Source organism: Micromonospora sp. ANENR4, assembly GCF_015354395.1.
GTDB lineage: Bacteria > Actinomycetota > Actinomycetes > Mycobacteriales > Micromonosporaceae > Micromonospora > Micromonospora aurantiaca.
This window is the reverse complement of sequence record NZ_JADKYQ010000006.1, coordinates 169,587-284,478: the sequence shown is the minus strand read 5'-3', so window position 1 is coordinate 284,478 and position 114,892 is coordinate 169,587. Positions and strand designations below refer to the sequence as shown.

At 72.5% G+C, this 114,892-nt stretch carries 100 protein-coding genes, 1 tRNA gene and 1 pseudogene (2 of these 102 only partly in view); 35 read left to right on the top strand and 67 right to left on the bottom strand.

All coding sequences use genetic code 11. The annotated features are described in order from the left end of the window. Window positions 1-1,707: the 3' portion of a penicillin-binding transpeptidase domain-containing protein gene (locus IRY44_RS12990; protein ID WP_194800640.1), read on the top strand. 261 nt of this gene lie to the left of the window's left edge; the window shows 1,707 of its 1,968 coding nt (coding positions 262-1,968); its start codon lies off the left edge, out of view; its stop codon occupies window positions 1,705-1,707. A 73-nt stretch (window positions 1,708-1,780) separates the two neighbouring features. Here the strand turns inward: IRY44_RS12990 and IRY44_RS31265 are convergent, their stop codons facing one another. The 4 genes and pseudogenes from IRY44_RS31265 to IRY44_RS12975 form a co-directional block, all read right to left on the bottom strand. After that, complete coding sequence (locus IRY44_RS31265; protein ID WP_370584924.1) at window positions 1,781-1,912, bottom strand: hypothetical protein; 132 nt, start codon at window positions 1,910-1,912, stop codon at window positions 1,781-1,783. Between the two features lie 10 nt (window positions 1,913-1,922). Continuing rightward, a pseudogene (locus IRY44_RS12985) lies at window positions 1,923-2,950 on the bottom strand (arginase family protein); the annotation flags it as partial. A 58-nt stretch (window positions 2,951-3,008) separates the two neighbouring features. Further along, on the bottom strand, window positions 3,009-3,926 hold the full coding sequence (locus tag IRY44_RS12980) for a tetratricopeptide repeat protein (protein WP_194800638.1): 918 nt from the start codon (window positions 3,924-3,926) through the stop codon (window positions 3,009-3,011). A 201-nt stretch (window positions 3,927-4,127) separates the two neighbouring features. Continuing rightward, entirely contained in the window at window positions 4,128-5,816 is a 1,689-nt protein-coding gene (locus IRY44_RS12975) for a methylmalonyl-CoA mutase (RefSeq protein WP_194800637.1), read from the bottom strand. A 317-nt stretch (window positions 5,817-6,133) separates the two neighbouring features. On the opposite strand from IRY44_RS12975, the gene IRY44_RS12970 reads away from it, so the two are divergent. Beyond that, the gene (locus tag IRY44_RS12970) at window positions 6,134-6,514 is read left to right on the top strand and encodes a hypothetical protein (protein WP_194800636.1); all 381 of its coding nucleotides are present in this window, start codon (window positions 6,134-6,136) and stop codon (window positions 6,512-6,514) included. Window positions 6,515-6,517: 3 nt separating this feature from the next. On the opposite strand, the gene IRY44_RS12965 is transcribed toward IRY44_RS12970, so the two are convergent. Next, window positions 6,518-8,161: a PucR family transcriptional regulator ligand-binding domain-containing protein gene (locus IRY44_RS12965; protein ID WP_194800635.1), complete on the bottom strand. Its 1,644-nt coding sequence runs from the start codon at window positions 8,159-8,161 to the stop codon at window positions 6,518-6,520. 108 nt (window positions 8,162-8,269) lie between these two features. On the opposite strand from IRY44_RS12965, the gene IRY44_RS12960 reads away from it, so the two are divergent. The 5 genes from IRY44_RS12960 (at window position 8,270) to IRY44_RS12940 (ending at window position 14,693) form a co-directional block, all read left to right on the top strand. Further along, the gene (locus IRY44_RS12960; protein ID WP_370584923.1) at window positions 8,270-9,802 is read left to right on the top strand and encodes a CoA-acylating methylmalonate-semialdehyde dehydrogenase; all 1,533 of its coding nucleotides are present in this window, start codon (window positions 8,270-8,272) and stop codon (window positions 9,800-9,802) included. A gap of 20 nt (window positions 9,803-9,822) precedes the next feature. Next, on the top strand, window positions 9,823-11,151 hold the full coding sequence (locus IRY44_RS12955; RefSeq protein WP_194800634.1) for an aspartate aminotransferase family protein: 1,329 nt from the start codon (window positions 9,823-9,825) through the stop codon (window positions 11,149-11,151). Window positions 11,152-11,267: 116 nt separating this feature from the next. Further along, on the top strand, window positions 11,268-12,398 hold the full coding sequence (locus IRY44_RS12950) for a thiamine pyrophosphate-dependent dehydrogenase E1 component subunit alpha (RefSeq protein ID WP_194800633.1): 1,131 nt from the start codon (window positions 11,268-11,270) through the stop codon (window positions 12,396-12,398). 28 nt (window positions 12,399-12,426) lie between these two features. Further along, on the top strand, window positions 12,427-13,395 hold the full coding sequence (locus tag IRY44_RS12945; protein ID WP_228531967.1) for an alpha-ketoacid dehydrogenase subunit beta: 969 nt from the start codon (window positions 12,427-12,429) through the stop codon (window positions 13,393-13,395). A gap of 14 nt (window positions 13,396-13,409) precedes the next feature. Next, window positions 13,410-14,693: a dihydrolipoamide acetyltransferase family protein gene (locus IRY44_RS12940; RefSeq protein WP_194800632.1), complete on the top strand. Its 1,284-nt coding sequence runs from the start codon at window positions 13,410-13,412 to the stop codon at window positions 14,691-14,693. A 73-nt stretch (window positions 14,694-14,766) separates the two neighbouring features. On the opposite strand, the gene IRY44_RS12935 is transcribed toward IRY44_RS12940, so the two are convergent. The 9 genes from IRY44_RS12935 to IRY44_RS12895 are packed head-to-tail and all read right to left on the bottom strand — an operon-like array spanning window position 14,767 to window position 25,710. Beyond that, complete coding sequence (locus IRY44_RS12935) at window positions 14,767-17,067, bottom strand: arylsulfatase (RefSeq protein WP_194800631.1); 2,301 nt, start codon at window positions 17,065-17,067, stop codon at window positions 14,767-14,769. An 8-nt stretch (window positions 17,068-17,075) separates the two neighbouring features. Beyond that, on the bottom strand, window positions 17,076-17,831 hold the full coding sequence (locus IRY44_RS12930; RefSeq protein ID WP_194800630.1) for an SDR family NAD(P)-dependent oxidoreductase: 756 nt from the start codon (window positions 17,829-17,831) through the stop codon (window positions 17,076-17,078). Beyond that, window positions 17,828-18,652 (bottom strand): ATP-binding cassette domain-containing protein, encoded by an 825-nt coding sequence (locus tag IRY44_RS12925; protein WP_194800629.1) that lies wholly within the window; start codon window positions 18,650-18,652, stop codon window positions 17,828-17,830. The genes IRY44_RS12930 and IRY44_RS12925 overlap by 4 nt, the downstream gene beginning before the upstream one ends. Beyond that, window positions 18,649-19,635 (bottom strand): ABC transporter ATP-binding protein, encoded by a 987-nt coding sequence (locus IRY44_RS12920; protein WP_252450490.1) that lies wholly within the window; start codon window positions 19,633-19,635, stop codon window positions 18,649-18,651. The genes IRY44_RS12925 and IRY44_RS12920 overlap by 4 nt, the downstream gene beginning before the upstream one ends. A gap of 5 nt (window positions 19,636-19,640) precedes the next feature. Continuing rightward, complete coding sequence (locus tag IRY44_RS12915; protein ID WP_013288207.1) at window positions 19,641-20,525, bottom strand: ABC transporter permease; 885 nt, start codon at window positions 20,523-20,525, stop codon at window positions 19,641-19,643. Beyond that, the gene (locus IRY44_RS12910; RefSeq protein ID WP_194800627.1) at window positions 20,522-21,466 is read right to left on the bottom strand and encodes an ABC transporter permease; all 945 of its coding nucleotides are present in this window, start codon (window positions 21,464-21,466) and stop codon (window positions 20,522-20,524) included. The genes IRY44_RS12915 and IRY44_RS12910 overlap by 4 nt, the downstream gene beginning before the upstream one ends. 22 nt (window positions 21,467-21,488) lie before the next feature. Next, the gene (locus tag IRY44_RS12905; RefSeq protein ID WP_194800626.1) at window positions 21,489-22,931 is read right to left on the bottom strand and encodes an aldehyde dehydrogenase family protein; all 1,443 of its coding nucleotides are present in this window, start codon (window positions 22,929-22,931) and stop codon (window positions 21,489-21,491) included. Further along, window positions 22,928-24,172, bottom strand: a complete 1,245-nt coding sequence (locus tag IRY44_RS12900; RefSeq protein ID WP_194800625.1) for a M20 family metallopeptidase — start codon at window positions 24,170-24,172, stop codon at window positions 22,928-22,930. The genes IRY44_RS12905 and IRY44_RS12900 overlap by 4 nt, the downstream gene beginning before the upstream one ends. A gap of 11 nt (window positions 24,173-24,183) precedes the next feature. Further along, window positions 24,184-25,710 (bottom strand): PLP-dependent aminotransferase family protein, encoded by a 1,527-nt coding sequence (locus IRY44_RS12895; RefSeq protein WP_194800624.1) that lies wholly within the window; start codon window positions 25,708-25,710, stop codon window positions 24,184-24,186. A 185-nt stretch (window positions 25,711-25,895) separates the two neighbouring features. Between IRY44_RS12895 and IRY44_RS12890 the strand changes: the two genes are divergently transcribed. The 3 genes from IRY44_RS12890 (at window position 25,896) to IRY44_RS12880 (ending at window position 29,593) form a co-directional block, all read left to right on the top strand. After that, entirely contained in the window at window positions 25,896-26,984 is a 1,089-nt protein-coding gene (locus IRY44_RS12890; RefSeq protein ID WP_194800623.1) for a 3-isopropylmalate dehydrogenase, read from the top strand. 7 nt (window positions 26,985-26,991) lie between these two features. After that, entirely contained in the window at window positions 26,992-27,951 is a 960-nt protein-coding gene (locus tag IRY44_RS12885; protein ID WP_194800622.1) for a formylglycine-generating enzyme family protein, read from the top strand. Window positions 27,952-28,075: 124 nt separating this feature from the next. Further along, window positions 28,076-29,593, top strand: a complete 1,518-nt coding sequence (locus tag IRY44_RS12880; RefSeq protein WP_194800621.1) for an ABC transporter substrate-binding protein — start codon at window positions 28,076-28,078, stop codon at window positions 29,591-29,593. A gap of 686 nt (window positions 29,594-30,279) precedes the next feature. Here IRY44_RS12880 and IRY44_RS12875 read toward each other — a convergent pair. From IRY44_RS12875 to IRY44_RS12860, 4 genes are all read right to left on the bottom strand, one after another. Continuing rightward, window positions 30,280-31,752, bottom strand: a complete 1,473-nt coding sequence (locus IRY44_RS12875) for a P1 family peptidase (RefSeq protein WP_194800620.1) — start codon at window positions 31,750-31,752, stop codon at window positions 30,280-30,282. 191 nt (window positions 31,753-31,943) lie between these two features. Beyond that, window positions 31,944-32,660, bottom strand: a complete 717-nt coding sequence (locus tag IRY44_RS12870; RefSeq protein WP_269697550.1) for a FadR/GntR family transcriptional regulator — start codon at window positions 32,658-32,660, stop codon at window positions 31,944-31,946. 152 nt (window positions 32,661-32,812) lie between these two features. Further along, complete coding sequence (locus IRY44_RS12865) at window positions 32,813-33,070, bottom strand: hypothetical protein (RefSeq protein WP_194800618.1); 258 nt, start codon at window positions 33,068-33,070, stop codon at window positions 32,813-32,815. Beyond that, complete coding sequence (locus IRY44_RS12860) at window positions 33,067-33,393, bottom strand: DivIVA domain-containing protein (protein ID WP_194800730.1); 327 nt, start codon at window positions 33,391-33,393, stop codon at window positions 33,067-33,069. The genes IRY44_RS12865 and IRY44_RS12860 overlap by 4 nt, the downstream gene beginning before the upstream one ends. Before the next feature lie 263 nt (window positions 33,394-33,656). Between IRY44_RS12860 and IRY44_RS12855 the strand changes: the two genes are divergently transcribed. Continuing rightward, window positions 33,657-34,073 carry a winged helix-turn-helix domain-containing protein gene (locus tag IRY44_RS12855; protein ID WP_030503874.1) on the top strand — a complete coding sequence of 139 codons (417 nt, stop codon included), beginning with the start codon at window positions 33,657-33,659 and terminating at the stop codon, window positions 34,071-34,073. Between the two features lie 15 nt (window positions 34,074-34,088). Here the strand turns inward: IRY44_RS12855 and IRY44_RS12850 are convergent, their stop codons facing one another. From IRY44_RS12850 to IRY44_RS12840, 3 genes are all read right to left on the bottom strand, one after another. Beyond that, window positions 34,089-34,493 carry an Asp23/Gls24 family envelope stress response protein gene (locus IRY44_RS12850; RefSeq protein ID WP_194800617.1) on the bottom strand — a complete coding sequence of 135 codons (405 nt, stop codon included), beginning with the start codon at window positions 34,491-34,493 and terminating at the stop codon, window positions 34,089-34,091. 188 nt (window positions 34,494-34,681) lie between these two features. Continuing rightward, entirely contained in the window at window positions 34,682-35,683 is a 1,002-nt protein-coding gene (meaB, locus tag IRY44_RS12845) for a methylmalonyl Co-A mutase-associated GTPase MeaB (protein ID WP_194800616.1), read from the bottom strand. Window positions 35,684-35,695: 12 nt separating this feature from the next. Continuing rightward, a complete protein-coding gene (locus IRY44_RS12840) occupies window positions 35,696-36,889 on the bottom strand; it encodes an acetyl-CoA C-acetyltransferase (protein ID WP_194800615.1) in 1,194 nt (397 codons plus the stop codon). Between the two features lie 62 nt (window positions 36,890-36,951). Between IRY44_RS12840 and mce the strand changes: the two genes are divergently transcribed. The 5 genes from mce to IRY44_RS12815 all read left to right on the top strand — a co-directional run bounded on the left by mce (window position 36,952) and on the right by IRY44_RS12815 (window position 44,416). Beyond that, complete coding sequence (gene mce, locus IRY44_RS12835; RefSeq protein ID WP_194800614.1) at window positions 36,952-37,416, top strand: methylmalonyl-CoA epimerase; 465 nt, start codon at window positions 36,952-36,954, stop codon at window positions 37,414-37,416. A 281-nt stretch (window positions 37,417-37,697) separates the two neighbouring features. Further along, on the top strand, window positions 37,698-39,053 hold the full coding sequence (ccrA, locus tag IRY44_RS12830; RefSeq protein ID WP_194800729.1) for a crotonyl-CoA carboxylase/reductase: 1,356 nt from the start codon (window positions 37,698-37,700) through the stop codon (window positions 39,051-39,053). A gap of 263 nt (window positions 39,054-39,316) precedes the next feature. Next, the gene (locus IRY44_RS12825) at window positions 39,317-40,567 is read left to right on the top strand and encodes a DivIVA domain-containing protein (RefSeq protein WP_194800613.1); all 1,251 of its coding nucleotides are present in this window, start codon (window positions 39,317-39,319) and stop codon (window positions 40,565-40,567) included. Between the two features lie 172 nt (window positions 40,568-40,739). Continuing rightward, window positions 40,740-42,836, top strand: coding sequence for a hypothetical protein (locus IRY44_RS12820; RefSeq protein ID WP_194800612.1), 2,097 nt, complete (start codon window positions 40,740-40,742; stop codon window positions 42,834-42,836). A gap of 362 nt (window positions 42,837-43,198) precedes the next feature. Continuing rightward, window positions 43,199-44,416 (top strand): AI-2E family transporter, encoded by a 1,218-nt coding sequence (locus tag IRY44_RS12815; protein WP_194800611.1) that lies wholly within the window; start codon window positions 43,199-43,201, stop codon window positions 44,414-44,416. 4 nt (window positions 44,417-44,420) lie between these two features. On the opposite strand, the gene IRY44_RS12810 is transcribed toward IRY44_RS12815, so the two are convergent. The 7 genes from IRY44_RS12810 to IRY44_RS12780 all read right to left on the bottom strand — a co-directional run bounded on the left by IRY44_RS12810 (window position 44,421) and on the right by IRY44_RS12780 (window position 50,968). After that, a complete protein-coding gene (locus IRY44_RS12810; RefSeq protein WP_194800610.1) occupies window positions 44,421-45,230 on the bottom strand; it encodes an alpha/beta hydrolase in 810 nt (269 codons plus the stop codon). A 67-nt stretch (window positions 45,231-45,297) separates the two neighbouring features. Continuing rightward, complete coding sequence (locus IRY44_RS12805; RefSeq protein WP_269697554.1) at window positions 45,298-45,630, bottom strand: hypothetical protein; 333 nt, start codon at window positions 45,628-45,630, stop codon at window positions 45,298-45,300. 100 nt (window positions 45,631-45,730) lie between these two features. Further along, the gene (locus tag IRY44_RS12800; RefSeq protein ID WP_194800609.1) at window positions 45,731-46,810 is read right to left on the bottom strand and encodes a hypothetical protein; all 1,080 of its coding nucleotides are present in this window, start codon (window positions 46,808-46,810) and stop codon (window positions 45,731-45,733) included. After that, a complete protein-coding gene (locus IRY44_RS12795; RefSeq protein ID WP_194800608.1) occupies window positions 46,807-47,301 on the bottom strand; it encodes a SigE family RNA polymerase sigma factor in 495 nt (164 codons plus the stop codon). The genes IRY44_RS12800 and IRY44_RS12795 overlap by 4 nt, the downstream gene beginning before the upstream one ends. A gap of 41 nt (window positions 47,302-47,342) precedes the next feature. Beyond that, window positions 47,343-49,133 carry a 3-hydroxyacyl-CoA dehydrogenase family protein gene (locus IRY44_RS12790; protein WP_194800607.1) on the bottom strand — a complete coding sequence of 597 codons (1,791 nt, stop codon included), beginning with the start codon at window positions 49,131-49,133 and terminating at the stop codon, window positions 47,343-47,345. 123 nt (window positions 49,134-49,256) lie between these two features. Next, complete coding sequence (locus IRY44_RS12785; RefSeq protein ID WP_194800606.1) at window positions 49,257-50,321, bottom strand: alpha/beta fold hydrolase; 1,065 nt, start codon at window positions 50,319-50,321, stop codon at window positions 49,257-49,259. Between the two features lie 200 nt (window positions 50,322-50,521). Beyond that, entirely contained in the window at window positions 50,522-50,968 is a 447-nt protein-coding gene (locus IRY44_RS12780) for an FHA domain-containing protein (RefSeq protein ID WP_194800605.1), read from the bottom strand. Between the two features lie 215 nt (window positions 50,969-51,183). Here IRY44_RS12780 and IRY44_RS12775 point away from each other — a divergent pair, with 215 nt between their 5' ends. After that, complete coding sequence (locus IRY44_RS12775) at window positions 51,184-52,686, top strand: aldehyde dehydrogenase family protein (protein WP_194800604.1); 1,503 nt, start codon at window positions 51,184-51,186, stop codon at window positions 52,684-52,686. 9 nt (window positions 52,687-52,695) lie between these two features. Here IRY44_RS12775 and nucS read toward each other — a convergent pair whose 3' ends face one another. Further along, window positions 52,696-53,355 carry an endonuclease NucS gene (nucS, locus tag IRY44_RS12770; RefSeq protein WP_030503891.1) on the bottom strand — a complete coding sequence of 220 codons (660 nt, stop codon included), beginning with the start codon at window positions 53,353-53,355 and terminating at the stop codon, window positions 52,696-52,698. A gap of 71 nt (window positions 53,356-53,426) precedes the next feature. Here nucS and IRY44_RS12765 point away from each other — a divergent pair, with 71 nt between their 5' ends. Together IRY44_RS12765 and IRY44_RS12760 are read left to right on the top strand one after the other, a co-directional pair. Further along, window positions 53,427-54,044, top strand: a complete 618-nt coding sequence (locus IRY44_RS12765; protein WP_013288236.1) for a DUF4126 domain-containing protein — start codon at window positions 53,427-53,429, stop codon at window positions 54,042-54,044. 59 nt (window positions 54,045-54,103) lie between these two features. Beyond that, window positions 54,104-54,400 carry a DUF1540 domain-containing protein gene (locus IRY44_RS12760; RefSeq protein ID WP_013288237.1) on the top strand — a complete coding sequence of 99 codons (297 nt, stop codon included), beginning with the start codon at window positions 54,104-54,106 and terminating at the stop codon, window positions 54,398-54,400. 17 nt (window positions 54,401-54,417) lie between these two features. On the opposite strand, the gene IRY44_RS12755 is transcribed toward IRY44_RS12760, so the two are convergent. The 4 genes from IRY44_RS12755 to IRY44_RS12740 all read right to left on the bottom strand — a co-directional run bounded on the left by IRY44_RS12755 (window position 54,418) and on the right by IRY44_RS12740 (window position 59,873). Further along, window positions 54,418-56,421 carry a protein meaA gene (locus tag IRY44_RS12755; RefSeq protein WP_194800603.1) on the bottom strand — a complete coding sequence of 668 codons (2,004 nt, stop codon included), beginning with the start codon at window positions 56,419-56,421 and terminating at the stop codon, window positions 54,418-54,420. Window positions 56,422-56,521: 100 nt separating this feature from the next. Next, window positions 56,522-58,675, bottom strand: coding sequence for an ABC transporter permease (locus IRY44_RS12750; RefSeq protein ID WP_194800602.1), 2,154 nt, complete (start codon window positions 58,673-58,675; stop codon window positions 56,522-56,524). Next, the gene (locus tag IRY44_RS12745; protein WP_194800601.1) at window positions 58,672-59,352 is read right to left on the bottom strand and encodes an ABC transporter ATP-binding protein; all 681 of its coding nucleotides are present in this window, start codon (window positions 59,350-59,352) and stop codon (window positions 58,672-58,674) included. Before IRY44_RS12745 ends, IRY44_RS12750 begins: the two co-directional genes overlap by 4 nt. Beyond that, entirely contained in the window at window positions 59,349-59,873 is a 525-nt protein-coding gene (locus IRY44_RS12740; protein ID WP_091422661.1) for a PadR family transcriptional regulator, read from the bottom strand. Before IRY44_RS12740 ends, IRY44_RS12745 begins: the two co-directional genes overlap by 4 nt. Before the next feature lie 86 nt (window positions 59,874-59,959). On the opposite strand from IRY44_RS12740, the gene IRY44_RS12735 reads away from it, so the two are divergent. Together IRY44_RS12735 and IRY44_RS12730 are read left to right on the top strand one after the other, a co-directional pair. Beyond that, window positions 59,960-60,808, top strand: coding sequence for an ABC transporter ATP-binding protein (locus tag IRY44_RS12735; protein ID WP_194800600.1), 849 nt, complete (start codon window positions 59,960-59,962; stop codon window positions 60,806-60,808). Further along, window positions 60,805-61,650 (top strand): ABC transporter permease, encoded by an 846-nt coding sequence (locus IRY44_RS12730; protein ID WP_043328679.1) that lies wholly within the window; start codon window positions 60,805-60,807, stop codon window positions 61,648-61,650. Before IRY44_RS12735 ends, IRY44_RS12730 begins: the two co-directional genes overlap by 4 nt. A gap of 6 nt (window positions 61,651-61,656) precedes the next feature. Here the strand turns inward: IRY44_RS12730 and IRY44_RS31170 are convergent, their stop codons facing one another. Then, on the bottom strand, window positions 61,657-62,610 hold the full coding sequence (locus IRY44_RS31170; protein WP_121685141.1) for a helix-turn-helix domain-containing protein: 954 nt from the start codon (window positions 62,608-62,610) through the stop codon (window positions 61,657-61,659). A 58-nt stretch (window positions 62,611-62,668) separates the two neighbouring features. On the opposite strand from IRY44_RS31170, the gene IRY44_RS12720 reads away from it, so the two are divergent. Together IRY44_RS12720 and IRY44_RS12715 are read left to right on the top strand one after the other, a co-directional pair. Continuing rightward, complete coding sequence (locus tag IRY44_RS12720) at window positions 62,669-63,880, top strand: MFS transporter (protein ID WP_194800599.1); 1,212 nt, start codon at window positions 62,669-62,671, stop codon at window positions 63,878-63,880. Window positions 63,881-63,927: 47 nt separating this feature from the next. Further along, complete coding sequence (locus IRY44_RS12715) at window positions 63,928-64,737, top strand: alpha/beta hydrolase family protein (RefSeq protein ID WP_194800598.1); 810 nt, start codon at window positions 63,928-63,930, stop codon at window positions 64,735-64,737. Window positions 64,738-64,780: 43 nt separating this feature from the next. On the opposite strand, the gene IRY44_RS12710 is transcribed toward IRY44_RS12715, so the two are convergent. Together IRY44_RS12710 and murA are read right to left on the bottom strand one after the other, a co-directional pair. After that, window positions 64,781-65,629, bottom strand: a complete 849-nt coding sequence (locus IRY44_RS12710; protein WP_194800597.1) for a 3-hydroxyacyl-CoA dehydrogenase family protein — start codon at window positions 65,627-65,629, stop codon at window positions 64,781-64,783. Window positions 65,630-65,698: 69 nt separating this feature from the next. Further along, window positions 65,699-67,120: a UDP-N-acetylglucosamine 1-carboxyvinyltransferase gene (murA, locus tag IRY44_RS12705; RefSeq protein ID WP_194800596.1), complete on the bottom strand. Its 1,422-nt coding sequence runs from the start codon at window positions 67,118-67,120 to the stop codon at window positions 65,699-65,701. Here murA and IRY44_RS12700 point away from each other — a divergent pair. Next, window positions 67,119-67,691: a cob(I)yrinic acid a,c-diamide adenosyltransferase gene (locus tag IRY44_RS12700; protein ID WP_013475364.1), complete on the top strand. Its 573-nt coding sequence runs from the start codon at window positions 67,119-67,121 to the stop codon at window positions 67,689-67,691. The two genes, murA and IRY44_RS12700, sit on opposite strands and share 2 nt — an antisense overlap. Further along, window positions 67,667-68,083, top strand: a complete 417-nt coding sequence (locus IRY44_RS12695) for a VOC family protein (protein ID WP_194800595.1) — start codon at window positions 67,667-67,669, stop codon at window positions 68,081-68,083. Before IRY44_RS12700 ends, IRY44_RS12695 begins: the two co-directional genes overlap by 25 nt. 56 nt (window positions 68,084-68,139) lie before the next feature. Here the strand turns inward: IRY44_RS12695 and IRY44_RS12690 are convergent, their stop codons facing one another. From IRY44_RS12690 to glyA, 14 genes are all read right to left on the bottom strand, one after another. After that, the gene (locus IRY44_RS12690) at window positions 68,140-68,715 is read right to left on the bottom strand and encodes a hypothetical protein (protein ID WP_194800594.1); all 576 of its coding nucleotides are present in this window, start codon (window positions 68,713-68,715) and stop codon (window positions 68,140-68,142) included. A gap of 1,076 nt (window positions 68,716-69,791) precedes the next feature. Further along, entirely contained in the window at window positions 69,792-70,247 is a 456-nt protein-coding gene (locus IRY44_RS12685; RefSeq protein ID WP_120573385.1) for a DUF2550 domain-containing protein, read from the bottom strand. Window positions 70,248-70,259: 12 nt separating this feature from the next. Continuing rightward, window positions 70,260-70,538, bottom strand: a complete 279-nt coding sequence (locus IRY44_RS12680) for a F0F1 ATP synthase subunit epsilon (protein ID WP_047893558.1) — start codon at window positions 70,536-70,538, stop codon at window positions 70,260-70,262. A 109-nt stretch (window positions 70,539-70,647) separates the two neighbouring features. Further along, on the bottom strand, window positions 70,648-71,793 hold the full coding sequence (locus tag IRY44_RS12675) for an LCP family protein (RefSeq protein WP_194800593.1): 1,146 nt from the start codon (window positions 71,791-71,793) through the stop codon (window positions 70,648-70,650). Between the two features lie 217 nt (window positions 71,794-72,010). Then, window positions 72,011-73,456 (bottom strand): F0F1 ATP synthase subunit beta, encoded by a 1,446-nt coding sequence (gene atpD / locus IRY44_RS12670; protein ID WP_194800592.1) that lies wholly within the window; start codon window positions 73,454-73,456, stop codon window positions 72,011-72,013. After that, complete coding sequence (locus IRY44_RS12665; RefSeq protein ID WP_194800591.1) at window positions 73,456-74,385, bottom strand: F0F1 ATP synthase subunit gamma; 930 nt, start codon at window positions 74,383-74,385, stop codon at window positions 73,456-73,458. The genes atpD and IRY44_RS12665 overlap by 1 nt, the downstream gene beginning before the upstream one ends. A gap of 4 nt (window positions 74,386-74,389) precedes the next feature. Then, window positions 74,390-76,042 carry a F0F1 ATP synthase subunit alpha gene (gene atpA, locus IRY44_RS12660; protein ID WP_194800590.1) on the bottom strand — a complete coding sequence of 551 codons (1,653 nt, stop codon included), beginning with the start codon at window positions 76,040-76,042 and terminating at the stop codon, window positions 74,390-74,392. An 85-nt stretch (window positions 76,043-76,127) separates the two neighbouring features. Continuing rightward, window positions 76,128-76,949 (bottom strand): F0F1 ATP synthase subunit delta, encoded by an 822-nt coding sequence (locus IRY44_RS12655; protein ID WP_194800589.1) that lies wholly within the window; start codon window positions 76,947-76,949, stop codon window positions 76,128-76,130. Further along, window positions 76,949-77,488, bottom strand: a complete 540-nt coding sequence (locus tag IRY44_RS12650) for a F0F1 ATP synthase subunit B (RefSeq protein WP_194800588.1) — start codon at window positions 77,486-77,488, stop codon at window positions 76,949-76,951. The genes IRY44_RS12655 and IRY44_RS12650 overlap by 1 nt, the downstream gene beginning before the upstream one ends. A 29-nt stretch (window positions 77,489-77,517) precedes the next feature. Next, window positions 77,518-77,745: an ATP synthase F0 subunit C gene (locus tag IRY44_RS12645; RefSeq protein ID WP_091422600.1), complete on the bottom strand. Its 228-nt coding sequence runs from the start codon at window positions 77,743-77,745 to the stop codon at window positions 77,518-77,520. Window positions 77,746-77,815: 70 nt separating this feature from the next. Beyond that, complete coding sequence (atpB, locus tag IRY44_RS12640) at window positions 77,816-78,613, bottom strand: F0F1 ATP synthase subunit A (protein WP_194800587.1); 798 nt, start codon at window positions 78,611-78,613, stop codon at window positions 77,816-77,818. Window positions 78,614-78,624: 11 nt separating this feature from the next. Beyond that, window positions 78,625-78,861, bottom strand: a complete 237-nt coding sequence (locus IRY44_RS12635; protein WP_194800586.1) for an AtpZ/AtpI family protein — start codon at window positions 78,859-78,861, stop codon at window positions 78,625-78,627. A gap of 174 nt (window positions 78,862-79,035) precedes the next feature. Further along, window positions 79,036-79,467 carry a hypothetical protein gene (locus IRY44_RS12630; RefSeq protein ID WP_194800585.1) on the bottom strand — a complete coding sequence of 144 codons (432 nt, stop codon included), beginning with the start codon at window positions 79,465-79,467 and terminating at the stop codon, window positions 79,036-79,038. Further along, window positions 79,460-80,749, bottom strand: coding sequence for a serine hydroxymethyltransferase (gene glyA / locus IRY44_RS12625; protein ID WP_194800584.1), 1,290 nt, complete (start codon window positions 80,747-80,749; stop codon window positions 79,460-79,462). The genes IRY44_RS12630 and glyA overlap by 8 nt, the downstream gene beginning before the upstream one ends. Window positions 80,750-80,784: 35 nt before the next feature. Between glyA and IRY44_RS12620 the strand changes: the two genes are divergently transcribed. Then, window positions 80,785-82,251: an SDR family oxidoreductase gene (locus tag IRY44_RS12620; RefSeq protein ID WP_194800583.1), complete on the top strand. Its 1,467-nt coding sequence runs from the start codon at window positions 80,785-80,787 to the stop codon at window positions 82,249-82,251. On the opposite strand, the gene IRY44_RS12615 is transcribed toward IRY44_RS12620, so the two are convergent. Further along, complete coding sequence (locus IRY44_RS12615; protein WP_194800582.1) at window positions 82,248-83,030, bottom strand: SDR family NAD(P)-dependent oxidoreductase; 783 nt, start codon at window positions 83,028-83,030, stop codon at window positions 82,248-82,250. The genes IRY44_RS12620 and IRY44_RS12615 overlap by 4 nt on opposite strands. A gap of 120 nt (window positions 83,031-83,150) precedes the next feature. Between IRY44_RS12615 and IRY44_RS12610 the strand changes: the two genes are divergently transcribed. Then, complete coding sequence (locus IRY44_RS12610) at window positions 83,151-83,777, top strand: TetR/AcrR family transcriptional regulator (protein ID WP_194800581.1); 627 nt, start codon at window positions 83,151-83,153, stop codon at window positions 83,775-83,777. Between the two features lie 3 nt (window positions 83,778-83,780). On the opposite strand, the gene IRY44_RS12605 is transcribed toward IRY44_RS12610, so the two are convergent. From IRY44_RS12605 to prmC, 4 genes are all read right to left on the bottom strand, one after another. Then, window positions 83,781-85,889, bottom strand: a complete 2,109-nt coding sequence (locus tag IRY44_RS12605) for a transglycosylase domain-containing protein (protein WP_194800580.1) — start codon at window positions 85,887-85,889, stop codon at window positions 83,781-83,783. Between the two features lie 116 nt (window positions 85,890-86,005). Further along, window positions 86,006-86,617: a phosphotyrosine protein phosphatase gene (locus tag IRY44_RS12600; protein WP_194800579.1), complete on the bottom strand. Its 612-nt coding sequence runs from the start codon at window positions 86,615-86,617 to the stop codon at window positions 86,006-86,008. After that, window positions 86,618-87,262: an L-threonylcarbamoyladenylate synthase gene (locus tag IRY44_RS12595; RefSeq protein WP_194800578.1), complete on the bottom strand. Its 645-nt coding sequence runs from the start codon at window positions 87,260-87,262 to the stop codon at window positions 86,618-86,620. Further along, window positions 87,262-88,209 carry a peptide chain release factor N(5)-glutamine methyltransferase gene (gene prmC, locus IRY44_RS12590; RefSeq protein ID WP_194800577.1) on the bottom strand — a complete coding sequence of 316 codons (948 nt, stop codon included), beginning with the start codon at window positions 88,207-88,209 and terminating at the stop codon, window positions 87,262-87,264. Before prmC ends, IRY44_RS12595 begins: the two co-directional genes overlap by 1 nt. 73 nt (window positions 88,210-88,282) lie before the next feature. On the opposite strand from prmC, the gene IRY44_RS12585 reads away from it, so the two are divergent. Next, a complete protein-coding gene (locus IRY44_RS12585; RefSeq protein WP_194800576.1) occupies window positions 88,283-89,836 on the top strand; it encodes a diguanylate cyclase in 1,554 nt (517 codons plus the stop codon). Between the two features lie 68 nt (window positions 89,837-89,904). Here the strand turns inward: IRY44_RS12585 and prfA are convergent, their stop codons facing one another. The 12 genes from prfA to argS form a co-directional block, all read right to left on the bottom strand. Continuing rightward, window positions 89,905-90,993: a peptide chain release factor 1 gene (gene prfA, locus IRY44_RS12580; RefSeq protein ID WP_194800575.1), complete on the bottom strand. Its 1,089-nt coding sequence runs from the start codon at window positions 90,991-90,993 to the stop codon at window positions 89,905-89,907. A gap of 88 nt (window positions 90,994-91,081) precedes the next feature. Further along, window positions 91,082-91,306 carry a 50S ribosomal protein L31 gene (gene rpmE / locus IRY44_RS12575; protein ID WP_013288272.1) on the bottom strand — a complete coding sequence of 75 codons (225 nt, stop codon included), beginning with the start codon at window positions 91,304-91,306 and terminating at the stop codon, window positions 91,082-91,084. Between the two features lie 313 nt (window positions 91,307-91,619). Beyond that, complete coding sequence (locus tag IRY44_RS12570) at window positions 91,620-95,048, bottom strand: phosphodiester glycosidase family protein (protein WP_194800574.1); 3,429 nt, start codon at window positions 95,046-95,048, stop codon at window positions 91,620-91,622. A gap of 141 nt (window positions 95,049-95,189) precedes the next feature. Further along, entirely contained in the window at window positions 95,190-97,286 is a 2,097-nt protein-coding gene (gene rho, locus IRY44_RS12565) for a transcription termination factor Rho (RefSeq protein WP_194800573.1), read from the bottom strand. Between the two features lie 336 nt (window positions 97,287-97,622). Beyond that, a complete protein-coding gene (gene thrB, locus IRY44_RS12560) occupies window positions 97,623-98,525 on the bottom strand; it encodes a homoserine kinase (RefSeq protein ID WP_194800572.1) in 903 nt (300 codons plus the stop codon). Between the two features lie 64 nt (window positions 98,526-98,589). Next, entirely contained in the window at window positions 98,590-99,834 is a 1,245-nt protein-coding gene (locus IRY44_RS12555) for an MFS transporter (protein ID WP_194800571.1), read from the bottom strand. A gap of 9 nt (window positions 99,835-99,843) precedes the next feature. Continuing rightward, on the bottom strand, window positions 99,844-100,665 hold the full coding sequence (locus IRY44_RS12550; protein ID WP_194800570.1) for a polysaccharide deacetylase family protein: 822 nt from the start codon (window positions 100,663-100,665) through the stop codon (window positions 99,844-99,846). Between the two features lie 116 nt (window positions 100,666-100,781). Further along, complete coding sequence (locus IRY44_RS12545; protein ID WP_194800569.1) at window positions 100,782-104,027, bottom strand: efflux RND transporter permease subunit; 3,246 nt, start codon at window positions 104,025-104,027, stop codon at window positions 100,782-100,784. Window positions 104,028-104,336: 309 nt separating this feature from the next. Further along, window positions 104,337-105,386: a threonine synthase gene (gene thrC, locus IRY44_RS12540; RefSeq protein WP_135241817.1), complete on the bottom strand. Its 1,050-nt coding sequence runs from the start codon at window positions 105,384-105,386 to the stop codon at window positions 104,337-104,339. Between the two features lie 112 nt (window positions 105,387-105,498). Beyond that, window positions 105,499-106,803 carry a homoserine dehydrogenase gene (locus IRY44_RS12535; RefSeq protein WP_194800568.1) on the bottom strand — a complete coding sequence of 435 codons (1,305 nt, stop codon included), beginning with the start codon at window positions 106,801-106,803 and terminating at the stop codon, window positions 105,499-105,501. Then, window positions 106,800-108,185, bottom strand: a complete 1,386-nt coding sequence (lysA, locus tag IRY44_RS12530; protein ID WP_194800567.1) for a diaminopimelate decarboxylase — start codon at window positions 108,183-108,185, stop codon at window positions 106,800-106,802. The genes IRY44_RS12535 and lysA overlap by 4 nt, the downstream gene beginning before the upstream one ends. Window positions 108,186-108,189: 4 nt before the next feature. After that, on the bottom strand, window positions 108,190-109,857 hold the full coding sequence (gene argS / locus IRY44_RS12525) for an arginine--tRNA ligase (protein WP_194800566.1): 1,668 nt from the start codon (window positions 109,855-109,857) through the stop codon (window positions 108,190-108,192). Window positions 109,858-109,955: 98 nt separating this feature from the next. On the opposite strand from argS, the gene IRY44_RS12520 reads away from it, so the two are divergent. From IRY44_RS12520 to IRY44_RS12490, 7 genes are all read left to right on the top strand, one after another. Continuing rightward, window positions 109,956-110,792 carry a DUF3105 domain-containing protein gene (locus tag IRY44_RS12520; protein WP_194800565.1) on the top strand — a complete coding sequence of 279 codons (837 nt, stop codon included), beginning with the start codon at window positions 109,956-109,958 and terminating at the stop codon, window positions 110,790-110,792. 10 nt (window positions 110,793-110,802) lie between these two features. Continuing rightward, window positions 110,803-111,477, top strand: a complete 675-nt coding sequence (locus IRY44_RS12515; protein ID WP_194800564.1) for a DUF305 domain-containing protein — start codon at window positions 110,803-110,805, stop codon at window positions 111,475-111,477. A 594-nt stretch (window positions 111,478-112,071) separates the two neighbouring features. Beyond that, a complete protein-coding gene (locus IRY44_RS12510) occupies window positions 112,072-112,767 on the top strand; it encodes a winged helix-turn-helix domain-containing protein (protein WP_194800563.1) in 696 nt (231 codons plus the stop codon). A 76-nt stretch (window positions 112,768-112,843) separates the two neighbouring features. Then, window positions 112,844-112,915: transfer RNA gene (locus IRY44_RS12505), tRNA-Arg, on the top strand. A 146-nt stretch (window positions 112,916-113,061) separates the two neighbouring features. Further along, the gene (locus IRY44_RS12500) at window positions 113,062-113,457 is read left to right on the top strand and encodes a GntR family transcriptional regulator (RefSeq protein WP_194800727.1); all 396 of its coding nucleotides are present in this window, start codon (window positions 113,062-113,064) and stop codon (window positions 113,455-113,457) included. Further along, a complete protein-coding gene (locus IRY44_RS12495; RefSeq protein WP_194800562.1) occupies window positions 113,454-114,353 on the top strand; it encodes an ABC transporter ATP-binding protein in 900 nt (299 codons plus the stop codon). Before IRY44_RS12500 ends, IRY44_RS12495 begins: the two co-directional genes overlap by 4 nt. Beyond that, window positions 114,350-114,892 carry the 5' portion of an ABC transporter permease subunit gene (locus IRY44_RS12490; protein WP_194800561.1) on the top strand. The gene runs 429 nt beyond the window's last position, so only the first 543 of its 972 coding nucleotides appear in the window; it begins with the start codon at window positions 114,350-114,352; its stop codon lies off the right edge, out of view. Before IRY44_RS12495 ends, IRY44_RS12490 begins: the two co-directional genes overlap by 4 nt.

Sequence of the window (114,892 nt, the reverse complement as noted above, 5' to 3'; positions counted from 1 at the left end):
AACCCGCCGGAGCTGGCGCGCACCGGCGAGATCACCACCAAGGGCGACGTCGCCACCGCCCGGGTCAAGGTGAGCTGGGCGCTGCCCGGCGGCGGCACCTGGGCCTACGAGAATCCGGTACGCCTCAAGCGCGGCGGCGACGACCAGTGGCAGGTGATCTGGGAGCCGTCGGTGGTGCACGAGAAGCTGGAGAGCGGCGACCGGATCGCGCTGCGGCGGGAGCCGGCGCAGCGCGCCGGTGTGCTGGACGCGGCCGGTCAGCCGATCGTCGCACCGCGCCCGGTGGTCCGGGTGCAGCTCGTCCCCGGCGAGGTCACCGACGTGCCCGGCACGGTCAAGAAGCTGGACGCCGCGTTCAAGGCGATCCGGCCCGCGCTCACCCCGCCGGTCGACCTGGGCGACCTGCCCAAGCGGCTCAAGGAGGCGAAGGCGGACGGGCTCGTCGAGGTGGTGACGCTGCGCGACGAGGCGTACCGGCAGATCAAGCCGCGCATCTACGACCTGCCCGGCACCCGGTTCGTCTCGGAGCAGCTCATGCTGGCGCCGACCCGCGAGTTCGCCCGGGCGCTGCTCGGCTCGGTCGACCAGGCCACCGCCGATGACCTCCAGGCCCACCCGGAGCGGTACGCGCGCGGCGACCTGGTCGGCCACGGCGGCCTTCAGGGCCGGTACGACGAGCGGCTGCGCGGCGTCCCCGGCGTCACCGTGATCACCGAGCGGACCACCCCGGACGGCAAGGTCGAGCCGACCGGCACGGAGCTGTACCGCGCCGACCCGAAGCCCGGTCAGCCGGTGAAGACGACGATCGACGCGGCCACCCAGAACGCCGCCGACGCCGCGTTGCGCGGGCAGACTCGCCGGTCCGCCCTGGTCGCCGTGCGGATCAGCGACGGCGCGGTGCTGGCCGCCGCGAACGGCCCGGGTGCGGCGGGCGAGAACCTCGCCTTCACCGCCCAGGTTCCGCCCGGCTCGACGTTCAAGATGGTCAGCGCGCTCGGCCTGCTCGACCGCGGTGCGGTGACCCCACAGACGACTGTGAACTGCCCGAAGACGGCGACCGTCGAGGGCCGGGTCTTCAAGAACTCGGACAACTTCGAGCTGGGCGCGGTGCCGTTCGCCACCGACTTCGCCGAGTCCTGCAACACCGCGTTCGTGGCGCTGGCGCCGAAGCTCGGCCCGGACGGGCTCGCGCAGGCGGGCCGGTCGCTCGGCCTGGAGGCCGCGTGGGATCTGGGCACCGACGCGTTCACCGGCAAGATCTCCGCCAACGGCCCGGCCACCGAGCAGGCCGCCGCCGCGATCGGTCAGGGCACCACGCTGGTGAGCCCGCTGGCGATGGCCAGCGCCACGGCGGCGGTGGCCCGGGGCAAGTTCGAGCAGCCCAAGCTGCTGCTCGACCCGGCGCCGGCCAAGCCCGCGCCGGCCGGCGGGGCGCTCAAGCCGGAGTCGGTGGCGGCGCTGAAGTCGATGATGCGCGGGGTGGTCACAGCGGGCAGCGGCAGCGCGCTCGCGGACGTGCCGGGCGAGCCGGTGCACGGCAAGACCGGCACCGCGGAGTACGACAACAACCCGGCGCACACGCACGCCTGGTTCGTCGGCTGGCAGGGCGACGTGGCCTTCGCCGTCTTCGTCGAGCAGGGCGGGGCGGGCTCGAAGGTCGCCGCGCCGATCGCCGAGAAGTTCCTGCGCGGCCTCGCCGCGAGCTGAGCGGGTCCCGCGCCGCCCGGCCGTGAGCTGAGCCCGGTCCTGCGCGGCGGGGCGGCGCGCTGAGGCGTACCGGTCAGGCGATGTCGATGCCGGAGCGGGCCGGGTCCGGCTCGTCTCCGGCGGAGGCGCGGCGCAGCAGACCGGGCCCGAGCGGGTCGTCACCGAGGTCGTCGTCGGCGGTCGGGTCGGGGCCGATCGGCTCCACCGCGACCGCCGGCGCCGGTACGGCCGCCGGGGCGGGCAGCGGCTCGGGCTTCGACCGGCTGTCGGCGGCGCGGGGCTGCGGTGCGACAGGTCCGGCCGGCAGCAGCCGGGGCGGCACGGCACCCGGCGCGACGACCGGGGCGAGCCCGGCCACCACCGTGTTCACGATCTCGGCGGCGTACGCCCCGTCCGGGTCGTAGTCGGGGTCGAAGACGGTCAGCTCGACGCCGAGGCAGTGCGGGGTGTCGACCAGCCCGGCGAGCAGGATCTCCAGCTCGGCGAAGGCGATGCCGCCCGGGTCGGGTGCGTCCACTGCGGGCATCACCGCCGGGTCGAGCACGTCCACGTCGATGTGCACCCAGTAGCCGGCGCAGTCGACGAGCTGCTCGTGCGCCCACTGGGCGGTCCGGGCGGCGCCCTCGGCGCGCAGCGCCGGCACCGGCCGGGTGGTGATGCCGGCGGCCTGGAGGTCGAGCCGGTACTCGTCCTGTGCCCGGATGCCGAGTACCACCACGTCGATGTCCCGGAAGTACGGCCGGCGGCCCTCGATCGCGGCCAGGTCGGGCTGCCCCCGGCCGGTGACCAGGGCGAGATCCTCCCCGGCGGCGGCGCCGACGTACGAGGCGTTGCCGGGGTGCCGGAAGTCGGAGTGGCCGTCGACGAAGACCAGCCCGATCCGCCCGCCGACCGCCTCGCCGAGACGGTGCATGGCCAGCGCCGAGCCGAGCAGCACCGAGCAGTCACCGCCGAGCACCAGCGGGAACTCGCCCCGGTCGATGATCGCGCCGATCCGGTCGGCGAGCGCCACCGAGTACGCGGAGATCTCCGGCGCGTGGCAGACGCCGTCACCGGGTCGCCAGTCGCCCGGGTCGTACCGGGGCGGGGTGAGGCAGCCGGCGTCGCGGGCCCGCAGCCGCGCGAGCAGGCCGTGGTCGCGCAGCGCACCCGGCGCCTTGCCGCACCCGGGGACGGAGCTCGCGGTGGGCGGGCGCAGTCCGAGGTTCGTCGGCGCGTCGAGGACGGCGATCCGGCGCATCATGGGCTCCCGTCCTCGGCGGTCGGGCGGGCCGGCGGTGCGCCGGCCCGCGCGGGTTGACTCAGAACAGCGCGCTGGCCAGGGCGCGTCGGGCGGAGGCCACGGCGGGGTCGTCCGGGCCGGCGATGGTGAACAGGCCGAGCAGGTGCTGGCGTACCCGGTCCCGGTCGTCCCCGGCGGTGCGCCTGACCAGGCCGACCAGCCGCTTGTACGCCTCGTCGGCGAGGCCGCTGAGCACCTCGATGTCGGCGGCCAGCAACTGGGCGTCCACGTCGTCGGGGGCGGCCGCAGCGGCGTCCAGCGCGCCCTGCGGGTCGGCGCCGGCCACCCGGCGGGCCAGCCCGACCTGCGCCAGGCCCGCCTCCGCCGCCGCGTCCGCCGGCGACTCGGCCAGGATCTTCCGGTACGCCGCCTCGGCCGCGTCGAGGTCACCGCTCATCAGCGCGTCGTCGGCGGCGTCGAGGCGCGGGTCCTCCGGTTCGGCGACTGTGACGCCACCGGCCTTGAGTACGGCCTGGAGCCACTGTCGCAACTGCGACTCCGGCACCGGGCCGGGGAAGGCGTCGATCGGGCGGCCACCGACGATGGCGTACGTGGTGGGCAGCGTCTGGAGCTGGAACATCTGCGCGAGCCGCGGCTGCTGCTGCACGTCGACCCGGGCCAGCAGCCACGCTCCGCCGCCCTCGGCGGCCAGCTTCTCCAGCACCGGGGCGAACTGGTCGCTCTCCGGGTAGCCGGCGGCACCGAAGAAGACCACCACCGGTGTGGTGAGCGAGCGTTCGAGCACCTCGGACTGGATGTTCGCCTCGGTCACGTCGATCACGGCGGCGGAGCCTGCGGGGCTGCCCGGCAGCCCGGTCGGCCCAGCGCCCTGGGACGGTGTGGCGGAGGAGGTGTCGGCCGGTGCGGGGGTGCGCAGCGCGCTGAGGTCGACCGCGCCGCGGGTGAAGATCGACGAGGTGATCCGTGGGTCGCTCATGGTTGTCTAGTCTCGCACGTACCCCGGGGATCTCCGACCACCCGCAACGCCCACGTCGCCACTCTCACCCCTGCTCAACCCCCGCGCCGCCCCCTCACCCCCACCTCCCCGCGATCTTGCACTTTCCGCCCCGGCAAATGCGACGAACTGCCACACGCGGAGGGCTCGAACTGCAAGATCGCGGGGGCGGGGGTGGGTGGGTCAGAAGCGGGCGGGTTCGCGGTAGACGCCCCACTCGGCGCGGAGTGCGTCGCAGATCTCGCCGAGGGTGGCCTCCGCGCGGACCGCGTCGAGCATGGCGGGGATCATGTTCTCGCCGGTCCGCGCCACCTCGACCATCCGCGCCACGGCGGCGGTGACGGCGGCGTCGTCGCGGGCCGACTTGCGCTCGGTGAGCACCCGGCGCTGCTCCAGCTCCACCTCGTGCGAGATGCGCAGGATCTCCAGGTCCTTGGCGACGGTGCCGGTGTGGCAGTTGACGCCGACGATCTTCTTGTCGCCCTTCTCCAGCGCCTGCTGGTAGACGAACGCCGACTCGGCGATGTGCCCGGTGAACCAGCCGTCCTCGATGCCGCGCAGGATGCCCGAGGTCATCGGGCCGATGGTGTGCGGGCCCTCGCCGCCGAGCTGCTTGATCCGGGCGAAGATCTCCTCCGCCTCGGCCTCGATCCGGTCGGTGAGCGCCTCGACGTACCAGGAACCGCCGAGCGGGTCGGCCACGTTCGTCACCCCGGTCTCCTCCATCAGCACCTGCTGGGTACGCAGGGCGATCTCGGCCGACTCGTCGGTGGGCAGGGCGAGCGTCTCGTCGAGCGCGTTCGTGTGCAGCGAGTTGGTGCCGCCGAGCACCGCGGCCAGGGCCTCCACGGCGGTACGGACCACGTTGTTCACCGGCTGCTGCGCGGTCAGCGACACCCCGGCGGTCTGCGTGTGGAACCGCAGCCACTGCGCCTTCTCGCTGGTGGCGCCGTACACGTCACGCAGCCAGCGGGCCCAGATCCGGCGGGCGGCGCGGAACTTGGCGATCTCCTCGAAGAAGTCCACATGGGAGTCGAAGAAGAAGCTCAGGCCGGGGGCGAACGTGTTCACGTCCAGCCCGCGCGACAGGCCCAGCTCGACGTACCCGAACCCGTCGGCCAGCGTGTACGCCAGCTCCTGCGCGGCGGTCGAGCCGGCCTCGCGGATGTGGTAGCCGGAGACGGACAGCGGCTTGTAGCGGGGGATCTCCCGGGCGCAGTACTCCATCAGGTCGCCGATGAGGCGCAGGTGCGGCTCGGGGTCGAACAGCCACTCCTTCTGCGCGATGTACTCCTTGAAGATGTCCGTCTGGAGCGTCCCGTCCAGCGTGGACAGGTCGGCGCCCTGCCGCTCGGCGGCGACCAGGTACATGCAGAAGACCGGCACGGCCGGGCCGGAGATGGTCATCGAGGTGGTCACGCCGGCCAGGTCGATGCCGTCGAACAGCACCTCCATGTCGGCGGCCGAGTCCACAGCGACGCCACAGTGGCCGACCTCGCCGAGGGACTGCGGGTCGTCCGAGTCGCGGCCCATCAGCGTCGGCATGTCGAAGGCGACGGAGAGACCGCCGCCGCCGGCACCGAGGATCATCTTGTAGCGCTCGTTGGTCTGCCGGGCGTTGCCGAAGCCGGCGAACTGCCTGATGGTCCAGGTCCGCCCGCGGTAGCCGGTCGGGTACAGACCCCTGGTGTACGGGAACTCGCCCGGCCAGCCGATCCGCTCGAACCCGGGGTACGGGGTGTCCTCCGGCGGGCCGTACACCGGTTCGACCGGCATTCCGGACAGCGTGGTGAAGTCCGCGTCGCGCTTGCGGGCGGCGTCGTAGCGGGCCTGCCAGCGGGCCCGACCGGCGGCGATCTCGTCAGCGTCCATGCGCGGAGCTCCTTCTCAAGTCGTCGTCCCGAGTCCGAGTGTAGAGCGAGATCCTGAACGATCCTTAAGGGCTCGCGTACCGGCCGGTAACCCCGCCACGGCCCCGCCGGGACGACCCATCACCGTCGATCCGCAGGTCAGGGCACTGTCTCACGTGGCGGACGACTGCCCGGCGCAGCCTCCCGGGGACCGGGTTCCCGTGCCAGACTCCGGCCGTGGGCAATCGAATCGCGACCCGGCTGATTACCTAGGCGGCGTACGCCTCCGCGTGCGTCGCCGGCCAAGCGATCCTGTCGGCTCGTCCTAGTGAGGCCCCCGTGAGCGTGTCCGCATCCACCCCCGCAACCGTCGACAATCCCCGGCCCGCCCCCGGCCGCCCGTACGACGAGCCCGCCGCCGAGCACGGCACGCCGAGCACGATGGTGATCCACCTCGGCGTCGGCCACTCCACCACCGGCCTGCTCAAGGTGCTGTCCGTGCTGCACTCCCGCCGGGTCGCCGTCTCACACGTCCAGTACGTGCAGTGCCCCGACCGGTCCGCGGTGATGATCGTGGAGTGCTCCCCCGCCACGGCGCCGATGGAGACGGTCCGCAAGAGCGTCGCGAACGCCGTACCTGTGGTCAGCGTCAGCGTGCACAGCGCGCCGGCCCGCGACGGCGTCCGGCGCCTGCGGTCGGGCCGCGGCACCCACAGATGACCGTCAGCCGGTGGGCTCCGGGCCACCGGCGCGCATGACGTCCCGGGCGGTGAGCGCCACGTGCAGCGACAGGCGCCGTTCGCTCGAGTCCAGGTCGACGCCGAGCACCCGCTCGATCAGCTCCAGCCGCTGGTAGAGCGCCGACCGCGACAGCGACATCGCGTCCGCCGCGCGCCGCTTGTTGCGCCCCTCCACCAGGTACGCCTCCAGCAGCGCGACGTGGTTCGTGCCGTGGCGCTGGTCGTACGAGAGCAGCGGGCCCAGCTCGCGCTCCACGAACGTCTGCAGGCGCACGTCGTCGCGCAGCAGGTACAGCAGGCCCCGGAGGCGGACGTCGTGCAGCCGGTAGAACGGGCGCGGTTCGGCGGTGTGCACTGTCGCGTCGGCCACCTGCGCCGCCTCGGCGAGTGAGCGCCGGGCCAGGTCGAGCGTCCGGACCACCGACCCGGCGGCGACCACCACGTCCGAGCCGGCCCGGTGGCCCGCCCGGGTGAGCGCGGCGGACAGGCCGCCCAGCGCCGCCTCGTCGGAGCCGGTCTCGTCGAGCGCGACGAGGAGGGTGACTCCGGTGCCGCCGGCCGCCTCGTCCACGTCGCCGGCGAGCGCGGCGAGCCCGCACTCGCGTACCGCCGTCTCCACCGCGTCGAGCAGTTCCCGCCGGCGCGCGTTCGCCTCGCCGCCGGTGCCCGGGGCCGGCCGGCGCCGCCGGACCACGACGCCGAACAGCCGGCGCTGGTCCAGGACGACACCGAGCCCGCGCGCCCGCAGCGCCACGTCCCGGGTTGGCGCGGAGTGGGTGACGATGCTCAGCAGCAGGCTGCTGCGCGCCTGCCGCTCGACCGACGACGAGTCCCGGGCGACGAGCTGGTTCAGCGCGATGGTGGACGCGGCGCGTTCCAGCAGCACCCGGGTCCGGGGCGGTGGCTCCTGGTCGCAGAGCAGCACGAGCCGCCCCCACCGGTTGCCGCGCGCCTCGACGCTCGTCACCAGCCAACCCGAGCGCGGCTCGTAGCCGGTGCCGGACGGCACCTCGACCGCACGCGAGCGGGTCTCCCAGCGGTCGAGCAGTTCCTCGGCGGTGAGCGGGCCGGTCTCGTACGCCAGCACCTGGTGGGCGAGGTTCTCCAGCACCGCGGGCCGCCGGGACAGGCGGGTGACCTCGCGGAGCACCTGGCGGGGCTCGGCGCCCTCCACCGACAGCTCGGTGAAGATGCGGTGGATCTCGTCCTTCGCGAGCAGATCCGCCGTCTGTTCCTCGACGATCACCGAGTGGACGACCTCGGTCACGGCCACGAACCGCATCTCGCGCCGCAGGGCGATCAGGGGCAGGTTCCGGCTGCGGGCGTGCTCGACCAGCCCGGCCGGCAGCGTGCCGCCGAACCGGCGGCCCAGCTCGACCACCACGCCCGCCACGCCGACGGCCGCGAGGCCGTCGATCCACCGGCGCAGCCCGTCGTCGTCGGGGGGCAGGCCGATGCCCGTGGTCAGGACCAGCTCGCCACCGCGGAGCAGGTCGGCGATCTCGGGGATCTCGGCGACGTGCACCCAGCGCACCGGCGCGTCCAGCCGGTCCCGGCCCGCCAGGACGCGCGGCCCGGCCTGCTGCAGAGCCGGCAGTTCCAGCACGTCACGGACGGTCATCGGCATCGGAGCGCCTCCCCCCTTCCCTCCGGCGCACAGTATGTGCGCTTCCCGCGGACGGGAACGACACAGTGCCCATTGCCCGGACCTGGGGAAGCGCAGATGATCCCGGGCATGACCCAGACAGCACCCGGCACCGCGCCCGCTCCCGTCCCGCTGGAGCGGGTGACCCACTGGATCGACGGCAAGCCGTTCGCCGGAGTCACCGAGCGTACGGCCCCAGTCTACGATCCGGCGCTGGGCGCGGTCCGGACCGAGGTGCCGCTGGCCTCGGTCGACGAGGTGGACCAGGCCGTCGCGTCCGCCGCCGCCGCATTCGCCTCCTGGCGGACCTCGTCGCTGACCAAGCGCACCCAGGTGCTGTTCGCGTTCCGGGAACTGGTCAACCAGCACAAGCAGGAGCTGGCCGAGCTGATCACGGCCGAGCACGGCAAGGTCGTCTCGGACGCCCTCGGCGAGGTCACCCGCGGCCTGGAGGTCGTCGAGTTCGCCTGCGGCATCCCGCACCTGCTCAAGGGCGGCTACTCCGAGGGCGTGTCCACGAACGTGGACGTCTACTCGATCCGGCAGCCGGTCGGCGTCTGCGCCGTCATCTCCCCCTTCAACTTCCCGGTGATGGTCCCGATGTGGTTCGTGCCCATCGCCATCGCGGCCGGCAACACCGTCGTGCTCAAGCCCAGCGAGAAGGACCCGTCCGCGTCGCTGCTCGTGGCCCGGCTCTGGGAGCAGGCAGGGCTGCCCGCCGGCGTGTTCAACGTCGTGCACGGCGACAAGGTCGCGGTGGACCGGCTGCTGGAGCACCCCGAGGTCAAGGCGGTGTCGTTCGTCGGCTCCACGCCGATCGCCCGGTACGTGTACGAGACCGGCACCCGCAACGGCAAGCGCGTCCAGGCCCTCGGCGGCGCCAAGAACCACATGGTGGTGCTGCCGGACGCCGACCTCGACCTGGCCGCCGACGCGGCGGTCAACGCCGGCTTCGGTTCGGCCGGCGAGCGGTGCATGGCGATCTCCGCCCTGGTGGTCGTCGAGCCCGTCGCCGACGACCTGGTGGCCCGGATCCGGGAGCGGATCGCCACGCTGAAGGTCGGTGACGGGCGGCGCTCCTGCGACATGGGTCCGCTGGTCACCAAGGAGCACCGCGACCGCGTCGCGTCGTACCTCGACGCCGGTGCCGAGGCCGGTGCCGAGCTGGTGGTGGACGGCCGCGAGGTGCAGGTCGACGGCGACGAGTCCGGGTTCTGGCTCGGGCCGAGCCTGCTGGACCGGGTGTCGCCGGAGATGAGCGTCTACACCGACGAGATCTTCGGGCCGGTGCTGTCGGTGGTGCGCGTCGGCAGCTACGACGAGGCGCTCGCGCTGGTGAACGCCAACCGGTACGGCAACGGCACGGCGATCTTCACGAACGACGGCGGCGCGGCCCGCCGCTTCCAGAACGAGGTCGAGGTCGGCATGGTCGGCGTCAACGTGCCGATCCCGGTGCCGATGGCCTACTACTCCTTCGGCGGCTGGAAGGACAGCCTCTTCGGCGACTCGCACGCCCACGGCGCCGAGGGCGTGCACTTCTTCACCCGCGGCAAGGTCGTCACGTCCCGGTGGCTCGACCCCAGCCACGGCGGCATCAACCTCGGCTTCCCCGAGAACGTCTGAGCAGCGGAGAGAGAACGCCGATGAGCAGCAGCGCACGCACCTACGAGCTCGACCGCGCGCACGTCTTCCACTCCTGGTCCGCCCAGTCGCTGCTCGACCCGATGGTGGTCGAGCGCGCCGAGGGGTCGTACTTCTGGGACGGCGACGGGAACCGCTACCTGGACTTCTCGTCGCAGCTCGTCAACACCAACATCGGCCACCAGCACCCGGTGGTGGTCGCGGCGATCCAGGAGCAGGCGGCCCGTCTGTGCACGATCGCGCCCTCGTACGCCAACGACGTTCGCGGCGAGGCGGCCCGGCTGATCACCGAACTGACCCCGGCGGGGCTCGACAAGGTGTTCTTCACCAACGGCGGCGCGGACGCGATCGAGCACGCCGTCCGGATGGCCCGGCTGCACACCGGCCGGCCGAAGGTGCTGTCGCAGTACCGCAGCTACCACGGCGGCACCCAGACGGCGGTGAACCTCACCGGCGATCCGCGCCGCTGGCCCAGCGACAACGGCACCGCCGGGGTGGTGCACTTCTTCGGCCCGTTCCTGTACCGGTCGGAGTTCGGCGCCACGACCGAGGAGGAGGAGTGCGCGCTCGCGCTGCGCCACCTCGAACGCGTCGTGGAGATGGAGGGCCCGTCCACCATCGCCGCGATCGTGCTGGAGACGGTGCCGGGCACCGCCGGCATCATGCCGCCGCCGCCGGGCTTCCTCGCGGGCGTACGGGAGCTGTGCGACAGGCACGGCATCCTCTACATCGCCGACGAGGTGATGGCGGGCTTCGGGCGTACCGGCGCCTGGTTCGCGCTGGACCACTACGGCGTGACGCCCGACCTGATCACCTTCGCCAAGGGCGTGAACTCCGGTTACGTCCCGCTCGGCGGTGTGGTGATCGCCGACCACGTGGCCGACACGTTCGCCACCCGCGCCTACCCCGGCGGCCTGACCTACTCCGGTCACCCGCTGGCCACCGCCGCCGCCGTCGCGACCATCAACGTGATGCGCGACGAGCGGATCGTCGAGAACGCCGCCACGATCGGCGCCGACGTGCTGGGCCCGGGGCTGCGCGAACTGGCCGACCGGCACCCGAGCGTCGGTGACGTCCGCGGGCTCGGCGTGTTCTGGGCGCTGGAACTGGTACGCGACCGCGAGACGAAGGAGCCGCTGGCGCCGTACGGGGCGTCGTCGCCGGAGATGAACGAGGTGCTGGCCGCGTGCAAGCGGGGCGGCCTCGTCGCGTTCGCGAACTTCAACCGGATCCACGTGGTGCCGCCGTGCACCGTGTCGGAGACGGAGGCCAAGGCGGGCCTGGCGATCCTCGACGAGGCGCTGACACTCGCCGACCGCCACACGGTCTGAGGCACTGCCCACCACCGCCCGCCGGGTCCACCCCGGCGGGCGGTCCCGTATCCGAGATCCGCGAGACGGCCGGCGACCCCGGTGACGCGGAGACCGACGCACCCAGAAGGTGACGAATGACTACCGTAGATCTCGCCGACCCACCGGTAACCAACCCCTTCGCCGGCACCACCGGCCTTCCGCGTACGTCCGAGGGCTGGACCCAGCTCGTCACCTCGGACGGGCGCCTGCACCCCGAGGTCGACGCCGACCGTGACGCCCTCGGCCGCCTCACCCGCGACCTGTACCGGGGGATGCGGCTCGCCCGCCGCCTCGACGACGAGGCGTTCGCGTTGCAGCGACAGGGCGAGCTGGGCCTGTGGCTGCAGTGCCGCGGCCAGGAGGCCGCCCAGGTCGGTTCGGTCGCGGCGGTACGCGCCGACGACTACGTCTTCCCGAGCTACCGGGAGCACGCCGCGGCCCTGTGGCGCGGCATCGGCCCGGCCGACCTGCTGCGCCAGTGGCGCGGCGTCGCGCACAGCGGCTGGGATCCGGAGCCGTACTCGTTCCACATCTACACGCTGGTCCTGGCCGCCCAGCTGCTGCACGCCACCGGCTACGCCCTCGGGGTGCAGCGCGACGGCAGCGACACGGTCGTCGTGACGTACTTCGGTGACGGCGCCGCCAGCGAGGGCGACGCGAGCGAGGCGATGAACATCGCCGCCGTCAACGCCGCCCCGATGGTGTTCTTCTGCCAGAACAACCAGTGGGCCATCTCCACCCCGACGGCGTCGCAGACGCGTACCCCGATCCACCGGCGCGGCGCCGGGTTCGGCCTGCGCAGCGAGTGGGTCGACGGCAACGACGTGCTGGCGGTGTACGCGGTGACGTCGGCGGTGACCGCGCACGCCCGGTCCGGCGCCGGCCCCGCGATCGTCGAGGCCACCACGTACCGGATGGGCGGGCACAGCACGTCGGACGACCCGACCCGGTACCGCACCGACGACGAGCTGGCGGCCTGGCGGGCGCGGGATCCGCTGGCCCGGGTGGAGGCGCTGATGCGTGCCGAGGGCTGGAGCGACGAGGCGTTCCTCGGCGAGATCCAGGCCGAGGCGGACGAACTCGCCGACCGGACCCGCCGGGAGTGTCTGGCCCTGACGGCGCCGGACCTCGCGGACGCCTTCGCCACGGTGCTGGCCGACGTGCCCCAGCTCCTGCGGGAGGAGCGCGAGGCGTTCGTCGCCTACCGCGCCTCCTTCCTCGACTGACGCCCGCCTGCGATCGGAGAACTCGTTCATGCTCACCCTCTGTCAGGCACTGAACTCCGGCCTGCGCCGCGCAATGGAGGACGACGACAAGGTCCTCCTGATGGGCGAGGACGTCGGCCGGCTCGGCGGCGTGTTCCGGGTCACCGACGGTCTCCAGAAGGACTTCGGTGAGGCCCGGGTGGTGGACACCACCCTCGCCGAATCCGGGATCGTCGGCACCGCCATCGGGCTGGCGCTGCGCGGGTACCGCCCGGTCTGCGAGATCCAGTTCGACGGCTTCGTCTACCCCGCGTTCAACCAGATCGTCTCCCAGCTCGCCAAGATGCGGGCCCGCACCGGCGGCCGTACCGCCCTGCCGGTGGTGATCCGGATCCCGGTGGGTGGCGGAATCGGTGCGGTGGAGCACCACAGCGAGTCGAACGAGGCGTACTTCGCGCACACCGCCGGGCTGCGGGTCGTCTACTGCGCCAGCCCGGACGACGCGCACTGGATGATCCGCCAGGCCGTCGCCGGTGACGACCCGGTCATCTTCTACGAGCCGAAGCGCCGCTACTGGGTCAAGGGCGAGGTGACCCCCGCCGGGCCGCCGCTGCCGCTGGACCGCGCCCGGACCGTGCGGCCGGGCACCGACGTGACGCTGCTGACTTACGGCGGCACCGTCGCCACCTGCGTCGCCGCCGCGGAGGCCGCGGCGCAGGAGGGCCGCGACATCGAGGTGATCGACCTGCGGTCCATCTCCCCGCTGGACGTGGCGACCATCGAGGAGTCGGTGCGCCGCACCGGCCGGGCGGTGGTGGTCCACGAGGCCCCCACGTTCGCCGGGTTCGGTGCCGAGGTCGTCGCGCAGGTGACGAGCCGGTGCTTCTACTCGCTGGAGGCGCCGGTCGAGCGGGTCGGCGGCTTCAACCTGCCGTACCCACCGGCCAAGGTCGAGGAGGAGTACCTGCCCGACCTGGACCGGATCCTCGACGCCGTCGACCGCGTCCTGGCCGCGTGAAGGGAGAGGTACCCGTGACCGTTCAGCAGTTCCGTCTGCCCGATGTCGGCGAGGGCCTCACCGAGGCCGAGATCGTCACCTGGCGGGTCGCCCCCGGCGATCCGGTCGGCCTCAACGACGTCATCGTGGACATCGAGACCGCCAAGGCCGTGGTCGAGCTGCCCAGCCCGTACGCCGGTGTGGTGGACCGCCTGCTGGCCGAGGAGGGGCAGACAGTCGAGGTCGGCGCGCCGATCATCGCGATCCGGGTGCCGGGTGACGGCCCGGCGGCGCCGTCCGCCGACGAACCGCCGACCGGCGACGAACCGGCCGCCGAGGAACCGGCGGCGGAACGCACCGCGGTGCTCGTCGGCTACGGGGTGTCGGCCCAGGCGCGGACCCGCCGGCCGCGTCGCGGGCCGTCCGTCCGCCCGGCCGAGCCGACCCGCCCGGCGCACACGTCCCGGCCGCCGGTGCTCACCAAGCCGCCGCTGCGCAAGCTCGCCAAGGACCTCGGCGTGGCGCTGGCCGACGTGCGCGGCACCGGCCCCGGCGGCCGGATCACCCGCCAGGACCTGCTCGACCACACCACCGGCCCGGCACCCGTGGCCGACCAGCGGCGGGACGTGCGCCTGCCCGTGCGCGGGGTCCGCAAGGCGACCGCCGCCGCGATGGTCGCCAGCGCGTTCACCGCGCCGCACGTCACCGAGTTCCTCACCGTCGACATGACCGGCACCGTCGAGTTCGTGGACCGGCTGAAGCAGGACCCGGCGTTCCAGGGCGTGAAGGTCAGCCCGCTGCTCGTGGCGTCGCTCGCGGTGCTGGACGCCGTCCGCCGGTACCCGGACGTCAACGCCCGGTGGGACGAGGAGAACCAGGAGATCGTCCGGTTCGCCGACGTCAACCTGGGCGTCGCCGCCGCGACGCCGCGCGGCCTGCTCGTACCGAACGTAAAGGCCGCGCACAACCTGGGGGTACGGGATCTCGCGGCCGCCCTGAACGAGCTGGCGGCCACCGCGCGGGAGGGCCGCACCCGTCCCGCCGACCTGGCCGGCGGAACCATCACCATCACCAACATCGGTGTGTTCGGGGTGGACGCCGGCACCCCCATCCTCAACCCCGGTGAGGCGGCGATCCTCTGCCTCGGCGCGCTGCGCCGCATGCCGTGGGTCGTCGACGAGCAGGTCGTTCCCCGGTGGACGGTGCAGTTGTCGCTGTCGTTCGACCACCGGCTGGTGGACGGGGAACTGGGCAGCCGGGTGCTCGCCCACGTCGGCCGGTTCCTGGAAGACCCGCTGTGGGGCCTGGCCCTGCGCTGAGCCCCCGGTGGACGGACGGCGCGTGGCGGACAAGGAGGTCCGTCCACGCGCCGTCGCCGTACGCGGGCGCGCGTCAGTCCACCACTTCGAACCCCACGCCGACGGACGGACGCGGCGCGACACCGCCCGCCGGTGCGATGGGCTCACCCACCTCCTCGGACGCGGCGAGGCGGAACCGCACGTACTCCAGCTCGCCGGAGAACTCGTGCCGGGCCGGGTAGCTCGGCGACACCGGCGAGTGGATGCTGCGCCCGACGTCCATGCCGGCGAAGCCGTGGAAGAACGGCAGCAACTGCGGGAACAGCGCCTCGCCCGCCGCCTCGCCGTCCACGTAGAGGCGGCCGGTGCCCTGGCAGTCGGCCGTCTTCGTCAGCTCGAAGGTCAGCTCCACCGGACCCAGCGGCAACTCGCCCTCGGACCGCAGCACGTAACGGGTGCCGAGGTGGTTGTACTCGTACACCAGGTGGTTGTCCTTGATGTGCAGCACGTACCCGCCGCTGACGTTGCCGAGCACCACGATCACGCCGCCCTGGGCGGCGTCGGTGCGATGCACCCGCGCCGTGATGACGTGCGAGCGGTTCATCGTCGGCGGCACCGCCGCGCCGGAGATCGTCGGTACGCCGGCGAGGTAGGTGAAGTCCAGCCGGTCCCGCACCGAGCCGGGGCGCGGCACCCGGGCCCGGATCGCGAATCCCCTGTCGTCGAGCGGCAGCACGTCGTAGCGGGCCGCCTCGATCCAGAACTCCTCGATGAGGCGCCGCAGCACCTCCGGATGCTCGGCGGCCAGGTCGCGGCTCTCGGTCGGGTCCTCGTCGATCCGGTACAGCTCCCAGCGGTCCTCGTCCCAGGAGGTGCCCCGCTCGTGGAACGCGACAGCCTTCCAGCCCTGGTGGTAGATGCCGCGGTGGCCGAACATCTCGAAGTACTGGCGGTCGCGCGACGGCGGCGCCGCCGGGTCGCGCAGCCCGTCGCGGAAGCTGCGGCCGTGCAGCGGCATCTGCGGGATGCCCCGGCGCACGGCGGGCGGCCGCACCCCGACGAGGTCCAGCACCGTCGCGGTGACGTCGATGCTGTGCTGGAACTGCGTCCGCACCTCCCCGCCGGGTACGTCACCGGCCGGCCAGCTCAGCACGAACGGCACTCGGACTCCGCCCTCGTGGGTGTGCTGCTTGTAGCGGCGGAACGGGGTGTTGCTGACCTGCGCCCAGCCCAGCGGATAGTTGCTCTGCGCCCGCGGGCCGCCGATCTCGTCGATCCGGTCCAGGCTGTCCTGGAGGTTCTCCGGCACCCAGTTCTGGAAGGCCGTCGGGTTGAGCGTGCCGAGCGGCGTGCCCTCGGGGCTCGCGCCGTTGTCCGACATGACCACGAAGATCGTGTCGTCCAACCGGCCGATCCGTTCCAGGAAGTCGACCAGGTGCCCGAGCTGGGCGTCGGTGTGGTCGACCATCGCCGCGTACGCCTCCTGCATGCGGGCGAACAGGCGCCGCTGCTCCGGCGGCACGTCGTCCCACGGCACGACGCCGGGGTTGTGCGGTGGCAGCGGCGCTTCCGGCGGGATGATGCCGAGCCCGATCTGCCGCCGGTGCCGGTCCGCGCGGACGACGTCCCAGCCGGCGTCGTAGCGGCCCCGGTACTTCGCCAGGTACTCCGGCGGGGCCTGGTGCGGGGCGTGCGCCGCGGCGTACGCCAGGTAGAGGAAGAACGGCTTCTCCGGGGTGAACGAGGTCTGGTCCCGGACGAACCCGATGGCCCGGTCGGTCAGGTCCTCGGTGAGGTGGTAGCCCTCCTCCGGCGTGGCCGGCGGGTCCACCTGGTGGTTGTCGTACACCAGCTCCGGATAGAAGTTGTCGGTCTCGGCCTCCAGGAAGCCGTAGTACCGCTCGAAGCCGCGTCCCAGCGGCCACTGGTCGTACGGGCCGGACGGCGTGGTCTGCTCCAGCGGCGCGACGTGCCACTTGCCGACCGCCATCGTGTTGAACCCGGCGTCGGCGAGCATCTCCGCGACTGTGGCCGCGGCGTGGGTGATCCGCCCCCGCCCGCTCGGGAAGCCGCTGTCGAAGTTGGACAGCATGCGCATGCCGACGCTGTGGTGGTTGCGCCCGGTGAGCACGCTGGCCCGGGTCGGCGAGCACAGCGGCGAGGTGTGGAAGTTGGTGTACCGCAGCCCGGAGGCGGCCAGGCGGTCGATCGTCGGGGTGTCGATCTCGGCGCCGAAGCAGCCGAAGTCGGCGAACCCGACGTCGTCCAGCAGCACGTACACCACGTTCGGCGTACCCGCGGCGGCCGACGGCGGCGCGCTCCAGTGCTCCGTCGACTCGCCGTAGGTGCGTCCGATGGTCCCCTCGTACGGAGGGTCCGCCAGAGGTCCGGTCACGGTACGCCTCAGCCGGCCGTCGTGCCGCCGTCGAGGACGAGCGTGTGGCCCGTGATCATGCGCGCCTCGTCGCTGGCGAGGAACACCACCGCGTCGGCGGAGTCGCGCGGCGTCGCCATGCGGCCCAGCGGGATCGACGCCCGGAAGTTCTCCCGCGCGCTGTCCGGCACGTCACCCATGCCGCCCAGGAACGCCGACAGCATCGGCGTCTCGGTCGCCGCCGGGGCGATCGCGTTGACCCGGACGCCGTGCGGCGCCAGCTCCAGCGCCAGCGCCTTCATCAGGCCGATGACGCCGTGCTTGGCGGCGGTGTACGGCGCGTACCGGGGACGGGCTATGACGGCCTGCAGCGACGCGGTGAACACGATCGTGCCGCCACCGGCCTCGATCAGCGCGGGCGCGGCGGCCTGCGCGGTCCAGAACGCACCCTTGAGGTTCACGTCGACCACGCGGTCCAGCGTCGCCTCGTCCACCTCGTCGAGCGGGCCGGTGAACGGCGTACCGGCGTTCGCGTGCATGAGGTCGAGCCGGCCGAACCGCTCGACGGCGGTCTCGACGGCGGCGCGGCAGTCGGCGGCCCGGGTGACGTCGCAGGCCACGCCGACCACGGCGGACCCGAAGCCGGCGGCGGCCTCGGCGGCGCGGTCGCCGTCGAGGTCGGCGATGACGACGCGCGCGCCCTCCTCGACGAGCCGGCCGACGGTGGCCAGTCCGATGCCGCTGGCGCCTCCGGTGACGACGGCGACGCGGTCAACCAACCTCATGTGCTGCTCCTGTTGAATCGGTCCAGGAGGTCGCCGCTCAGGGTGGGCACCGCGGACAGCAGCCTCTGGGTGTAGGGGTGCCGGGGGTCGGAGTAGATCGATTCGGTGTCACCCGTCTCGACGATCCGGCCCTGGTTCATCACCGCGATCCGGTCGCAGAGGTACCGGACGACGGACAGGTCGTGGGAGACCAGGATCAGGGTCAGCTTGAACTGCTCGGCCAGGTCGGTGAGCAGGTTGAGGATCTGCGCGCGGACCGAGACGTCGAGCGCGCTGACCGGCTCGTCGCCGACGATGACCTTCGGCCCGGCCGCGAGGGCACGGGCGATGGCGATGCGCTGCCGCTGGCCGCCGGAGAACTGGTGCGGGTAGCGGGTCACCGCCTCCTCGGGCAGACCCACCGAGTGCATCAGCTCGGCGACGCGGGCCCGGTGGTCGCCGGGCAGGCGCAGCGCGCGCATCGGCTCCGCGATGATGTCCGCGACGCGCATGCGCGGGTTCAGCGACGACATCGGGTCCTGCAGCACCATCTGCACGTCGCGGCGCAGGAACCCGAGCCGCCGCTCCGGTACGCCGCTGATCCGCTGCCCGTTGTAGTACGCGGTGCCGGAGGTCGGCTGGTCGAGTGCCATGAGGATGCGCGACAGCGTGGACTTGCCGGAGCCGCTCTCCCCCACGATGCCGAACGCCTCGCCCTCGTGGACCTGCACGCTCACGCCGTCGAGCGCGCGGATCGGCCGGCCCGGCGTACGCAGCGACCGCCGCGGGGCGCGGTACTCGCGCACCACGTCGACGGCTTCCAGCAACGGGGTGGTGGTCATGCGCTGGCCTTCCCGCTTCCTAGGGGCTGGTCGCTCTCGATCGGGTGGTGGCAGGCCGCCCGCTGGGTGCTGCCGGGCGGCGCCGTCAGCAGCGGCACCGTGCCGCAGACGTCGTCGGCGCGCGGGCAGCGGTTGCGGTAGACGCAGCCGGTGGGGAACGAACCGAGCGACGGGACGCGGCCCGGGATCGTCGACAGCCGGCCGCTTCCGTCGGTGCTCTCCAGCACCGTGGACGCCCGCAGGCCCGCCGTGTACGGGTGCCGGGGCGAGTCGAACACCGTCGCCACGTCGCCGTGCTCGACGATCGAGCCGCCGTACATGACGAGCAGTTCCTCGCAGATGCTGGCGACGACCGGCAGGTCGTGCGTGATGAGCAGCAGCGACGCACCCTCCTCGCGCACCAGCGTGTCCATCAGCCGCAGCATCTCCGCCTGCACCGTGACGTCCAGCGCGGTGGTGGGCTCGTCCGCGACCAGCACGGCCGGGTCGCACGCCAGCGCGATGGCGAGCACGACGCGCTGGCGCTGGCCACCGGAGAGCTGGTGCGGGTACTTGCGCGCGGTCCGGTCGGGCTCGGGGAGCTGGACCCGTTCGAGCAGTTCGACGGCCCGGGCCGAGGCCGCGGCGCGGCTCATCCCCTTGTGCAGCCGCAGCGACTCGGCGACCTGGTTGCCGACCCGCATCAGCGGGTTCAGCGCCGTCATCGGCTCCTGGAACACCATGGCGATGTCGTTGCCGCGGACCGCGCACATCTCCTTGTCGGAGAGGTCGAGCAGGTTCCGGCCGTTCAGCAGCACCCGGCCGGACGCGGTCACGCCGTGGGGCAGCAGGCCCATCAGCGCGAGCGCGGTCAGGGACTTGCCGCAGCCGGACTCGCCGATGAGCCCCATCCGGCGGCCCCGCCCGATCTCGAACGAGACGCCCTTGACGGCCTGGATGTCGTGGACCTTGACGACGAGGTCCTCCACCACGAGCCCGCTCACGCCGCTCACCGTCCTCTCAGCCGCGGGTCGAGGGCGTCGCGTAGCCCGTCGCCCATGAGGTTGAAACCGAGCACCGACAGGGCGATGGCCAGACCGGGCCAGACGGCGAGCATCGGCTGCACGACGAAGTAGTTCTGGGCCTCCTGGAGCATCCGGCCCCAGGTGGGGGTCGGTGGCGGGGTGCCGTACCCGAGGTACGACAGCGCCGCCTCGGCGAGCACCGCGTGCGCGAACGACACCGACGCCTGCACGATGAGCAGTGCCGCGATGTTCGGCAGCACGTACCGGACCATGAGCACCACGCCCCGGCGGCCGTAGCTGCGCGCGGCCAGCACGAAGTCGCTCTGCAGCACCTGCATCGCGCCGGCCCGGGTGAGGCGGCCGAACACCGGCACGTTGGCGACGCCGATGGCGATCATGCCGGTGAGGGTGGAGGCGCCGAAGCCGGCGGCCAGGATGATCGCCAGCAGGATGGCCGGGAAGGCGAACACGATGTCCAGCGCCCGCATCACCGGCTCGCTGAGCCAGCGGTGCCCGGTGGCGGCGAGCAGACCCAGGGGTACGCCGACGGCGGCGGCGATCGCGACGGCGACGACACCGACGAACAGTGTGGTCCGCGCGCCGACGAGGAGCTGGCTGACGATGTCCCGGCCGAAGTGGTCGGTGCCGAGCCAGTGGTCCCCGCCCGGGGAGAGCAGCGTCTGCGACGGGTCGACCCGGGTGGGGTCGTACGGCGTCCAGAGGAACGACACGAGCGCGGTGAGGACGACCAGGCCCACCAGGCCGGCGCCGATCACCAGCGTGAGGTTCCAGCGGCGGCGCGGCTTGACGGGGCCGGCCGCGACGACGTCGGCGGTGGCGTCCGGTGGGGCGTCGGCGACCGATGTCATGCCTTGCTCCTCAGCCTGGGGTCGACCGCGTGGTACACCACGTCGACGACGAAGTTGATCAGAAGCACCGCGGCGGTCAGCACCATCACGGTGCCCTGCACCTTCAGCAGGTCGCGGTTGCCCACGTCCTGGAGCAGCATCCGGCCGAGACCGGGCAGGCCGAAGACGTTCTCGATCACGACGGTGCCGATGAGCAGCGTCGCGAGTTGCAGGCCGAGGACGGTGATGACCGGGATGGCCGCGTTGCGCAGCGCGTGCCGGGTCAGCGCCTGCGAGCGGCTGAGGCCCTTGGCGCGCGCGGTCTGGATGAAGTCCTCCTGCATGACCTCGACCACCGCGGACCGGACGTAGCGCATCAGGATCGCGCCCTGGGCCACGCCGAGGACGAGCGCCGGCATCAGCAGGGCCTGCACGGCGCCGCCGACGTCGTCCCATCCGGTGAACCCGCCGGCGGGCAGCCACTGCAACTTCACCGCGAACACGGTGATGAGCAGGATGCCCAGCCAGAACGACGGAACGGCGATGCCGACCTGGCTCAGCGCCGACAGCGCCGTCCCGATCGCGGTGCGGCTCTTCACCGCGGCGAGGATGCCCAGCGGGACGGCGATGAGCAGCGCCAGCGTCATCCCGGCCAGGATCAGCGGCACCGTCACGCCGAGCTTGTCGGCGATCTCCGAGCCCACCGACACCCCGCTGAGCGGCGAGATGCCGAAGTCACCGCGGATCAGGCCGCCGGCCCAGTCGAGGTACCGCTCGGTGAACGGCCGGTTCGTCCCGAACTGCTCCCGCAGCGCCTCCAGCGCCTCCGGCGTGGCGTTGACTCCGAGCATCGCCTGCGCCTGGTCGCCCGGCAGCAGCGACAGCATCGTGAAGACGAGGATCGACGCGGCGAACAGGGATACCGCAAGGATGGCCAGCCGCCGGACGAAGTAGATCACCATGCGTGTGTGCTCCCACTCCGAGTCATGGCCTGATCATCACCATCTTGGTCACGGTCAGCTCCTCCATGGCGAAGCGCGGTCCCTCCCGGCCGATGCCGGAGTCCTTGACGCCGCCGTACGGCATGTTGTCGGCGCGGAAGCCGGGCACCTCGTTGACCAGCACACCGCCGACGTCGAGCCGGCGCACGACGTCCAGGGCCACCGCCAGGTCACGGGTGAAGACGGCAGCCTGGAGCCCGTACCGGGACCGGTTCACCAGCTCGACCGCCGCGTCCATGTCGGGCACCGACCGGACGCAGACCACCGGGCCGAAGATCTCCTCCGCCCAGCACTCGGCGTCCTCGGGGACGTCGACGAGCACGGTCGGCTGCAGCACCCGGCCCTGCGCCGTACCGCCGGCCAGGCAGCGCGCCCCGGCGGCGACCGCGCGGTCCACCCACGAGTGGACCCGCTCGGTGGACGCCTCGTCCACCAGGGCGGACACACGGGTGTCGGCGGACCGGGGGTCACCGGTGGTGACCGTCGCCAGCAGCGGCTGGAGGCGTTCCAGCAACGCCTCGCGGACCGGCTCCTCGACGATCACCCGCTGCACGCTGATGCACGCCTGACCGGAGGCGTAGAACCCGCCGCGTACCACCGCTTCGGCCGCCCGGTCGAGGTCGGCGTCGCGGCCGACGACGAGCGCCGCGTTGGACCCGAGTTCCAGCAGCACCTTGCGCGGGGCCGCGGCGCGGGCGATCTGGTGGCCGACCTGCGCCGACCCGGTGAACGACACGGCTGCGACGCCGGGGTGCGTGGTCAGGAGCTTGCCGACCTCGACGCCACCGGTGACGAGCTGGACGCCCGCCGCCGGGCAGCCCGCCCGCCGGAACAGGTCGACGAGCACCAGCGTGGCCAGCGGCGTGTTCGGCGCCGGCTTGACGATCACCGGGCAGCCCGCCGCTACCGACGGCGCGACCTTGTGGGCGGCCAGGAGCAGGGGGTAGTTGAATCCGGTGATGCCGACGACGACACCGACCGGGCGGCGTACCCAGAAGCCGAGCATGCCCTCGCCGGCCGGCTGCATGTCCAGCGCCACCGTCTCGCCGGTCAGGTGCCCGACCTCCTCGGCGGCCGTCTCCAGCGTGACAAGCGTGCGGGCGACCTCGACCCGGCAGTCGACCAGCGGCTTGCCGGTCTCCAGGACCAGCAGTTCGGCCAGCGAGTCGGCGCGGGCGCGCACCTCGGCGGCGACTGCCGTCAGGATCGCGCGCCGCCGGTGACCGGGCAGCCCGGCCATCTCCGCGGCGACCCCCTGCGCGGCCTCGACAGCCGCCTCCGCGTCGGCGATGTCGCCCCACGGCGCCTGGGTCACTGTGCTGCCGTCGTACGGGAAGCGCACCGGCGCGGTCTGCGCGGTGCTGGTCCAGCCCGCGCCGATCGGCAGGCCGGCGGGCAGCGCGGTCAGCAGCTCCTGCGCGGTCACGACGCCGCACCCGTCCGGGCGCCGGTGGCACCGGTGAGGAAGGCCAGCGCCGCCTCGGCGTACACCTTCGTCTTGCGGACGATGTCGTCGACCTCGACGTACTCGTCGGGCTGGTGGGCGATCCACTTCGGACCGGGGCCGTACACCACGTTCGGGATGCCGCTGTCGCGCCACAGGATGGTGCCGTCGGTCGCGCCGGGCACGCCGCCGAAGACGGGCTCGGCACCGGTGACGGTGCGGTGCGCGTCGGCCACGGCGAGCGAGATCGGGTGGTCCTCCGGTGTCACCGCGCACGGCCGGTCGTCGACGACCTCGACGGCGAAGGTGACGCCGTGCCGGGCGCCGATGGCGTCGGCGTCGGAGCGCACCCGCGCGGCGAGGGCGGCGTGGTCGACACCGGGTACGGTCCGGCAGTCCACGCCGAGGACGGCGCGACCGGGGATGACGTTGAGCTGATCGGCGGAGCCGGCGTCCAGGACCGTGGGGGTCAGGTACGTCGGGCCGAGGTGCACGTGCTCACCCGGGTCGGCCTGCAGTTCCTTCTGGTACCGGCCGAGCGCGGCGACCAGCTCGGCCACCGCGGGGACCGGGTTGCGGCCGTGCTGCGGCATCGCGCCGTGCGCCATCTTGCCGGTGCAGGTGACAAGCAGCCGGACGGCGCCCTTGGCGACCGCGCAGATCTCCTCCGCCTCCGGCTCACAGATGATCGCGGCGTCCACCTCGCGGGCCAGCGCGGTGGTGGTGAAGTGCTTCGCCCCGAGCATCTGGCCCTCCTCGTCCACCAGGGCCGCCACCACGATCCGGCCCGGGAACGGCCCGGCCAGCTCGACGGCCCGGGCCGCGTGGATCATCGCGGCGACACCGGCCTTCATGTCGGCGGAGCCGCGACCGTACAGGCGGCCGTCGACGATGTCACCGCCGAACGGGTCGACCGTCCACTCCTCGGGAGCGCCCTCGGTGACGACGTCGGTGTGCCCCTCGAACATCAGCGTCGGGCCGGGCAGGCCACCGTCCACCACGGCGACGACGTTGGGGCGCCCGGGGACGACCTCGGTGACCTCCGGCCGCCAGCCGAAGCCCCGCATGACCCGCGCGACGAGGTCCGCCGCGGGCTGCTCGCTTCGCCCCTGCGCGGCGTCCCAGGTCGAGGGGATGCGGACCAGGTCCTGGGTCAGCGACACGACGGCTTGCTCGTCCACGAGATGGCCGGCGCGGAGGGAGGCGTGGGTGTCCGACGTCATGGCGTCGGAGGTTACGAACTCCGCCCCCGGAGGGGAACGTCCAGTTTCCGGGTCGGTGGGGGTACCAGTCGCGGCCGGACCTGGTCTTCTACCGCCTCGACGACCCGTCGCACCCCCTCGTCGATCCGGTCCAGCGGCATCACCTGGTACCCCAGGCGCAGGTGGTGACGCGGTGCCGGCCGGGCAGCCCAGTACGGCGCGCCCGGGTCCAGCAGCACGCCCTGCCGGCGCAGTTCGCGGGCCAGTTCACCGGCGTCCAGCCCCGGCGGGCCGGTGATCCACCGGGCCAGTCCACCGCGCGGCACCGGCTGCGGTCCCCAGCGCACATGCCGCTCGACCGCCCGCACCATCTCCTCGTACAGCCCCAGGTAGTGGGCGCGGACGCGGCGCACGTGGCGGGCCAGGTCGCGGCTGGCGATCATCTGCGCGAGGGCGCGTTGCATCGGGCCGGGCGGGTGACGCAGCACGTAGCGGGAACGGGCCCGCATGGCGTCCACGAGCGCCGGGGACGCCACCACGTAACCGAGCCGCAGGCCCGGCGCCAGCAGCTTGCTGAAGCTGCCGAGGTAGACCACGCGGTCCTCGTCGTCGAGCGCCCGCACCGCCACCGCGGGCATCCCCCGGAACGTCATCTCCGGGTCGTAGTCGTCCTCGATCACGACCGTGTCCGCCGCCCCGGCCCGGCGCAGCAGCTCCTCCCGCCGGGACGCCGACATGGTCGCGCCGGTCGGGTACTGGTGGCTCGGCGTGACGTACACGAGCTGGGCGCCGTGCAGGTCGGCCGGCAGGTCCTCCACGACCAGGCCGTCCTCGTCGACCCGGCCGGGCACCACGTCGGCGCCGGCCATCTGCATGATCGTCCGGGCGTCCGGGTAGCCGGGGTCCTCGACGAGCACCACGCTGCCCGGCCGGACGAGGACGCTCGCCAGCAGGTGCAGCGCGTGCGTCGAACCCAGCGTGATCATCACCTGGTCCGGGTGGGCGGAGATGCCGCGCGCGGGCAGCACGTGCTCGCAGAGCTGACGCACCAGCTCCGGGTCGTCGGCCTGGCCGGCGTCCCCGATGACCCGGGACAGCCCGTCCTGCCGCAGCGCCTCACGCTGCGCCCGCTCCCACGCGCCGATCGGGAACATGGACGGGTCGGGCTGGCCGACCACGAACGGGAACGGCGCCCGCGACCAGGCCGGATCCCGGTGTACCGGCGTGGGCGGCGGTTCCGGCAGCCGCGCCGCCCAGTCGATCGGCTGCATCGGCGAGCGGGCGGTCCGCCGCGCGGCCCGCATCCGCACCACCGCGTCGGAGGAGACGTAGAGACCGCGCCGCGGAACGGTCACGATCAGACCCTGCTCCATGAGCCGGTCGTACGCGGTCAGCACCGTGTTCCGGGAGACGCCGAGCGCCTCGGCCAGGCGGCGCGTGCTCGGCAGCGGGCCGTCGTCGTACTGCCCGGCGAGGATGGCGTCCTCGAGCCCGGTGATGATCTGTTCGTAGAGCGGAACCGTGCTCTGCGGGTTGACCGGCAGCAGGAAATCCGCCACCTCGACCTCCCACTTCCGCGGGGGCCTCGCCTCGTCCCGTCGTCGTACGCCCTGCACACGCCCTGTGCGTCCCGCTGGTACCAGCCTAGCCGGAGACCTGGACCTGTTGCGGAGGGCCCGTTCCCGCCACGCTTGGCCGGGCGATGGCAGGTGACGGTCTCCTGCACGCGGACAGGGGTGGACTCATGAGCGCCCAGCGAATCGCGCTGGTGCCCGGCGACGGCATCGGACCGGAGGTCACCGCACAGGCGGTCAAGGCGTGCGACGCCGCCGCCCGACGGTTCGGGATCGACCTGGTCTGGGAGGACTACGAACTCGGCGCGGACTACTGGCGGATAACCGGCCAGGTCGTACCGCCGGACGTGGAGCAGGAACTGGCCAAGGCGGACGCCATTCTCTTCGGCGCCGTCGGCGACCCGTCGGTGCCGCCCGGCGTGCTCGAACGCGGCCTGGTGATCCACCTGCGGACCGCGTTCGACCAGTACGTGAACCTGCGGCCGGTCAAGCTGCTGCCCGGGGTGCCCACGCCCATCGGCGGCCTGCGCCCCGAGCAGTGCGACCTGGTGATCCTGCGGGAGAACACCGAGGGCGCGTACGTCGGCGCCGGCGGCTTCATCCACCGGGGCGGGCCGGACGAGATCGCCACCCAGGAGTCGGTGAACACCCGCAAGGGGGTCGAACGCCTCATCCGGCACGGTTTCCGGCTGGCCCTGACCCGCCGCAAGCACGTGACCCTGGTGCACAAGGCGAACATCCTCACGTACGCCGGCGACCTGTGGCAGCGGACCTTCGAGGAGGTCGCCGCGGAGTACCCGGACATCGCTGTGGACTACGTACACGTCGACGCGATGTGCCTCTACCTGGTGACGCAGCCGGAGCGGTTCGACGTCGTGGTCACCGACAACCTGTTCGGCGACATCATCACCGACCTGGGCGCCGCCGTGCAGGGCGGTCTCGGTCTGGCCGCCAGCGGCAACCTCAACCCGACCGGGTCGGCGCCGAGCATGTTCGAGCCGGTGCACGGCTCCGCGCCGGACATCGCCGGCCGCGGCTGGGCCAACCCCGCCGGGTCGATCCTCAGCGCCGCGCTGATGCTGGAGCACCTGGGTCACCCGGAGGCGGCCCGCAGCCTGGAGGACGGCGTGAAGGCGGTGCTGCCGCGCCTGGGCGCCATGCGCGGGCCGGAGATGGGCATGTCGACCGAGGACTTCGGCGACGCGGTCGCCGCCGTCATCGGCGAGGGCGCGCACCAGGCGGACGCCCTGCCGGCGTGACACGGATGTGAGCACCGAACCGGTCGATCCGGGCGGCGGCGGGGGCACTCCCCCGCCGTCGCCGTGTTGCGCGCCGAGACGCCCGCCCGCCGCCGGCACCGGCGCCGCGGCGGGCGCGAGTGCCGTCCGCTCACCACACGGGGGTACGGACGACCTGATCGCACTGCCCGGCGGCACCTTCCTCATGGGCACCGACAACCCGGAGGGCTTCCCGGAGGATCTGGAGGGGCCGGTCCGCCCGGTGACCGTGGGCCCGTTCGCGATCGGCGCGACGCCGGTGACGAACCGGCAGTTCGCCCGCTTCGTCGACGCCACCGGCTACCGCACGGACGCGGAACGGTACAGCTGGTCGTTCGTCTTCCACCTGCTGCTGGCGCCGTCCGCGCACCGGTACGTGCTGGACGCCTCCGTGCCGCAGGCGCCGTGGTGGCTGGCCGTCGAGGGGGCGTACTGGGCCGCCCCGGACGGGCCCGGGTCGGACGTACGCGGGCGCGAGCGGCACCCGGTCGTCCACGTCTCGCACCGGGACGCCGAGGCGTACTGCCTGTGGTCCGGCACCCGGCTGGCGACCGAGGCGGAGTGGGAGTACGCGGCGCGCGGCGGCCTGTCGCAGGCCCGCTACGCCTGGGGTGACGAGCTGACCCCGGCCGGGCGGCACCGCTGCAACATCTGGCAAGGCGCCTTCCCCGCTGTCAACACCGCGGAAGACGGGTTCGCGGGCACCTCTCCGGTGACCGCGTTTCCGCCGAACGGCTACGGTCTGTACGACGTCGCGGGCAACGTTTGGGAACTCACGGCCGAACCCTGGCGCGACCACCGCGGCCGCATCTCACCAGGTGAGAGCGTCATCAGGGGTGGTTCGTACCTGTGCCACGACTCCTACTGCAACCGATACCGCGTGGCAGCACGGAGTCGGACCACCGTCGACTCGTCGACCGGCAACACCGGGTTCCGGGTGGCCCGGTAGCCGGACGCTGATTGGTACCTGCCGACCCCGCTGAACTGGCCCTTTTGCATCGGGTACCACGCTCATAGTGTCCCGCCTCACAGGCTACGAGCGCCCTTGGCGTTCTTCGCGATGGGACACACGAATGAATCGGCTGAAGATAACGCTGCCCGCCGTGCTGCTCGCCACGGCGCTGGCTCTGACCGCGTGCAGTAGCGACGGCGACTCCGAGACCACCACCGGCGGTGGTTCCGGCAACGGAACGGTCACCCTCGGCGCCTACCTCGAGCCGGTGAGCCTCGACCTGACCGCCGAGGCCGGCGCCGCGATCCCGCAGGTCCTGCTCTACAACGTGTACGAGGGCCTGGTGCGCCAGAACGCCGGTACCGGCGAGGTGGAGCCGCTGCTGGCCAGCGAGTGGAAGGTGTCCGAAGACGGCACCAAGTACTCGTTCAAGCTGCGCGACGGCGTGACCTTCCACGACGGCCAGAAGCTCACCGCGCAGGACGTGGTGTGGAGCTTCAAGCGGGTCACCGCCGAGGGCTCGACGAACCCGTTCAAGTCGCAGATGACAGTCGTGAAGACCGTCGAGGCGCCCGATGCCTCCACCGTGGACGTGACGCTGTCCCGGCCCAGCCAGAGCTGGCTGTTCGACGTCGCCGGCCGGGTCGGTGTGGTCCTCAAGGAGAACGCCACCGACCTGGGCACGAAGCCGAACGGCACCGGCCCGTTCAAGTTCGACAAGTGGAACCGCGGCGACAGCATCACGCTGGTGCGCAACGACGGCTACTGGGGTGAGAAGGCCAAGGTCGGCACCGCCGTCTTCCGGTACATCACCGACGCCAACGCGCTGAACAACGCGATGCTCTCCGGCCAGCTCGACATCGTGGCGAACATCCAGGCGCCGCAACTGCTCGAGGTGTTCAAGGGCAACAAGCAGTTCGAGGTGGTCGAGGGCAAGACGACCGGTGAGGTCGTCCTGGCGATGAACAACGCCAAGGGCCCGCTGGCCGACGCCCGGGTGCGCCAGGCCATCCGCCACGCGATCGACCACGACGCGCTCATCAAGACCGTCTGGTCCGGCTACGGCACGAAGATCGGCAGCATGGTGCCGCCGAGCGACCCGTGGTACGAGGACCGCACCGGCGACTTCCCGCACGACCCCGCCAAGGCCAAGCAGCTGCTCGCCGAGGCCGGTCACGCAGGCGGGCTCACCCTGACCATGGACGTCCCGCCGCCCGGCTACGCCCGCGCCTCCGCGCAGTTCGTCGCCTCGCAGCTCGCCGAGGTCGGCATCAAGGTGACCCAGAACAACGTCGAGATGCCGCAGTGGCTCGACAAGGTGCTCGGCAAGGCCAACTACGATCTGTCGATCATCGCCCACGTCGAGCCGCGTGACCTGGTCCGCTACGGCCAGCCGGAGTACTACTACCGCTACAAGAACCCGGCCGTCACGCAGCTCATGAACGAGGCCGACACGGCTCTGGACGCGGCGACCCGGGACAAGAAGTTCGCCGAGGCCGCGAAGGTCATCTCGCAGGAGGCGGCCAGCGACTGGCTGTTCCTGCTGCCGAACCTCGCGGTGATCCGCGACGGCGTCGAGGGCTACCCGAAGGACGCGGTGACCCAGTCCTTCGACGTCACCAAGGTCTCCAAGAAGTAACAGCACCACGCGCAGAAGGACCTGGTGGGCTCCCGCCCACCAGGTCCTTCTGCGCGTCCCCCGCTCCCCGCTCCCCGCTCCCCGCTCCCCGCGATCTTGCACTTGCGGCCCCTCGCACGGGGGATTTGACCCCGTTCGCCGGGGCACCAGGTGCAAGATCCACGGGCTAGGAGGACCGGGGATGCCCGAGGAGCCGTGATCGGTGCGCAGTGGACTGACGCAGTCGAGGCGCGGCCCGCGTGTAGCCCGGCGCGTCCGGGACCGCGGGGCGTCGACACAACGCACTGCCGAGCGAGGACTATGCCGCGATGGACGTGTTCCGCCCGGCCGACGACCACGTCTAGCCCTACGGTGCGGCCTCCGCGTTGGGCGCCGGCGCGATGCACCGGGCTGCCGAGGGGACGTCGCAATCCCGCTCGCGCTCCACAGGCCAGGAGCTGACGTGCTGCGAAGTGGGTCGGAGCAGAACGCCCCACCCCGTCGATCTTGGACTTGTGGCGCCTGGGATGTCCGGTAAGCGAGCTGCGCGAGGTGCCACAACTCCAAGATCGACGGTCACACCGCGCACGGACGGGCCACCGGCCGGCCGGCTGGAACGACGCGAGGCGGGCTCCGTCCGGGTGGACGGAACCCGCCTCGATCGTCACGCGCCTACGGTGCCGGCGCGAGGTGAGACAGCGTGTTTGTCAGCTGAGCGGGGCGGAGGGCGTCCGGCGGCGACCCCGCAGGTGCATCCCCAGCAGGCCGACACCGAGGATGGCGGCGGCCAGCAGGCCCGTGGTCACGCCCGTGGAGAGCGTGGGACCACCGGTGTTACCGGAGGCGAGAACCATGCCGTTCTGCGACTCCTGACCGGCGTCGTTCGTGGTGTTGCCCGCCGGGGCGGCCTTGGGCTTGGGCTTGTCCTTGCCCTTGCCGTTGTCGGCACCGGCCGGCGCGGGGACCGGGGTCTGGGCCAGCGCCTGGGTCGCCTGGGCGAAGCTCTGCGGCGTCACGTCCGGGGCGTTGCCCTGGGTACGCCACTGCTTGAGCTGCTTCATGCCCTTGCAGGCCGAGGGGTAGCGGTCGCAGTAGCTGGTGGTGTTGCCGATGCTCTCGGACGAGAGGACCGCCTTGGCGATGGCACGGGCGAGCGTGCTGGCACCGGCGTTGAAGATGGCGTTGAGCTGGCGGCTGTCGGCCGGGTCGTTGATCTGGAGCGCCTCGCCCTTGCCGGTGGACACCGCGAACACGGTGTCGCCGTCGCCGAGCGTGTGGATCGGGCTGATCGCGCGGGCCATGCCGTCGTGCGCGTTGCCGGACATGCGCTGCGCGGCGGCCTTCTCCAGCGGGGCGTTGGTGGCGACCACGGCGATCGTGGTGTTTGCCGGCTGCTCGGCGGCGGCGGCCGGCGGGGTCGGCGGGTTGCACTCCTTCTTCTTGGGAGCCTTGTACCCGGCGAACTCGTCGCCGATGCCGTACTTGACCCCGTACAGGGTGCAGTCGGCCGGGTCGACCGGGGAGCCGGCCGGGTTGACGATCACCATCGCGCCGACGTAGATGCCGTCGCCGAGGTGGACGCTCGCGGTGCCGACGCCGCCGCGCATGCCGCCGCCACGGGCACCGGTGCCACCGCCGACGCCGCCCTGGCGAACGGGACCGTCCGAGGTGGCCTGTGCCGCGAGGTAGCCCCACTCGGCGGAGGTGCGGGCCTTCGGGTCGCCGCCGCGGCCGAGGTCGAAGATGTCAGCGGCCGGCACGATCGGGGCCACACCGCCGGCGCCGACGCGTACGCCCTCGCCGCGGTCCTCCAGCCAGCGGATGATGCCGTTGGTGGCCGACAGCCCATACATGCTGCTGCCGCCGAGCTGGATCGCGTTGACGCCCGGGTTGGAGTTGAGCGGGCTGAGCAGGTCGGTCTCCTTGGTGGCGGGGGCGCCACCACGCTGGTCCACACTCGCCACGGACATCTGCGGCATGTAGACGACCGAGGTGCCGGTCAGGTACGGAGCGGTGTCGGACTGGACCTGGCCGACCTGGATGCCGGGGACGTCGGTGATGGCGTTGTGGGCGCCCGGGGCACCGGCGGCGGGGTTGGCCGACGCGGGCGACCCGACGAGCACGAGTCCCGGACAGACCAGGGCTGCCGCGGCGAACGCGGCGAATCTGGACGACTTCATGCAGCTTCTCCCATGTGAAGCGGTGCGACCTCCGCCCCGATCCGGGGCGGTCGATGCATTGGGCAACTGGTGGTCCCCCGTGGTACACGACGAGATGTGACGGAGGCTACTGGTCAGACCAGTTGAAGGGAAGAGCCTGCTCAGCTGATGGCCGACTCGAATAATCCGAGGTCAGGCCACATCAGGCGGATTCAGAGCAATACGTCCACCATCGAGCGGCGCGCCTCCGGCACGTACTCGGCGTAGTAGTGGTGCAGCTCCTGACGGGTCAGCCGGGCCACCTCGTCGGCCTCGCCCGCCCGCATCGCGTCGATGACGCGCCGGTGGTGCGCGAGCGTGCGCTCCATCAGGGCCTCCGGGTCCGGAGCCTGGGCGAGCTTGGTCGAGATCAGGTCCAGCACCATGCTCCGTACCGCGTCGAGGCAGAGCACGAGCAACTCGTTCCCGGACAGCCGGGCGACGTACTCGTGGAAGCGGAGGTCCGCCGCGCTGAACGCCTCGTATCCCTCGGCGACCGCGTCGCGCATGCCCGTCAGCGCCTGCTCCAGCTCGTCCAACTCGGACGGTGACGCCAGCCGGGCGGCGACCGACCCGGCCGCCGATTCGATGATCATGCGGAACTGGAGCAGCTCCGCCACGCCGAGCCGCCGACTGTCCACGACCCGGGCGAACAGCTTGCGCATCGCCGAGGCGGTCGACGCGATCACCTGCGGCCCGAGCGGGTCACCGGGGCGGGAACGGATCAGGCCGCTGCTCTCCAGCACGCGCAGCGCCTCACGCACAGTGGACCGGCTGACGTCGAACTGGGTCGTCAGTTCGCGCTCGCTCGGCAGGCGGTCCCCCGGCCGCAGATCCCCGGCGGCGATCCGCTCCTCGACCTGCCGGACGATCCCCTCGTACGCCCTCACGGTGCGCACTGGAGCGAACGAGACACCCTTCGGCATGGCGAACCTCCCGACGCACGGCGGCCTCGCGCCGCTGGGAACAACGGTACGGTGCATCGACCCGCGCGGTGGTCAGCCCCCGCCCGCCACGACGAGTGCGCAGGCCGCGCGGCGGGTCACCGGAGCAGCCGGCGGGCGCACGGGCCGTCGTGGTCGGCCCGCAGCAGGCAGCGCCGGCCGTCGCCCATCCGAAGATCGCAGAAGACCCGATGGCGTACGCCCTGCTCGTCCTCGGCCGAGACGGTGGTCTCGCCCGGGTCTGCCTGGGCGAGCACGCCCGACCAGCGGGCGACGACCCGGGCCAGGCGTACGGCGCCGGCCAGGTCACCGGCGACGACCGGCAGGTGGATGACGAACCGCTCGCGGGAACTCATCGACGGTACGCTCCCGCGTTCATCCGCCTCTGCGCCTGCTCGGACTGCCAGCACCGCAGCGCGTCCCGGACCCGCGCGGTCTCCTCCCGGCTGACGCCGAGCGCCCGGTAGACGTCGGCCAGGTCGAGCGCCACCCGGTCGAGGAACTCGTGCACCTCGGCCGGGTCGAGCCCGCGCCGGCCCAGCCGGGTCGTCCGGAACCGCCGTTCCCGCACCTGCCAGGGGCGCAACGGCGTGTAGTTGGCCGCCCGGTAGCAGCCCGGCTGGGTGGTGCCGCGACCGGCTCGCGCGCGCCGACCGGGCCACCGGAGGTTCCACCGCACGAACGCCTGCCTCTCGTGGTCGAAGGGACTGGAAGGGCGGGACCACCCGCCCGCCGCGCGCGGGCGGACCCGCCCGCCCCGCCACCGCAGCGTCACTTCGCGGTACGGCACCGGGGCAGTCGAGATTGAGCACTCGAAGGAGTCATGTCCGCCGGTTACCGCACGAACACGCTCCGACCATAGCAAGAATCCAACATGGCTACAATCCATCATCGCCATAAAGCCTTGATGGATCAGATCTACCGGGGCACAAGGCTTACGTCATGACCATCGATCCGCGCTCGCACACGCCGGTCTACGTCCAGCTCGCCGACCTGATCCGAGAGCAGATCGAATCGGGCGCGCTGCCGCCCGGGGCGAGCGTCGGCAGCGAGTCGCGGCTCAGCCAGGAGCACCAGATCGGCCGCGACGCGGTCCGGATGGCGATTTCGCTGCTGCGATCGGAAGGGCTCGTCACCACCAGCCGTCCGCTCGGCACGCGGGTCCGGGAGACGCCGCAGCGCAGGCAGGTGGAGCTGGCCGCGGGCGCGAGAGTCGTCGCGCGGATGCCTACCGGCGCCGAGCGCCGGAACATGCTGCTGGACGAGGGCGTACCGGTGCTCGAGATCCACGGCCCGGAGGGCGACGTGGAGTTGCTGCCGGGCGACGAGGTGGAGCTGACCCGCCCGGCACACGACTGAGCCGGGCGGCGCGCGTCAGGCGGTGGGCGTACCCATCGCCACGTCGTCGACCTTGATGTTGATCTCGGCGGCCCGCAGCCCGTACGCCTCGATCGCGGACGCCACCGCGGCCCGGACCTCACCCGTCACCTGCGGCACCGGGTACCCGGCGTCGATCACGAGGACGAGGTTGACCACCGCCGACCCGTCGGTGACGTGCGCCGAGCAGCCGCGCCGCGCGTCCCCGACCTGCTCCAGCCCGACCCGGTCCAGCACGGCGTTGAAGAAGCGGGCGATGTCGCCGCCCAGCTCGGCAACCCCGGGCACCGACTTCGCGGCGGCCACCGCGATCTTCTCGACCACCTCGTCCGAGACCGAAGTGCTCCCGCCCGCCACGGTCTCAGGCATCGCCGGCAGCTCCTGAGTAGCGTCGTGCTCCACGCGCCCACCCTCCTTCGTCCGAGGGAGCGTACATCGACCGTCGATCATGGAGTTACGGCCCCGGCACAAGCCGCGAAGCAGGCGCAACCGGGGCCGCAACTGCAAGATCGCGGGGTTTGTGGGAGCGCCTCCCGTCACGCGAGATCGGCGTTCCGTCAGGTGGCAGCGGTGGACGGGGCGGGGGCGGGTCAGGAGCCTAGCTGGGAGAGCAGCTCGTCCGCCGCCGCGTACGGATCGATCGCGCCCTCGGCCACCTTCGCGGCGAGCGTCGGAAGCTGCGTACCGTCGCGCAGTGAGCCGATCCGGGCGCGCAGCACGCCCAGCGCGATCGCCTCGATCTCGGCGGCGGCCCGCGCCTCCCGGCGGCGGCGCAGCTCGCCGTGGCGCTCCAGCCAGTCGCGGTGCTTGTCGATCGCGGCGGCGATGTCGTCGATGCCCTCGGCACGGGCGGCGATCGAGCGCACCACCTGCGGACGCCACTCCCCCGGCCCGCGCTCGCCCAGCGCGATCATGCCCTGGATGTCGCGGACTGTGGCGTCCGCGCCGTCCCGGTCGGCCTTGTTGACCACGAAGACGTCGGCGATCTCCAGGATGCCTGCCTTCACGGCCTGGATCGCGTCACCCATGCCCGGCGCGAGCAGCACGAGCGTGGTGTCGGCCAGCGAGGCCACCTCCACCTCGGCCTGCCCGACGCCGACGGTCTCGACCAGCACCACGTCGCAGCCGGCACCCTCCAGCACCCGCACCGCCTGCGGCGTCGCCGCCGAGAGCCCGCCCAGGTGGCCCCGGCTGGACATCGAGCGGATGTAGACGCCCGGGTCGGTCGCGTGGTCCTGCATCCGGACCCGGTCGCCGAGGATCGCGCCGCCGGTGAACGGGCTGGACGGGTCGATCGCCAGCACGCCGACCCGGTGCCCGCGCGCCCGCAGCGCCCGGACCAGCTCGTTCGTGGTGGTCGACTTGCCCACACCGGGCGAGCCGGTCAGGCCGACCACCTGGGCGTGCCCGGCGTACGGCGCGAGCGCCGCCGCCACCTGCGGCAGCACCTCGTCGCCGGACTCGACCAGGGTGATCAGGCGGGCCACCGCGCGGGGGTCACCCGCGCGGGCCCGCTCCACCAGCATGGGTACGTCCCGGCTGCGGCGCACCGGGCCGGTGGCCGCCGCCGGGGCGTTCTGTGCATCGTTCACAGGTATCAGCAATCAGCTCTCGGCGCCGTTCGGCACGTGGATGATCAGCGCGTCGCCCTGCCCGCCACCGCCGCAGAGCGCCGCCGCGCCGGTGCCGCCGCCGCGCCGCTTCAGCTCCATCGCGAGCGTGAGGACGAGGCGGGCGCCGGACATGCCGATCGGGTGGCCGAGCGCGATCGCGCCGCCGTTGACGTTGACCTTGTCGGGGCTGATGCCGAGGTCACGGGTGGACTGGATGCCCACCGCCGCGAACGCCTCGTTGATCTCGATGAGGTCGAGGTCCTCGATGCTCAGGCCGCCCTTCTTCAGGGCGTGGTTGATCGCGTTGGACGGCTGCGAGTGCAGGGAGTTGTCCGGGCCGGCCACGTTGCCGTGCGCGCCGATCTCGGCCAGCCAGGTCAGGCCCAGCTCCTTGGCCTTGGCCTTGCTCATCACGACCACGGCGGCCGCGCCGTCGGAGATCGGCGAGGAGCTGCCGGCGGTGATGGTGCCGTCCTTGGTGAAGGCGGGACGCAGCTTGCCGAGCGACTCGGCGGTGGTGTCCGGGCGGATGCCCTCGTCCTCGCTGATCACCAGCGGGTCGCCCTTGCGCTGCGGGATGACCACCGGGGTGATCTCGTCGCCGAAGTGGCCGTTCTTCTGCGCGGCGGCGGCGCGCTGGTGGCTGGCCGCGGAGAACGCGTCCTGCTCCTCGCGGGTGATGCCGTGCTTCGCGCCGTGCCGCTCGGTGGACTCGCCCATCGAGCAGCAGTCCCAGGCGTCGGTGAGGCCGTCGAGGGCCATGTGGTCCTTGACCGTCACGTCGCCGTACTTGTAGCCGGAGCGCTGACCGAGCAGCAGGTGCGGGGCGTTGGTCATGGACTCCATGCCGCCGGCCACCACGACGTCGAACTCACCGGCCCGGATGAGCTGGTCGGCGAGCGCGATCGCGTCCAGCCCGGAGAGGCAGACCTTGTTGATGGTCAGCGCCGGGGTGGACATCGGGATGCCGGCCTCGACGGCCGCCTGCCGGGCCGGGATCTGCCCGGCGCCGGCCTGGAGCACCTGGCCCATGATCACGTACTGGACCTGCTCGGGCGCGACGCCGGCGCGCTCCAGGGCCGCCTTGATCGCGATGCCACCGAGCTTGGTCGCGGGGAGGTCCTTGAGGTTGCCCAGCAGGCGCCCCATGGGGGTCCGCGCGCCGCTGACGATCACCGAAGCCATTGCCTGCCTCCGAGGGGGTGCCGACCTGTACGCCTTAACGATTGTTCGGTCAGACTAGCGTCATGGCTGAGAACTCCCCCGTCGAGCCCGCTGCCGAGTTTGTCACAGACATCGGCCTGCGCCGCATCGACCACGTCGGGATCGCCGTGGCCGACCTGGACGCCGCGATCGACTTCTACCAGCGCACGTTCGGGATGCGCTGCGTGCACACCGAGACCAACGACGAGCAGGGCGTACGCGAGGCGATGCTCGCGGTCGGGCCGGACGCCTCCGGCGGCATGGTGCAGCTGCTCGCGCCGCTCTCGCCGGACACCACGATCGGCAAGTTCCTGGACAAGCGCGGTCCGGGCATCCAGCAGGTGGCGTACACGGTGGCGGACATCGACGTGGCATGCGCGGCGCTGCGTGAGCGCGGCGTCCGGCTGCTCTACGACGCGCCCCGGCGCGGCACGTCGGACTCCCGGGTCAACTTCGTGCACCCCAAGGACGCCGGCGGCGTGCTGATCGAGCTGGTCCAGCCCGCCTGACGCGCGTGGAGGGGGCCGGTCGCGGCCCCCTCCCGGCATGTGAGAAGGCGCGCGGCAGTGCGCACTTGCACGTTCCCACGGACACCTCCACGCATCGGTGGATGCAGTTTTTCACAGAGGGGTTCCCGCTTTAGCTACCGTTCAGTAACGTCCGCCCGAACAGCAGCGGCGACCGGTTGCCGAATGTGTCGATTGCCGACATGGCGGTCCCGTCGCACCGGCGCCGACGATGGCAGCACCCCTGCCCGCGTCGTGCGGGTGTGGACAAACGGGAGGTCACCGTGCAGGACATCCTCGAAGCGATCATGGCGGCGGAGGGTTCGTCGCAGCCGGAGCGGGAGCTCGCCGGCCTCGCCGGCCTGCCCGTGCCGGAGAGCTACCGGGGCGTGGTGGTGCGTGCCGAGGACACCCGCATGTTCGAGGGCATGGCCACCCGCGACAAGGACCCGCGCAAGGCGCTGCACGTGCAGGAGGTGCCCACCCCCGAACTGGGCCCGGGTGAGGCGCTCGTCGCGGTGATGGCCAGCGCGATCAACTACAACACGGTGTGGACGAGCATCTTCGAGCCGCTGCCCACCTTCAAGTTCCTCCAGCGCTACGGCCGGCTCTCCGAGCTGACCCGCCGCCACGACCTGCCGTACCACGTGGTCGGCTCGGACGCCGCGGGCGTGGTGCTGCGCACCGGGCCCGGCGTGACCAAGTGGAAGGCCGGCGACGAGGTGGTCGCGCACTGCCTCTCGGTCGAGCTGGAGGACTCCGCCGGCCACGACGACACGATGCTCGACCCGCAGCAGCGGATCTGGGGCTTCGAGACCAACTTCGGCGGCCTGGCCGAGCTGGCGATCGTCAAGGCCAACCAGCTGATGCCGAAGCCACGCCACCTGAGCTGGGAGGAGGCGGCCAGCCCGGGGCTGGTCAACTCCACCGCGTACCGGCAGCTCGTCTCGCACCACGGCGCGAACATGAAGCAGGGCGACGTGGTGCTGATCTGGGGTGCCTCCGGCGGCCTCGGCGGCTACGCCACCCAGATGGCGCTCAACGGCGGCGCGATCCCGGTCTGCGTGGTCTCCTCGCCGGAGAAGGCCGAGCTGTGCCGCAAGATGGGCGCCGAGCTGGTCATCGACCGGACCGCCGAGGGGTTCAAGTTCTGGTCCGACGAGCAGACCCAGGACCAGGACGAGTGGCGGCGCTTCGGTGAGCGCATCCGCGAGCTGACCGGCGGCGAGGACCCGGACATCGTCTTCGAGCACCCGGGCCGGGAGACCTTCGGCGCCAGCGTCTACGTCGCCAAGAAGGGCGGCACGATCGTCACCTGCGCCTCCACCAGCGGCTTCAACCACCAGTACGACAACCGCTACCTGTGGATGCACCTCAAGCGCATCGTCGGCAGCCACTTCGCCAACTACCACGAGGCGTGGCAGGCCAACCGGCTGGTCGCGCTGGGCAAGGTGCACCCGACCGTGTCGAAGACGTACGCGCTGGAGCAGACCGGCCAGGCCGCGTACGAGGTGCACCGCAACGCGCACCAGGGCAAGGTCGGCGTGCGGTGCCTCGCCCCCGCCGACGGGCTCGGCGTCCGGGACACCGAGATGCGCTCGCGCCACGAAAGCGCCATCAACCGGTTCCGCGGTCACTGACCGTACGGTCGCACCGGATTGCCTTTCCGGCGGAGCCGGGCACCATTCGACCGGCGTACGCACAAAGGGCCGCGGGTACCCACCCGCGGCCCTTTTCGCGCCGCCTTCCCCGCAGAAGCCCGACCCGCCCCACCCGCCCGGGAGCTGCCAAGATCGCCAATTGGTCCGGTCTCACCGGCCGACCGAGTTGACCATGTAAACAGGACGCGAAAGGTGCCGACCGCTCTTGCGAACCACCCTGGGGCGTCTGCCAGTATGTCCCAATGCCCCAGCAGCAGTCCTCCCCTCTTGCGTTCTTCGATAACGCGAACTCACAGCCCGATTTCACCGTTGGCCTGCGTGGTTACAACACCAACCAGGTCGACGACTTCATCGGCCGCCTCAGCGCCGCCCTGAGCCAGTCCGAACAGGCCCGCGCCGAGGCCGAGCAGCGGATGAACGACGCCCAGCGCCGGCTGCGGCAGGCCGAGCAGCGCCAGAGCGCGCTGGAGCAGAAGCTCACCGAGACCAACAAGCAGCTCGAGGAGAACAGCCGGCCGACGCTCTCCGGCCTGGGCACTCGCGTCGAGCAGATCCTGCGGCTGGCCGAGGAGCAGGCCAACGACCACCGCAACGAGGCCAAGCGCGAGTCGGAGGGCATCCTCTCCGCCGCCCGCCTCGAGGCGCGTGAGATCACCGACAAGGCCCGCGCCGAGGCCGCCGCCATGAAGGCGACCGCCGAGCGTGAGGCCGGCAGCGTCCGTACCGCCGCCGAGCGCGAGGCCGCCGAGGTCCGCGTGCAGGCCCGCCGCGAGGCCGACACGCTGCGCGCCGACGCCGACCGGGAGACCAAGCAGCTGCGTACGGTCACCGCGCACGAGGTGGCCGAGCTGAAGTCGACCGTGGAGCGCGAGGTCGCCACGCTGCGCGCCACCGCCGAGCGGGAGATCACCCAGCAGCGGGCCAAGGCCGCCCGGGAGGCCGAGGAGAAGCGGGCCGAGGCGACCAAGCTGCTCACCGACGCGCGCGACAAGCGCGACAAGGACCTGCAGGCCCTGGAGCTCCAGCTCGCCGAGCGGCGCGAGAAGGCCGAGCGCGAGGAGTCGGAGCGGCACGCCGCCCAGGTCGCGCAGACCCAGAAGCTGGTGAACGAGGCCGAGCAGCGCGCCCGCGCCGCGCAGGAGCGGGCCAAGGAGATCGAGCAGCGGGCCGAGGCCCGGCGGGTCGAGTCCGAGCGCACCGCCAACGAGACCGTCGACAAGGCCAAGGCGCTGGCCGACAAGACGCTGAACGAGGCGCGCGCCGAGGCGCAGCGGGTGCTCAACGAGGCCCGCACCGAGGCCGAGCTGACCACGCAGGCGGCCCGCCGCGAGGTCGAGGACCTGACCCGTCAGAAGGACGCGGTCACCTCGCAGCTCGGGCAGATGCTGTCCGGCCTGGCCGGCATCGTGCCGGGCGTGCCGGCCGGCGGCAAGACCGAGGCGCCGAAGGGCGACGCCGCCGCGCAGAAGGTGACGGCCGAGTCGGCCGGCTGACCGTTACACCCGCTGTCGGGGGCATGAGCCACGGCGCGGGGTGACGCCGGGTGACCGGTGTCGCCCCGCGCCGTCATGCTTGTGCGGCCCGTTTCGCCAGGAGGGTGAAGTAGCTCCCAGAAGGGGCGTCCGTATCGCCCCAGCAGAGCCGGATGCGTGTGAGGATGGGGGCATGTCGCACGGCGAGGAACTGTTCGCGCTCGGCGGGGACGTGACGACGGAGCCCAGCTTCGAGTCAGCCCTGCGGGGATACGAGAAACGGCAGGTCGACCGCTACGTCGCTCGCGCGGAGCACGAGATCGCGGCGTTGACCACCGAGCGGGAACAGGCATACACCCAGATCCACAAGCTGGCCGGTCAGGTCGAGGTGCTCCAGCGCGACCTGGCCCAGGTGCGCAAGCAGGCGGCGGTGGTGGACCGGGCGTCGTTCCGGCACCTCGGTCCGCGCGTCGAGCAGATCCTCACCATGGCCGAGGAGCAGGCAGACGACATCCTGGCCGCCGCCAACGAGGAGATCGAGGCCCGCCGCGCCGCCGCCGAGCACATCGTCGAGGAGGCCCGGGAGCAGGCCGCCCAGGCGCTCAAGGACTTCGAGATCGCGCTTGCGGCCCGCCGGACCGAGGAGGAGCGGCACACCGCCGCCCGCAAGGCCGAGGCCGAGGCCACGCTGAAGGCCGCCAAGGACGAGTCGGCGAAGCTGCGCAAGGACGCGCAGGACGAGTCGACGAGGCTGCGGACGGCCGCCCAGGACGAGGCCGAGAAGCTGCGCCGGACCGCCCAGGACGCACTGGCGAAGGCCCAGCAGGAGGCCACCCAGCTCCGCGACACCGCCAAGGAGATCCACTCCCGGGCACAGCAGGAGGCCGCGCGGCTGCGGGAGTCGGCCAAGGAGGCGCTGGCCAAGGCCCAGCAGGAGGCGAACCAGCTCCGCGAGGCGGCCAAGGAGGTGCACGCCAAGGGCCAGCAGGAGGCCAAGCGGCTGACCGACGCCGCCGCCGAGGCCGGCCGGGCCACGCACGCCAAGGCGCTGGCCGAGGCCAAGAAGATCGTGGACGACGCGGAGGAGGCCGCCAAGGCCACCCGCGGCCGGGCCCGCAGCGAGGCCAACCGGCTCACCACCGAGGCCGCCGAGGCCGGGAAGCGCAACCGCGCCGAGGTCGAGGCGTACGTGCAGCGCATGCGCACCGAGACCGAGGCGTACGTGCAGCAGGCCCGCGCGCAGACCCAGCAGGAGCTGGGCGCATGGCGGGCCGGCGTGGAGAAGGAGGTCGCCGAGCGGCGGGACGGCGCGGAGAAGGAGCTGGCCCAGCGCCGGGCCGCCGCCGAGCAGGAGTTCGCCAAGCGCCGCGACGAGCTGGACAAGCAGCACGCCAAGCGGCAGGAGGAGCTGGAGCAGGCGTACACGACGCGGCGCGACGAGATCGAGCGCACCGCCGCCGACGTCCGGCAGGCCGCCGAGGCCGACGCACTGAGCATGCGGCAGCAGGCCGAGCTGGAGGCCGCCGAGCTGCTGCGCCGCGCCGAGGCGGATGCCGGCGCGCAGCGCCGCAAGGCCGACGAGCACGTCGCGGCCTCGCGACGCCAGTTCGAGGAGTACGCGGCCACCACCCAGCAGCACCTCGCCACCACGCAGCAGCACCTGGCCGCCACCCAGCAGGAGGTGGCCGCCGGCCGGCAGCAGCTCGCCGGGGTCATGTTGGAGATCGCCAAGGCCCAGCAGGAGCTGGCCGACCTGCGTACCGAGACCTGGAAGTCGCGGCAGGAGTCCGACGACCTGCAGCGCCGCCTCACCGACCTGCGGCGCGACGCCGATTCGGCCGGGATCGCGGCCACCCCGGTCGACCCGGACGACCTCGCTGCCGCCTCCACCGGCCGGTCCACCGGCGACGGCACGCCGGCGGGCGAGGGCACGCCGGTCACCAGCGGCGCGGAGAGCCCCGGCGACACCCCGGCCGGCGGCGGGGCGCCGGTGGCCGCGAAGGGCACCGCCACCGCGGTCCCCAACGGCGCCGGGCCGGCCAGGGGTGACGGCGAGCCCGCCGACGCGGGCAAGGCGAAGCCGGTCGGCGAACCGGTGACCACGATGGACTCCCCCGGCGGAGCGGGCGTCGACGGCGAGCCCACTGTTGCCGCCGTACCGGGTGAGGGCGGCCGGGGCGCCACCCCCACGAAGATCACCAGCACCGGTGAGAACGGCAAGCGCCCGACCAAGCCGACCACCGACGAGCGCAGCGCCAAGCCCAGCACGGTGACTGTCGACAAGGACTGATCCACCCACCGCGCCGGATCGGGGAGGTGGCGGCATCCGCCCCACCCGGACCACGCCACCTCCCCGACCTGGCGGACCCAGCGCCACTTCGGCGAAGTGGCGGCATCCCACCCACCCGGACCACACCACCTCCCCGACCTGGCGGACCCAGCGCCACTTCGGCGAAGTGGCGGCATCCCACCCACCCGGACCACACCACCTCCCCGAACTGGCGGGTGACCCGCGCCGGGACGGCCCGGCGGGAAGTGGTGGTGGGATGGTCGGGGCGGACGGCGAGGACTACCCTGCGGGCAGAGGGCCGCGCGTCGGGCGTGGACGGCACCGGCGGGCGAGCCGGGCAGCGCGGGAGCCGGGAGGCACGGGTGTCGCAGGAGGGTTCCGCCGTCCCGGGTGACGAGGCGGCGGCCGTGCACCCCACCGGCGAGGCGGAACCCGCGCGCGACGCCACGACCGCCGCCGGCGAACCGCGATCCGGCACGGACACGAGCAGCGGACGGCCGACCGACGTCGAGCCGGGTGAGTTCGAGCCGAGCGGGCGCTTCGGCGTACCGGGACGCCCGCTGCGGCGCAGCGCCTTCCTGGTCGGGTTCACCGGCGCGCTCGGCGTGCTGCTCGCGTACGCGTTGTTCCTGGGCATCCGCAACGCCGCCGGCATCCTGGTGCTCGTGGTGATCGCGCTGTTCCTCGCGGTCGGCCTGCACCCGGCGGTGGTCCGGCTGCGCAAGTGGGGCGTGCCGCGCGGGCTGGCGGTGGCGGTCGTGACGCTCACCCTGCTGCTGCTGATCGTGGCCGGGCTGCTGGCGCTGGTGCCGCCGGTGGTGACCCAGTCCGGTCAGTTCATCCAGCAGCTGCCCGGGTACGTCGAGGAGCTGCGCCGCAACCCCACGGTCAACGACCTGGTGATCCGGTACGACGTGATGGAGCGGGTCCAGGCGGCGGCGAACGCGGACAACGTCGGGCGGGCGCTCGGCGGGGTGCTCGGCGGCGCGCAACTGATCTTCGGGACGATCTTCCGTCTGCTCACCGTGCTGGTGCTGACGATCTACTTCCTGGCGTACTTCGACAAGCTGCGCGAACTCGGGTACGCGCTGGCGCCGCGCTCACGCCGGGAGCGGGTCCGGCTGATCGGCGACGAGATCCTCACCCGGGTCGGCGCGTACATGGTCGGTGCGCTCGCCATCGCGGTGCTGGCCGGGGTGAGCACGTTCGTGTTCGCGCTGGCGGTCGGCCTGCCGTACCCGTTCGCCCTGGCCGTGGTGGTCGCGGTGACCGACCTGATCCCGCAGATCGGCGCGACGCTGGGCGCGGTGGTGGTGACGCTCGTCGGGCTCGCCACCGACCTGCCGGTGGGCATCGCCTGCCTGGTGTTCTTCGTGCTCTACCAGCAGGTGGAGAACTACCTGATCTATCCGAAGATCATGCGCCGGGCGGTGTCGGTCAACGAGGTGGCCGCGTTGCTCGCCGCGCTGCTCGGGGTGGCGCTGCTGGGCGTGGTGGGCGCGCTCATCGCGATCCCGACGGTCGCCGCGTTGCAGCTGATCCTGCGCGAGGTGGTGCTACCGCGTCAGGACGCGCGCTGAGCCGTTACTCGGCGCGCCGCTGGGCCGGGCCGGGCACCGGGGTGTCGGCGAACGCGGCGACGGTGCGGTCGGCGTACGCGCTGACGTCGCCGGTCTCCATCGGGCCGTCCCAGGCGGTGGGCAGCGGCAGCGGTACGCCGGGGGCGACCCGCCGGACGATCTCGTCCAGCACCTTCTCCGCGTCGCCGACCCAGAGGTGCTTGGCGCCGTCCACGCCCACCACCTCGGCCTGCGGCACGGCGGCGAAGCGCTCCCGGGCCTCCTCCGGCCGCAGGTAGTCGTCGAACTCGGGGACCAGCGCGGTGAGCGGCTTGCCCGTCTCGGCCCAGACCCCCAGGTCCTCCGGGGCTGAGTAGCGCAGCGGCGGGGAGAGCAGGATCGCGCCGGCCACCGCCGGGTCGCAGCCGTACTTCAGCGCCAGGTCGGTGCCGAACGACCACCCGACCAGCCAGATGTTCGGCAGCTCGTGGAACTCGGCGTACTCGATCGCCGCGGCCACGTCGAACTTCTCGCCGACGGCGCCGTCGAACGCCCCCTCGCTGGTGCCGCGGACGCTGCTGGTGCCCCGGGTGTTGAACCGGAGCACGGCCAGGCCGGCCAGCGCGGGCAGCCGCCACGCCGCCTTGCGGAACACGTGGCTGTCCATCATCCCGCCGTGGGTGGGCAGCGGGTGCAGGCAGACGAGTGTGGCGGCCGGTTCACGGTCCAGCGGCCGGGCCAGCTCGCCGACGAGCGTCAGCCCGTCGGCGGTGTGCAGCTCGATGTCCTCCCGGCGGCCGGGCAGGATCGACGACGCGCGAATCGGAGTGCTCACGCCTGCCAGTCTCCCGCGTCGGCGGCCCCGCCGCCCAGCGGGACGGGAACCGGGTGATCCAGATCGCTCAGCCGTAGCGCGGGGCGCCCCGGCCGCGCTGGAGGTTCGGCCCGCGCCGGTCCCGGGCCCGCCAGCAGCCGGAGTGCCAGTGCCGGCGGTCGGTCAGGTCGCCCCGGTCGTCGGCCGGCCAGGCCACCACGTGCGCCACGCCGGGACGGATCTCCTGGTCACAGCCGGGACAACGGTACGTCTTGACCGATGCCCCGCCGCTGATCGCGCGTATCTGCCAGTCGCCGTCGCGCCACTGCTGCACTGTCGGCACGCCGTGGCGGGCACGCTCGGCGTCCAGGCCGGGGTTCTCCTCCCGGCGGGGGCGGTTGCGACGAGGGCTCACGGTCACCAAGCGTACGGTCCGCCGGCCGGACCCGGGTCGGGCGATCTTGGTACGGATGCGCCCTTCCCGGGGCCGTTCCGCACCAGGATCTGCTCGTGGTGACCGATCAGGGCCAGGTCTGCGGACGGGTGAGGTCTCTCGCCACCTTCGTCCCGACGAGCACCGTCGCCGCGTCGGCCTCGGTGAAGTTCACCTGGCCCGGGGGTCCGTAGCCGGGGAAGGGCCAGGCGAAGTCGACTGTCAACCGCACCTTGGGCAGGCCGAGCAGTTCCAGGCGGTTGCCGTCCGGATACCGGAAGCCCGGACGGCCACCGAGGTCGCGGTTGCTGGCGCGGCCCGTGTCCTCCCCCATCTCCGCCCCGTAGACCAGCTTGATCCACATGTTCGACGAAGGTGCCCGGAAGACGGTGAGCTGAACCGTGAGGCCCTTCGGGAAGGCGGCCGCGTCCACCGAGCATCCCGTCACCGCCGCATTCGCCGGCAACGTGGTCGGTCGGACCGGCCCGGTGCATCGCCGGGCTTCCTCCCAGCGCACCAGACCGGCCACCCGGTCCAAGGCGGCTACGTCACCGCGAAGCGTGGCCGCCCGGGCGTAGAGACCGGGGAAGGGCTGCCACGACTTGACCAGACCGTCGGTACCGGCAACCCGCAACACGGCACCGTCGAAGGTCAGCCGACCGCTGACGGCCTGCACCGGGAAGCCTTCGATCGGGGTGTCGTCGAGGGTCTTCGCCACCGGGCTCACCTCGAGCAGGACCGGGTGCCCGTCACCGACGCTGAACCGGATCGACTCGACCAGGTTGGCGCTGTGGACGGACCAGCCCAGATAGCGGGCCCGGGTGGTGTCGACGCCTAGGTGCAGCACCTGCGGGTCGGTACCCACCAGATCGGGACGCTGAAGCGCCCCGGGCACCCCGTCGGCGAGCGGCGGCACCGGCGGTGGCGCCGCCTCCGGGGTTGCGGCCGTCCAGGGCATCCGCCCGGCCAGCCCGCCCACGTCCGCGCGTATCGCGCCGGTGAAGCCGAGCACGCCGACCAGGGCGAGCGCGGTGCCGGCGGTGAGTCGGCGGCGTACCTGCCGGCGCCGGCCGAGCGCGCGGGAGCGGCGCAGCAGGCGCCCGGTGTCTGTCTCGCCCTCGGCGTGCTCCCGCAGCACCGAGGCGATCCGCTGGTCGAGGTCGGTCACGGCCGGCTCCCCTTTGTCATCGGGACGCCGCAGCGCTCCCGGAGGTGGGCGAGCGCCCGCATCGCGTGGGTGCGGACGGTGACCGGGGAGCAGTCGAGGATCTGGGCGATCGTGGCGTCGTCCAGGTCCTCGTAGTAGCGCAGCACCAGCACGGCGCGCTGGCGGTCCGGGAGGGCGCGGATCAGCCCCCACATCTCGTCCCGGTCCGCCGCCTCGCCGCTCAGGTCTCCGCGTTCGGGCCGGTCGGCGAACGTGTCCACCGCCAGTTCGCGGTTGGACCGCCGCCGCCACCAGGACGTGTTGGCGTTGACGAGCATCCGGCGCACGTACACGTCGGGCCGATCGATCCGGGCGATCTTCCGCCAGTGCACGTACGCGCGCGCCAGCACGTCCTGGGTCAGGTCCTCGGCCCGGTGCGCGTCGCCGGTCAGCAGCCGGGCCAGACGCAACAGAGCCGGGCCGCGGCTGCCGACGTACTCCTCGAAGGTCACACCTCGAAGACGCCGTCACCGGGCCCGGCTGTTGACAGCGGTCAGCGCCGGGTGTGGTCGCGGAACCCGCGGCCGGACTTGCGGCCCAGGTAGCCGGCCGTGACCAGGTGCTCCAGCAGCGGCGCCGGGGCGAATCCGGGCTCGCGCAGTTCCAGATACAGCTCCCGCTGGATGGCCAGCGAGACGTCCAGGCCGACCACGTCGAGCAGCTCGAACGGGCCCATCGGGTAGCCACAGCCGAGCTTCATCGCGTAGTCGATGTCGTCGGCGGTCGAGTAGCTGGCCTCCAGCATCTTCACCGCGTCGTTCAGGTACGGGAACAGCAGCGCGTTGACGATGAAGCCGGACCGGTCACCGCAGACCACGCCGGTCTTGCCGAGCTTCGCGCAGACCGCGCGGGCGGTGGCCGACGTCTCGGCGGAGGTGCGGATGGTCTGCACGATCTCCACCAGCGGCATGATCGGCGCCGGGTTGAAGAAGTGCAGGCCGACCACGTCGGCGGGACGCTGGGTCGCCATCGCCACGTCGATCACCGGCAGCGACGAGGTGGTGGTGGCGAGCACGACGCCCGGCTTGCAGATCTCGTCGAGGCTGGCGAAAAGCGCCTTCTTGACGCTCAGCTCCTCGATCACGGCCTCGACCACCAGGTCGACGTCGGCCAGGTGCTCCAGCGTCGCGGACCAGGTGATCCGGCCGAGCGCGTCGTCCCGGTCGGTCTCGCTGAGCTTGCCCCGCACCACGCCCTTGTTCAGCGAGGTCTTCACCGCCTCGCAGACCTTCGCGGACTTCTCCGCGCCCCGGGTCACCGAGATGACCTCGTACCCGGCCTTGGCGAACACCTCGATGATGCCGGTGGCCATGGTGCCGGACCCGACCACGCCGACCTTCGCGATGGCGCGGGCGCCGTCGGCGAGCGCGGCGTCCGCGGCGAGCGGCGTGTACTCGTCGGGTACGACCTTCGGCGAACCCGGCCGCTCGTAGGTGTAGAAGCCGCGGCCCGACTTCCGACCCAGCAGACCGGCGGTGACCATCTGCTTGAGCAGCGGGGCCGGGGCGTGCCGGCGGTCCCGGCCGCCGCGCCGGTACATCGTGTCGAGGATCTCGTACGCGGTGTCCAGACCGATCAGGTCCATCAGCGCCAGCGGGCCCATCGGCAGACCGCAGCCGAGCTTCATGGCGGCGTCGATGTCCTCGCGGGTGGCGTAGCGGGCCTCGAACATGCCGACCGCGTGGTTCAGGTAGCCGAACAGCAGCGCGTTGGCGATGAACCCGGCCCGGTCGCTGATCGTCACGTCGACCTTGCCGAGCCGCTCGCAGAGCGCCTCCACGTCGGCGACCACGTCGGCGGAGGTGACCACCGTGCGGACCACCTCGACCAGCTTCATCACCGGGGCCGGGTTGAAGAAGTGGATGCCGATGACCTGGTTGGGCCGCGTGGTGGCGACGGAGATCTCGGTGACGCTCAGCGACGACGTGTTGGTGGCGAGGATCGCCTCGGGCTTGCAGACCCGGTCCAGCTCGGCGAAGATCCGCTGCTTGAGGTCCAGGTGCTCGGGCACCGCCTCGATCACCAGGTCCACGTCGTGCAGCGCGTCCAGGCCGACCCGGAAGTCGACCCGCGCGAGCAGGGCGTCCCGCTCGGCCTCGGCGAGCTTGCCCTTGGCGACGGCCCGGTCGGTGGAGCCGGTGAGCGTGGTCCGGCCGCGCTCCAGCGCCGCGTCGGAGATCTCGACGGCTGTGACGTCGACGCCGTTGCGGGCGAACACCTCCACGATGCCGGCACCCATGGTGCCCAGACCCACCACGCCCACCCTGGTGAACTCCCGCGCCACGACCGGCCTCCCCTGGCTCGACTCCGCCGTCCGCGACATGAACGGCCGCTAAGGTTATGCGCCGGAGTCTGCCACGTGACGCTGTGTTGTCGAGACGCCGTGGGATATTTCACGCACCGCGCCTCACCCGGTGGCGTTCTCCCCGGTCAGCGCCAGCAGTTCGGCGACGAACTCGGCCGGCCGTTCCAGGTGCGGGCTGTGCCCGCAGCCGGGCAGCACCACCTCGCGGTACGTCCCGCCGGCCGCCGCGTACCGGTCCAGCACCGCGCGGGTCTGCCCGACCATCGGCTGCGGCGGGCACTGGGCCTCGCCCGGCCAGCCGGGCACCACACCGAGCCGGCCGAGGTACGCCAGGTCGAACAGCGAGGTGTCCGAGACGATCACGTCGGCGTCGCCGCGTACCCAGGTCACCGGCGGCTTGACCGGCACGGCGACGAGCTCGTCGGCGAGCCGGAAGTGGGCCGGGGCCAGCGCGTTGAGCACGCCGCGCGGACCGGCGGCGGTCCCCGGCCAGTGGGCCGAGGCCACGGCGGTGCCCGGGTAGTTGTCGTCCCCGGTGGCGGTGGTCAGCATGCTCTCCAGCAGCAGGTCCTCGTCGTCGCCGAGGGACGCCGGGTCGGCCACGTACGCGGCACGCAGCACCGCACGTGGGCTGGTCGGGCCGTCCGCGCTCCGGTCACCGGCGGCGAGCCGGGCCACGAAGTCGGGGTTCGCGCCGCCGGCGCCGGTGCCGGCGAAGTCGGGCGTCGTCGGGGTGCCGTCGAGGTCCCGGGTGCCGCCGAAGCCGTACGGGGACACCGGCGCCTCCAGCAGCAGCCCTGCGACCCGCTCGGGGTGGCCGACGAGCAGCCGCATCGCCACGCCGCCGCCCAGCGAGTGCCCGGCCACCACCGGCCGGGCGCCGGGCGGGAACAGCCCCGGGGCGTCCAGCAGCGCGGCCACGTCGTCGGCGAAGTCGTCCAGCCCCCGGGTGGCGTCGACAGGCGCGGTGTCTGTCTCGCCGTAGCCGCGCAGGTCGGGCGCGACCACCCGCAGCGTCTCCGGCAGCCGGGCCAGCAACGGTTCCCAGAACGCGGAGGAGGAGACGTTGCCGTGCACCAGCAGGACCGGTACGCCGTCCGGTGGACCGGCCACGCGGACCGCCTGGGTGATGCCGTTGGCCTGGACCGTGAGCCGTGCGCTGCGCATCCGCGCATGCTGGCACGCGCCCCCACCCCCGGTCCATGTGCCCCACCCCCACACCGCCGCACGCGACGGTGGCGCACACCCCCGCCCCCTCACCGCGTCGATCATGAGGTTGGCGGCGACAAATCGGACGCGGACCGCCGCCAACTTCATGATCAACCGAGGGTCGCGGGGGGCCCGAGAGGGCGGCGGGTGGTGAGGGGCTAGCGGGCGTCGGCTGGCTGCGCCTCGCGCGCCTCGATCGGCTGGCGTGGCCCGGGGACGGGCAGCGGCACTGTGGGGCGCTGGTCGCGGCGCATCGCGCCGAAGCTCATCCCGACCGGGTCGGTGCGGGCCACACCCGGGTCGTAGAGGCGCAGATCGGTGCGGCCGAGCCGGACCACGTCGCCGTCGGCGATCGCCACGCTGCCGGTGACCCGGGTGTCGTTGAGCCAGGTGCCGTTCGTCGAGCCGAGGTCGGTGAGCAGCACCCCCTCCGGGGTGGCCCGGACGGTGGCGTGCCGCCGGCTCAGGTGCGGATCGGCGAGCACGATGTCGGCGGTCGGCGCACGGCCGATCACCTGCGCCTCCTGGCCGACCCGGAACGTGAGCCCCCGCATCGCCCCGCCCGACACCGTCAGCAACGGCATCAGCTCAGGATGCTCCTCCATGGACAGTCCTCCACCCCACATCGCCCCGCGGCGTCAGCCTGCCACCTCACCGTAGTGGCTTGCACCACCGCGCGGTCACCCCCGCGACCCCGGCCGGTCATCTCCCATTCGCCGTTTCGGACGGCACTTCCGTCGATGCGACGGCTGATCGTCCGCGCAGCGTACGGCGCATTCGACACCTACCGGCGAGTAATCCTCGGGTCTAGACTTCGGCCATGACCGCTGTACATGTGCCGGGCGCCCCGCTCATCTCCGAGGGTCAATTGGTGTCGACCAGCCCGGCCACCGGCGCCGAGGCGGGCCGATTTCCGCTGGCCACCGAGGCGGACGTGCGCGCCGCCGTCGACCGCGCCCGGGCGGCCGGTGACTGGTGGGCCGGGCTCGGCTTCGCCGGCCGGCGCGACCGCCTCCAGCGCTGGCGCGGCGTGCTCGCCCGGCGGATCGAGGAACTGGCCGACCTGATGCACACCGAGGGCGGCAAGCCGGTCGGGGACGCGGTGGTGGAGATCCTCACCGCGCTGGAGCACATCGACTGGGCGGCCCGCAACGCGCAGCGGGTGCTCGGGCCGCGCCGGGTCCGCTCCCGCCTGGTCCTCGCCGAGTTCAGCGGTCACCTCGAATACCAGCCGTACGGCGTGATCGGTGTGATCGGCCCGTGGAACTACCCGGTCTTCACCCCGATCGGCTCCGCCGCGTACGCGCTCGCGGCAGGCAACGCGGTGGTGTTCAAGCCCAGCGAGTACACGCCGGCGGTCGGCCAGTGGCTGGTCGACAGGTTCGCCGAGGTGGTGCCGGAGCAGCCGGTGTTCCAGGTGGTGCACGGCTTCGGCGCGGTCGGCGCGGCGCTGTGCCGCTCCGGGGTCGGCAAGGTCGCGTTCACCGGCTCGACCGCCACCGCGAAGCGGGTGATGGCCGCCTGCGCCGAGACGCTCACACCGGTGCTGCTGGAGGCCGGCGGCAAGGACGCGATGATCGTGGACAGCGACGCCGACCTGGACGCCGCCGCCGACGCGTGCGTATGGGGCGGGATGACGAACGCCGGCCAGACGTGCATCGGCATCGAGCGGGTCTACGCGGTCGACCAGGTCTTCGACGCCTTCGTGGAGAAGGTGGTGGCGAAGGCCGGGCGGCTCACCGTGGGCGCCGACGGCTCCGACCTCGGCCCGATCACCATGCCGTCGCAGATCGACGTCATCCGCCGGCACATCGACGACGCGATCGACCGGGGCGGCCGGGCGGTGCTGGGCGGCCCGGAGGCGGTCCAGCCGCCGTACGTGCACCCGACGGTGCTGGTCGACGTGCCGGAGGACTCGGCCGCCGTGCAGGAGGAGACGTTCGGCCCGACGCTCGTGGTCAACCGCGTCCGGGACGTGGACGAGGCGGTCGAGCGGGCGAACGCGCTGCCGTACGGGCTCGGGGGTTCGGTCTTCGGCCGGGCGCGGGCGGTGGCGGTCGCGCGGCGGCTGCGTTCCGGCATGGCCTCGGTCAACTCGGCGCTGACCTTCGCCGGCATGTCGACGCTGCCGTTCGGCGGCACCGGCGAGTCCGGCTTCGGCCGCATCCACGGCGAGGAGGGGCTGCGCGAGTTCGGCCGGCCCAAGTCGGTCACCCGCCGCCGGGCCCAGTCGCTGCTGCCGGCGATGACGTTCGAGCGCACCCCGGCCGACATCGCCCGCATTGTCAAGATCGCCAAGCTGATGTACGGCCGGGGCCGCTGAGGCGGCGCCTCAGAACAGCGTCAGCTCGTCGCGCTCGATGCCGCGCAGCTTGTCGTAGTCGACCACCACGCACCGGATCCCCCGGTCGGTGGCGAGCACCCGCGCCTGCGGCTTGATCTCCTGCGCGGCGAACACGCCGGCCACCGGCGCGAGCAGCGGATCGCGGTTCATCAGCTCCAGGTAGCGGGTGAGCTGCTCGACGCCGTCGATCTCGCCGCGCCGCTTCACCTCGACCGCCACCGCGCCGCCGACCGCGTCCCGGCAGAGCAGGTCGACCGGCCCGATCGCGGTCATGTACTCGCGCCGGACCAGCGTGAAGCCCTCCCCCAGCGTCTCCGGGTTCGCGGCGAGCAGCTCCTGCAGGTGCGCCTCGACGCCGTCCTTGCGCAGGCCCGGGTCCACGCCCAGCTCGTACGAGGTGTCCTGGAAGATCTCCTCCAGGGTGATGCGCAGTTCCTCGCCGGCCTTGTTGACCACCCGCCAGACGCCGGGTGCCTCCTCCAGCCGGCAGGGCGGGCTCATCCAGTTCAACGGCTTGTAGGCCCGGTCGTCCGCGTGGATCGACACCGACCCGTCCGCCTTCACCATCAGCAACCGGGTCGCCGGGGGCAGGTGGGCCGAGAGCCGTCCGACGTAGTCCACCGAGCACTTCGCAATCACCAACCGCACCCGCCGAGGGTAGCCGAGGCCCCGGCGGACGCCGACGAGCGCCACTGGCGTACCGGTGCCATATTGAGATCGTGCTCGAAGTCCTCACCGGTTCCGGCCTGGCCGCCTCGGCGGGCCTGAACGCCTACATCCCGCTGCTGCTGATGGGGCTGCTGTCCCGCTACACCGATCTGGTCGAGCTGCCGAGCGGCTGGCAGTGGCTCGGCAACGGCTGGGTGGTGCTGATCCTCGCCGTCCTGCTCGCGGTCGAGGTGGTGGCCGACAAGGTGCCTGTGGTCGACCACGTCAACGACGTGGTGCAGACGGTGGTGCGGCCGACCGCGGGCGGGCTCGCGTTCGGCGCGGGCGCCGGCTCGGAGACCGTCACGGTGAGCGACCCGGACACGTTCTTCTCCACCCACCAGTGGGTGCCGGTGGTGGTCGGCGTACTCATCGCGCTCGGCGTGCACCTGCTCAAGGCCGCCGCCCGGCCGGTCATCAACGCGACCACCGCCGGGGTGGGCGCGCCGGTGGCCAGCACCGCCGAGGACGCGACGAGCGTGGTCATGTCGGTGGTGGCGCTGCTGCTGCCGGTGCTGGTCCTGGTCTTCCTGGTCGCCCTGGTGTTCTTCGTACCGTGGCTGTTCCGCCGCCGCCGGGAGCGGCGCCGCGAGCGCGCCGCCGCCCGCGCGGCGGGCTTCCGCGTCTGACGCGCACCGACTCCCGAAACCTCTAAAATCGGGGCAAGACACCCAAGGAGGTACGGGAGATGACCGCGTCGTTGGAGATGCCCCGGGTCCAGGAGTGCGCCGTCCGGTCCTGCGCCTACAACCACACGAACGACTGCCACGCGTTCGCCATCACGATCGGCAGCAGCGACCACGCGCACTGCCACACGTTCGTGGAGATGCCGGTGCGCGGCGGTCTCGACCAGTTGGTCGCCCAGGTCGGCGCGTGCTCGCGCGCCGACTGCCGGCACAACGCCGACCTGGAGTGTCACGCCCCGGCCATCACCGTCGGCCCGGACATGGACATGGCCGACTGCATGACCTACGAGAGCCGCTGACCCACCCGCGAGGGCGTTCAGCTCAGCGCGTTGGCCTCGCGGATCACTGTGACCAGCTCGTCGATGATGCCGGTGAGCGCGAAGTCCTTCGGCGTGAACACCCGGGCCACCCCGGCGGTCCGCAGCGCCTCGGCGTCGGCGGCCGGGATGATCCCGCCCACCACCACCGGCAGGTCGCCCCGCCCGGCCGCGCGCAGCCCGTCCAGCACCGCCGGCACGGCGGCCAGGTGCGAGCCGGACAGCACGGAGAGGCCGACCAGGTCGACGTCCTCCTCCACCGCCGCCGCGACGATCTGCCCGGCGGTCAGCCGGATGCCCTGGTAGACCACTTCGAAGCCGGCGTCGCGGGCGCGTACCGCGATCTGCTCCGCGCCGTTCGAGTGCCCGTCCAGCCCCGGCTTGCCGACCAGCAGCCGCAGCCGGCCGCTGCCCAGCTCCCGGGCGGTCGCGGCGACCCGCTCCCGGACCCCGGCGAGGGTCGCGTCACCGGTTGTGCCGACCGCCCCGGCCAGGCCGGTCGGCGCGCGGTACTCGCCGTACACCTGGCGCAGCGCGCCCGCCCACTCGCCGGTGGTGACACCGGCCCGCACGCAGTCCAGCGTCGCCGGCATCAGGTTCGCCGTGGTGGCGGCGTCGGCGCGCAGCCGGTCCAGCGCCGCCTCGACCGCCGCCGCGTCCCGGTCGGCCCGCCACCGGCGTACGCCGTCGGTGGCGGCCTCCTCGACGGCCGGGTCGACCTGCTCGATCGCCTCGGCACCGGCCGCGGTGAGCGGCGACGGCTCGGTCTCGGTGAACCGGTTGACGCCGACCACCACGTCCGAGCCGGACTCCATCCGGCGGCGCCGGTCGGCGAGCGACGCCACCAGCGCGCTCTTGAGGTAGCCGGTCTCGACGGCGGTGACCACGCCGCCCATCTCCAGCACCTTCTCCAGCTCGACGCGGGCACCGGAGACGATGTCGTCGACGAGCGCGGTCATCACGTGCGAGCCGGCGAACAGGTCCGGGTACTCCAGCAGGTCCGACTCGTACGCCAGCACCTGCTGCATGCGCAGCGACCACTGCTGGTCCCACGGGCGGGGCAGGCCCAGCGCCTCGTTCCAGGCGGGCAGTTGCACGGCCCGGGCGCGGGCGTCGCGGGACAGCGTGACGCCGAGCATCTCCAGCACGATGCGCTGGATGTTGTTCTCCGGCTGCGCCTCGGTCAGGCCCAGCGAGTTGACCTGGACGCCGTAGCGGAACCGGCGCTGCTTCGGGTTCTCCACGCCGTAGCGGTCGCGGGTGATCTCGTCCCAGAGCGCGCCGAACGCGCGCATCTTGGCGATCTCCTCGACGAAGCGCACCCCGGCGTTGACGAAGAACGAGATCCGCTGGACCACGTCGCCCATCCGCTCGGGCGGCACCTGGCCGGAGTCGCGGACGGTGTCCAGCACGGCGACGGCGGTGGCCAGCGCGAAGCCCACCTCCTGCACCGGCGTGGCGCCGGCCTCCTGAAGGTGGTACGAGCAGATGTTCACCGGGTTCCACCGGGGCATCTCACGCAGTGTGTACGCGATCACGTCGGCGGTCAGCCGCAGCGACGCCGCCGGCGGAAAGATGTACGTCCCCCGGGACAGGTACTCCTTGATGATGTCGTTCTGCGTGGTGCCGGCGCAGCGGCTCAGCTCCGCGCCCTGCTCGGCCGCGACGGTGCCGTAGAGGCCGAGCAGCCACATCGCCGGGGCGTTGATGGTCATCGAGGTGTTCATCTCGGCGAGCGGGATGCCCTCGAACAGCGCCCGCATGTCGCCCAGGTGCGCCACCGGCACGCCGACCCGGCCCACCTCGCCGGAGGCCAGCTCGTGGTCCGGGTCGTACCCGGTCTGGGTGGGCAGGTCGAAGGCGACCGACAGGCCGGTCTGCCCCTTCGCCAGGTTGCGGCGGAAGAGCGCGTTGGTGGCCGCGGCGGAGGAGTGCCCGGCGTACGTGCGCATCACCCACGGGCGGTCCCGCTCGGGCAGCCGTCCCGGCATCGCGTCGTCCATGGCCGGAGTTTAAGTTACCGTTCAGTAAAAGAGAGTGTGGAAAACCACACAACCCGATGCCCGCACCGGTGGGCCGGCGTGCGGCCGGCCCACCGACGGGTCATTCGCTACGGGCGGTCTCCGGACCGGTGATCCGTTCCAGCAGCGGCAGGGTGGCCGCGATGACGGCGAGGCAGCCCAGCACGCCGAGGACCACCACGGCGGCGAACCCGATCCCCGGTAGGCGCAGGTCGTAGTCCATCTGCGCGCGCAGGAACAGCTGCGCGGCGACCAGTCCCATCCCGACCGCCACCACGGCGACGGTCAGCAGCGGCACCGCGCTCTCCAGGGCCACCACCCGGCGCAGCAGCCGCACCGGGGCGCCACTGAGCCGCAGCAGGCTGAACGGCCGCTTCCGTTCACTGAGGCCGGCCGCCACCGCGACCGCCAGGCTGCACCCGGCGAGCACGAGACCGGTCACCACGACGAGGTCGGCCAGCCGCTGCCAGCCCCGCATGGTGTCGGCGAAGTCGGCCTCGAAGTCGCCCGGCACGTTCGGGGCCACGAAGAACGTGGGGAAGGCGGCTTCGAGGACCGTCCGGACCCGCTCGACAGCGGCCGGGTCCGCCGCCTCGACCGCCACCGAACCGGCGGGCAGCCCGGGAAGCGCGGCCGGCTCCACCGGGGACGGCGGCCAGACCCGGTCGGCCGAGGCGGACTCCCGCCAGGGGATCAGGTCCGGCGGCACCTCGGCGACGCTCGCCCCGGCGGCGCACCGCCCGTACGCGGGTGGGATGTCCGCGCAGGCGATCACGCCGGAGTCGCGGCCGTCACCGCGTACCGGGTTCTCCCGGACGAGCACCGGGTTGCGGACCCCGGGAATCGCGGCCAGGTCGGCCACCAGCGTTCCGGGCACCGGCGGGTCGTCCGTCAGCACCATCGACACCCGACCGGCCTCCAGGGAGCCCTGGGGCGCGGGACCGCGCTCGTACGCGATCGTCCCCATCACGCCCACGGCCACCGTCGTGACGAACAGCGCGAGCATCACCCCGCCCACCGCGCGGAAGCCGGCGGCCGGGTTGTCGGCGAGCCGGCGCGCGGCGATGAGCGCGGCGGGCCGGGTGGCGCGAGCGGCCATCGCCCGGGCGCCGACCATGGTGAGCCACGGCCCGCCCGCGATCAGCCCGACCATGACCAGCAACAGCGCGGGCAGGAACAACGCGGTCTGACCGTCCGACGTGGGCGGCCGGTACACCAGGGCGAAGCCCAGCCCGGCCAGGCCGAGCGCGAGCGGGATCAGCCGGTACACCCGGGGCGGCCGGGGTGTGACGCGGCGGCTGACACCGAGTGGGGAGATCCGGACCCGGCGCAGCGCGACCCAGGCCGCGGCCGCCGCGCCCGCCGGCACGCCGAGCGCCACCAGGACGGCCTCCGGCGCACCGATGGCCATGTCCCGGGGGAAGAACGGCATGCCGGTGAACGGGATGCCGGCGAGCTGTCCACGGAACGCGAAGAACACCGCGAAGCCGACCGCCGCGCCGGCCGCCGCCGCGAGCGCGGCCTCGACGGCCGCGACCGCCGAGATCTGCCGGGGCGTGGCCCCGACCAGCCGCATCGCGGCGAACCGCTGCTCCCGGCGGGCGGCGCCGAGCCGGGTCGCCGTGCCGATGAAGACGAGTACGGGAAACAGCAGTCCGCCCGCGGCCACGCCGAGGATGAGGTCGATCGCCGCCCTCGGCAGCGGAGCCCGGTTGTCGTCGAGCCGGGTGACCTTCCTGACCTGGTCCAGCTTCCTCACCTGCTCCGGGGTGCCACCGACCAGGACGAGCAGGGTGTCCGGCGAGGTGAGCGCCGCCGGCCCGACGACGCCGAGGTCCCGGCCCGGGTAGCGGTCGGCGAGCTGGTCGGCGGGGGTGGTGGCCAGCAGCTTCCGCAGCGCCGGGGAGGCGTAGAACTCGCCGGGCCCCGGCGCGCGGGGGACGCCGATCGGCGTGGGCGCGTCCGGACCGGTCGCGGCGACGTCGATGCGAACGATCTGATCGCCCCGGAAGTAGTCAAACCGGGTCGACCACAGCAGCGGGTCGGCGGACCCGCCCGCCGTCTCCTGCGGGTACATCGACGCGTAGCGGGTGAGCTGGGCGTCGGTGGCGTGCACACCGGCGAGCGTGGTGAGCAGCAGCCCGGTGCCGACCGCGACGGCGGCGGCGATGGCGACCAGCCGGACCAGCGCCTCCCGGCCACCCGCGACGGCGAGCCGGAGCGCGAGCCCGATCACGAGGCGACCCCGGCGGGGGCGTTGACCCGGCCGTCGCGCACCATGACCTCCCGGTCGGCGTACGCCGCGATGCGCGCCTCGTGCGTCACCAGGACGACTGTGGTGCCCTTCTCGCGGGCGGCGTCCACCAGCAGCGTCATCACCTCCTCGCCGGTGAGCGAGTCGAGCGCGCCGGTGGGCTCGTCGGCGAACAGCACCCGGGGCTCGGCGACCAGGCCACGGGCCAGCGCGACCCGCTGGGCCTGCCCACCGGACAGCTCCCCGGAGCGGCGGTGCTCCATGCCGGCCAGGCCGAGCCGCTCGAACCAGCCCCGCGCGGCGCGCAGCGCCGGAGTGCGGCGGACACCGCGCAGCAGCAGCGGCAGCGCCACGTTCTCCGCCGCGGTGAGTTCCGGCACGAGCTGGCCGAACTGGAAGACGAAGCCGAAGCTGTCGCGGCGCAGCGCGCTGCGGTCGGCCTCGCCGAGCGTGTCGATCCGGGTGCCGTCGAACCGGACCTCACCGGAGTCGGGGCGCAGGATGCCGGCCAGGCAGTGCAGCAACGTCGACTTGCCGGAACCGCTCGGTCCCATCACGGCGACGACCTCACCGGCGGCCACGGCGAGGCTCGCGCCGCGCAGGGCCGGTGTCTCGCCGAACGCGTACGTGACGTCACGTGCCTCGATCATCGGGCTCATGGCCGTACCGCCTTTCTCAGGGCGTCCAGCCGGGCGCCCGTCGTCTCGATCCACCGCAGGTCCGCCTCGAGGTGGTAGAGGCCGTGGTCGGCCAGCATCACGTCGACGAGTTCGCCGCTGCGCTTGATCTCGGTGAGTTCGCGCATCCGGCGCAGGTGGGCGGCGCGCTGGGTGTCCAGGTACTCCTCGGCCGGGCGGTCGAGCATCAGCGCGAGCACGACCTTGGTGAACAGCAGGGTCTGCAGGTGCGGTTCCGGTTCGACCGGCTCGGTCAGCCAGTGCTCCACCTCGGTGGCGCCCACGTCGGTGATGACGTAGCGCTTGCGGTCCGGCCCGGCGCCGGGAGCGACGTCGCCGACCACCACCTTGCCGTCGCGGGCCAGCCGGCTCAGCGTCGAGTAGACCTGCCCGTACGGCAGCGGCTTGCCGCGTCCGAAGAAGGTGTCGTAGTCGCGCTTGAGGTCGTAGCCGTGGCTGGGTTCGCGTTCGAGCAGCCCGAGCAGGGTCAGGGGAACCGTCATGAGCAGAGACTACACCGAGTGTATACCTCGCGTATATAGCTGACCCGGCAGTGGAACGGGCTACCGCACGACGCACACTTGACGTCATGGAGAACGAGCTCGCGATTTCCGTGCGAGGGCTGCGCAAGGCGTACGGCGACAACGTCGCCGTCGCCTCGGTGGACCTGGACGTCCACCGGGGTGAGGTGTTCGCCCTGCTCGGCCCGAACGGCGCCGGCAAGACCACAACGGTCGAGATCCTGGAGGGCTACCGGCAGCGCGACGCCGGCGAGGTACGCGTGCTCGGCGCCGACCCCGCCCACCCCGACGCCGGCTGGCGTTCCCGGGTCGGCATCGTGCTCCAGGGCACCGGCGAGTTCGACGAGCTCAGCGTCATCGAGGTGGTCCGCCACTTCTCCGGCTTCTACCCGGGCGCCGACGACCCGGACAAGGTGGTCGAGCGGGTCGGGCTGGGCGCCAAGGCCAAGGCGCGCACGCACACGCTCTCCGGCGGGCAGAAGCGCCGCCTGGACGTGGCGCTGGGCATCATCGGCCGCCCCGAGCTGCTCTTCCTCGACGAGCCGACCACCGGCTTCGACCCGGAGGCCCGGCGCGAGTTCTGGGAGCTGATCCGGGACCTGTCCGCCGCCGGCACCACGATCGTGCTCACCACCCACTACCTGGACGAGGCCGAGGCGCTCGCCGACCGGGTCGGCGTGATCGCCGCCGGGCGGGTGATCGAGGTCGCGCCGCCGAACGCGCTGGGCAACCGGCAGGAGTCGCTGGCGACCGTCGCCTGGCGTACCCCCGACGGGACACCGGCCTCGGCGGAGACCGCGACGCCGACGGCGCTGGTGTACGACCTGGCCGCGCGCTTCGGCGGCGAGGTGCCCGGTCTCACCGTGACCCGGCCGACCCTGGAAGACGTCTACCTGCGGATGATCGGACACTCATGACCACCACGACCAACCCCGCGGCCCCGGTCACCGCCGCCGCGGCCCGGCGGCCCGGCGCGGGCGCGCTGGCGCTGCGCCAGGGGCGGCTGGAGATCACCCAGTTCCTGCGCAGCCGGGAGTCCGTCGTGTTCACGATGGGCTTCCCGATCATCATGATCCTGATCTTCGCGGCGATCTTCAGCGACGAGATCGCCCCCGGGGTCAGCTACACGCAGTACTTCATCACCGGCATGATCGCGACCGGCCTGATGACGGTGAGCTTCCAGAACCTCGGCATCTGGATCCCGATCGAACGGGACCGGGGCGTGCTCAAGCGCTACCGCGGTACGCCGATGCCGAAGTGGGTCTGGTTCGCCGGCAAGGTGATCATGGTGGTGGTCATCGGCATCGCCGAGACCGTGCTGCTGCTCGCCGTCTCGGTGGCGATGTTCGACCTGGACCTGCCGCAGACCACCGCCAAGTGGCTGACGTTCGCCTGGGTCTCCGTGCTCGGTGTCACCGCCTGCACGCTCTGCGGCATCGCCATCTCGTCGCTGGCCCGCACCGCCCGCAGCGGCTCGGCGGTGGTCACCCCGGTCGCGCTGGTGCTCCAGTTCATCTCCGGCGTGTTCTTCGTCTTCACCAGCCTGCCCACCTGGATGCAGCAGGTCGCGGCGATCTTCCCGCTCAAGTGGATGTGCCAAGGGCTGCGCTCGGTCTTCCTGCCGGACAGCTTCGGCGCCCGGGAGCCGGGCGGCTCGTTCGAGCTGGGCACCGTCGCGCTGGTGCTGGGCGCCTGGTGCGTCATCGGCCTGGTGCTGTGCCTGACCACGTTCCGCTGGACCACCAAGCGCGACGGCTGACGCCGCTCATCCGCCGTCGACGAGCGCCGCACCGAGCGGCGTACGCCAGTAGAGCACCTCGCGCCCGGACCGCCGCTTCGCGACCGCGCCCGCGTCGAGCAGCACCCGCAGGTGGTCGCTGACCGTGCCCAGGGACAGCCCGGTCACCACCACGAGCTGCGAGGTGCTCAGCGGAGCGTCCAGCCGGGCCAGGATCTCGGCCCGGTTCGCGCCGATCAGCCGGGCCAGGCCGTCCGGCGCCGGTGAGGTCGGATCGACCAGGATCCCGCGCGCCGGATAGACCATCCCGAACCGGGCCGGCGCGTCCCAGACCACCCAGCCGCGGCGGCAGTGGGCCGGCACGAACACCAGCTGTTCGGCCGCGTGCAGCGACAGCGGCGGTTCCGGGTAGTCGTTCACCTGGAGCCGGCCGTCACCCAGCCACCGCACGTTGCGGTTGATGTCGACGATCGCCCCGGCCAGGCCGCGCATGCTCAGGGCGGCGGTACGGGCCACGATGTCCGCCCGCAGCCGGCGTTCCCGCTCCGGCCACTCCGGCGCGACTGTGTGCGCCCAGATCCAGTCGAGCAGTTCCACGACCTGCCCGGTGAGCCCGTCCGCCAGCAGCTCGGCCGCCAGCGGGCCCGGCCGGGTGGCACGCAGGTCGGCCCGGATCCGCTCGTCGGACAACCGCTCGATCGCCGCCAGTTCCCCGGCGAACGTCGGATCCGCCGAGGCGGGCGCGATGGTGAGGAAGTCCGCCACCCAGCGAAGGCCGAACGACGCCTCCACCAGCGCCCGGACCACCGGCCGGGCAGCCAGCATCTCCCGGAACGCGTCCACGTGCGGCCGTCGCCAGGCCTGCTCCCAGGGGACCTTCGGATGGCGCAGCGCCTTCAGCGCGCCGACGGTCTCGGCCATCGGCGACACCGTGAAACGACTCCGCGCGACCAGGTCGGACGGCACCTGCCAGACGCCCACGTTTCGCCTCCAGACGTAAGTCTAGGGATTCCGCCGACGACCGGCCGACCATGCCCGGGTGAGAACGTACGCAGAACTGTTCGCGGTCCGGGAGTTCCGCAACCTGTTCCTGGCCAACTGCGCCGGGATCGCCGCCCACACCACGTCGGCGCTGGCCCTGGGCGCGCTGACCTACGCGTCGACCGGCTCGGCGCTGCTCACCGCGCTGAGCATGTTCGGGGCGCCGCTGGCCGGTGTCCTCGGCAGCCTGACGCTGCTGTCCGCCGCGGACAGCGTGCCGCCGCGCCGGGCGATGGCCTTCGCCGCCCTGCTCGCCACCGCCGGCGCGGCGCTCCAGGCGGTGCCCGGGCTGCCACTCTGGGCCCGCTTCGCGATCATCTTCGCCAACGCGTACGTGGGCTCGGTCGCTGCCGGCGCCAAGTGGGCCCTGCTCACCGACATCGTGCCGGTGAACGCCTACGTGCTGGCCCGGGCCACGATGAACACGAGCGTCGGCGTCATGCAGATCGCCGGGTTCGGGCTGGCCGGCGTCCTGCTGGTGTGGCTGAGCCCGTACCAGGTGTTCCTGCTGGCGCTGGTCCTGCGGGCGGTGTCCGCCGCGGTGGGATGGTTCGGGCTCACCGAGCGTCCGGCCCGGACCAGTGAGCGGGTGACGGTCGCCCGCACGCTGCGCGTCAACCGGGTGCTCTGGGCCGATCCGGGTCGCCGGTCGCTCCTGCTCAACCTCTGGATACCGGGCGGCCTGATCGTCGGCTGCGAGGCGCTGTTCGTCCCGTACGCCGCCGACCGCGCCGGCTTCCTGCTCGCCGCCGCCGCGCTCGGCATGCTGGCCGGGGACGTGGTGGTGGGACGGTTCCTGTCCCCCGCCCTCCGCGAGAGGTGGATCCACCCGCTGCGGGTGCTGCTCCCCCTGCCGTACCTGCTGATCCTGCTGTCGCCGCCGCTGCCGGTGGCCGTGGCCGTCGCGCTCGTCGCGTCGGTCGGCTACGCCTCCACCCTGCCGATGCAGGAACGGCTGATCGCCCACTCGCCGTCCGAGGCCCGGGGCCAGGTGCTCGGCCTGCACGGCAACGGCATGCTCGCCGCGCAGGCGGTGTGCGCCGCGCTCGCCGGGGCGCTCGCCGACCTGACCACCCCGGCGCACGCCGTCGCGGTGCTCGCCGCCGTTGCGCTGGCCGTCACCGTCGCGCTCACCCCCGGCCTGCGCCGGACCACGCCGGGCGCCGGGGAGCCGGACAGCAGACCCACGGCGGCCGTCCCGGCACCGTGATGCCGCGCGGCTCCCCGCGACGCGTACCGGATGGCACACTCGCCGGCATGGCACACACGCTGACCCGGCGGACGGTGCTCACCGCCGCCGCCGGGATCGCCGGGGCCGGCCTGGTCGGCGGCCTCGCCGCCCGGCAACTGGCCGGCCCCCGCCCGGGACCGGCGCCGTCCCTGCCGGACGCCCCGCCCGGCGACGAACGGCTCATCCGCATCGCGTCCGGCGCGCGCGGCCGCGAGGTGGACTTCTGGACGGCGGTCCCCGAGGGGTACGGCGACGGCCGCGGCCTGCCCGTCTGCCTGGTGCTGCACGGCGCGTCGGCCACCCCGCGCGACTACGGCCGGTTCGGGCTGGCCCGCTTCCTCACCGACGCGGTACGCCGGGGCGCCCCGCCGTTCGCGCTCGCCGGCGCCACCGGCGGGCGGCTGTCCTGGCGCGCCTCCGGTGACGACGACCCGCAGCGGATGGTGCGCGAGGAGGTGCCCACCTGGTGCGCCCGGCGCGGGTTCGACAGCAGCCGGCTGGCCGTGTGGGGCTGGTCGATGGGGGGCTTCGGCGCCTTGCTGCTCGCCGAGACGTACCCGAAGTGGCTGCGGATGGCTGCGGCCTTCTCCCCCGCGGTGAGCCCCGGCGACGCGGTCTTCACCGGCGCGGAGAGGCTGCGCGGCACCCCGGTGGGGCTGTGGTGCGGGCGGCAGGACAACTTCCTCAAGGACGTGCGCGCGCTGGCCCGGGCGCTGCCCGAGGAGCCGGTACGCGCCGCCTGGGCCGACGGGCGGCACAACTTCGGCTACTGGGGCACAGTCATCCCGGACGCGTTCGCGCTGATCGGCGCCGCGCTCAGCCCACCCCGGACGTGAACCGCCCCCGGCCGCGCGGGCCGGGGGCAGGAGGACGGGCCGGTCAGTACGAGTAGAAGCCCTGGCCGGTCTTGCGGCCCAGGTCACCGGCGGTGGCCATGCGCTGGAGCAACTCCGGCGGGAAGAACTTCTCGTCGGCGGTGTCGGTGTAGATGTTGCGGGTGGCGTTGAGCAGCACGTCCACGCCGGTCAGGTCGACAGTGGCGAGCGGGCCCATGGCGTGGCCGAAGCCCAGCTTGCAGGCGGTGTCCAGGTCCTCGGCGGAGATCACGCCGGATTCGACGAGCTTGACCGCCTCCATCGCCAGCGCGCAGATCAGCCGGGTGGTGACGAAACCGGCGATGTCCCGGTTGACCACCACCACGGTCTTGCCGATCCCCTCGGCGAACGACTTGACCGTGTCCATCGTCGCGTCGCTCGTCTTGTAGCCGCGTACCAGCTCGCAGAGCTTCATCATCGGCACCGGCGAGAAGAAGTGCGTGCCGACTACCGACTCCGGGCGCTCGGTGGCGGTGGCGATCTGGGTCACCGGGATGGCCGACGTGTTGGTGGCGAGCACCGCGTCCGCCTTGCAGATCTTGTCGAGCGCGCGGAACACCTCGTGCTTGATCTCGATCTTCTCGAAGACCGCCTCGACCACGATGTCCGCGTCGGCGGCGGCCTCCAGCTCGGTCGTCGGGGTGATCCGGCCCAGCGTCGCCTCGACGTCGGACGCCTCGATCTTGCCCTTCTCGGCGAACTTCGTCAGCGACTTCCGGATGCCGTCCACACCGCGCTTCGTGGCCGCGTCGTCGATGTCGCGCAGCGTCACCTGCCAGCCCGCCTGCGCCGCCACCTGGGCGATGCCCGAGCCCATCAGCCCGGCACCGACGACCGCGAGTCGACCCGCCATCTGCTTCTCCCTCGCCGTGTTCTGCAACGTCTGGGAGAACCCTACTTAACGAGGGATAAGCCCCGGCTGTCAGATGGCCAGGTCCGGCTCCTCCGGCGCGGTGCCGCGCTCCACCTCGACGCCGAGCGCCCGCAGGTCGGCCACGAAATCCGGGTAGCCCCGGTCGACGTGGTGCACGTGCGAGACCTCGGTCAGCCCGTCCGCGCAGAGCCCGGCGATGATCAGGCCGGCGCCGGCCCGGATGTCGGTGGCCCGGACCGGGGCGCCGGACAGCCGCTCCCGGCCGCACACCAGCGCGTGGTGGCCGTCGGTACGGATCTCCGCACCCAGCCGCATCATCTCGTTGGCGAACATGAACCGGCCGTCGAAGATGTTCTCGGTGATCAGCGAGCCGCCCTCGCTCACCGCCGCCAGCCCGATCGCCATCGGCAGCAGGTCGGTGGCGAAGCCCGGATAGGGCAGCGTGACCACGTCGACCGCCCTCGGGCGGTCGTCCATGCGTACCCGGAAGGCGTCGCCCCGGGTCTCCACCAGGCCGCCGGCCGCGACCAGCTTGTCCAGCGCGACCTCCAGGTACGCCGGGTCCAGGCCCGTCACCGTCACGTCGCCGCGGGTCATCGCGGCGGCGAACGCCCAGGTGCCGGCCACGATCCGGTCCCCCACCGTGGCGTGCCGGACCGGGCGCAGCTCGGGTACGCCGACGATGTGCAGCGTCGAGGTGCCGGCCCCTTCGATCCGGGCGCCCATCCGGTTCAGCATCGTGCAGATGTCGACGATCTCCGGCTCCCGGGCCGCGTTGTCGATAGTCGTGGCGCCCCGGGCCAACACCGCCGCCATCACCAGGTTCTCGGTCGCGCCCACGCTCGGGAAGTCCAGCACGATGTCGGCGCCGTGCAGCCCGCCCGGCGCCTCGGCGATGACGAAGCCGTGCTCACCGGAGATCTCCGCGCCCATCCGGGCCAGCCCGGCGATGTGCATGTCCAGGCCGCGCGAGCCGATGGCGTCGCCGCCCGGGTGCGCCACCCGGACGTACCCCCGGCGGGCCAGCAGCGGGCCCAGCACGCAGATCGAGGCGCGCAGCCGCCGGACCAGGTCGTAGTCGGCCTCCGCGCCCGGCTGCTCCGGCACGTCGATGAGCACCGAGCGGGACCGCGCCACACCGCCGTGGGCCACCATCGGGTCGACCGGGTCGTCCGGCCCGAAACGTACGCCGCAGCCGAGCCGCCGCAGCACCTCGCCCATGATCGCGATGTCGGTGATCCGGGGCACGTTGGTGATCATGCTGCGGCCGGGCGCGAGCAGCGCCGCGGCCATCAGTTTCAGCGCGGAGTTCTTCGCACCCACCACGTGCACGGTGCCGGCGAGGCGGGCGTCACCGCGTACCCGGATGACGTCGACATCGCTGAGCGCCGGATCTCCCGCGTCCCCCGGCCCCACCGGGCTCGGCCGGGCCGGGATGGTCAGGTCCGGTATCCGTAGGCTGTGCGTCATGGCCGTCCACCTCACGCGCATCTACACCAAGGCCGGCGACGCCGGCATGACCAGGCTGAGCAACAACGAGCAGGTGCCGAAGACCGATCCGCGTATCGCCGCGTACGCGGACGTGGACGAGTGCAACGCCTCGATCGGCGTCGCGCTCGCCCTGGGGCAGCTCTCGGACGAGCTGCGGGCCGTGCTGGAGTCCGTGCAGAACGACATGTTCGACGTCGGCGCGGATCTGGCGACGCCTGTCGAGCCGGATCCGAAGTACCCGCCGCTGCGGGTGACCGAGGAGTACGTCGAGCGCCTCGAGGGCTGGTGCGACGAGTACAACGCGCGCCTGAGCAAGCTCGACTCCTTCATCCTCCCCGGCGGCACCGCTGGTGCGGCACTGCTGCACGTGGCACGGACGACCGCCCGGCGCGCCGAGCGTGCGGCATGGGCGCTGGTCGCACACGACCCCGATCGGACCAGTCCCCTCCCGGCAAAGTATCTCAACCGGCTCTCCGATTTGCTCTTTATCCTGTCAAGAACGGCAAATCCGGACGGCGACGTGCTATGGGTGCCGGGCGGGAAGCGCTGACCATCGGCGGCCTCCATCACGTGGAGGTCTGGGTACCCGACCTGGCGGCGGCCAGTCGTTCCTGGGGCTGGCTTCTCGGCGAGCTGGGCTGGACGCCCTACCAGGACTGGCCCGCCGGCCGCTCCTGGCGGCTCGGCGCGACCTACATCGTGCTGGAGGAGTCACCCGCGCTCACCGGCCGCACCCATGACAGGCGCGCGCCCGGCCTGAACCACCTGGCCTTCCACGCCGGCCCGCCGTCCGCCGTCGAGCGGCTGGTCACTGCCGCCGGAGAGTACGGCTGGACGCTGCTGTTTCCGGACCGGCACCCGCACGCGGGCGGCCCGGACAGCTACGCCGCTTACCTCAGCGACGGGCAGGGGTACGAGGTCGAGCTGGTCGCGGAGACGTGAAAAGGCCGGCACCCCGTTTGGGGTGCCGGCCTTTCGCTGTGTCTTGCTTGTTGGTCTTAGCTGTTCCAGTGCTCGGCGACGAGGTCGGCGGCCTGCTGCTCCCACTGGGCGTAGTGGTCCGGGTAAGCGGAGACCTGGACGGTCTGGGCGGCCTTGGTCAGCGGCATGTCCTGCCAACCGTCGACCTGCTTCAGACCCTTCAGGAACGCCGTCGTCGAGTACTCAGGATCGGTGATCTGCTCCACCGTGCCCCAACCGGAGGACGGACGCTGCTGGAACAGGCCCTGCGAGTCGTGGTCGTTACGGTCACCCAGGTGGCCCAGGTTCTCCAGCTTCGACTCCTGCAACGCCGTCGCGATCGACACCACCGCAGCGCGCTCGTCCATGCCGGCCTTCTTCGTCGCCGCGATGATCGCCTTCACGTTCTTGGTCTGCTCGTCGTTCAGGTCGATGCGCGACTGCTCACCCTGCACACCGTGCGGGATCAGCTTGTCACCCTGCACGCTCACACTCACCGGCTTCGCCGCGGGGGTGGTGTCCGCCGCGTGGGCGGCCACCGGACCGGCGAACACGCCACCGGTGAAAGCCAGACCAGCAATACCCAGAACGCTCTTACGCAGAATCGTGTTCATCACAAGTGCTCCATTCGGGGGTCGACGCACCCGCCGGGGGACGGGATACGTGGGCACCGTCAGGCGCTCAAAAAGTCTTGGGGGGATCCCGGCTGCTCGCGGGGGCGGGGGCCTCTACGCGGCGCCGGAAGCATGTCCAACGACCTGCGACCCGCCGTCATTCCCGGGCCGGCTCACGCCGTCGGAACCGCAACGACCGGCCGGGCCGGGGTGATTCCCCGCGGCTCACGTCGCCGGAACCGTACTCAACGACCAGCCGGCCACGTCCGTTCCCGCAGGCCGTGCGGCCCATCAGGGGCGGGGCCGGTGCTCGGTCGTTCACCCGGTTACAACGCCACCGGCCCGCCCACGATTCCGCCCCCAGAGTGCCGCCCACCACCCCCGAACCGGACACCCCACACACACGCTCGGACCCGGCACCACACCCACACGCGCCCGGCACTCCCGCCTCCCGCACCTCGGAGCACCTCGGAGACCTCCCGCCAGCACCTTCTTCCATCACCTGAGACACATGTCCGCATTCCAGGAACAGCCGTAGATCTCCGCACAAAAGTGCCCTCACGGGCTCCGTTTCGTACCAAGATCTAGAGATAGCTCGGTCGCAGGCTGCGGAGGGCGCGCGGGGCAGGCTCGCGTGCACGGGTGGCACCACAGCCCACCCGCCCCCCAGACCGTCGATCATGAGGTTATCGGCGGCAAACCGGACACCAGACGCCGCCAAGTTCATGATCGGCCCGACCCAGGCGGGGCTGGCCGGTCAGAGCTGGCCTGGGCGGGACTGACGCAGGGCGGGGCCGGCCCGAGCGGGGCTGGCCCGGTGCGGAGCGCGACGCCGCCGGTCGCCCGCACGACTGCCCGCGCGATCTTGCAGTTCGAGCCCTCCAGGCGTCCCGTTTGCGAGTTTCGCCGGGGCCCCAAGTGCAAGATCGCGGGTGCCCCCGGGAGGGAGCGGCGATCTTGGAGTTGTGGTGCCTCGCGAAGGGTGCGAAATGGGCATCTTGTGGCGCCACAACTCCAAGATCGGCGTCAGCGGCGGCGCCCCGGCACGCCCCCCGTAACCCGGGGAGGGGGCGAGGTCAGGCGGCGGGCCAGTCCTGGGAGGCCAGACGCGGCGAGACCGCCCCGGGTGGGGCGGCCTCGAGCCAGGACAGGAATCCGGTGACAGTGGATCGCGCCATCGCGATCTCGATCGGCGCGTGGTGGCTGGTGCAGCGCAGGATCACCCACTCGGCGGGCATGGACATGCGCTCCTGCCCCTCGGGCAGCCGGCGGCGCTCGACCGCCAGCCCCTTGCGGGAGAGCACCCGCTTGGGGCGCAGCGCGAAGCTGAACATGCGGTACCAGCGGAGTTCGTCGCCCACGAAGCGACCGAACCCGGGTGACCAGCCACGACCGTCGAGGATCGTGTTGACCCGGACGCTCAGCCGAATGATGCCACCGCTACGCGTGAACAGGGCCCGCCGGATGAAGAGGATCAGAAGCGCGACGACGACGATCGCGACGCCGATTCCGATCCCTTCGACGATCTCCATCGGCGGGTCGGCTCAGCGGGCCGGGGTGGCGGGGGTTGCGCTCTCGGCGAGTACCGTGACGCCCTCACCGGTCACCGACAGGAAGCCGCCGGCCACGTCGTACGCGACCTGCTGGCCGCCGGCCTGCTTGATACGTACCTGGCTGGGTTCGGCGAGCTGGCCGAGCAGCGGTGCGTGCCCTGGCAGCACACCGAGCTCACCCTCGGTCGTCCGGGCGACGACCATCTCGGCCTCGCCGGTCCAGACCTTCTCCTCGACGGCTACGAGCTCGACGTGAAGCTGCTGTGCCACGCTGTCTCCTTGCTGCGGCGGCGGATTGCCGAAAGTCTAGTCGCGCCCCCGCAGCCCACCCAACGCGGGTGGTGAGAGCCGGACCACCACGGCCCCGCACCCGCTCAGGCTACTTGGTCTTCTGGACGAAGTCGGGGTGCTCCAGGAGGAAAGCGTCGAGCTGTTCGGTACGCAGGGCGGTGAAGAAGTCCTCCGCCGGTTCGAGCAGTTGCTCACCCCGGTAGTTGCTGCCGGTGCCGATCCCCCCGCCCGGCAGCTTGATGGTCTCGATCGCGTCCGGGCGGATGTCCTTCAGGGCCAGCCCGAAGTCCACCACGCTGTTGCCGCGTCCGTTGAACACCAGCGACTTGCCAGCCGCGCGCAGCACCCGGTCCAGCTTGACCGGGTTGGTCACCACGTCGGCGCTGAACGCCTGGCTCGCCATCGCCTTGACGAACTGCTGCTGGTGCCGCTGCCGGCCGTAGTCGCCGTCGGGCACGCCGTTCTTCGGGTAGCGCTGCCGGACGTAGTCCAGCGCCTGCCAGCCCTCCAGGTGGGCGTTGCCCTTCTTGTACACCGCCTGCGGCCCGAGGTAGCCACCGCCGCCGGGCCGGAGCTGGCGTGGGGTGCCGTCCGGCTGGAGGTGCTCGGAGCGCACCTCCCGCTCGATGTACATGTCGACGCCGCCCATCGCGTCGACGATCTTCTTGAAGCCGCTGAAGTTGATGATCGCGCCGGCGTCGAAGCGCTTGATGCCGGTGACGTCCTGCACGGTCTTGGCGAGCAGCTCGAAGCCCTGTGCGGTGCTGGGGTTCTGCCCCGGCACGTTGCTGCCGTGCGACATGGCCGCGTTGAGCCGGTCGTTGGCGCCCGCGTAGTCGGCCTTGGGGAAGGCCGGGATGTCCACCCGCAGGTCACGTGGGAGCGAGAAGAGGTAGCCGCGGTCCATGGTGGCGGGCACGTGCAGGACCATGATCGAGTCGGCGAGCGGGCGAGCGGTCGACGTGCGGGGGTCCACACCGACGAGCAGGATGTTGAGCGGGCCCTTGATGTCGCTCTTCTTCTCGTTGGCGCCGGCCGCCTGGTCACCGAAGAGGTCGGCCTTGCCCACCGATCCCTCGTAGCGGGCGACCAGGGCGCGGGAGCCGATCAGCACGGAACCGCTGAGCACCACCATGACGATGCCCAGGATCGTGCAGACGCGGGCCCACCGGGGCACGCCGCGCCACATGGACCGCTTGCCGCGATCCGCGCCGCCCTTGTCACCCACGAGCATCTCCAATCGTCGCGCCCACGGGTAGGAAGACGGGCACGGGGGTCCGTTTGGTTGCAGAGATCAACGGCCAGGATGTGAAGTCGTGTCAGGAACGGTACCGCGCGATCCGGCGAACTGCTTTGCTGGAGAACCGGGCATCTGGTAGTGGAGTGGCCCGAAAAGGCGAAGGCCGCCCCGGCTTTCGCCGGGACGGCCCTCGTGGGTTGTGAGCGGGCTCTCAGCCCTCCTCGCCCATCAGCTCCTTGGCCTTGGCCCGAAGGTCGTCCAGGCCGCCGCACATGAAGAACGCCTGCTCCGGGAAGTGGTCGAACTCCCCCTCGCTGATCCGGCGGAAGGCGTCGATGGTCTCGGCGATCGGGACCGTCGAGCCGGGCACGCCGGTGAACTGCTCCGCCGCGTACGTGTTCTGCGAGAGGAACCGCTCGATCCGGCGGGCGCGGCCGACGGTGAGCTTGTCCTCCTCGGAGAGCTCCTCGATACCGAGGATGGCGATGATGTCCTGCAGGTCCTTGTAGCGCTGCAGGATCCGCTTCACCTCGGTGGCGACGGCGAAGTGCTCCTCGCCGACGAACTCCGGGGCGAGGATCCGGGACGAGGACGCCAGCGGGTCCACGGCCGGGTAGATGCCCTTGTCGGAGATCGACCGCTCCAGGTTGGTGGTCGCGTCGAGGTGGGCGAACGTGGTGGCCGGCGCCGGGTCGGTGTAGTCGTCGGCGGGCACGTAGATCGCCTGCATCGAGGTGATGGCCTGGCCCCGGACGGAGGTGATCCGCTCCTGGAGCTCGCCCATCTCGTCGGCCAGGGTCGGCTGGTAACCCACGGCGCTCGGCATACGGCCGAGCAGCGTGGAGACCTCGGAACCGGCCTGGGTGAAGCGGAAGATGTTGTCGATGAAGAGCAGCACCTCCTGCTTCTTCACGTCACGGAAGTACTCCGCCATGGTCAGCGCGGACAGGGCGACCCGCAGGCGGGTGCCCGGCGGCTCGTCCATCTGGCCGTAGACCAGCGCGGTCTTGTCGATGACGCCCGACTCGGTCATCTCGGCGATGAGGTCGTTGCCCTCGCGGGTGCGCTCACCCACGCCGGCGAAGACCGAGGTACCACCGAAGTTCCGGGCCACACGGGTGATCATCTCCTGGATGAGCACCGTCTTGCCCACGCCGGCACCGCCGAACAGGCCGATCTTGCCGCCCTTGACGTACGGGGCGAGCAGGTCGATGACCTTGATGCCGGTCTCCAGCATCTCGGTCTTCGGCTCCAGGTCCGCGAAGGCCGGGGCCTTGCGGTGGATGCCCCACCGGTCGTCGGCCTGGATGGTCTCGCCCTCGGTGAGGTTGAGGCACTCGCCGATCGCGTTGAACACGTGGCCCTTGACCGCGTCGCCCACCGGCACGCTGATCGGCGCGCCGGTGTCGCGCACCTCGGTGCCGCGGACCAGGCCGTCGGTCGGCTGCATCGAGATGGCGCGGACCAGGTTGTCACCCAGGTGCTGGGCGACCTCCAGGGTCAGCGTCTTCTCGCCGCCGGAGAGCGTCACGTTGACGTGCAGGGCGTTGAACAGCTCCGGCATGCCGTCGCGCGGGAACTCGGCGTCGACGACCGGGCCGATGACCCGGACCACGCGACCCGTGGCCGTCTTGGTCTCAACTGCGGATACAGTCATCACACTTCACTTCCCGACGCGGCCAGCGCGTTCGCGCCGCCGACGATCTCACTGATCTCCTGGGTGATGCCGGCCTGACGGGCCGAGTTCATCTCACGCGTGTACTTCTCGATCATCTCTTCGGCGTTGTCGGTGGCGCTCTTCATCGCTCGCCGACGGGCGGCCGACTCACTGGCCGCCGACTCCAGCAACGCCGCGTAGATCCGCGTGTTGATGTACTTCGGCAGCAGGGCGTCGAGCAGCGACTCCGGCTCCGGCTCGAACTCGTACGCCGGCAGCAGACCCTCGGACCGGGGCCGGTCCTCGACCTGCATCGGACCGACGATCCGGGTCACCGGGTTCTGCGTCATCAGGGACTTGAACTCGGTGTAGACGATGTGCAGTTCGTCCACGCCGAGGATCCCGTCGGCGCCGGCGTCGTTGTCGGTGTCGTCCGCGCCGGCGGTGAACGCCTTGATCAGCGTCTCACCGACCTCGCGGGCGTCCTCGAACGACGGCTGCTCGGAGAAGCCCGTCCAGCTGGCGGCGATCTGCCGGTTGCGGAACCGGTAGAACGCCACGCCCTTGCGGCCGATGACGTAGAGCACGGGCTCCTTGCCGTCGGCACGCAGGCGGGCGATCAGCGACTCGGCGGTCCGGATCGCGTTCGAGCTGTAACCACCGGCCAGGCCCCGGTCGGCGGTGACCAGCAGGACGCCCGCCCGCCGCACCCGCTCGCGCGGGGTGAGCAGCGGGTGGTCGATCCGCGCGTTCGAGGCCAGCGCCGTCAGCACGCCGGTGATCGCCTCGGCGTACGGCAGCGACGCCGCCACCTTGGCCTGGGCCTTGGCGATGCGGCTCGTCGCGACGAGCTCCATCGCCTTGGTGATCTTCTTCATCCCCTTGGCGGAACGGATCCGCTGCCGGAGAACGCGTACCTGGGCGGCCATCGGATCAGCTCTCGGCCGGGCGGTCGGTGGTGCCGTCGCGGAAGCGGGTCACCGTCTCGCGGGTCTGGTCGCCCTCCAGCGGCTTGGCCGGCGCGTCGTTGACCCGGACCTCGTCCTCCTTGCCCAGGAAGACCTGCTTGAACTCGGCGATCGCGGAGTCGAGCGAGGAGATGATGTCGTCGTCCCACTTGTTGTCCGCGATCCCGGCCAGGACGCCCTCGTGCTTGTGCCGGAGGTACTGGAGGAACTCCGACTCGAAGCGGCGGACCTCGCCGACCGGGACGTCGTCCAGCTTGCCCTCGGTGCCGGCCCAGACGGAGACGACCTGCTCCTGCACCGGGTACGGCGAGTAGTTCGGCTGCTTGAGCAGCTCGACCAGGCGGGAACCGCGGTCCAGCTGGGCCCGGGAGGCCCGGTCCAGGTCGGAGGCGAAGGCGGCGAACGCCTCCAGCTCGCGGAACTGGGCCAGGTTCAGCCGCAGCGAGCCGGCGACCTTCTTCATCGGCTTCACCTGCGCGGCGCCACCGACCCGGGAGACCGAGGTGCCGACGTTGATGGCCGGCCGGACGCCCTGGTTGAACAGGTCGGTCTCGAGGAAGATCTGGCCGTCGGTGATGGAGATGACGTTGGTCGGGATGAACGCCGAGATGTCGTTCGCCTTGGTCTCGATGATCGGCAGACCGGTCATCGAGCCGCCGCCCAGCTCGTCGGAGAGCTTGGCGCAGCGCTCCAGCAGACGCGAGTGCAGGTAGAAGACGTCACCCGGGTAGGCCTCGCGGCCCGGCGGGCGGCGCAGCAGCAGCGACACGGCGCGGTACGCCTCGGCCTGCTTGCTCAGGTCGTCGAAGACGATCAGGACGTGCTTGCCGCCGTACATCCAGTGCTGCCCGATGGACGAGCCGGTGTAGGGGGCGAGGTACTTGAAGCCGGCCGGGTCGGAGGCCGGGGAGGCGACGATGGTGGTGTACTCCATCGCGCCCGCCTCCTCCAGCGTCCCCTTGATGGAGGCGATGGTGGAGGCCTTCTGGCCGATCGCGACGTAGATGCAGCGGACCTGCTTCTTCGGGTCGCCGGAGCGCCAGTTCTCGCGCTGGTTGAGGATGGTGTCCAGGGCGACCGTGGTCTTGCCGGTCTTGCGGTCACCGATGATCAGCTGGCGCTGGCCGCGGCCGATCGGGGTCATCGCGTCGACGGCCTTGATGCCCGTCTGGAGCGGCTCGTCGACCGACTTGCGGGACATCACGTTCGGGGCCTGGAGCTCCAGCTCGCGGTAGCCCTCGTTGGCGATGTCGCCGAGGCCGTCGATCGGCTCGCCCAGCGCGTTGACCACGCGGCCGAGGAAGGCGTCGCCGACCGGCACGGAGAGCACCCGGCCGGTGCGCTTGACGCGCTGACCCTCTTCGATCCCGCCGAAGTCACCGAGGACGACGACACCGATCTCCCGGACGTCGAGGTTCAGCGCCACGCCGAGCGTGCCGTCCTCGAACTCCAGGAGCTCGTTGGTCATGGTCGAGGGGAGACCCTCGACGTGGGCGATGCCGTCACCGGCGTCGGCGACGGTGCCGACCTCCTCGCGGGAGACGTCGGCCGTGTAGGAGGAGACGTAGCGCTCCAGGGCGCCGCGGATCTCCTCCGTCGAGATGGTCAGCTCGGCCATCCTCTGCTTCCTTAAGTATCAGGGGCCCGGGATACCTAGTACCGACCGGTCCGATGGCGTCGAATCAGGGCTGCTAAGACGCTGGTCAGCGCTTCGCGAGCGCGTTGCGGGTCTCGTTGAGGCGGCGCAGGACGGTCCCGTCGTACAGGTCGGATCCGACCCGTACGCGCACTCCGCCGAGCACGTCGGGGTCGACCGTCTGCTTGACGGACACCTCCCGACCGTACATCTGGGAGAGGCGGGCGCCGAGGCGTCGCTCCTCCTCGTCGTTCAGCGGAGCCGCCACTGTCACGTACGCGACCTGACGGTCCCGCCGGTCGGCGGCCAGCTCGACCAGCCGGGTGAGCGCACCGGTGAAGGAGCGCCCCCCGAAGCCGGCGAGCGCGGCCTCGACGAGGCGGACGGTGACCGGCCGGGCCTTGCCGGCGAGCAGCTGCCGGGCCAGTTCGGCCCGCCGCTCGACAGTGGCCATCGGGTCGGAGAGCGCGTTGGACAGCTCGCCGGAGCCGGAGACGACCTGCCCGAAGCGGAACAGCTCGTCCTCGACCTCGCCCAGCTCGCCGGTCGAGTCGGCGCTCGCCAGGAGCGCCTCCACGCCGAGCCGCTCGACGCCGTCGAGCAGCTCCGACGGGGCCGACCAGCGACCGGAGACCAGCGTGGCCAGCAGGTCGAGCGCGTCCGCGCCGACCTTGCCGCTCAGGATCCCGGTGAGCAGAGCGGTGCGGTCCTCACCCGAGCGCGCCGGGTCGGACAGCGCCCGGCGCAGCCGCGGCTCCCGCCGCAGCAGGGCGGCGACGGAGAGGATGTCGTCGGCGGTGGAGGCCACCGCCGACGGCTCCGCGCCGCGGGCGTACGCGTCGAGGCGCTCGGCCCCGGCGGAGTACGACTCCCGGCTGGCGGCCTGCATCAGCGGGCCCCCGTGCTCTCGAGACCGCTCAGGAACCGGTCGACGGTGCCCTTGCGACGCGCCTCGTCGGCGAGCGACTCACCGACGATCTTGCTGGCCAGGTCCACCGCGATGGTGCCGACCTCGGTGCGCAGCTCGCGCACGATGGTGGCCCGCTCCGCGGCGAGCTGCTCCTTGCCTGCGGCGATGATCCGGTCGGACTCCTCGCGCGCCTTGGCGAGGATGTCCTGGCGGATGCCCTCGGCGTCGGCACGGGCGTCGTCACGGATCTTGGCGGCGTCGGTACGCGCCTCCGCGAGCTGGGCCCGGTACTGCTCGAGCAGCTGGTTCGCCTCGGCCTGCGCGGCCTCGGCGCGCTTGATGCCGCCCTCGATCGCGTCCACCCGGGCCTGGAACGTCTGCTCCATGCGCGGGAAGACGAACTTCATCAGCACGAAGCAGAGGACACCGAAGGCGACCAGGCCGACCACGATCTCCTGCCAGAGCGGGATGATCGGGTTGTGGGTCGTCTCACCACCCTCAGCGGCGAGGAAGTACATGGGAAAACCTCCCGGTCAAAGGGGCTGGTTCAGCCGGCCCAGATGAAGCCGAAGGCGATGCCCAGCAGCGCCAGCGCCTCGATGACGGCGAAGCCGATCCAGACGTACGGAAGGGTCATCCGGGACGACTCCGGCTGGCGGGCGGTCGACTGGATGTAGGCCGAGAAGACCAGGCCCACGCCGATGCCCGGGCCGATGGCCGCGAGACCGTAGCCGATGGCGGCGGTGCTGCCCTCTACCGCGGCGTAGATGTCCATTGGTTGGTTCCTCCTGGTTATCACGCGTGACGGTCACGCGGGACGACAACGGTTGGTGCGAAAGATCGGATCAGTGCTCGTCGGCGAGGGCGCCCTGCACGTAGCTGGCGGTCAGCACCGTGAAGACGTACGCCTGCAGACAGATCACCAGGAACTCGAGGAAGGTCAGCGCGATCGTCATCGTCCAGGACAGCACCGAGACCGGCGCCAGCCAGGCGTTCGCGCTGAGCATGGCGAACCCGCCGAGCGTGAAGACCAGCAGGAGCATGTGGCCGGCGAACATGTTCGCGAAGAGACGAACGGCCAGCGAGAACGGCCGGACCAGGAACGTGGAGAAGAACTCGATCGGGATCAGCAGCGGCAGGATGTACCAGGGCGCCGGCGGGACCAGAGAGTTCTTGAAGTACTTCACGAAGCCGTGGTGCCGGATGCCGACCCAGTTGAACAGCACGTAGCTGATCACGGCGAGGATGGCCGGGAACGCGATGTGCGAGTTCGGCGAGATCTGGAAGAACGGCACGATCGCGAAGAAGTTCGTCAGCAGGACGAAGCAGAAGAGCGTGGTGAAGTACGGCGCGAACCGCACCCCCGCGTGCCCGATCATGTCCACCGCGATGTTGTTGCGCACGAAGCCGTAGATGGACTCGGCGAACCACTGCTTCTTGGTGGGGACCAGCTGCGGGTTCCGGTAGCTGGCCAGGAAGAAGATGATCAGCACGCCGACGGCGATCCACACCATCGCCGTGATCTTGGTGAACCAGTACGAGTTCTCCGCACCCCAGGGCAGGATGCTGGGCAGGTAGAAGTCCCCCACACTGGGTGGGAATTCCGCCTGGCCCTGAGCCAGGACGTTCGCCTGTCCGAACACCGCGTCCCTTCCTAAGTAGGCGTGCCCAGTCGGCGGACGACCAGGATGATCCCCCCGGCCATGCCGAGCACGACCCCGATACCGGTGGCGACGCCGCCGGTATCGAGCCAACGGTCGACCAGCCAGCCGATGAAACCCCAGACGAGCATGCCCCCGATGAGGTATGAGAGCGCGGTCCAACCCTGACCGGCACCGGACGGAACGTCGCCCGGGCCGCCAGTGCTGGGGGGTTTCTGGTCACCGGCCATGACGGGGCGAACGATATCAGTCGAGCAGAAGAGGCTGTGCCTCACCCCCCGCACAACCTGGTTGTGTGGGACACGGGCGGGCGAAGTCGTCTGGAGGCACGGTACTCCTCCCCCGCCACTGAGAGAATGACCGATCGCGGACAGAACGGCGCGTCGCCCGAAGGGTGGGACGCCTCAGCGCGACATCCGTCGGGCATGGACGGTTGTGAGCCACCAGACGTGCACACCGGTCCACACCACGACACCCGCGGCGATGCCGAGCGCGAACGGGATCAGTCCCGGCCAGCCGGTCGACGCCACCAGCACCATCACGCCGCCGAGCGCGGTGATCTTGGCGACGTACAGGCCCAGGCCGAACGGCAGCACGAGCTGCGGGTCCTTGGAGTCCGCCCAGGCCAGAACCACTGTGGTGAGCGTGTAGCTGGCAGCCGTGACGGCCACCCCGGCCGCCGCGCCGAGCGCGCCGTCCGCGCCGCGCCACACCCCGCCGGCCACCGCCGCGGCAGCGGCGAGCACCGCCACCGCCGCCAGCAGCACCGGCAGGTGGCGCAGTCGCCAGCCGCGGTCCGCGGCCGCCTCCGCCGCGTGCGTCCCGGGCTCAGCCACGGGGGTACGCCGGGAACTCGGTGACCAGCTCGGTCACGTCGGCGGCGATCCGGGTCAGCTCGTCGCCGCCACCGGGAGACTCCGGATCGGTGCGCACCGCCCGCCCGATCAGCGCGGCGATCCGGCGCATCTCCCCCTCGCGCATGCCCTGGGTGGTGACGCTCGGCGAGCCCACCCGGATGCCGGAGGCCACGGCGGGCGGCTGCGGGTCGTACGGGATCGCGTTCTTGTTTAGCGTGATGCCGGCGGCGTCGCAGCGGGCCTCGGCCTGGGCGCCGGTCACGCCGGTCTCGCGCAGGTCGAGCAGGGCCAGGTGGGTGTCGGTGCCGCCGGAGACCGGCGGCAGCCCCTCCGCGGCCAGCCCGTCGGCGAGCGCGCGGGCGTTTGTGACCACCTGGGCGGCGTACGTGCGGAACTCCGGCTGCGCGGCCTCGCGCAACGCGACCGCCTTGGCCGCGACGGCGTGCATCAGCGGGCCGCCCTGGGTGAACGGGAAGACCGCCTTGTCGATCCGGGCCGCGAGCGGCTCCCGGCAGAGGATCATGCCGCCGCGCGGACCGCGCAGCACCTTGTGGGTGGTCGCGGTGACCACGTCGGCGTAGGGCACCGGGGACGGGATCGCGCCGCCTGCGACCAGGCCGATGAAGTGGGCGGCGTCCACCATCAGGTACGCGTCGACCTCGTCGGCGATCTCCCGGAAGCGGGCGAAGTCGATCAGGCGCGGGTACGCGGTCGCGCCGCAGATGATCATCTTCGGCCGGTGCGCGCGGGCCAGGTCGCGTACCTCGTCGTAGTCGATCGTCCCGGTGTCCCGCCGGACGGTGTACCCGACCGGGTGGAACCACTTGCCGGAGAAGTTCACCCGGCTGCCGTGGGTCAGGTGCCCGCCGTGCGGCAGGTCCATGGCCAGCACCGTGTCGCCCGGCTGCACCAGGGCGGCGTACGCGGCCAGGTTGGCGCTCGCCCCGGAGTGAGGCTGCACGTTCGCGTGCTCGGCGCCGAACAGCTCCTTCGCCCGGGACACGGCCAGCTCCTCGGCCCGGTCCACCTCGGCGCAGCCGCCGTAGTAGCGCCGCCCCGGGTAGCCCTCGGCGTACTTGTTCGTGAGCGTGGAGCCCAGCGCGGCCAGCACCGCGGGCGAGGTCAGGTTCTCGCTGGCGATCAGTTGCAGGCCGCCGCGCAGCCGGTCCAGCTCACCCAGCACCACCTCGGCGATCTCCGGGTCGACGGTGCTGAGCTGCTGGAAGTCCGGTCCCCAGAAGGTGTCCCTCGCGTTCTCCACAGCGAAGGAGTCTACGGAGCCGCACACTGGAGGCCGTGAGATGCCTCGTCACCGGTGCTACCGGCTACATCGGCGGACGCCTCGCGCCCCGGCTGCTGACCGAGGGGCACACCGTACGCTGCCTGGCCCGGACCGCCGGGCGGCTGCGGGACGTGCCGTGGGCGGCCCAGGCGGAGATCGTCGAGGGTGACCTGCGCCGGCCGGAGACGCTGCCGGCCGCGTTCGAGGGCGTGGAGGTGGCGTACTACCTGGTCCACTCGTTGGGCCAGCGCGGGTTCGAGGCGGCCGACCGAGAGGCGGCGACGAACTTCGCCGAGGCGGCGCGCGCCGCGGGCGTACGCCGGATCGTGTATCTCGGCGGGCCGCAGCCGGCGGAGCGCGAGGGCCTGCCCTCGGCGCACCTGCGCTCCCGGGCGGAGGTCGCACGGATCCTGCTGGACAGCGGCGTGCCCACGGCGGTGCTGCGCGCCGCGGTGATCATCGGGTCCGGCTCGGCCTCGTTCGAGATGCTGCGCTACCTGACCGAGCGGCTCCCGGCGATGGTCACCCCGCGCTGGGTGCGCAACCGGATCCAGCCGATCGCGGTCCGGGACGTGCTGCGCTACCTGGCCGGCTGCGCCCACCTGCCGGCCGACGTGAACCGGGCCTTCGACATCGGCGGCCCGGACGTGCTGACGTTCGCCGAGATGATGCAGCGGTACGCCCGGGTGGCCGGGCTGCGGCGCCGGCTCATCCTGCCGGTCCGCCCGCTCACCCCGTCGCTCTCCTCGCACTGGGTCGGCCTGATCACGCCGGTGCCGAACGCGATCGCCCGGCCGCTCGTGGAGAGCCTGGTGCACGAGGCGGTGGCGCACGAGCACGACATCGCCCGGTACGTGCCGGACCCGCCGGACGGGCTGATCGGCTTCGACCAGGCGGTCGCGCTGGCGCTGACGAAGGTGCGGGACGCGGAGGTGGAGACGCGCTGGTCGAACGCGAGCGGGCCGGACGCACCCGCCGAGCCGTTGCCGTCGGACCCGCACTGGTCCGGCGGCACCGCGTACACCGATCTGCGGGAGCGGACGGTGGACGCGCCGCCGTCGGCGCTGTGGCGGGTCATCGAGGGCGTCGGCGGCGAGCACGGCTGGTACTCGTTCCCGCTGGCCTGGTCGGTGCGCGGCTGGATGGACCGGCTGGTCGGCGGCGTCGGGCTGCGCCGCGGCCGGCGCGACCCGCACCGGCTGCAGGTCGGCGAGGCGCTGGACTTCTGGCGGGTCGAGGAGATCGTCCCGGGTGAGCTGCTGCGGCTGCGCGCCGAGATGCGGCTGCCCGGGCGGGCCTGGCTGGAGATGCGCGCCGAGCCGGACGGGGACGGCCGCAGCAGGTACGTCCAGCGTGCCGTGTTCCTCCCGCGCGGCCTGCCCGGCCACCTCTACTGGGCCTCGGTGGCCCCGTTCCACGCCGTCGTCTTCGGCGGCATGGCCCGCAACATCGCCAAGGGCGCCGAACACCCGGCCGGTTAGGCCGGAGAGCCGTTCTTCAGTGCGGGGCCGAGGAGCAGCCCTCCGTCGATGACGTACTCGGCGCCGGTGATGAAGGCCGCCTCCGGCGACACGAGGAACATCAGCAGCGCGGTGATGTCGGCGGGCTGCCCGAGTCGCGGGACGGCGAACGGCTCGGGCGAGTAGAAGTCGGCGATCGGGGCGTCGCTGCCGGCTGCCGGCTCGGTGATGAACGGGGTGGCGACCACGCCGGGGTGGATCGCGTTGACGCGGATGTTGTCGCGACCCAGTTCGAGGGCGGCGGTCCGGGTGAGCCCTCGAACCGCCCACTTGCCGGCCACGTACGGCGCGTAGAGGGCGGTGCCGCCGATGCCCATGGTGGAGCCGATGTTGACGATCGTTCCTCCCCCCGCGCGCCGCAGCGCCGGGGCGGCTGCCTTGATGCCGAGGAACGTGCCGGTGAGGTTGACGTCGAGGATGCGGGACCACGTGGCCCGGTCGGTGGACTCGATGAGGGCCGGCGGGTTCTGCACCCCGGCGTTGTTGACCAGGATCGTGAGCGCACCGAATGCCCTCTCGGTCTCCGCGACGGCGGCCGCCCACGACTCCTCCCGGGTGACGTCCAGGCGGACGGAGAGGGCCCGGTGCTCCAGCTCGGCGGCGAGGCCGGCGCCACGCTCGGCGTCGACGCCACCGATGACGACATTGGCGCCTTCGGCGTGCAGGGCGCGGACGTGGCTGGCCCCCTGCCCACCGCTGCCTCCGGTGACGAGAACTGTCTGATCGGCGAAGCGGGACATCGGATCCTCCGATACGTACGACGACCACCCGGGACCGGGTGGTGAGTCGAGCGACTCACCACCCGAAGCTACGCTCCCGTCGATGGTGAGTCAACCCACTTACCTCGCTATGATGGGCGCATGACCCCAGCGCCGTCGGCCTATCACCAGCGCGTGGCGGAGGAGAAGCGCGCGCTGATCGTGCAGGCCGCCACCGAGCTCTTCCTGGAGTCGGGCTACGACCGCGCGTCACTGGCGCGTATCGCCGAGAGTGCCGGCGTGTCGAAAGCGACGCTGTTCAAGCAGTTCCCGACGAAGGCGGCGCTGTTCGATGCCATCGTCATCGACTCGTGGGCCCGCGACGACGTCGCCGACGTGCCGCCCGCCGGTGACCTGACAGCCGGCCTGACGGTTCTCGGGCAGCACTACGCGACGCTGTTGAGCCGGCCGGAGATGAGCGACCTGTTCCGCATCGTGATCGCCGAACTGCCACGCTTTCCCGAGCTGGCCCGAGCGCATTTCTCCCAGGGCAAACTGCCGTACTTCGAGTCCGTGCGGACCTACCTCGTGGCCGAGCACGAGGCGGGAGCCGCGGACATCGACGACCCCGAGATGGCAGCTACGCAGTTCCTCGGGATGATCTCCAACTACCTGTTCTGGCCGCGCCTGGTCCTCCCGGACTGGACGGTCACTCCCGACCGCACGACAGCGGTGGTGGACGAAGCCGTCCGGACCACTGTCGCGCGGTACGGCAGGTCGACGAGCTGACTCTCAATTGCCGGTGCGCGGGCTGGTGTGCTGGAAGGCCACCGCCTGGCCGGGCGGCACGAAGTCGCGTACCGGCTCGTCGCGCAGCGACCACGCCAGGATGCGGCCCACGGCGGCGATCTGCCGCTTCTGCACGCCGCCGCCGACCGCGTCCCGGGGGTCGTCCGGGTTCGCCGCGATCGTCGCCACCGACAGCTGCGGGGTGAACGCGACGACCGTCTCGGTGGCGTTCCGCTCCGAGCTGCCGGTCTTGCCCGCCACCGGCCGGCGCAGACCGGGGGCCAGTTCCTCGGCCGTACCGCCGTCGCAGCGCCGGTACATCGACTGGTCGCCGACCGGGCAGCGGCTGGCGTCCGCCGCCGCGCGGGCGACCTCGGTGTCGAGCACCTGCCGGCAGTCGGTGTTGCCGGCCGCCACCTTCCGGCCGGCCGGGTCGGTGATCGAGGCGACCGGCGTGGGCCGGCACCAGGTGCCCTCGGCGGCCACCGCGGCGTACGCGCCGGCCAGGTCCAGCGGCGTGGTGGCGGAGACCCCGAGCGTGAACGGTCCCCAGCTCCTGGCGCCCTCGCGGGCCATCTCGGCGTCGGCCGGGGCACGAAACACGATGCCCAGCCGCTGGGCCATCTCGACCACCCGGTCCGCGCCGACGCGCTCGGTCAGCCACGCGAAGTACGTGTTCACCGACCGCCCGAACGCGTCCCACATGTCCCGGTCGCCGTCCATCCAGTAGGTGTTCGCGTTCTCCGGGCACCACCGGCCGCCGCAGCTCGCCGGGCCGGCACCGACCGGGTACTGCGTCACGTAGACGCGCGGCGCGTCGAACTCGGTGTCCAGCGGCAGCCCCGACTCCAGCGCGGCCAGCAGCGCGAACAGCTTGAACGTGGAGCCCGCCTGGTAGCCGGTGATGCCGCCACCGCCGGCCACGAGCTGGTTGACCGTGTTCGGGTAGTTCTGCTGCCCGTCCGGGTTCGCGGCCGTGCCGTAGGTGCGGTTCACCGCCATCGCCAGCACCCGGCCGGTGCCCGGCTGCACCACGGCTGTCGGCGCCGCCCGCGCGATCGTCTCCGGGTAGATCGCCCGCACCTGCTCGCTGGCCTTGGCCTGCACGTCCGGGTCGAGCGAGGACACGATCTTCCAGCCGCCCCGGCGCAGCGTCCGCTGCCGCTCGTCCACGTTCTCGCCGAACGCCGGCTGGGCGTTCCACCACTGGGTGAACCAGTCGCAGAAGAAGCCCCAGTCGTTGTGGTCGGCGGGCACCGCCGCGCAGTCGTTCGGCGTGGTGTTGGGTTTGAGGGCCAGCTCGGTGGCCTTCGCCGCCTCGGCGTCCGGCGCGCTCACCCGGCCGGTCTCCACCATCCGGTCCAGCACGTACGCCCGCCGTTGCCGGGCCGCCTCCGCGTCGCCGTTGATCGGGTCGTCGGCCGGGGACCGGACCAGCCCGGCGAGCAGCGCGGCCTGGGCCAGCGTGAGCCGCTCCGGGGTGGTGGAGAAGTAGCGCTTGCTGGCCGCGGCGATGCCGTACGCACCGGCGCCGAAGTACGCGATGTTCAGGTAGCGCCCGAGGATCTCGTCCTTGCCGACCTGCCGTTCCAGCGTCAGCGCGTACCGCATCTCGCGGATCTTTCGCCCGACGGTGATCTCGGTGGCGGCGGCGCGCTGCTCCTCGGTCAGCCGGGTGTCACCGGCGAGCGCGTTGCGCACGTACTGCATGGTCAGCGTGGAGGCACCCTGGCGGGTGCCCTCGCGGCGGTTGGCCGTGAACGCCCGCGCCACGCCGCGCACGTCGACGCCGTGGTGCTCGTAGAAGCGCACGTCCTCGGCGGCCACGATGGCGTCGCGCATCACCGGCGCCACCTCGCCGACCGGCACGTCCACCCGGTCCTCGACGTAGAACGAGGTGATGAGCGTCCGCCCGTCGTTCGCGTACAGGTTGGACCGCTGTGCCGGCTGCGGCGTCTTGAGCGCCTCCGGCAACGCGGTGTACGGCATCAGGTTCTTCACGCCCAGCCCGAAGACCAGCGCGGCCGGCAGCGCGGCTGCGGCCAGGGCCAGTCCGGCGAGCACGCCGGCGAGCACAACGGTGAACAGCTTGTCGAGATAGGCCCGGTTCATCAGCTCTCCCCGCAGGAGCCGGCCGTACGGACCCGTTCAGAATGACCGGATTGGCCGCTTTCGCCGCCATCTTCCGCGAAATGCGCAGGAAGTTCGCGAGGAAGGATGAACCGCGATCAGGGGAGCAGGACGGCAGCCAGGGGCTGCACGGTCTCCTCGATCTCGTCGGCGACCCGGCTGAAGCACTGGTCGCCCCGGCCCCACGGGTCGTCCAGGTCGTCGGTGGGCAGCGCGGAGGCGTTCTGCCGCGCCGCGTCGACGGCCGCGACGAGCGCGGTGCCGCGGGCGTACACGGCGTCCGGCGTCGGCTCGGCCGGCGGCAGGGCGGACCGGTCCAGCCCGCCGAGCAGGCGGCCGAACTCACCGAGCACGAACGTACGCGCGGCGGCGTCCGGCCGCAGCGCCACCACGTACTCCTGCTGGTCGGCGGTGGCCGTGAGCACCAGGTCGGCGGCGTCGATCAGGTCGGAGCGCAGCCGCCGGGCGGCGAACCCCTCGGTGTCACCGCCGCGCGAGATCACCTGCCGGGCGGCGGGCGGGTTCATCTCCTCCCCCGCGTGCCAGCCGCCGGTGCCGGCGCTGTGGCTGTGCACGAGCGCGTCCGACCCGGCCGGGTCGACGTCGAGACGGACCAGCCGCTCCCGGACCGCGAGCAGCAGCAGCCGCTCGGCCATCGGCGACCGGCAGATGTTGCCCATGCAGACGTGCAGGACGGTGAAGGGCGGCACTCAGACCCCCCGCTCGTCGAGGATGTCCGGCACGACCTCGCGCAGCTTCGCCAGCGTCACCGCGCCCTCGCGCAGCACCCGCGGCACGTCGCCGGTCAGGTCGACGATGGTGCTCGGCACCGGGTCCACCGCCGGCCCGGCCTCCAGGTACGCCCGGACGCCGTAGCCGAGCTGGTCACGCGCCTCCTCGGCGGTGAGCGCGGCGGGCTGGCCGACCTTGTTGGCCGACGCGACGGCCATCGGCCCGGTCTCCCGCAGCACCTCCAGCGCGACCGGGTGCAGTGGCATCCGCACCGCCACCGTGCCGCCGTTGTCGCCCAGGTCCCACGCCAGGCTCGGCGAGTGCTCCACCACGATGGTCAACGCGCCGGGCCAGAACGCCTCGACCAGGTCGCGGGCCGCGCCGGGCAGCGAGAAGACCAGGCCGTCGAGCGTGTGCCGGGAACCGATGAGCACCGGGGGCGCCTGCCGGGCACCGCCCTTGGTGTCCGCCAGGGCCTTCACCGCGTACGGGGTGAACGCGTCCGCCCCGATGCCGTAGACCGTGTCGGTCGGCAGGACGACGAGTTCCCCGTTCTTGACCGCCTCGATGGCAGCGGCGATGCCGCGGTCCCGGTCGGCGGGCGACCGACAGTCGTAGAGCATCACGAGGAGTCAGTCTGCCACGCCCGGGCGGGCTCGGCGTGGGTGCCGTCCGCCCGCCGGGACGCGCTCGCCCAGCGCGGCCGCCCGGCGAGGTCCCGGTGCTCCTCGACCCGGTCGTAGCGGCCGTCGCCGCGCAGCAGCGCGGGCACCGCCGCGGCGTGCGTGTCGTCGTGCTCGATACCGATCGCGCCGCCCGGGCGCAGCAACGCGGCGGCCCGGCCGACCACCGGCCGGATCACGTCCAGCCCGTCCGCGCCGCCGAACACCGCCTCGTCCGGGTCGTGCCCGGCCACCTCCGGCGGCACCGGCACCGACCTCGGCACGTACGGCGGGTTGCAGAGCAGCACGTCGACCCGCCCGGCCAGGCCGGCCAGCAGCTCCGGGTCGGTCACGTCGGCGGACACCACCTCGACCGGCCGGTCCCCGGCGGCGGCCCGGTCCGCCGCGTTGCGCCGCAGCCACGCCAGCGCGGCCGGGGACCGCTCCACCGCCACCACCCGCGCCGTGGGCACCTCCTGCGCGACGGCGAGAGCGATCGCGCCGGAACCGCTGCACAGGTCGACAACGAGCGGCGCGGCGTGCTCCCGGGCCCGCTCGATCCCCCAGCCGGCCAGCAGTTCGGTCTCCGGCCGGGGCACGAAGACGCCCGGCCCGACCGCCAGTTCCAGATGGCGGAAACCGGCCGAGCCGAGCAGGTGCTGCAACGGCTCGCGGGTCACCCGCCGCCCGACCAGCTCGTCGAGGCGGTCACGCTGCGCCGGGGTGAAACCGTCGGCGAGCGCCAGCCGGCCCCGCGGCACGTCGAGCACGTACGCGGCGAGTTGCTCGGCCTCGGCGCGGGGCGCCTCGACGCCCGCCGCGGCGAGCGCACGCGCCACCCGGTTGATCACCAGCGAGGGCCGTTCGCGTTCTGTCCCTTCGGACGGGTGTTGCGGGAGTGCGGTCACGCAATAATCATGAGGCGTCGCGGCTCACCTCACGAGCGGGTGCGTCCGGGCGCACACCGCAGGGAGGTCGCGAGTGGGCTGGCTCGACCAGGTCGAGGACCAGGTTGACGCTCTCCGCCGCGCTCGGTCCCTCCAGGAGGCCAGCCGGTCCGCGGAGGCGTGCGCCCTGCTCGACCGCGTCATCCGCACCACAGACGACCCGTACGCCCGCGCCGACGCGCTCGTGCAACGCCTGTCCGCGCTGATCAACCTCGGCCGCACCGCCGAGTTCACCAGGGCCGTCGAGGACGCCTCCGCCGCCGTCCGCGACCTGGCCGAGCCCTACCTGCACGGGCACCTCAACGCGCTGGCCGCGCTCGCCGCCCACCATCAGGGCGCGCTGGACCGCTGCGTGATGCACCTGGTCCGGGCCGCCCGCGCGCTCGGCGCCGACGACGACCCAGACCGGGACACCGCCTGGGGCTGGCACGACCTGGCGATGGCGTACTCGTACCTCAGCTTCCACGGTCACGCGCTCGGCGCGATCGAGCGGGCCCGGGAGGTCGGGCTCAGCGTCGGCATCCCCGAGGAGACGTTCGCCGCGCCCGGCATCCGGCTGCGCAACGCGGTCGCGCTCGACCACAACGGCGACAGCGACGGCTGCCTGCGGGTGCTGCGCGACGTCGCCGGTGACCTGGCCCGATTCCTGCGCGGCGGGCGGGCCGGCAACCTGCGGCCGAGCAGCCTGGCCGCGTACGGCTACGCCGCCGCCCGCCGGGCCGCGCTCGGCGACCGGGTGGAGTCCGCCGGAGACGCCGACCCGAACCGGCTGCTCGGCCACGGCGGGGACAGCGCACGCGCCCGCGACCTGCGCCAGCTCGGCCAGGTCTGCCTGGCGGTGGCGGCCGGCCGCCCGATCGAGGCGGTCACCCGGCTGGACGCGCTGCGGGTCTCCGACGAGACGCTCGGCGCGGCCGAGCCGCCCCGGCTGCGCAGCATCGCGCTCGCACGGGCCGGCGACCACGCGGGCGCGCACCGGGCCGACCGGCACGCGTTCCGGCTGGCGGCGCGGCGCAGCGATCGGCTACGGGACGTCTACATCGACGGCATCGCCGCCCGGATCGACCACGAGGAGATGCGCCGCGAGGCGGCCCGGTACGAGGGCGAGGCGCTCACCGACCCGCTCACCGGCCTGCCCAACCGGCGCCGGCTGGAGCGCTACCTGGGCGCCGTGGTGTCCCGGGGCGAGCGGGTGGTGATCGGCGTCTGCGACCTCGACGGGTTCAAGGCGGTGAACACCCGCCACGGCCACCACTCCGGTGACCTGGTGCTGCAACGGGTCGCCGGCGTGATCAACCGGGTGATGCGGCGGGGCGACTTCGTGGCCCGCTACGGCGGCGACGAGTTCGTCGTGGTGCTGCCCGACACCGGCATGCCGGAGGCGGTCGAGGTGGCCCGCCGGATCGAGGCGGCCGTCCGCACCGAGGACTGGGAGTCGCTGGTCCCCGGCACGCCGGTCGGGGTGACCATCGGCTTCGCCGAGGTCGACGGCAGCACCACGGTGAGCGTCCGGGAGGCGCTCGGCACCGCGTTCGAGCTGGCCGACCGGGAGATGCTGCGGGCCAAGGCGCGGTTGCGGGCAAGCTGAGCGGTAAGGAAGGGCCCCCTGTTAACGCATCCGGTAGAGGAAGGGCCCCCGCTCAACACCCCCAGCGGTCAGCGGCGGGACAGCTCGGTCTCGCCGGCCAGCCGGGCCGCGCGGTCCGCCTCGGTCAGCGCGTCGAGCACCCCGTCCAGCTCGCCGGCCAGCGCCAGGTCCAGGTTGTACGCCGTGTAGCCGATGCGGTGGTCGGTGATCCGGTTCTGCGGAAAGTTGTAGGTGCGGATCCGCTCGGACCGGTCCACGGTGCGGACCTGCGCCTTGCGGGCGTCCGAGGCCGCCGCGTCCGCCTGCTCCTGGGCGGCGGCGAGCAGCCGGGCGCGCAGGATGCGCATGGCCTGCTCCCGGTTCTGCAGCTGCGACTTCTCGTTCTGGCAGGAGACCACGATGCCGGTCGGCACGTGGGTGATCCGGACCGCCGAGTCGGTGGTGTTCACCGACTGCCCACCGGGGCCGGACGAGCGGAACACGTCGATACGCAGCTCGTTCGGGTCGATGGTGACGTCGACGTCCTCCGCCTCGGGCAGCACCAGCACACCGGCGGCGCTGGTGTGGATGCGGCCCTGCGACTCGGTGACCGGGACGCGCTGCACCCGGTGCACGCCGCCCTCCCACTTGAGCCGGGACCAGACGCCGTTGCCGCCCTCCGGTACGCCCTTGCTCTTGATCGCCAGCGAGACGTCCTTCACGCCGCCCAGGTCGGAGTCCTGCGCGTCGATCACCTCGGTGGCCCAGCCGTGCCGCTCGGCGTACCTGGTGTACATCCGCAGCAGGTCACCGGCGAACAGTGCGGACTCCTCGCCGCCCTCGCCGGCCTTGATCTCGACGATGACGTCCTTGGCGTCGTGCGGATCGCGCGGGATGAGCAGTTCCGCGAGCCGCTCCTCCAGCGCCGGCAGCGAGGCCGCGATGGCGTCCGCCTCGGCGCCGAACGTCGGGTCCTCGGCAGCCAGCTCACGGGCCGCGGCCAGGTCGGCGCGGGCCTGCTCCAGCTCACCGGCCGCCTTGTGCAGCGGGACCAGCTCGGCGTACCGACGGCCGACCCGCCGGGCGGTGCCCTGGTCGGCGTGGATGGCCGGGTCGGCCAGCCGCCGCTCCAGCTCGGCGTACTCGTCGAGGAGGGCGGCCAGACGCTCACTGCTCATGCTGCGGATGCTCCTTGGAGGTGGAACCGGCACAAACGGACGAACGCCCGTGCCCGGCAGGAGCCGGGCACGGGCGTCGTCGACGGAGCTACTTGGCCTTCTTGGCCTGAACCTTGGCGTACTTCTGCTGGAACTTCGCGACCCGGCCGGCGGTGTCCAGCACGCGCTGCTTACCGGTGTAGAACGGGTGGCAGGCGCTGCAGGTCTCGACGCTGATGGCGCCGCCCTTGGCGGTGCTGCGGGTCGTGAACGTGTTGCCGCAGGAGCAGCGGACCTCGGTGGTCACGTACTCCGGGTGGATGTTGGGCTTCATGTCGCCTCGGTCCTTTCGTCGGTGGTCGCCGGGTCGCCGTCGGTGCTCCCCGTCGTCACGACGGGCTCGGGCGTGAACCGGAACCGGTGGCCGATTGACCAGTCTGCCACGGGCGTCTTCCACCCGGCACAGGAGGTCCGCCACCTCCAACGCCGGCCCACCCGTCAGCATTCCCACCCCCACCCCACCCACTCCCCCACCGTCCCCGCCCCCCGCCCCCGGCCCGACCCCGGCGATCATGAAGTTAGCGGCGTTTCCTGTCGCTTTTGTCCGGGCCAACTTCATGATCACCGGGGCGGAGGGCGGGGGTTGGCTACCGGGTCGTAGTCACCTGGGTCTCGGCCTTCACTCCGTTCACCGTGACCGTCAGCTGGACCTGGGCACCGGGGCGCAGGGCGGTCAGCTTGCCGGTCAGTGGGTCGAAGCGGGCGGCGTGCCAGGGGCGTACGCCCGCCGCACCGCCGACGTGCAGGTTCGGCGAACCGGACCAGTCGGCGCTGACCGGCGCGGCCACCGGCACCTGCCGGCCGCTGGGCTGGGTGAGAGTGGCCGCGACGTCGGCCGGCGTATGCCGGGACACCTGCGCGGGCGCGGTCAGCGCGAGCCGGTCGACATGCGCGTGCATCTCCGCGCTCACCCACTTCGGCCCCTCGGCCAGCGGGTCACGGCGGGCCCGCTCGGCCTCCCCCGGCGTCACCGGGTCCACCCCGAACTCGGTCCACCCGGTGAACCCGCCGAGCGCCGCAGGGGTGGACGGATCCTTGCCCGAGTTGCCGTTGATCACGTACGGCACGCCGTCCACCCGGTCGGCGTGGAACGTGCCGACGTGGCCGTTGACCATGACCGCGCCCTTGCCGGTGCGGTGCTGGAAGTCGGCCAGCCACTGCTCGACCAGTGCCGCCTCCTTGCGGTCGCCGAGCTGGCTGGCCTTGGCCGGGCTCGGGTCGCGCGGCGGGTGGTGGAAGAACACCGCCACCGAGCCCACCGAGCGGTCGGCGGCGGCCTGGTCGAGCGTCCGGCGCAGCAGCTCCACCTGGTCGAACCCGCCGCCGCGCAGCGACCCGGTGGCGGTGCTCAGCGTGAGGAACCGGGTGCCCCGGTGGTCGAAGACGCGCGAGGTGTCCCCGAAGACGCTGCGGAAGTTGTCGATCGGCGCGCCCATGATCTCGTGGTTGCCGGGCACGTAGTGGTACGGCACCTCGCCGCCCAGTTCCTCGTCCAGGATGCGCTTGGCCAGCGTGAAGTCGGCCGGGTAGGCGGTGTCCACGAAGTCGCCGTTGATGATGAGGAAGTCCGGCCGCGCGGCGCGGACCTCGCGCAGCGTACGGCGGGCCTGGGCGACCAGGTCGCTGTCCGGGTTCGCGGCGACGAACTGGGCGTCGGAGAGCACCGCGAAGCGCCAGGGCGCCCCGTCCACAGTGCCGTCACGGACGACCACCCGATCGGTGCGGTTCGGCTCCGGCGGCGCCTGCACGTCCGGCGGCACCCGGGCCACCAGGTCGTCGATCACCACCTCACTGCGGTACTGCTTGGCCGGGTCGGTCTCGGCCACGTAGAACCGGCGTACCCGCACCGGGTACTGCACGCCCGGTGGTACGGCGAACTCGACGTACTTCCAGCCGGTCCAGTCCAGGTACGGGCCGCGCAGCACGAACTGGGTGTCCTGCGCGTCGTGCAGGTGCAGGCTGGGCCACTCGCCGGTGCCGTTCGCCTTGATCCACATGCCGAACGCCTGCGGCTGGCCGGGGACGTCGATCCAGGCGGGCGGGTCGGCGTACGCGGCCCGGGTGCCGGTGGACTGGCTGAAGTCGTACGACATCCGCAGCCCGACCCCGGTGTGCCCCTCGGCCGGTGCGACCGACCCGGAGGCGCGGGCCTGGCTGAACTTCCAGGACGCCGCGTCGTCGAACCCGGCCACCGGCACGTCGGTCAGCCCGACGGTCACCGGCAGGACCGTGGTGCGGTTGCCGACCCGCGCGGTGACCAGCGCCGAGCCGGTCGCGGCGAGCGCCTTGACGGCCAGGTTGCCGTCGGCGGTGGGGGTGACGGAGAGCAGGTCGCTGTCGTACTCCAGCGTCAGGTCGGCCGGCTCGATCGGCGCGGTGTTGCCCTCGGCGTCGTAGCCGACTACGCCGAACAGGCCGCTGTCGCCGGCCCGGTCCAGGCCGACCCGGTCGACGGTGCCGTCGATGCGCGCCAGCGGCCCGAGCACTGTCAGCTCGATCGTGCCCCGGGCCCGGCCGCGGGCGGCCGTGACGGTGCTGCGGCCGGGGACGGCCGCCCGGAACACGCCGTCGCCGTCGACCCGTCCGTGGGTGGCGTGCCAGCGTGGCTCGCCGGCGGCCGGGCCGTACGTCTCGTCGTATCCGGCGGCGGTGAGCCGGCGGGTGAGGCCGGGGAAGACCCGGTCCGGCCGGCCGCCGCGCACCGGCGCGACGCCGGGTGCGGCGGTCGGGTCGCTGGCGGTCTCCAGCCAGTAGCCGGTGAGCCGGCCGCTGCCCTTCGGCGCGTAGACGGCGAGCCCGTTCGGTACCGGCCGCTCGCTGCCGTCGGACGGGCTGTTCTCCACCTGGACCGTGGCCGCGCCCGGCTCCCGGGCGAGCAGCGTGGAGGAGCCGCCGCCGTCGAGGTTGAGCGCGTTCGCGGCGCCCAGCTCGGCCATCATGCGGCCCATCTCGGTCTGGGTAACGCCACGGCTGTCCACCTGCCGGCCGTCCACGGTCAGCATGATCATCTTGCGGCCGTCGGCGGAGAAGCCGACGGCGGTGCGCGGGGCCAGCGACGCGTCGGCGATGCTCTGCACCACGCCGTCGCGGACCAGCACGTTGCCGCCACCCACGGCGGCGCGCAGGTCACCGCCGTCGGAGGCCCGCGGCCGCCAGGTCAGGTCCACCGCGTCGCCGGGACGCAGCGCGGCGAGCGCGTCGGCGCCGGCCTCGCGGCCGAGCAGCACGGTGGTGCCGGCCGGGATCGGCCCCTCGCCCGCCGTGGTGGCCACGCTCGCCACCCGGCCGCCGGTCACCGTCACCTCGACCGTCCGGGCCGCGCCCTCCACCGCCCGCGTGCGGGTGTACGCCCCCCAGAGCGGCGTGAACACTCCGACGCCGTCGCGCTGCACCATGTTGTTGAACTGGGTGAGCGGCACCGGCCCGGCGGGCAGCGTCGCGGTGCCCTCGAAGCCGACCTGGACGACCCGGCCGATGCCCTGGGCGCTGATGCCGGCCGCGTTGGAGTGCCCGGCGACGGGCGACTGCACCAGTTCGCCGGAGCGGATGCCGACGCCCTGGGCGGCACCGGAGTTGTTGATGTCGAAGAAGTCGCCGTTCACCGCCGCGACGGCACGGGAGCGGTCCACCGCGGCGCGCAGCGGCTCGTCCTTGGTGACCTCACCGGAGTTCACGTAGTCGACGGTGAGCCCGCCGGCCAGGTCCGCGGTGAGGGCGTCGGCGCGCAGCCAGCCGGCCGCGTCGTACCTGTCGAAGGAGGTCAGGTCGAGGCCGGGCGCGACCGGCCGGGTGGTCTTGGCGGTCTCCAGGCCGCCGGCCGGTTCCACACCGGCGAGCGCGACGGCGGAGTCGGGACGGGAGGAGGCGCGTGGCGCGTCCTCGGCGGCGGTGGCGCCCGGCGGTGCGACGGCCGACGGCGCGGCAGTCGCGGCGGAAGGTGGCGGCGCGGTGAGGGTCAGCAACGGCGTCAGCAGCAGGACGCCGGCGAGGCGGGCGGGTCGACTGCGGGTTCGCATGGACGACAGTCAACCCGACGGTGAACAGAAGTTTCAATACCTAGCGGCTTAACCGTAGAAAAACTTCACGACCTGCCACCCGGTACGCGACGAGGGGCACGGCCGATGCGGCCGTGCCCCTCGTTCGTCGGAACCGTCAGCTCACTCGCCCGGAGTGGACTTCGCGATCTGCATCAGGAACTCGATGTTGGTGCGGGACTGCTTGAGCCGGTCCAGCAGGAGGTCGAGCGCCGCCTGCGAGTCCAGCGAGTGCAGCACCTTGCGGAGCTTGTGGATGATCGCCAGCTCCTCCGGCGCGAGCAGGACCTCCTCCTTGCGGGTGCCGGAGGGGTTGATGTCGATCGCCGGGAAGACCCGCTTGTCGGCGATCTTCCGGTCCAGCTTCAGCTCGGCGTTACCCGTGCCCTTGAACTCCTCGAAGATGACCGTGTCCGCCATGGACCCGGTCTCCACCAGCGCGGTGGCGAGAATGGTCAGCGAACCGCCGTTCTCGATGTTGCGCGCCGCGCCGAGGAAGCGCTTGGGCGGGTAGAGCGCGGTGGAGTCGATACCACCCGACATGATCCGGCCGCTGGCCGGCGCCGCCAGGTTGTACGACCGCCCGAGCCGGGTCACCGAGTCGAGCAGCACGACCACGTCGTGGCCCAGCTCGACCAGGCGCTTCGCCCGCTCGATCGCCAGCTCCGCCACTGTGGTGTGGTCCTGCGGCGGACGGTCGAACGTGGCCGCGATGACCTCGCCCTTCACCGACCGCTGCATGTCGGTGACCTCTTCCGGCCGCTCGTCGACGAGCACCACCATCAGGTGGCACTCCGGGTTGTTGCGGGTGATCGCGTTCGCGATCGCCTGCAGCACCATCGTCTTACCGGCCTTCGGCGGCGACACGATGAGCGCCCGCTGGCCCTTGCCGATCGGCATGACCAGGTCGATCACCCGGGTGGTGAGGATGTGCGGCTCGGTCTCCAGCCGCAGGCGCTCCTGCGGGTAGAGCGGCGTGAGCTTGTAGAACTCCGGCCGGCGCTTCGCCTCGTCCGGCTCCATCCCGTTGATGGTGTCCAGCCGGACCAGCGGGTTGTACTTGTCGCGCCGCTGCTCGCCGTCCCGCGCGGCCCGCACGGCGCCGGTGATCGCGTCACCGCGGCGCAGGCCGTACTTCTTGATCTGGGACATCGAGACGTACACGTCGTTCGGGCCGGCCAGGTAGCCGGTGGTCCGGACGAAGGCGTAGTTGTCGAGCACGTCGATGATGCCGGCGACCGGGACGAGCACGTCGTCCTCGCCGACCTGCGGCTCACGGCCGCCACCGCTGTCACCCTCGCCCCGCTCGCCGCGGCCGCGACGACGGTCCCGGAACCGGCTGCGCCGGCCCCGCCGGCCGCCGCCCTCACCGTCGTCGTCGCCGTCGTTGTCCCGCTCCGCGCGCTGACCACGGTCGTTACGGTCACCCCGGTCGTTGCGGTCGTTACGGTCGCCGCGCTCGTTCCGGTCGTTGCGCTCGGCGCGCTCGCCCCGCTCGTTGCGGTCGTTGCGGTCGCCCCGCTCGCCACGCTCGGCGCGGTCACCACGGTCGTTGCGCTCACCGCGCTCGGCCCGGTCACCGCCACGGTCGGCCCGCTCGCCGCCACGCTCGGCCCGGTCGCCGCCACGCTCGGCCCGCTCGCCGCCACGCTCGGCCCGGTCACCGCCACGCTCACGGCCCCGGCCCTCGTTGCGCTCACCGCGCTCGGCCCGGTCACCGCCACGCTCGGCGCGCTCGCCGGTCTCGGCGGGCGCCTCCTCGGCGCGCGTCGTCTCGGCCGGCCGCGCCTCGGTCGCCGGCGCCTCGGCCGGTCGGGCCTCGGTGGTCGCGGCGGCGGCCCGGCTGCGGCGACCGCGGGTACGACCCTCGGTCACCTCGGCGGCCGGCGCCTGCTCGGCGGGGCGTGCCTCGGCCCGCTCCTCACGGACCTCCGCGTGCACCTCCTCACGGGCGGGAGCAGCAGCAGCCGCCACCTCGGCTCGCGGTCGAGGGGTTCCGGCCGCGCCGCCCTGCTGCCGCTCGGTGATGGCACTGATCAGCTCGCCCTTACGCATGCGAGCGGTACCAGAGATGCCGAGCGAAGCGGCCAGGCTCTGCAGCTCCGGCAGCAGCATCGCCGACAGACCGGTGCCGCTCCGCCGGCGGCGTGTGGGGGCGGCGGTGGTGGCATCGCCAGCGACGTTGGAAACATCCGACGTCACGTCGGTGGTGTCGCTCAATGGATTCCTTCCCTCGATAGGCCGGGCTGCCCGGAGTCGTGGAACCAGGTGGCCGGGCGGCCTCGGTGCACCCGCCTCGCATGGACGCGTCGCGGGAGTCTGTGACACAGCAGCCGGTGGTTTCCCGACTCACCACCATCGGTGAGCAGGTCTCGCCGTCTGCGGCGACCTGTGGAAACTGCGGTGCGGCGTGGGCCTTGAGCAGGGGTGACGGGCTACCGCCGAGAGCTTCGGGGGTGCGCCGAACCGCAGGAAGATCGCATGCTTCGCGGCTGTGCTAGGTCTAGAGCGTAATCGCCTCGTCCGACCTGCGGCAACAGGGCCCCGCTCGGCGTGTCAAAGTCTACCCCGGATGACCCGGGCACCGCTGACATCTATCGGCAACTCCCACCGGCGCCAATCTGTTCCCAGCCGGAATCCCGCCGGGACCTCGGAGAGCGCCAACACGGTCGGCCCCGCCCCACTGACCACAGCCGCCACACCCGCCGCACGCAGCTCAGCGACGAGCGCCGCCGTGGCCGGCATCCCCGGCGCCCGCTGCTCCTGGTGCAGCCGGTCGACCGTGGCCGGCAGCAGCAGCGCGGGATCGGCGGTCAGCGCGTGCACCAGCAGGGCCGCCCGGCCCGCGTTCGACGCCGCGTCGGCGTGCGGCACGGTGGCCGGCAGCGCCGCCCGGGCCACCGCGGTCAGACCCCGCTCGGCGGGCACGAAGACGGTCGGGCGCACGGCCGGCGCCACCGGCAGCGAGACCGCCCGCGCGCCACCCGGTTCGGTCCAGGCGATGGTGAAGCCGCCGAGCAGGCAGGGCGCGACGTTGTCCGGATGCCCCTCCAGCTCGGCCGCCAGGCGCAGCGCGGCGTCGTCGTCCATCCGCCGCTCGCCGCCGGCAACCAGCGCGCGGGCCGCCAGCACCCCGGCCACGATCGCCGCCGACGACGAGCCGAGACCGCGGGCCTGCGGGATGCGGTTGATGCACTCCAGCGCCAGGCCGGCCGGCTGCGCGCCGAGCACGTCGAAGGTGGCCCGCATGGCGGTGACGATCAGATGCCGCTCGTCCGACGGAAGCTCGCCGGCGCCCTCGCCGGTGACCGACACCCGTACGCCGCCGTCTGTCACCTCGGCCGTGACGTCGTCGTGGCGGCCCAGGGCCAGCCCGAGCGCGTCGAAGCCGGGGCCCAGGTTGGCGCTGGTCGCGGGCACCCGGACCCGCACCGGGCCGGTGGTGAATGTGGTCGGCACCGGCTCATGCTAGGACGTCACCCCGACAGCCCGGCCGGACCGCCCGGAGCGTGGGACCGGCGTGTCAGCCGGTGCGCTCGGGGGTCGGCGTGTCGACCGGGTCGGTGAGCGAGAGCCGCCGGGTGGCGAACCGCCAGCCGATCGCGTACACGACGGTGACCAGGCCGCAGCCGGCCAGCACGGTGCGCTCGTCCACCCGGTCCACCACGAGCGCCACCACGAGCTGGCTGACCGCGATGGCGAGCGTCGCCAGCATCATGTCGGTGGCGAAGACCCGGCCCCGGAGCCGATCCGGCACCTCGCCCTGCAACGCGTAGTTGGACAGCACCCAGTTGCTGCCGCCGCCCAGGTGGGCCAGGAACACCAGGACCAGCACCAGCGGGAACCAGGTCACCACCGACGCGCCCAGGTAGGCCAGGCCGTACAACGACATGGACATCGCCAGGCCGGTGAGCAGCCAGGCCCGGTTGCTCAGCACCCGGCGCATCATGATCGGGCCGACCAGCGCCCCGGCGCCGCGGGCGGCGAAGAGCAGACCGGCGCCGACCGCGCCGACCCCGTACACCCCGGCGAGCAGCGGGAAGACGGTCAGCACGCCGTTGCCCAGGCCGACCGCCGACTTGACAGTCACCAGCGCCAGCACGCGCGGGCGGTGGGCGATGTAGCGCAGCGCCTCCCGGATCGCCGCCCACGTGCGCGGCACCGTCGCCGTCGGGTCGCGCGGGGCCTGCAACGGCCGGCGGATCAACGCGGCCAGGCCCGCGGCGGCGACCAGGCCGACGGCGGCGACCCAGAAGCTGGCGTACGGGCCGGCCGCGGCGCTCAGGATCCCGCCGAGCGAGGCGCCGACCACTGTCATCGTGCCCCAGGCCGACCCGGCGACCGCGTTGCCGGCGGCCAGGTCCTCCGGGTCGACCACGTTCGGCAGCGCGGCCTGGGCGGCCGGCGAGTAGAACGCCTTCGCCACCGCCACCAGCGCGATCGCCGCCAGCGCCAGCCACGCCGTACCGGCGCTGCGCACGCCGAGCAACAGCAGCACCCCGGCCAGCGCGCCCACGTTGGCCACCATCATCACCTTGCGGCGGTCGAACCGGTCGGCGATCGTTCCGGCGTACGGAAGCAGCAACGCGGTCGTGCCGGTGTCCACCGCCAGCACCAGCGCGCCCCAGACCCCGCTGCCGGTCAGGTCGGGCAGCAGCACCAGCAGCGGCACCATGACGAACCAGTCCGCACCGAAGACGACCAGCTCGGCGAGGAACAGGTGGCGGAAGTCGCGGTTGCGGACCAGGACCGACAGGGTGGGTGACACGCGGGCACCCTACCGGGCCGCCCCTGTGGCGGCAGCGCGGCGCAGCAGGTCGGAGACCGTGACGAAGGTGTATCCCCGGGCCCGCAGACCGTTGATCATGTCGGGCAGGCCGCGGAGCGCGACGAGCCGGGTGTCGTTGCCGACGTCGTGGCCGAGCAGGACCGTGCCGGGGCGTACGTCGGCGACGATGCGCCGGGCGTGACCGGCCGGGTCGTGCGGGAACTCGCTCTCGACCATCTGAAGCGTCCAGAGCACCAGGCGGTAGCCCAGCCGGGCCGACGCGTACAGCACCGACCCGCCGAGGTGCCCCCACGGCGGGCGCAGCAGCCGGGGCGCCGAGCCGGTGGCCGCCGTGATCGCGTCGTGGCTGCGGCGCAGGTCGTCGTAGACCGTCGCGGCGTCCATCCGGGCCAGGTCGCGGTGCGCCCAGCTGTGGTTGCCGACCTCGTGGACGTCCATCCGGCCGCGGACCAGCGCGGCGTGCTCGCGGGCCCGTTCACCGACCAGGAAGAAGGTGGCCGGCACCCGGTGCTCGGCGAGCGTGTCGAGCACCATCGGGGTCCACTGTGGGCGTGGGCCGTCGTCGAAGGTGAGCGCCACCAGGGGTTCCTCGGTGCGGACGCCCCAGACGACCTGCACCCCGCCGGTGCCGACGTCCTGGTGGCGGTTGCCGAGCGTGGCGCTCGCCGGCCCGCCCGCGATCGGAAGCCGGCGGTCGGCCACCCAGGTGCTCTCGGCGGTCGCGAACGAGCCGACCACGGCCCCGCCGAGCAGCAGCGCGGAGCGGCGCAGCACGGCACGCCGATCCCACCGGCCCGCACCCCCCGCCATCGCACCCCCGAACCGAAAGTAGGCATCAGCTCACTGAGCGTACCGCCCGGCCCGGTTCCGGTGTGTCCCGCGCGCCGAGGTGCCGGGAGGGGCCCGCGCGGGCCCCTCCCGGTCCGTCACTCGGTCGGCGGCAGCGGCGACTGGCGGCTCTTGGGCAGGCGGAGCACCTCGAACTGGTCGGTGCCGTCGACCAGCGCGCCCGACGGGCGGGCCGGCGGCGGCGCCACCACGGCCCGCTCCTCGGCGCGCTCCCCGCCGCCGACCGTCACCGGCACCGGGTCCGGCTCCGGCTTCGGCCCGACCGGCTCGGGAGCGCCGCCCCGCCGCCGGTTCCGGAACGAGCCCTTCGTGTGCTCGACCATCGTGTAGAGCGTCGGCACGAGCACCAGCGTCAGCAGCGTCGAGCTGAGCAGGCCACCGATCACCACGACCGCCAGCGGCTTGGAGATGAAGCCGCCCTCGCCGGTCAGGCCGAGCGCCATCGGCAGCAACGCGAAGATGGTGGCAACGGCGGTCATCAGGATCGGCCGCAGCCGACGCCGGCCGCCCTCCACCACCGCCTCGGTCACGTCCATGCCCTGGGCCCGGTACTGGTTGATCAGGTCCATCAGCACGATCGCGTTCGTCACCACGATGCCGACGAGCATGAGCACGCCGATCAGCGCCGGCACACCCAGCGGCGTGCCGGTGACGAGCAGCAGCCCGATCGCGCCGGTCGCGGCGAACGGCACCGAGATCAGCAGGATCAGCGCCTGGGTCAGGCTGCGGAACGTGGCCACCATGATCAGGAAGACGATCGCGATGGCCGCCAGCACCGCGAGACCGAGGTCCGCGAACGCGTCCGCCTGGTCGGCGCTGACGCCGCCGATCACGTACGTGGCGCCCGGCACGTCCAGCGCGTCCAGCCGCTTCTGCAGCTCCTGCGTGGTGGCGCCCAGGTTCGAGCCGGTCGCCGTGCCGGTGACCGAGACGCTGCGCTCCCCGTCGATCCGGGTCACCTGCTGCGGGCCGTCGACCTGCTCGACGTCGGCGATCGCGTCCAGCGGCACCGCGCCGACCCGCAGCGCCTTCAGCTCGTCGACGGTCAGCGGCGGCCGGGCGCCGCTGCTCAGTACCACGCTCTGCGCCGTACCGTCGAGCGTCACCTGCCCGAGCGGCGCACCCCGGTACGTCTGCGCGACGAGCTGCCCGACTGCCGCCTCGGTGAGACCCGCGCGGGCCGCCGCCACCCGGTCCACAGTCACCTCGACGCGAGGCACCTGCGTGGCCAGGCTGCTGGTGACGTCCTCCACGCCCGGCGTGCCGGCCATCGCGCCCCGTACCGCCTCGGCCGCCCGGGTCAGCGTCTCCTGGTCGGCGGCCTGCACGACCACCTCGACCTGGTTGGCGGAGGCGTTCTGCCCGCCGCCGAACGTCAGCTCGCCCACCTCCGCGCCGAGCGCGTCGAACTCCTTGCGCAGGTCCTGCCGTACCGCCGCGGCGTCGGTGTCGTCGGACAGCGACAGCGACCAGGTGGCCCGGTCACTGCCGCCGCCCGCGAACGGGTTATCCCCACCACCGGCGCTGACCTGGTAGGTCTCCACCCCCGGCGTACGCCGCAGCACCTCCTCGACCCGCGCGGCGGCCCGGTCGGTGCCGGCGAGCGAGGTGCCGGCCGGCATCTCCTGCCGGATGGCGAGCGTGTCCTGGCCGGAGTCGTCCAGGAAGTTCGTCTCCAGCTTCTGCGCCAGGCCGAACGTGCCGAGCAGCACGAGCAGCCCGAGACCCACGGTGGCCCAGCGGGTCTTCCGCGAGCGGGTGGCGAAGTCGATCACCGGCAGGTACGCCCGCTGCAACGGGTTGCGCAGCTCCTTCTCCTCGGCTTCCCGCCGGGCCGCGGCGTCGTCGGCGCCGCCGCGCGGCCGCAGGAACCAGTACGCCAGCACCGGGATGACTGTGAGCGACACCAGCAGCGACGCGAGCAGCGCCACCGTCACGGTGATCGCGAACGGCGCGAACAGCTGCCCGACGAAGCCGCCCACCAGGGCGATCGGCGCGAACACGGCGACAGTGGTGAGCGTGGACGCGGTCACCGCGCCGGCCACCTCGCGTACCGCGGTCAGGATCGCGTCCCGCTTCGGTTCGCCGTACTCCAGGTGGCGTTTGATGTTCTCCAGCACCACGATGGAGTCGTCCACCACCCGGCCGACGGCGATGGTCAGCGCGCCGAGGGTGAGCAGGTTCAGCGAGTAGTCGCCGGACCAGAGCACGATCAGCGCGACCAGCACCGACAGTGGGATGGACACCGCGGTGACGACGGTGGAGCGCACCGACAGCAGGAACACCAGGATCACCACGACGGCCATGACCAGGCCCAGCAGGCCCTCGGTGGTCAGGCTCTCGATGGACTTCTCGACGAACGGGGCCTGGTCGAAGACCACCGTCAGCTCGGCGCCGGAGGCCTCCGACAGCTCGTCCAGCCGGTCCCGGATCTCGTGCGAGATCTCCACCGCGTTGCCGTCCGGCGCGGCGGTCACCGCGATGCCGAGGCTGGGCTTGCCGTTGGTCCGGGTGAACGAGGTGGCCGGGGCGAGCTGCTGCTCCACGGCGGCCACGTCGCCGAGGCGTACCGGGGCGGCGGGAGCCGTGGTCAGCACGATGCCGCGCAGGTCGTCGACGGTCCGGATCGGCGTGCCCACCTGCACCGGCAGCGACCGGTCGCCGTCGGCGAGCGCACCTGCCGGCACGGCCACACCGTTGCTCTTGAGCGCCGACGCGATCGCGGTCGGCGCCACCTTGGCGGCAGCCAGCTTCGCCGGGTCCGGCGTGATCGTCACGACCTGGTTGCGCGCACCGGTGACGTCCACCGAGCGGACGCCGTCCAGCGCCTCCAGCTCCGGTACGACGGCGTTGCGCAGCTTCTCCGCCAGCGCCCGCTCGTCGCCGTCACCGGTCGCGGCGACCACCACTGCGGGCAGGTCGTCGGTGCTGCCGGCGATGACCTGCGGGTCGACGCCCTCGGGGAGCTGGGAGTCGATCCGGTTGAGCGCGGTCTCCATCTTGTTCACGACGTCGTCCAGGTCGGTGCCGAACTCGTACTGCACCTGGACCGTGGCCGCGCCCTCACGGGAGGTCGAGGTGACCTCGTCGAGGCCCGGGATGCCCTTGAGGCTGTTCTCGATCGGCTCGGCGACCTGGGATTCCACGATCTCCGGCGCGGCGCCCGGGTACGTCGCCACGATGAACGCGGCGGGGAACTCCAGCGACGGCAGGAGCTGCTGCTTCAGCGACGGCACGGCGAACAGGCCGAAGGCCGTGGTCACCAACGCGACGAGGGCGATCAGCCCCCGGTTGGCGAGGCTGAATCTGGCGAGCAGCGACATCGGCGTTACTCACTCCTGGAGAGGTGTCCGGCAGGGGGGTGTCTGAGTCTGCCGCACGCCCCGACACTCCCGACATCCGCCCCAGCCGATGACACCGCCGCGCTGCGGGGGTCGTCCGTTGCCGCCTTGGTCGACGCCACTTCGCCGAGGTGACGGCGTCCAGCCCACTCCGATCCCGCCCGTGAGCACGTCACCCGGTTGTTGATCCACTCCACTTCGCCGAAGTGGTTGCATCCCACCCACCCCGACCCCGCCACCTCCCCGAACTGGAGTCGATCAAGGAAGGGGAACGTCGCGGGGAGGGAGAGATCAGACCAGGTCGAGGGAGCGGGCGGCGGCCAGCGCGTCGTTGGCGATGGTCACCGGCGCCGGCGCGGTCGAGATGGCCCACTCCGGGTCCTTCAGGCCGTGCCCGGTGACCGTGCAGACCACCCGCGACCCGGCCGGCACCCGGCCGGCCTCGGCCTGCTGGAGCAGACCGGCGACGCTCGCCGCGCTGCCCAGCTCGACGAAGACGCCCACCTCGCGGGCCAGCAGCCGATACGCCGACAGGATCTCCCGGTCGGTGACCGCCGAGATCAGGCCGTCCGAGGCGTCCCGCGCGTCGATGGCCTTCGTCCAGCTCGCCGGGTTGCCGATCCGGATGGCGGTGGCGATCGTCGACGGCTCCGGCACCACCTGACCGGTGACGATCGGGGCGGCGCCGGCCGCCTGGAAGCCGTACATCCGGGGGGCCTTCGTGGCGTTGCCGTCGCGCAGGTCCTCGGAGTAGCCCATCCAGTACGCGGTGATGTTGCCGGCGTTGCCGACCGGCAGGCAGTGGATGTCGGGCGCGTCGCCGAGCGCCTCGACGATCTCGAAGGCGGCGGTCTTCTGGCCGTGCAGCCGGTCGATGTTGACGGAGTTGACCAGCGCGACCGGGTAGTCCTGGGCGAGCTTGCCGGCGAGCCCGAGGCAGTCGTCGAAGTTGCCCTGCACCTGGAGCAGCTTCGCGCCGTGCACGAGCGCCTGGGCCAGCTTGCCCAGCGCGATCTTGCCCTGCGGCACCAGCACCGCGCAGGTGATCCCGGCGCGGGCCGCGTACGCGGCGGCGGAGGCGCTGGTGTTGCCGGTGGAGGCGCAGATGATCGCCTTGTCACCGGCCTCGACGGCCTTGGAGACCGCGACGGTCATGCCGCGGTCCTTGAACGAGCCGGTCGGGTTGGCGCCCTCGACCTTGAGCCACACGTCCGCGCCGACCCGGGCGGAGAGCACCGGCGCCGGCAGCAGCGGCGTGTTGCCCTCGTGCAGGGTGACGACGGGAGTCGCCCCGGTGACCGGCAGCCGATCCCGGTACGCCTCGATCAGTCCCCGCCACATGTCGTGCTCCTCGCCTCTGTCGCCCCGCTCCGGGGCCTGCCAACAGCGTGGACCAGCCTGCCCGCCCGGCCACCGGCACACCCTGCTCTAACCATCAGGCGGGACGCGTGGGTTACGCGCCGCCCTCCACCCGAAGCACACTCGTCACCGACCTGACGATGTCGAGTCCGCGCAGCTCACGCACGGTGGCCGCGAGCGCGGCGTCGGGCGCGACGTGGGTGACGATAACGAGTTCCGCGTCACCGCCGGCCGGGCCCTGACGGACGGTGGCGATGGACACCTCGTGCCGGGCGAAGACGCCCGCCACCCCGGCCAGCACACCCGGCCGGTCGGCCACGTCGAGGCTGATGTGGTAGCGGGTGAGCGCCTCGCCCATCGGCCGCACCGGCAGGTCCGCGTACGCCGACTCGCTCGCCGCGTGCACCCCGGCGAGGCGGTTGCGGGCCACCGCCACCACGTCGCCGAGCACCGCGCTGGCGGTGGGCGCGCCACCGGCGCCCCGGCCGTAGAACATGAGCTGCCCGGCGGCGTCGGCCTCGACGAAGACCGCGTTGAACGCGTCCCCCACGCTCGCGAGCGGATGCGTCAGCGGGATCATCGCCGGGTGCACCCGCACGTTGACGGTCTCCCGGCCCTCCGCGTCGACGCCCCGGGCTGCGATGCAGAGCAGCTTGATCGTGCAGCCCATGGCCTTGGCGCTGGCCACGTCGGCGGCGGTCACCTCGGTGATGCCCTCGCGGTGCACGTCGGCGGCGGTCACCCGGGTGTGGAACGCCAGCGAGGCGAGGATGGCGGCCTTCGCGGCGGCGTCGAAGCCCTCCACGTCGGCCGTCGGGTCGGCCTCGGCGTACCCCAGCTCGGTGGCCTCCTCCAGCGCCTCGGCGAACCCGGCGCCGGTGGCGTCCATCGCGGAGAGGATGAAGTTCGTGGTGCCGTTCACGATGCCGGTGACCCGGGTGATCCGGTCGCCGTGCAGCGACTCGCGCAGCGGGCGCAGCAGCGGGATGGCCCCGGCGACGCTGGCCTCGTAGTAGAGGTCGGCGCCACCCTCGGCGGCGGCGTCGTGCAGCGCGGCGCCGTCCTCGGCGAGCAGCGCCTTGTTGGCGGTGACCACGCTCTTGCCCGCGCGCAGCGCCTCGACCAGCCAGCCCCGGGCCGGCTCGATGCCGCCGACCACCTCGACCACCACGTCCACGTCGTCGCGCTTGATCAGCCCGAGCGCGTCGGTGGTGAACAGCGCCGGGTCGACCGGCAGGTCGCCGCGGTCACGGCCGATCCGGCGTACGGCGATCCCGGCGATCTCCAGCGGGGCGCCGATCCGGGCGGCGAGGTCTTCCGACTGCTCGTGCAGCAGCCGGACCACGTCGCTGCCGACAGTGCCGCAGCCGAGCAGCGCCAAGCGAACCGGTGAGGTCATCCCACATCCAATGCCAGCAGGTCGTCTTCGGTCTCCCGGCGGACGATCAGCCGCGCCCGACCTTCGCGGACGGCGACGACCGGCGGCCGCGGGACATGGTTGTAGTTGCTCGCCATGCTCCGGCAGTAGGCCCCGGTGCCGGGCACCGCGACAAGATCTCCGGGCTGCACGTCAGCGGGCAGGAATTCATCCTTCACCACGATGTCCCCCGACTCACAATGCTTTCCCACCACGCGGGCGAGCATCGGCTGTGCGGCTGACGTGCGGTTCGCCAGCGTGGCCGAGTACGAGGCGTCGTAGAGAGCGGTACGGATGTTGTCGCTCATCCCCCCGTCCACGCTCACGTACGTCCGCAGGCCACCCACGTCTTTGACGGTCCCGACCGCGTAGAGCGTGAACACTGCCGGGCCGACGATCGCGCGACCCGGCTCGACCGACAGGTGCGGCACGGCGAGGTTCTCCGCCGCGCACTCCCCGTCGACGATCTTGCGCAGGCGCTTCGCCAGATCGTGCGGTGACGCCGGGTCGTCCTGGGTGGTGTACGCGATGCCGAAGCCGCCGCCCAGGTCCAGCTCGGGCAGCTCCACGCCCCGGGCGTCGCGGATCTGCGACTGGAGGGCGAGGACCCGGCGGGCGGACACCTCGAAGCCGCTGGCGTCGAAGATCTGCGAACCGATGTGCGAGTGCAGGCCGCGCAGCTCCAGCACGTCCTCGTCGAGGATCTTGAACGCGGCCGCCGCGGCGGCACCGCCCGCGAGCGAGAAGCCGAACTTCTGGTCCTCGTGCGCGGTGGCGATGAACTCGTGGGTGTGCGCCTCCACGCCGACGGTGACCCGGACCAGCACCTTCGGGCGTACCCCGCGCTCGCGGGCCAGCTCGGAGAGCCGGTCGATCTCGGTGAACGAGTCGACGATGATCCGGCCCACGCCGGCGTCCACCGCCCGGGTCAGCTCCGCCACCGACTTGTTGTTGCCGTGGAAGCCGATCCGCTCCGGAGGCATCCCCGCCGAGAGCGCGGTGGCCAGCTCGCCGCCGGTGCAGACGTCGAGGAACATGCCCTCCTCGGCGATCATCCGGACCACGGCGCGGCACAGGAACGCCTTGCCGGCGTAGTAGACGTCCGCGTCCGGGAAGGCCGCCCGGAACTCGCGGCAGCGCTCGCGCAGGTCGTCCTCGTCCAGCACGTACGCCGGGGTGCCGTACTCGACGGCCAGGTCGCGGACGTCCAGGCCCGCGACGGTGAGCGCGCCGCCGGGGCCGCGCGCCACGTTGCGCGGCCACAGTTGCGGCACCAGGGCGTTGACGTCGACCGGGGTACGCAGCCAGGCCGGCCCCCGGGTGCCGATCTCGCCGTGCAGCGCGCCCGCCTCGTGAGCCCGCACGGCGCTACATCCTCTCCGGCGCGGACACCCCGAGCAGGTGCAGGCCGTTGGCGATGACCACCCGGGTGGCGTCGTTGAGCCAGAGCCGCGCCCGGTGGGTGTCGGTGATCTCCTCGTCGCCCTGCGGGGCGATCCGGCAGTTGTCGTAGAACCGGTGGTACGCCTGCGCGACGCTCTCCTCAAGGTAGCGGGCCACCCGGTGCGGCTCGCGCAGCTCGGCGGCGGTCGCCACCACCGCCGGGAACTCGGCGAGCGCCTTGAGCAGCTCGTTCTCCTTGTCGTGGCCGAGCAGCTCCGGCTGGAACGCGGCGGCGTCGCCACGGGTCAGCCCGATCTCGGCCGCGTTGCGGGCCACCCCTGCGGTACGCGCCGCGACGTACTGCACGTAGTAGACCGGGTTGTCGTTCTTGGCCCGGGTCCACAGCTCCACGTCGATGTCGATGGGCGAGTCGGCCGAGTAGCGGGCCAGCGCGTACCGGGCGGCGTCCACGCCGATCGCGTCGACCAGGTCCTCCAGCGTGACCACGGTGCCGGCCCGCTTGCTCATCCGCACCGGGGCGCCGTCGCGGACCAGGTTGACCAGCTGGCCGATGAGGATCTCCAGGTTGCGCGCCGGGTCGTCGCCGAAGCACGCGGACATCGCCTTCATCCGGCCGATGTAGCCGTGGTGGTCCGCGCCGAGCATGATCACGACCCGGTCGAAGCCGCGTTCCCGCTTGTTCAGGTAGTAGGCGCAGTCGGCGGCGAAGTACGTCCACTCGCCGTTGGACTTGCGCAGCACCCGGTCCTTGTCGTCGCCGAACTCGGTGGTGCGCAGCCAGGTCGCGCCCTCGGACTCGAAGACGTGGCCCTGCTCCCGCAGCCGGTCCAGCGCCGCGTCCAGCGCGCCCCCGTCGTGCAGGTCCTTCTCGTTGAAGTAGGTGTCGAACTCCACCCCGAAGTCGCGCAGCGAGGACTTGATCTCGGCGAACATCAGCTGGACGCCCTCGTTGCGGAACACCTCCTGGGCGGCGTCCTCGGTGAGGTCGAGCACATCCGGCCGGCGCCGGACCACCTCGGCGGCGATCTCCGCGATGTACGCGCCGCCGTAGCCGTCCTCCGGCGCGGGCTCGCCCTTCGCGGCGGCCAGCAGCGAGCGGGCGAACCGGTCGATCTGGGAGCCGGCGTCGTTGAAGTAGTACTCCGTGCCCACGTCGGCGCCGGTGGCGCGGAGCAGACGGCTCAGCGCGTCGCCGACGGCCGCCCAGCGGACCCCGCCGATGTGCACCGGGCCGGTCGGGTTCGCCGAGACGAACTCCAGGTTGATCCGCTGACCGGCGAGGGTGTCGCTGCGCCCGTACGCCGGACCGGCCTCGACGATGACCTTGGCGAGCTGACCGGCGGCGGCCGCGTCCAGGCGGATGTTCAGGAAGCCGGGTCCGGCGATCTCCACCGACTTGATCCCCGGCGCCTTGGCCAGTTCGTCGGCCAGCGCTGTCGCCAGTTCCCGCGGCGGTACGCCCACCTTCTTGCTGAGCTGGAGCGCCAGCGTCGAGGCGTAGTCACCGTGATCGGGATTACGGGGTCGCTCGACGGTGGTCTGCGCGGGCAGCGCGGCGCGGTCCAGTCCCCGCTCGTCGAAGACGGCGTGGGCTGCGGCGAGGACGACCTCGGCGAGTTCTGCGGGAGTCACTGATCCATGTTATCGGGGGTAGACTCGGGCACCGCGGAGGCGACCCAGCATGTGAACCGGCCCCGCGCTCCCCTGACCGACCGACCTGACGAGGCACGATGAGCATCAGCACCCCGGGCGGCCCGGAGCGCCGTCCCACCGTGGTCAGCACCGGCAAGAAGCCGGCCGCCGGCCGGCCCTCGGCTGCCGACAAGCCCGCCGCGAAGGCCGGCTCGGGCAAGGCCGGGGGCGGCAAGGGCACGCCACGGCAGGGCGCCGGGGGCAAGGGCCGCAAGCCGGTCGCCCCGGTGAAGGTGAGCCAGGGCCGTTCGTGGGGCCCGATCGCCCTCTTCGTCGCGGTCGGCGTCCTGGCCGTGGGCATCATCGGTGTCGGCGCCTGGGCGGTCTACCAGGGCGGCCAGCCGTGGCAGAAGCGGGCCGAGGCGATCGACGGCATCGTCGACTACCGCGCGAAGGACAAGGACCTGGTCAAGGGCGGCAACCACCAGCCCGGCGCGATCAAGTACGACGTCCTCCCGCCGGTCGGTGGCCCGCACAACCAGGCCTGGCAGAACTGCATGGGTGACGTCTACGACGCCCCGATCGCCAACGAGCACGCGGTGCACAGCCTGGAGCACGGCACGGTGTGGATCACCTACCGCCCGGACCTGCCCGCCGACCAGGTGGAGAAGCTCCGCAGCAAGGTGCAGGGCAAGGAGAAGACGATGCTCAGCCCGTTCGAGGGGCTGGACAAGCCGATCTCGCTCCAGGCCTGGGGCTACCAGCTCAAGGTCGACAACGCCGACGACAGCCGGATCGACGACTTCATCAAGACCCTGCGGGTGAACGCCTCCATCGAGGGCCCGAACGCGCTCTGCGACCAGGGCGTCACCGCCACCGGCACCGCCCCGCGCGACAACCTGCAGAACACCATGCCCCAGCAGCCCACCCAGTGAGGACGCCGCGATGACCGCTCCGGTGACCACCGACAGCGAACTGGACGAGGCTCCGGCCGCCGACCAGGGCGGCCGGGGCGCGGTGCGCCGCTACGGCCTGCTGGCGGTGGCCGCCGCCCTCGTGGTCGGGCTGGTCCTCGGGTACGCGGGCGGCCTGCTCACGCCGACGCTCACCCGTCCGGGTGAGAACTCGGCGGAGGCCGGCTTCGCCCGGGACATGACCGCCCACCACAACCAGGCCGTGGCGATGGGTCTGCTGGCGTTCAGCCAGGGCCAGGACCCGGAGGTACGCCAGGTCGGCGTGGACATCGCCACCGGCCAGCAGGGCGAGATCGGCACGATGCAGACCTGGCTGCGGTCCTGGAAGCTGGACCCGACCGGCGAGCAGGCGCCGATGGCGTGGATGAAGGACGGCGGCGGGCTGATCAAGAACGGCCTGATGCCGGGCATGGCGACGCCGGAGGAGATGGCGAAGCTGCGCGCGGCGAGCGGCCGCGAGTTCGACGTGCTCTTCCTCCAGATGATGATCCGCCACCACATCGGCGGGGTGCACATGATCGACGGCATCCTCGACGAGGGGGGCGACGACGACGTGCTGGCGGTCGCCCAGATCATGAAGAACACCCAGCAGAACGACCTGACAAACCTGAACGCCGCCCTGAAGCGCCTGGGCGGCACCCCGTAACACCCGCCGCCCCGCACGATCCCGAGGCCCGGTCCCCTTCCCAGGGGCACCGGGCCTCCCCCGTCCCCACCCCCACCCCCGGCCCCGGCCCCGGCCCCGGCCCCGGCCCCGGCCCCGGCCCCGGCGATCTTGCACTTACTGCCTCAGCGCTGCCGGATTCGCCCCGTTATGGGAGGTCCGCAAGTGCAAGATCGCGGGAGCAGGGGGGCAAGGGCGGCCCGGGGTCAGTTCGACAGGGCATCCTCGCCGCCTCGCGCGTGCGCGCTTCCGGTTCCGCGCTCGCTCGACACCAGCTCGGGGAGGTGGGGTTATCCCCACTCTTGATCGACACCAGCTCGGGGAGGTGGTGGGGTCGGGGTGGGTGCGATGCAGCCACTTCGGCGAAGTGAAGTCGATCAGCAACGGATGAGGCGTTCGGGCGGGAGAGGCGGTCGAGTGGGGCGGTGTGGCCCACGCGAGGGTTGGGTGATCAGGGATAGTATGTTCCGGTTTGGGTGTTTGTAACGGTTTGGGGTTAACGGGTCATTGTGGAGGTTGGAGAGTTTTCTACCCACATATCGTGACCAGTTGCGATTCGGGCTCGTTGCCCAAGACGTGGGGGTTGCACTCAGAGACGCAGGGCGGTCGGTGACCAGCTGGTGCCGACGCCACACCATCGGCGGTGACGGAGCGGTGGCAGCCGTCCGTCGCGGACTGCGGCAGGGCGAGCCGGGAACGCTCAGCCGCGAACAGGAACTCGAACTCATCGACGTGCTCCGGGGGGTCCACCCCGACGAGTTCGGCCTCGACGAGGAGCTCTGGACACGGCAGAGCCTGACCACCCTCATCGAGCGCCGGTTCGGCCTGGCGATGGAGGCCGGCACCGTCGGGGCGTACCTCCGGGCCTGGGGTCTGGGGCCGCGCGAGCCGCGCGAGCGGGCCTGCGGCCTGTGCGTCGGCGCGGTCGAGCGCTGGGTACGCAGCGAGTACCCGGCGATCACGCGGGCGGCCCAGGAGCACGCCGCGGAGGTCTACTGGATCGGCCGGGTACGTCTGCGCGGCACCATGCCCGCCGCCGACGTGGTCTCGGCGGTGTCCTCGCGGGGACGGGTGCGGTTCATGGTGACCACGCCGTCGGTGGACCCGCCGCTGCCCCGGGACTTCGTGCTGCGGCTCAGCGGCGCCGAGGAGCGCACCGTGCACCTGATCGTGGACGGCTCGTGGCCGCGCAACGAGTGGCCCCGCCGGCTGCCCCGCCGGGTCGTGCTGCACCCGCTGCCGAGCTGCGGTCGCGCCGTCGCCGCGGCCTGATCCGACGAAGATCGACTCGCGGGGGTACCGATTCGGTGATCCGGGAGGGGGTTTGCTACTCTTCTCGGGTCGCTGAGCCCCCGTAGCTCAGGGGATAGAGCACCGCCCTCCGGAGGCGGGAGCGCAGGTTCGAATCCTGCCGGGGGCACACCTGCTAAGAACCCAGAACAAAAGACCTTCACGAGCCCGACAGCCACCTTGGCTGCCGGGCTCGTTTCGTTTCCGGGCGAGCCGGCCTCCTTGACCACCGACCCACCGCTTTACTACGTTACTAGTAAAGCAGTGAGGAGCACCGTGTTCGTCTTCCGGCTCGACACCCACTCCGGCGTGCCGCCGTACCTGCAGCTCGTCCAGCAGGTCCGCCAGGCGGTGCTGCTGGGCTTCCTCCAGCGCGGCGACCGCCTCCCGCTCATCCGCGAGGTGGTCGAGGACCTGGCGATCAACCCCAACACCGTGGCCAAGGCGTACCGGCAGATGGAGCAGGAGAACCTGGTCACCGGCCGGCCCGGCCAGGGCACGTTCGTCAACGAACAGCAGTCGGCCGCGATGTCGGCGTCCACGTACACGTCGCTGCGCCGCGGCCTGGAGACCTGGTTGCGCCGCGCCTACGCGGCCGGCCTCGACGAGCAGGCGGTGGACGCGCTCTTCACCTCCGTCCACCAGCAGACCAGGAAAGAGGACGTGGCGTGACAGCGACCGGGTTGGCGCTACGCACCGACGGTGTGGGCAAGCGGTACCGGAAGGGCTGGGCGCTGCGCGACTGTACCCTGGCCCTGCCTGCGGGCGGCGTGATCGCCCTGGTCGGGCCGAACGGCGCGGGCAAGACCACGCTGCTGCGCATGGTCGTCGGGTTGCTGGCACCGAGCACCGGCACGGTGGAGGTCCTCGGCCGGGACGTCACTGCGAGCACCCCGCAGACCCTGTCCCGGGTCGGGTTCCTGGCCCAGGACCACCCGCTGTACAAGCGCTTCACCGTCGCCGAGATGCTCCGCTTCGGCCGGGCCTGCAACAGGCGGTTCGACCAGGGGCTGGCCGAGCGCCGGCTGGCGAAGCTGGGCATCCCGCTCGACCGCAGGGCCGGTTCGCTCTCCGGCGGGCAGCAGGCCCAGGTCGCGTTGGCTCTGGCCCTGGCGAAGCGGCCGGAGCTGCTCGTCCTCGACGAGCCGGTGGCCAGCCTCGACCCGCTGGCCCGGCACGAGTTCCTCCAGGTCCTCATGGGCGCGGTGGCCGAGGGCGGGGTCACCGTCCTGTTCTCCTCCCACGTCGTGCACGAGCTGGAGCGCGTCTGCGACCACCTGGTCGTGCTCAACCAGGGCCGGGTCACGCTCGCCGGTGACATCGACACCCTCCTCGCCGAGCACCGGCTGCTCGTCGGCCCGCGCACGGCCAACGACCTCGACCCGGCCGCCGCCGTCGTGGAGGCCGTCCACAGCGACCGGCACACGACCCTGCTGGTACGCGACGGCGGGCTCCCGGCCGCGCCCGGATGGCAGGCCCAGCCGGTCGCGCTGGAGGATCTGGTGCTGGCGTACCTGCGCCGGCCGTCCGAGCCGGGCGCCGCGGTCACGCCGGGGGTGCCGGCATGACCTGGTTGATCTGGCGCCAGCACCGGACCGAGGTCTGCGTCCTGGGTCTGCTCGTCGGCCTGTTCGGCGTCGCCCTGCTCGTGCTCGGGGCGCAGGCCCACGACCTGTTCCCCGGCGGTCCCGCCCGGTGCGCCGGCGGAGCCGGTGTCGACGAGGCCTGCGCCGCCTCCTTCCGCCGGCTCGACGACGAGTACGGGTACGTCGAGAACCTCCTGGCGGCCTTCTACCTGGTTCCCGTCGTCATCGGCGCGTTCCTCGGTGCGCCGCTGCTCGCGCGCGAACTGGAGGACGGCACCTGGCAGCTCGCCTGGACCCAGGCCGTGCCGCGGATGCGCTGGCTGGCGGCCAAGCTCGTGGCGCTGGCCGGCGTCACAGTCGCGCTCACCGGGATGTTCACCGCGGTGCTCACCTGGTTCCGTCAGCCGTTCGACGCGTGGGAGGGGCGGTTCCAGTACGACGCCTTCGACCTGGAAGGGCTCGTCCCGGTGGCGTACGCGCTGTTCGCGTTCGGCGTCGCCACCGCCGCGGGGGCGATCCTG

Excerpts from the sequence above, each read along its gene's own strand:
- IRY44_RS12655 (WP_194800589.1), bottom strand. The coding sequence starts at position 76,949 with ATGCAGGCCGCCAGCCGGGAGTCGTACTCCGCCGGGGCCGAGCGCCTC.
- IRY44_RS12735 (WP_194800600.1), top strand. The coding sequence starts at position 59,960 with ATGGAGAACGAGCTCGCGATTTCCGTGCGAGGGCTGCGCAAGGCGTAC.
- IRY44_RS12875 (WP_194800620.1), bottom strand. The coding sequence starts at position 31,752 with ATGAAGTCGTCCAGATTCGCCGCGTTCGCCGCGGCAGCCCTGGTCTGT.
- IRY44_RS12820 (WP_194800612.1), top strand. The coding sequence starts at position 40,740 with ATGTCGCACGGCGAGGAACTGTTCGCGCTCGGCGGGGACGTGACGACG.
- IRY44_RS12695 (WP_194800595.1), top strand. The coding sequence starts at position 67,667 with ATGGGTGCCGGGCGGGAAGCGCTGACCATCGGCGGCCTCCATCACGTG.
- IRY44_RS12740 (WP_091422661.1), bottom strand. The coding sequence starts at position 59,873 with ATGACGGTTCCCCTGACCCTGCTCGGGCTGCTCGAACGCGAACCCAGC.
- IRY44_RS12880 (WP_194800621.1), top strand. The coding sequence starts at position 28,076 with ATGAATCGGCTGAAGATAACGCTGCCCGCCGTGCTGCTCGCCACGGCG.
- IRY44_RS12745 (WP_194800601.1), bottom strand. The coding sequence starts at position 59,352 with ATGAGCCCGATGATCGAGGCACGTGACGTCACGTACGCGTTCGGCGAG.
- IRY44_RS12645 (WP_091422600.1), bottom strand. The coding sequence starts at position 77,745 with ATGGACATCTACGCCGCGGTAGAGGGCAGCACCGCCGCCATCGGCTAC.
- atpD (WP_194800592.1), bottom strand. The coding sequence starts at position 73,456 with ATGACTGTATCCGCAGTTGAGACCAAGACGGCCACGGGTCGCGTGGTC.
- IRY44_RS12685 (WP_120573385.1), bottom strand. The coding sequence starts at position 70,247 with ATGGAGATCGTCGAAGGGATCGGAATCGGCGTCGCGATCGTCGTCGTC.
- IRY44_RS12925 (WP_194800629.1), bottom strand. The coding sequence starts at position 18,652 with ATGACCACCACCCCGTTGCTGGAAGCCGTCGACGTGGTGCGCGAGTAC.
- IRY44_RS12965 (WP_194800635.1), bottom strand. The coding sequence starts at position 8,161 with ATGCCGATGACCGTCCGTGACGTGCTGGAACTGCCGGCTCTGCAGCAG.
- IRY44_RS12550 (WP_194800570.1), bottom strand. The coding sequence starts at position 100,665 with ATGGCGGGGGGTGCGGGCCGGTGGGATCGGCGTGCCGTGCTGCGCCGC.
- IRY44_RS12930 (WP_194800630.1), bottom strand. The coding sequence starts at position 17,831 with ATGAGGTTGGTTGACCGCGTCGCCGTCGTCACCGGAGGCGCCAGCGGC.
- IRY44_RS12825 (WP_194800613.1), top strand. The coding sequence starts at position 39,317 with ATGCCCCAGCAGCAGTCCTCCCCTCTTGCGTTCTTCGATAACGCGAAC.
- IRY44_RS12710 (WP_194800597.1), bottom strand. The coding sequence starts at position 65,629 with ATGGCGGGTCGACTCGCGGTCGTCGGTGCCGGGCTGATGGGCTCGGGC.
- IRY44_RS12775 (WP_194800604.1), top strand. The coding sequence starts at position 51,184 with ATGACCGCTGTACATGTGCCGGGCGCCCCGCTCATCTCCGAGGGTCAA.
- IRY44_RS12595 (WP_194800578.1), bottom strand. The coding sequence starts at position 87,262 with ATGCTCTACGACTGTCGGTCGCCCGCCGACCGGGACCGCGGCATCGCC.
- IRY44_RS12515 (WP_194800564.1), top strand. The coding sequence starts at position 110,803 with ATGACCGCTCCGGTGACCACCGACAGCGAACTGGACGAGGCTCCGGCC.
- IRY44_RS12635 (WP_194800586.1), bottom strand. The coding sequence starts at position 78,861 with ATGGCCGGTGACCAGAAACCCCCCAGCACTGGCGGCCCGGGCGACGTT.
- IRY44_RS12760 (WP_013288237.1), top strand. The coding sequence starts at position 54,104 with ATGACCGCGTCGTTGGAGATGCCCCGGGTCCAGGAGTGCGCCGTCCGG.
- IRY44_RS12955 (WP_194800634.1), top strand. The coding sequence starts at position 9,823 with ATGAGCAGCAGCGCACGCACCTACGAGCTCGACCGCGCGCACGTCTTC.
- IRY44_RS12650 (WP_194800588.1), bottom strand. The coding sequence starts at position 77,488 with ATGTACTTCCTCGCCGCTGAGGGTGGTGAGACGACCCACAACCCGATC.
- rpmE (WP_013288272.1), bottom strand. The coding sequence starts at position 91,306 with ATGAAGCCCAACATCCACCCGGAGTACGTGACCACCGAGGTCCGCTGC.
- IRY44_RS12545 (WP_194800569.1), bottom strand. The coding sequence starts at position 104,027 with ATGTCGCTGCTCGCCAGATTCAGCCTCGCCAACCGGGGGCTGATCGCC.
- IRY44_RS12865 (WP_194800618.1), bottom strand. The coding sequence starts at position 33,070 with ATGAGTTCCCGCGAGCGGTTCGTCATCCACCTGCCGGTCGTCGCCGGT.
- IRY44_RS12975 (WP_194800637.1), bottom strand. The coding sequence starts at position 5,816 with ATGGACGCTGACGAGATCGCCGCCGGTCGGGCCCGCTGGCAGGCCCGC.
- atpA (WP_194800590.1), bottom strand. The coding sequence starts at position 76,042 with ATGGCCGAGCTGACCATCTCGACGGAGGAGATCCGCGGCGCCCTGGAG.
- IRY44_RS12675 (WP_194800593.1), bottom strand. The coding sequence starts at position 71,793 with ATGCTCGTGGGTGACAAGGGCGGCGCGGATCGCGGCAAGCGGTCCATG.
- IRY44_RS12910 (WP_194800627.1), bottom strand. The coding sequence starts at position 21,466 with ATGGTGATCTACTTCGTCCGGCGGCTGGCCATCCTTGCGGTATCCCTG.
- mce (WP_194800614.1), top strand. The coding sequence starts at position 36,952 with ATGGCTGAGAACTCCCCCGTCGAGCCCGCTGCCGAGTTTGTCACAGAC.
- IRY44_RS12890 (WP_194800623.1), top strand. The coding sequence starts at position 25,896 with ATGAGCGCCCAGCGAATCGCGCTGGTGCCCGGCGACGGCATCGGACCG.
- IRY44_RS12945 (WP_228531967.1), top strand. The coding sequence starts at position 12,427 with ATGCTCACCCTCTGTCAGGCACTGAACTCCGGCCTGCGCCGCGCAATG.
- IRY44_RS12690 (WP_194800594.1), bottom strand. The coding sequence starts at position 68,715 with ATGAACACGATTCTGCGTAAGAGCGTTCTGGGTATTGCTGGTCTGGCT.
- IRY44_RS12570 (WP_194800574.1), bottom strand. The coding sequence starts at position 95,048 with ATGCGAACCCGCAGTCGACCCGCCCGCCTCGCCGGCGTCCTGCTGCTG.
- IRY44_RS12960 (WP_370584923.1), top strand. The coding sequence starts at position 8,270 with ATGACCCAGACAGCACCCGGCACCGCGCCCGCTCCCGTCCCGCTGGAG.
- IRY44_RS12785 (WP_194800606.1), bottom strand. The coding sequence starts at position 50,321 with ATGCGCAGCGCACGGCTCACGGTCCAGGCCAACGGCATCACCCAGGCG.
- IRY44_RS12915 (WP_013288207.1), bottom strand. The coding sequence starts at position 20,525 with ATGACATCGGTCGCCGACGCCCCACCGGACGCCACCGCCGACGTCGTC.
- IRY44_RS12700 (WP_013475364.1), top strand. The coding sequence starts at position 67,119 with ATGGCCGTCCACCTCACGCGCATCTACACCAAGGCCGGCGACGCCGGC.
- IRY44_RS12840 (WP_194800615.1), bottom strand. The coding sequence starts at position 36,889 with ATGGCTTCGGTGATCGTCAGCGGCGCGCGGACCCCCATGGGGCGCCTG.
- IRY44_RS12610 (WP_194800581.1), top strand. The coding sequence starts at position 83,151 with ATGACCCCAGCGCCGTCGGCCTATCACCAGCGCGTGGCGGAGGAGAAG.
- IRY44_RS12615 (WP_194800582.1), bottom strand. The coding sequence starts at position 83,030 with ATGTCCCGCTTCGCCGATCAGACAGTTCTCGTCACCGGAGGCAGCGGT.
- thrC (WP_135241817.1), bottom strand. The coding sequence starts at position 105,386 with ATGTGGCGGGGACTGATCGAGGCGTACCGGGATCGGCTGCCGGTCACC.
- IRY44_RS12900 (WP_194800625.1), bottom strand. The coding sequence starts at position 24,172 with ATGACGTCGGACACCCACGCCTCCCTCCGCGCCGGCCATCTCGTGGAC.
- IRY44_RS12855 (WP_030503874.1), top strand. The coding sequence starts at position 33,657 with ATGACCATCGATCCGCGCTCGCACACGCCGGTCTACGTCCAGCTCGCC.
- IRY44_RS12605 (WP_194800580.1), bottom strand. The coding sequence starts at position 85,889 with ATGAACCGGGCCTATCTCGACAAGCTGTTCACCGTTGTGCTCGCCGGC.
- murA (WP_194800596.1), bottom strand. The coding sequence starts at position 67,120 with ATGACGCACAGCCTACGGATACCGGACCTGACCATCCCGGCCCGGCCG.
- IRY44_RS12715 (WP_194800598.1), top strand. The coding sequence starts at position 63,928 with ATGGCACACACGCTGACCCGGCGGACGGTGCTCACCGCCGCCGCCGGG.
- prfA (WP_194800575.1), bottom strand. The coding sequence starts at position 90,993 with ATGAGCAGTGAGCGTCTGGCCGCCCTCCTCGACGAGTACGCCGAGCTG.
- IRY44_RS12535 (WP_194800568.1), bottom strand. The coding sequence starts at position 106,803 with ATGACCTCACCGGTTCGCTTGGCGCTGCTCGGCTGCGGCACTGTCGGC.
- IRY44_RS12665 (WP_194800591.1), bottom strand. The coding sequence starts at position 74,385 with ATGGCCGCCCAGGTACGCGTTCTCCGGCAGCGGATCCGTTCCGCCAAG.
- IRY44_RS12950 (WP_194800633.1), top strand. The coding sequence starts at position 11,268 with ATGACTACCGTAGATCTCGCCGACCCACCGGTAACCAACCCCTTCGCC.
- IRY44_RS12755 (WP_194800603.1), bottom strand. The coding sequence starts at position 56,421 with ATGGACGACGCGATGCCGGGACGGCTGCCCGAGCGGGACCGCCCGTGG.
- IRY44_RS12980 (WP_194800638.1), bottom strand. The coding sequence starts at position 3,926 with ATGAGCGACCCACGGATCACCTCGTCGATCTTCACCCGCGGCGCGGTC.
- IRY44_RS12520 (WP_194800565.1), top strand. The coding sequence starts at position 109,956 with ATGAGCATCAGCACCCCGGGCGGCCCGGAGCGCCGTCCCACCGTGGTC.
- IRY44_RS12730 (WP_043328679.1), top strand. The coding sequence starts at position 60,805 with ATGACCACCACGACCAACCCCGCGGCCCCGGTCACCGCCGCCGCGGCC.
- IRY44_RS12780 (WP_194800605.1), bottom strand. The coding sequence starts at position 50,968 with ATGGAGGAGCATCCTGAGCTGATGCCGTTGCTGACGGTGTCGGGCGGG.